The sequence below is a fragment of the Proteus alimentorum genome, from assembly GCF_002607735.1.
Lineage (GTDB): Bacteria > Pseudomonadota > Gammaproteobacteria > Enterobacterales > Enterobacteriaceae > Proteus > Proteus alimentorum.
Genome location: NZ_NBVR01000031.1, coordinates 1 through 115,343, shown reverse-complemented (window position 1 = coordinate 115,343; position 115,343 = coordinate 1). Strand labels below are relative to the sequence as shown.

The window sequence follows — 115,343 nt, the reverse complement described above, 5'->3', positions numbered from 1 at the left end:
CAGTGCCTGCACGGAATAAAAAATCACCCGCTTGATGAGCAAAAGAAATAGAAGGCGCAAGAGTTGCAGCCGCTAAAATAAGCGCAGAAAGTTTTTTCATTATTTAACCCATTCCTGTAATAAGTAAAATCTCCGCTAAAAATATAACCATTTATTGATAATTATGATCTAATACCGATCACAACTTTGGAATTATTTTTGCGGAAAGTGTTATTTCTCTTTTTATTATTTATCAATGCGATTATTTATAATTGATCCACATCAAATTACTCATTAATACAATTTTTTCTTATAATTTAATTTATTCTTAGCAATACTTTTTGAATAAAAAATATCCTAAAAAGATATATTTAAAAATAAGGTTGTTTTTTTGTTAAAACAATGTTTGCTTTATTTTAAATAATGAGGGTATTCTGATTATTAACATCAAGAAAAAAACGAATAAGAGAAGTAAGAGAAAATATCCCTTTTTGTTGTTGTAGCAGGTACAATAACGCGCATTGACACCGTCTATTTTTATAGGAGCAGTTTCATGCCTACCACGGCACGCACAATCTACCGAGACAGTCTGAATTTTTATAAGAATGAACAACGTAGTATTGTGATACTTTCAGCTATTCTAGCCATTCTATTAGCTACCATTTACTTGATGATTGGGCCTAACGCACAAGAATCACAGTTAATAAACGAATTTATTATTAACTTTCAAAAAACGAGATTCTCAGATATCACACCAGCTGAATTAGAAGCAATGAATAACAGTGTTGTGGGGATCTTTAAAAAAGTATTAATGATTTATATTTTTGAATTACTACAGCAAAGCATCCTTGTCTTGGTCATTCTAATGCTTGCCATGGCGCTCTCTACAGGTCATAACGTCACATTAAGTCAAACATTTAATGCAAGCTTACCTCGTTTACCTAAAATGTTTCTATTGATTTTACTGTGCTCTATTTTGATTAGTGCGGGCTTTATGCTCATTATTCCTGGGATCATTTTATTAGTTGGATTTGCACTTGCTCCAGTAGCTTTAATCCGCCAACAAAATCTGGGAAAAGCGATCCGCTTAGGTTGGAAAACGGGATTTGGTGAGTCAGGTGCACTTATTCCTGCATTAGGGATCTGGATTTTATTGCAGTTTGGTGTAGGTATTTTTAGTAATATGGCTGTTGGTTTACCCGATTTACTCCATAAATTTTTATTCTATTTCTTAAAAAATATGACTTCAGCTTGGTTGGTTATTTACTTGTTTCGCTTGTTTATGTTGGTTGAAAACAAATACACAACACAACACTCGCGCTAATTTATTCAAAGCATAGCTACCTACAAAATTTACCAATAAAAAATCCCGTGTATAAGTGAACTGGGGTCAGTTCAAAATTAACGACTTATCACGGGATTTTACTTTTTATTTATCAACACTCATAAAACTTCACTAGAATACTTAAGGTGTTGATGTCTGACTTTCTATCGGCACTTCTGATATCGATGATTTGTTGTTCTCTGCTTCTTGTTTTAATGCCTCTTTTCTGGCTTCTTTTTGTTTCTCTTTAATTTGCTGTCGGCTTTGATAAAGTCGGATCACAAAGTAGAGATCAGGAGCAATAATCAAGTCATCTTCATTTAGCAAAATTCTGTTACGTTCAATCCAGCGATTTAACTCCGTTCTGCGCCCAGCTAAAACCAATTTAACGCCTTTTATTCGTAACTCTCGTATGAGTTCATCAATAGCCGCAAATACGCTGACATCGTCATAGGTAAAACTTACCGCCGCATCTACAGCTAACCAGGCTGGGCGTTGAGGTGCGCTATCAACAAGTTGAAGTACCCGTTTTTTAAAGTAACCCACATTAAAATAAGTCAGAGGTGAATTAAAACGGTACATCATTAAGCCTTCAATTGGCTCAATTCCATTATCTTTATTCATTGAATGAACCATTCCTTGTTCATCAATACCCAATAGCTGATCGCTTGGCCGAAAAACAATACGTAAAAATTGCAATAAACCTAATAGAACAGCAAAACCAATACCATTAATCAATCCGGCTAATAACACGGCTAATAAGGTAAATGATGCCAAGGTAAAGGCTTGTTTATTACGTTTACGATAAGACCAAATATGACGAATACTAAGCAATGACCAAGAAGAAACTATCAACACAATCCCTAACGAAGACAGTGGAATATAAGCAAGAAAATCGGTCATAAATAACAACACGAGCAAAATCATCAATGCGGCGATAATAGAAACTAATTGCGTTTTACCCCCAACAGAATCATTGACTGCGGTACGGCTACTTGCCGCACTTACAGCAAATCCTTGTGAAAGCGCGGCCGCAATATTGGCAATACCTAATGCTTTTAATTCTTGGTCTGCATCGACGTCATAACCATTTTTGCTGGCAAAACTGCGCGCTGTCATCATAAAGCTTACAAAGCTAATGACCGCCAAGTTTATGGAGGGAACCAATAATTCTCGTAATACACCAGGATGAAATCCACTCATCGAAACGACTGGCAGAAATAGGTCAACATTTCCCGCCTCTTTATTCACAATAGCAATACCATAGCTTGCTAAATCAAATTGCCAGCTAAGATAAGTCATCACAACCATGGCGATTAATGGTGCTGGCCATCGGCTACGAAAATAGCGAATACCCAATAATAAGGCGAGAGTTATCGCTGACATCAATACCGTAGGTAAGTGTGCATCCATTAATCGAAATGGAACTTCAATGAGTTTTTCAATTAAGTGATCTGGCGAAGTGTCAAAACCAAATACTTTACTAATTTGCCCAACCATAATGGTGATCGCCACACCATTTAATAGCCCTTGAAGAATAGGACGAGATAGAAAGTCAGTAAAAGCGCCTAACCGAAAGTGGCTGGCTAAAATACACCAAAACCCCGTCATTGCAGTCATGATAATTGCAAGTTGCCATCGTGTATTTTCATCACCAGCAGATAATGGAATAACGACTGCAGCAATAACGGCACACGTTGCTGCATCAGGTCCCGTAATTAATTGGCGAGAAGTACCAAATAATGCATAAATAATCATGGGGAAAATACAGGCATACAATCCAACAATAGCATTAATGCCTAATAATTCGGTATAAGCAATGGCAACAGGTAGTGCGACGGCAGCAACCGAAAGCCCTGCTTTTAAGTCATAGCCAAAATATTCACGCTTATAGTTAAATAATAAGCCTAATCCTGGCATCCATTTTATTATTCTTTTTCCGTTCATTGATTTCCTCTTATCAGAAATACTTTTTTATTTATGCATTCATCAAAAAGTGGCGGGTGATAATGATGAGTTAATGAATCATATACTAGTGTAATATTTAAATCCTCTTTCATAACTCAAGCTTGAGTTTTAATTTTACATAAACGCAATTACGTTGACTTTTCATTGAGTTATTTCAGAAAAAAATAGCGTTTCTTGTATAAATTAACACTCTGTCGTTAAAGATATGCAATTGTTTACCCATTTTCTGTCGCTTTGCATTAGAATAGCCAAGTTTATGAATTTAATTACCATAGGTTCCTATCTGTTATGAAAAATGGCTGGCTTAAGCAATTACTTGATTTTGCTCCACTATTAGTGTTTTTTATCTTTTATAAATGGCAAGATATTTTCTATGCTTCAGGTGCATTAATTATCGCAACGTGGATCTCAGTCGGCTTGACATGGCTTATTTTCCATAAAGTTGAGAAAGCTCCGCTCATTACCGCCATTGTGGTCACTATTTTTGGTTCATTAACCATCTTCTTCCATTCTGCTGATTTTATTAAATGGAAAGTGACAGCTATATATGCCATTTTTGCCATCGTTTTAATTGGTATGCAGTTATTTACACCCAAAACGTTAATGGAAAGAATGTTAGGCAAAGAGCTTGCTATGCCGCCTGCAAATTGGAAAAAACTCAATATTGCATGGGTAATTTTCTTTTTTGCTTGTGCTCTTGGTAATATTTATGTGGCATTTTCTTTGGCGGAAGAGACTTGGGTTAATTTTAAAGTCTTTGGGTTAACCATTTTAACCTTTATCTTTACTATCGCTAGTGTGGTTTATATCTGGAATAACCGTTTACCAGAAGAACAACCTGAAGACGAAACGACAGAAAATAGTGAACAAGCATTATCAGATGATGTGACAAAACAAGCATCTAAACCGACATCACATGATGCTCATTCAAAATCTGAATAATCATTTTTATTTTATTGGGAGATGCGTGCTCTAAATAACTTAAGTTGTAGTCAACAACGCTACAGCTTGAAGTATGACGGGTAAATATCTCCTTGGTTTCAACATTATTTTTATTTACAGATACATTATTCCCCATGACTGAACAACAATCTTTGCCTAATGGTGAGCTCGTTTTACGCACCCTTGCCATGCCTGCTGATACTAACGCCAATGGTGATATTTTCGGTGGCTGGTTAATGTCTCAAATGGACATTGGTGGTGCAATTTTAGCAAAAGAAATTGCGTTAGGTCGTGTCGTTACTGTAAGCGTAACAGGCATTACCTTTCTTAAACCTGTTGCTGTTGGCGATGTCGTTTGTTGCTATGCGCGTTGCTTAAAAACAGGTAACTCTTCAATTACTGTTAATATTGAAGTCTGGGTTAAGAAAGTCGCCACAGAACCTGTCGGCCAGCGCTATCGTGCAACAGAAGCTGTCTTTACCTATGTTGCCGTTGATGAGAATAATTCAGCTCGTCGCTTACCGGAAGGTAAAGCCCATTTCACGCTAACAAGTACAATGGAATAAAACGTCATTACGACAATTCGATTACGAAGAATAGCGCGAAAATATTAAAAATCGGGATACTAAAAAAGGCACTTATCAAAGTGCCTTTTGTTTATTGGATAGCTAATAACTGATATTACTTTATTTAACCATTGAACTTTATCAAAATTAGCTTGTTGATATTCCCGTCATTTTGAACTCAATAACAACCACTTTTCCTTTATAAGGAATTTTTTCATAACGCCACTGGCGCATGGCTCTTTTCACTTCACGTTCAAACACGTTTTTTGGATCAGCAGAAATAACTTCTACATTGTCTACTCGCCCTTCAGCATCAACATCAAAACGAACTTTAATTGATCCTTCAATACCGACAGCTTGTGCCCGTGGTGGGTATATTGGTAAACCTTGGCGTACTGCATTTGGTACTTTTCCTTCACCATTGCTTGCCACTGCAACCGGTTTTTCATCGCCTTTATCACTTGGCTTTACCGTCGGATTAAGATTTTTGAGATCATTACCTTTATTAACAACTAAAGGTTGTGGTCGCTCAACAGGCGGTTTTGGTTTGTCCACAGGTTTTGGCTTAGGTTTCGGTTTTGGTTCTGGTTTTTTCTCTATTGGTTTTTCGATAATAGGTTTTACATCAGGAATGGGTTCTGGCTCGGGTTCAGGTTCAACAACCGGTTCAGGTTCTGGAGGCGTGACTTCTTCGACCACAGGTTCTGGTTCACCTGCTGGCTCATCTGCTGCAAATGCCAACATCTGTATAGAGATAGGCTCAGGTGTAACTGGCTTATCTTCTACGGCATATAACATCGCAGCCGCAACAAGTGAGGCATGTAGACAAAGTGATATGAGTACCCAAAGCTTCCAACGCATAACTGATCTTATTTCACCTAAAGAAAAAATATGCCCCTAGTTTAAATGCAAATAGCAATCATATTCAATAACGTTTAGCAAAATGATTGATATTAACTGTTAAAAAGTGAAATTATGAGTTCCATTCTATATGTTGTACAAATAAAAGTGCTCTATGTTTTCTAGAAGTATCAAGTTTGCGCAGCTTATAAATTCGGAAATTACGACGAGATTGCCCTTCTAACCATCGACGTCGTTTACGTATAGCTTGTCTCATCATCCGCCAACGAGCTACTTCAGTCCTACTGTGTCTCATGCTATCAGCACCTATTTTTTCGAATAAGTGGACTATTATAAGACGTTCATTTTGTGATCCAAGGGGTGATTTATGATTTGCTTGATTTTCATCCATTATTTGAGCATTTCTCACAAAGAAAAAATGAATAAAGAGTTGTATCTTATTGCTTATTTGATGCTTATCTCTTAAGAAAGAGATTTGACAGAGATAATAATCCTGATTTAATAACAACATTCGGCAAATAACAAAAATAATGAACTATTTTTAGTAATTTGTCTTTAGCTTATCCATGCGATTCATTTTCAACGGAAAATAGCTCTACTATGACAACATTTTATACTGTATTAAGTTGGCTAACCTTTTTCTTCTATTGGCTATTAATTGCAGGGGTCACATTTCGTGTCCTAATGCACCGACGACCTGTTACATCTACAATGACATGGTTATTGATCATCTATATTCTGCCATTAGTCGGGGTTATTGCGTATTTTGCTTTTGGTGAATTACACCTAGGAAAACGACGTGTTGAACATGCTAAACAGATGTGGCCTTCTGTTGTTGCGTGGCTTGAAGAACTGAGGAAATGTAAGCATATCTTTGCTACCAGTACGAGCGATGTTGCGACCCCTCTTTTCCAATTAACAGCTAAACGCCAAGGTATTAAAGGTGTTAAAGGTAACAAAATTGAGCTTTTAACCACCTGTGAAGACTCACTAAATTCAATTACACGCGATATTAATAATGCTCGTGATAACATTGAAATGGTCTTCTATATTTGGCAATCAGGTGGTTTAGTCGATGAAGTCACCGATGCCTTAATCAGAGCCGCCAAGCGTGGTGTAAAATGCCGAGTCATGGTTGACTCAGCAGGGAGTTGGAATTTCTTCCGTACTAATGGCCCAAATGCAATGAGAGCAGCGGGCATTGAATTTGTTGAATCACTGCATGTTAATTTATTCCGTTTCTTCTTACGCCGCATGGATTTGCGTCAACATCGAAAAATCGTATTGATCGATAATTATATTTCCTACACAGGAAGTATGAATATGGTTGATCCTCGCTATTTCAAGCAAGATTCCGGTGTGGGTCAATGGATTGATATTATGGTAAGAATGGAAGGCCCTGTTTCTACAACATTAGGTATGATTTATGCCTTTGACTGGGAAATGGAAACGGGTGAGCGCCATTTACCCCCTCCTCCTGATGATAATATTATGCCTTGTGAGCAAGAAAGCGGCCATACAACACAAGTCATCGCTTCAGGCCCTGGATTTCCTGATGAGCTAATTCAGCAATCACTTATTACAGCCATTTACTCTGCAAGAAAAGAATTGGTACTGACAACACCTTATTTTGTACCTAGCGATGATCTTGCTCATGCAATCTCAACCGCTGCAATGCGCGGTGTGAATGTGAGTATTATTGTTCCTCGCAGTAATGACTCTTTTCTTGTACGTTGGGCAAGCCGTTCATTCTTTACAGAAATGCTCGAATCAGGTGTAAAAATATTCCAATTTGAAGACGGTTTATTACATACCAAAAGCGTGATGGTTGATGGACAACTCAGTATGGTAGGTTCAGTTAACCTTGATATGCGTAGCTTATGGTTAAACTTTGAAATTACCGTTGTCATTGATGATGAAGGTTTTGGAAGTGATTTAAGTATTGTTCAATATGATTACATTGCCCGATCAACAGAGTTAACCATGGATGAATGGGAAAAACGACCATTCTTAAATCGGGTATTAGAGCGTATCTGCTATTTCTTTAGTCCTCTGTTATAACAGAAATGTTATAATCAATAGACTACTAAGAACAGGCAACAAATAACTGTGCTAAATTAGTAAAAATGCGATACAAATAGCGCGATAATTATTGGAACAATAAACAGGCATTACCATGAATGAACCAACTTTAATCAGTGAAGACGATGCTTTAGAACAAGCTTATGATCTATTTTTAGCCCAAGCAGCTGATAATTTAGATGTTGCAGACCAATTATTGTTTAACCTACAATTTGAAGAAAGAGGTGCTGCTGAAGTGGTTGCATTAGGTAATGATTGGCAATTCATTGTTGGCCAGCCTGTCACATCAGCCCGTTTTAGCGAAGTCATTATTGGCCTTGCTCCAGACGATGATTCCGATATTGATGATATTTTTGGTCGAGTCCTAATTAGTCGCGATCCATTACAGCCTATGTTCCATATTATTTGGAAATCATAATCACTTTTATCCTCACCTGCTTATATTTTAGCAGGTGATTTTTTATTTCAAAAAGAAATAAAATGAGTGAAAGCCACTTATTACGCGTAATATCAGCTACTCAAAGCATTTAGATGAATGAGCAATAGTTAAAAACATTGTCCCCTCTCTTGTGAGTGTACTGCCTTGTTTTATTGGTGGTGATTTGACCATTCTATCTATTTCAGTTGAAGAAAATTTATCACTTGCTTCATTATAAAAACACAAACATTGATCTTTGCTCACATGACTATAGACATTTAATGTATCCATACAATATTCAATAACTTTATTTTCTTGTGATTCAGAGCAAGCGGGTAGTAAAAATAAAGATAAAATAACAATTAAGGTTTTTTTCATAACTATTCCACTATTTGGTTAGATTTATTTAATTATGAAAAAATTATTTCATTAAAGCAGGGAAATTATCACGATATAAATCAAATTTGAGTGGATAATTATTATTTACATAAGATAAATAGAGAGGTTTTTTACTTCCCACCATTTTGTATCCTTAATATTTCTTTATTTAGTATTTATACTTATTTTTATTTAGTCTTAAATGTAACAATGGAAAAGGATTACCCTGTCCATCTAATTCTGAACGCCCTATTTGTTCAAATCCAATATAAAGATAAAAGCCAATCGCTTGAGGATTTTGCTCGTTTACATCTAACTCATCAATATGCAATGTATTTATCGCAAAGGTTGTAAGTAATTTACCACAGCCATGCCCCCTAGAATTCGCATCAACAAAAAGCATTTCTAACTTGTTTTCTGCTGTACCTAAAATCCCGTGAATAACATTATTATTGTCTATCGCAACATAGGTATTAAGCATAGGAAAATACTGTTCTACAATATCTTTTTTAAGCGATAAAATGATATCTTCAGATAGAAATGCATGCGTAGCTCTAACCGATGACTCCCAAACAGCTATCATCTCATCATAGTGCGAAGGTTTTGCTTTTATTACAGTTAACATAATTTTCTTTCCATAAAACATGGCATCTTAAAGATCCTTTATCGACAGTCAAGCAACACGAATAAAAAACACACATTTAGTGTATATTAAATAATCTCTGATAAGTTAATATCCCAAATATAACGATAATTATTAACATTTATATTAAAAAGGCCACTTCAAAAATTGATGTGACCTTTTAAAAATATGATTTATTAGTATAAAATTAGAAACGGTAACCCACACCTAATACCCAAGTACCAAATTTAATATCATCTAATTTTGAGTATTCATAAGAGGCATCAATTGCCACGTTTGGAATTGGATTGATTTGTAAACCGAGCCCATAACTTATAGATACTTTATTTTCATGATGTTCTTCAGAAGGATCTTTATACTGAACATTAAAAATACTTGTACCGATTAAACCATACGCATTAATATATTCATTAAAACGATAACTTGGCCCACCTGAAAATAGATAATAAGTTACATCACTATGCCCTATATTTTCATCATTCATATCATAGCAATCATATTTTTTATTATTATAAATAAACGAACCTATAATACCAAAACCATTATCTATCTTGCGATCATACTTAATATTAAACCCCTTAGGATCGTCATCTACCTTATCACCACCTACTTTTATCTGGCTTTGTGCATAGCCTATAGACAACGTGTTTTTCAATGTGGCAGATGCATTAAATGCCATTATTGATAATATAATGGCTGTAATGGGAATAAATAATTTATTTTTCATTAAATGTCTCGATATTGTTTTTTAATTAAAATTAAAGAATTAAGTAATAAAATATGGTTTTAATTGCAATTAATTCAATATTATTTAATATTAAATCTCACTTAAAATAATAAATCAAATTAAAACACAGATGAACATTTTATTTTAAATGTAAAAACAATAAAGACATTACTTTAAATAAATGTTGATAACAAAAGAATTTATTTAAATAAAGAAAATAAAAAGCATTAAATTTCAGATAGGATAATTAATTTTGATATTATTTATATTTCTATTTTATAAAGCCTAAAAAGGCTACCTAACGTAGCCTTTTAAAAATATTATTTATTAGCTTAAAATTAGAAACGGTAACCCACACCTAATACCCAAGTGCCAAATTTTGCATTATCTAATTTTGAGTATTCATAAGAAGCATCAATTGCTACGTTTGGGATTGGATTAATTTGTAAACCTAATCCATAAGCCGTAGACGTTTTACTGTATTCTTCATTAACATAATAATATTTATCATCTTGACTAACGTGACCAAACCCAATTAAACCATATGCACTGAAATAGTCATTAAAACGATAGCTAGGCCCAGCCGTTAATGAAGTATAACCAATTTCAGTTGAACCGATTTTTCCCCAACGACTATAATAATTATAAGTTAATTTTGTGTGCGTCAGTGATCCAATAACACCCCAATCATTATCAAACTCATGGTTATATTTAAAGTTAATTCCTTTAGGATTATCATCGATTTTATCATCATTCACTTTAATTGAACTCTGAGCATAACCTACTGATAAAGTATTATCTAATGCTGCTTGTGCATTAAAAGAAAGTGTAGAAATCGCTAACAGTGATGCAGAAAAAAACAAATTACGGCTCATCTTTATTCTCTATATAAAAAATGATAGACAAATGGAACTAACTTAGAATTTAGTTCTCTTATTAAATTAAGTGTAACACTCAATAAATTTTATTTATAAATAATACGTTATCAATCATATTTTATAAAGAGAATCTTATGATTAAACTTATAATTAAAACACCATTCGCCTCAACAATAAACTTACCTTATTTCTCGCTATTATTAAGGGAATATTAAGATTATAACATTATAAAAAAGAAGTGACTTTAATTTACCATTAGTTACAATCGCAGTGTAAATATGATTAAAACTACGATTAATGTTCTATTTTTATTAATCAAAAAAATAAAAGACAGCCACTAAGTCAAATTAACTTATCTTGGTCTATGGAAGATTAATTAATATTTAAGTGAGATTTAAAGCGCTAAGTCCAGCTCAATACCAAACTCAGCCTTTACTTAACTCATTTAAACTATCCAATAAACTGGGGTTAGTTCAATAAAGTCTCTTTTTCTTTTATGTATTATTAGCAAGTTGCATTTTTAACCAAAAACTTTGCTGACATAAATTAAAAAATTCTTTTCTACAAGGAGAAATTGGTTTGTTATTAGACTCTACAATTTCCCAAGTTATCCAATGTTCAGGACATTGAGCGTCATTATCATAGTGTTCTGTTTCTATCTCTTCTGTGCATTTCAAAATCACGCCATCAGGAAATAACCAAGTATGAGTTGCTCTAGTTATTTCTGTTAAGTTATCTAAAAATTTCTGCGTACTTAATACTTGATAACTATCTTCTTGGTTTACAATTTGAGATATATACTTCGCTAACATCACCTGCTCTCTTGTTTTATTTCTTATTATTTAGTCTATTCACTATAAATGAGGCTAGTTTAATTGCTTTTGTTTTTCATCAAAAGCATCTGCCATAAGTAAAAATTTAGGCTCGGCTTTTTTATATGCATTAATCATAGGGACTAATCGCTGAAAATGTTCACTAGCACAATGCACATCAAGCGCAGCATGATCAGGCCATTGTTCAACAAAGACAAAGTGACCAGGATCTTTTTCATCAACATATAAATTATAGCTAATACAAAGAGGCTCTTTCTTAGTTGCTTCAACAAGTTCACGATAAAGAGGTAAAACAATTTCTATCGCTTCTGTTTTAATAAAATCTTCAGCAATCACTTTTAACATCACATTTCCCTTACCGTAATCGAACAACATAAATAACTGTATAAAAACACAGATAAATATAGTTTAGTTAACTTAAGAGATCTACCCTCTTTACAATAAGAAAAGTGCTTCTTTTTTAAATACTAACCATGGGGTGTAATCCATTAAAGTGGTAATAGCATGCCGTTTTGAACAGAAAGCAGTAAACATCTAACATTTATCTTCGATATGAGTGAAAATAGGCGTTTAAATAATGCAGATTCTCTTTATATAATAGCAATTCATTAAGTAATACAGAGAAAGTAGGATTGGGGGTTAACGTGTGGCTTGAACAATTTGGTGTACTCAATATCTGGACATACCTTGCGGGTATGTTTTTTATTATTCTTGTCCCTGGCCCCAATACACTCTATGTACTAAAAACAAGCGCATCCGGCGGTGTTCGCGACGGATATCGTGCTGCATTTGGTGTGTTTTTAGGTGACGCTATTTTAATTTTCCTCGCCTTTATTGGTGTTGCATCTGTAATCAAAGCGTCTCCATTACTCTTTACTATTGTTCGTTTTTTAGGTGCTTTTTATCTTCTCTATTTAGGAATAAAAATTATCCATGCAACTTTTTTCTCCAAAAAGGTACATTCAGAACAAACAACAACTGTACAGAAACACGTTTTTAGAAAAGCGCTTACATTAAGTATGACCAATCCTAAAGCGATTTTATTTTATATCTCATTTTTTGTTCAGTTTATCGATTTTAATTATGCACATACCGGATTATCTTATTTAATACTCGCTTCCATGCTTGAAGCGTTTAGTTTTATCTATCTCTCTTTTCTAATATTTGGTGGTGTTGCCCTTGCTCGTTTTTTTGGCTCACGTAAAAACATTGCCAAACTAGGTAATGGTGTTATCGGGCTATTCTTTATGGGATTCGCGACTAAATTAGCAACATTATCATCATAATTTTTAATAACAGATATCCATTAAAGAAACGGCAATCGAAATAAGGTTATCGTTTTTTTATCTACGATTATTTACGTGTTTTTATAAGAATTCATTCCTATTATTTTATTAAATAGTATTCATTCTCATTTTTATTTGGTTTAAAAAACTGTTTTTTTATTTTAGTGTTGTTATTTAACCTTATTTATTTGATATAAACTTGATTAATATTACTAAAATAAGTTATTCATCGATATATGATAAAATACATAGCCCTGTAAATAGGTATTGAGATGAATAGCCAAATTGTTATTGACTCTAAAAAATGTATTGGCTGTAAGACATGTGAAGTTGTTTGTTCCGTCGGTCATACATTAGAAAAAGATGGAAATGATTTTCTCAATAAAAAGAATTTTCATCCTAGGATCCGCATTATTAAATTAATGCATCAATTCACAGCCTCTGTTTGCCATCAATGTGAAGATGCACCTTGTGCCCAAGCTTGCCAGACAAAAGCATTAGTGCGTGGTGAAAATTTTGTCGAAACACATCCTGAAAATTGCATTGGATGTAGAGCGTGTCTTTTAGCTTGTCCATTTGGTGCCATTGAACTTGAGAAAAAGGCGCATTTAGCACCGATTTCTTGTTTAGATCTTGGTCAGCAATTTCAAATCAATATCGTTAAATGTGATTTATGTCATCATAGAGAACAAGGCCCAGCTTGTGTTGAATTTTGTCCTCAAGATGCCTTAATTTTTGTCTCTGATAATGAATTGTCACAATTGACCGCTGAACGTAGAAAAAATGCTATTTTACGTGAACTACCGACGATGCCTTATTAAGGCCTATGCTTATTAATAATCACCGCGTGATACAAAAGTATAATAGCCTTATTCAGTTTATATAAGGCTATTACTTTTAACTTTTTACCGCTTTGAAATCGCTTAACTGTAGTTATCTATATCGAAACTACCCTACCATCTGGTATCATTGGCGACTTATCAATTTTCTTGCCATAAATAACTTTGTTTTTCACACAACTTATTATTTGAGACTATAGAATATTTTATTGATTTATCATGTTGTTAAGGTATCAAAACAACGAAGAACAAAGCCTTGGTTAGCAAGTTACAGAATAATCAGCAACGATATAGAACCGTAAAAAATGAGCATCCCAAAAGAGCAGTATAATTTCAACAAACTACAAAAACGCTTACGCCGTGATGTTGGGCAAGCTATCGCTGACTTTAATATGATTGAAGACGGCGACAAAATCATGGTCTGCCTTTCTGGTGGTAAAGATAGCTACACGCTACTCTCTATCTTAATGAATCTGCAAAAAAGTGCGCCAATTAATTTTTCACTTATTGCAGTCAATTTAGACCAAAAACAACCCGGTTTCCCTGAACATATTTTACCTGAGTATTTAAATGAACTTGGTGTGGAATATAAAATTGTTGAAGAGAATACCTATGGGATCGTTAAAGATATTATTCCTGAAGGTAAAACAACCTGCTCTTTATGCTCACGTTTGCGCCGTGGTATTTTATATCGCACAGCGACAGAACTGGGTGCAACTAAAATTGCTTTAGGCCACCATCGTGATGATATTTTAGAAACATTATTTTTAAATATGTTCTATGGCGGCAAACTTAAAGGTATGCCACCGAAATTAATGAGTGACGATGGCAAGCAAATCGTTATTCGCCCTCTTGCTTATGCTCGTGAGAAAGATATTGAGCGTTTCGCACAAGCTAAACAATTCCCAATTATTCCATGTAATCTTTGTGGCTCACAACCTAACCTTCAGCGTCAAGTTATTAAAGAGATGCTAAGAGATTGGGATAAACGTTATCCTGGTCGTATTGAAACCATGTTTAGAGCAACACAAAATATTGTCCCATCACACTTATGTGATACTCAATTATTTGATTTTGTGAATATCAAGCATGGTGATGAAGTCATTAATGGTGGAGACTTAGCTTTTGATAAAGACGATATTCCAGCCGTTCCAGTGATGTTCCAAGAAGAAGATGATGAACGTCCTGACTTTAGCCAAAATAAACTCGATATTGTTGAAGTGAAATAATGCACTATCTCCTAAGCCTTGTGTTCAGGGCTTAGGATTTTTATGACTAAATAACCGTCAATAATAAATTTAAGCAAAAAAAAACCGATGTTATTAAACATCGGTGTAATAATGGTCAATTATTCTGTATTAAGAACTCAATATGAGAAAAACTACAATTATGGAGCACAACGTTCATCGCTCAACGTTGTATTCACCTGCGAGAGTTATAATGCCAGATGTTCTATTTTAAAAAATTGATATATCTCAAACAGGGTTAGAGAATTCTTTTTTAAATCCATTTAGTTACGATTAATTTGCTGAAAATTTACAACCATCTACTACGCTTTAACCACCAAGTAACAATCACAATCAAAACAAAGAGAGATAAACAAAAAATGGTAAAGCCATAAGGAAATTCATTTCCGGGTATTCCGCCTAAATTAACACCAAATAACCCTGTTAGAAACGTTGTGGGTAAAAATAACATCGCCATTAGCGACATAGTATAAGTACGTCTATTCATCGCATCGGCCATCATTGATGTTATTTCATCTGCAATCACCGCAGTACGAGAAATACTACTGTCCAAATCCTCTAAACGTCGAGAAAGTCTTTCTGAGATTTCTAACATCGTCACTCTATCGCTATCACTCATCCACGGTAATTTTTCAATAGAGAGTCTTGAAAATACGTCTCGCTGAGGCGCCATATAACGACGTAAAACAATTAGCTGTTTTCTTAATAATGCGAGTTCACCTCTTGCCGGTATTTGTTGATCGAGGATCATATCTTCCAATTCAATTAATTGGTCATGCAGCGTTTCAACAAATTCACCGATTTCATCAGTCACTGCATCAGCCATTGTAATTAGCCAATCACCACTATTTTCAGGCCCATTACCTAGTTCTAACGTATGAATAACAGAATCTACAGAATTGACTCTGCGGTGACGACTTGAAACGATTGTTTGGCTGTTAATATAAATTCTAAAGGCAACAAGCTCATCAGGTCGATCATTAGGATTATTATTAATTGTTTGCAAATTGATGACGATACCTTCACCAATGCGTTGTGCTTTTGGTCTAACATTCTCTGCAAGTAATATATCTTTAGCAATAGGTGGAAGTAATTCTGTTTCTTGTATCCATTGAGCACTTTGTGGTTTGCGGTAATCTAAGTGCACCCAATATGGATTTTCATTTGTTGCAACAGTCTCTGCTGTGATTTCTGTTGCGCCTCCATGCCCATTAAGCTGTGCTGTATAAACAGCATCTGAGTCTTGTATAATAGAGTCATTAATTGTTTTCACTTAGCTTCCTCCATAACCTTTGCTTTAAAGGTAATACTTGAATTCAATACTCAACGATCAAATATGATGAATCTACCTTCATTTTATAACACTATGTTTTGAGCCGTTATTCTATACTTTTTTCTGGTTAACTGTATATCAGTGCTATTTTTATTTAATTCATCTAAAAACTTCTATTTATCTTTATTACTTTAGGATTATTACACTAAATTGAATACCGATAGTTACGTTAGAATATTAATGCTTAAAAAAACAACAGGTAACTTCTTTTATTTGTAGGAAAAAAATCACCTGCTGTAATTTATAATAACTATCTGTTTGGTATATACTAAATATTCTTTAATACATTTATTGCACCCTAAAAATACGGTCATCAATATGAAAAAATTTATCGCTATTCCTTTATTTTTGCTTTTAGCTGGATGCAATGACGCAACTTCAACTGAGAATGCAAATACAGCACCATCTACGGGGACAACAAAAACGCTTCTTGTGGATTCACAACTGTATGATTGTGTTGGCGTCGCGCCAATGAAGTGTATGAAGGTAAAAGAGTTACCTTCTGGTGAATGGTCTCTGTTTTATCAAAATATTGATGGTTTTGAATATAAAGCAGGTACTGAATATACATTAAAAGTTAATGTTACCGATATTCCTAACCCTCCAGCAGATGCATCAAGTGTGAAATATACACTGATTGAAATTGTAGATAAAAAATAGAACATCACACTCCAATTTAGCTCACAATAGGCATTCAAGCTTATTGTGAGTATTTCTACCCATTGCGCTCAATTTCCACTCTCTTCTATTTAAGTAATGTCTCATCATTACACTAGCATTAAAATAATTAACAAATTTCATGTTAATTATTAATTAGCTATTTATACTAATTTGATTTCTTGTTGAGTTTAAAAATAAGCATTAAAACTTTTTTTAAGAGTGATTTCAATAAATTAATATTGAAATCAACATTTATTTTACTAAAAATAGTGTTCTACACATCAACATAGAAACGCTACAATGAAAAAATCAGTTCTTGTTTTAATTAGCTTAGCTTTATCTTATTCTTCAGCATTACACGCTTATGATAAGACATATACTCTCTCTGGTGGCTATATTCATGGCAAAATAAAAGGTGATATAGCAAAAGGAGAAATCATCAGTTATCGTTTTGAAACAGAAAATGCTTGGGGAATATTAATTTCTCTACTACGTTTGAACGCCAATCATAAAGAACATTTTATTGATCCTCGATTTATCACACCTTCAACAATAAAATACCGGACTAAAACCACAAGTCTATTAATCGGCCCAACTTATAGAATAACACCTGAAATTTCTGTTTATGCTCAAATGGGTCCTAATAAATTAAAACATCAGGAAGATAAATATCACCCTGAAATAAATACAACAGATTCCCACATTGTTAATACAACAAGTGTAATTGGTCAAATTGGCATCGATTATAATCCTATTAAGAATATATCATTTAACTTGGGCTATCTTTACTCTGATACCACGGCAAATAAGCGTCATCTTGAATTAAGTGCTTTGCAATTATCTCTTGGATACCGCTTTTAAACGATTTTCTAATCATTTTTGATAATTAGTAATTTAATTTAATAATAAAGAAAAATAAATAGATAACTCTGCTTGTGAGTTTTCTAAACACTCTAATATTTACATTAGACTTTATTATAAATAAGTATTTATATCTATAAATAAAATATTTAACATCAAGTACATTGCACAATTGGTCAAAACAATAGTATAAAAATGTATTAACATATCACCTGCAATGTTTATTCCTTTTGAGTCTCCTTCTGTTTTTATAACAGAGGGATTTTTTTTGTTATAAATATTTTATTAATCAATGTAACAGTTAGATACAATAAAAAGCGTGCAAAAAAGGCATTAAAAATATAATTTATATTTAGACAATAAGTCACCCTGCTTTATTTTGCTACGCCCCTTTTTTTAAAGGGGTTCTTTTTTATTTATACTCTTTTTTATTTTCTTACACTTTCTTAGTAAGATATATATCAACTTATAAATCCCGAAATTTTCACTTTTATTCCTGCTAATAGAATAAAAAAACACCCCAAAGTAGACTTTAACTTTGAGGTGCGATTTATGCTTAATGATTTTATCGCTAAATTAAGATTTTTATATTGGCTTAAATTTAAGCCTCTCATCTAGCTTTTATATTAATGCTTCAGAATATAAAGTGTATGACTATAAGCAACATCTTCTGGATTCTCAATGGGATAACCTTTTAACCACGGCTTAATCAAGCGCCCATTTGTGTATTGATAAATAGGCGCGATTGGCGCATCTTCAGCAATTATTTGCTCGGCGCGGTTATACAGACCATTTCTTTCATTTGTATCAATAGCCATACTAGACAATGCTAACACTTCATCATATTGTTTATTTTGATATTTCGAAATATTACCGGCATGTTTAGAACCTAATAAGCTTAAAAAAGTAGAAGGCTCGTTATAATCACCAACCCATGATGCTCTTATAACATCAAAATCCCCCGAATTTCGGCTATCAATATATGTTTTCCATTCCTGATTGCGTAATTCGACTTTCACGCCTAACTTTTTCTTCCACATAGAAGCAACTGCAATAGCAATTTTCTGATGATTCTCTGAATTATTGTATAGCAATGAGAGTGTTAATGGATTATGAGGGCCATAACCCGCAGCCGCTAACAAGATCTTTGCTTGACTATCTAATTCATCTTGATTGTATTCATCATAAATTGTGGGTTCTGGTGTAAAGTTAGCCGTAACATCAGGTGTAAAATGATTTGCGACTTTTTCACCTGTGCCTAAAACTTTTTCAGTAATAATTTTTCTATCTATTGCCATCGCTAACGCTTTACGTACACGAATATCTTTTGTTGGCCCTGATTGAGTATTAAAAGCATAATAATAAGTCCCTAATTGATCAGGAATATAAACCTCATTAGGAATATCTTTCATTAGTTTATGATATAAGTTTTTGGGGAATGACTCAGTTATATCAATATCACCTGCTAAATAACGTTTTGTCGCGTGTGATTCATGATTAATAGGAACAAACGTTACTTTCGTTAATACTGTATTTTCATGATCCCAATAATAAGGATTTGGTGTTAATACAATTTTTTCATTAACCACTCTGTCTTTTAATACAAAAGCACCATTACCAACTAAATTTCCCACCTTAATCCATTCGGCGCCATATTTTTCAATACTATGGCGAGGGACAGGATATAACGAAAAGTTAGTCGTCAGGCTAGGGAAATAAGAAACTGGGCGTTCCAAGGTTACTTTTAGTGTTTTTTCGTCAAGTGCGGTAACACCTAATTCGGAGGGAGCTAATTTTCCATCAATAATTTTTTGTGCGTTTTCAATAGATGCAAGTGACGCATACCACGCAAAAGGCGAAAGGTTTTTAGGATCAACTAATCTTTGCCAGCTATAAACAAAATCGGTCGCTGTGACTTTTTCACCATTAGACCACTTGGCATTATCACGAAGTGTAAAGATCCATACGCGATTATCTTCTGTACGCCAACTCTGCGCGACACCCGGAATAGGCCGTCCGTGCTCATCTTCTATCGTCAATCCTTCAAATAAATCACGCTGCACTTGTGCTTCTGTTAATCCCACCGCATTAATAGGATCGAGAGAGGCTGGCTCATCTTTTAAATGTCGAACCACTTCTTGTTTGAGAGCTAAAATAGCGCCTGTAGGAACAGTTGCAGCGCAAGCATTCACGACAAACATTTCATTAACAAAAAACGCACATAAAATAACAAAAACTTTGCGCATGTCCACTTCGTCCTGTAATCTATATAAAAATTAAACAAGATAATTATAAGAGCCTCATAAAAAGGCACAATAATAGATGATGAAATTTTTATAAATTTTCGTTTTTCACTATAAATAAAATTACAGTGAAATTTTTAGTAATAATTACACACTAATAATTTTATTAATTATTTAGTCATAATGGTTAGTTTAAAAACTAATAAAGGAGAATAAAATGACACATCAAGTGACTTTACAAGGAAATTCTGTAGACCTAATGGGCAAATTTCCAGAAGTTGGTCAAAAAGCATCTGAATTTTCTTTAGTAAGTAAAGATCTTAATGATGTTTCTTTAGCTCAGTTTGCAGGCAAACGCAAAGTTCTTAATATCTTTCCAAGTGTAGATACTGGTGTTTGTGCGGCAAGTGTGCGCCAGTTTAACAAAGTGGCCAATGAATTAGACAACACAGTTGTTTTATGTATTTCGGCTGATTTACCTTTTGCTCAAGCGCGTTTTTGTGGTGCTGAAGGTTTAGATAACGTTGTTACATTATCAACAATGCGTGGTGCTGAATTTAAAGAAAACTATGGTGTTCTCATTGCATCAGGCCCATTGGCTGGTTTAACTAGCCGTGCGGTTATTGTATTAGATGAAACAGATACTGTTATCTATACACAATTAGTTAATGAAATCACGACAGAACCAGATTATGACAGCGCTTTAAATGCACTGAAATAATCAATAGCATTAATATGCTAAAAACAAACGGGCATCATGCCCGTTTGTTTTTTATACGTGAAATTCAATCAAGGACTACTCCTCTGCTTTATCACTCTTTTTATTCGTAAGATTATATTCTCTTAACTTATTCGCAATGGCGGTATGAGAGATGCCTAGACGTTTCGCTAACTTACGTGTACTTGGATAATCTCGATATAAACGCGCTAAAATAGAAGCTTCAAAGCGTTTTGTCATTTCATCTAATGAGCCTTCTAATAAGCCCTCATCAAATAACGTTTCATCAGTATGTTCAGGTAAAGTAATATCTTGAATTCGTAGTGTATTCCCTACTAATTGCGCCATTGCTTGATAAACTGTATTTCTTAATTGGCGAACGTTACCAGGCCAGCCATACTGAGTTAAATAAACAGATAATTCAGGTGATATGGCGGGTTTAGTGGCTTGCTGCTCAATACAATATTGGTTAATAAAATGCATCGCTAATGGCATAATATCAGATTTTCTTTCTCGCAACGGCGGTAGAGTTAATGTTAATACATTCAAACGATAATAAAGATCTTCTCTAAAGAGTCCTTTTTGCACCAATTCCCACAAGTTTTTTTGAGTCGCACAAATAATGCGAACATTAACATTAACTTCATGCTCTTCACCTACGCGACGAAATGTCCCGTCATTTAAAAAACGTAAAAGCTTAATTTGCATTTGAGGCGACATTTCACCGATTTCATCTAGTAAAACAGTTCCTCTATCGGCCTGCTCAAAAAATCCTTTTTTTCCTTCGACTGCATTAGGGTAAGCCCCTGCCGCATAGCCAAATAATTCACTTTCAACGACATCATCAGGCATTGATGCACAATTGAGCCCCAAAAAAGGGTTTCTAGCACGAGAACTAAGGAAATGACAGGCTTTAGCAAATAAATCTTTTCCAGTACCAGTATCACCCACCAGTAACAATGGCGCATCCATTTTTGCCATTTTTTTTGCACGTTCAACGAGTTGTTTCATTTGAGAACTAACAGCAATAATTTTCTCAAACTCATGATTATCACTGACAATTAATTTTGAGTGATCATGAACAACACCATAATATTTCAATAAAATAAGAGCACCAACACAATGATTAGATTGATTATCATCTGCGAGTTTTATTGGTACTATTTCCATATCAAATTTTTGTTTTTTTAAATTAATTGGAATAATTTCAGCAGAAGGATCTTTTTGTTCTAACCAACGATGAATATTAAAATTAGGGATCAGTTGATTGAATGATTTCTCACTATTATCGTTAGCATCCAATTCAAACAATTGACGAGTTGCTGGATTTTGTAATTGTATTTGGCCTTTAATATTAATGGAAAACACAGGAACTGGCACAGATTCTAACAGTGTCCACATGGCTCGATGTTCTTGTTCTGATGGCATAAATGTAACAGTACGGACATCAATAACACCGTTTATTCGCCGTATTTCCGCCATTAGCGGTTGAAAAATATCAAAATCAATCTGTGAAAAATTCAGGTAAATAAGGCCAATTGGAAATATTTCAATCCCACGTAAATCAATATTTTTTAATACTAATAGATCTAATAATTCACGGGTTAACCCGATGCGATCTTCACAAGTGATCTCTAAACGCATTATAAACCTTCTTAATACTGAATGACCCTGAGCCTATTCTAGATATTATACATAAATATCAAGGAAATAAAGAGTCTTGTCAGCAAAGGTTGACACCACTAGCATTTATTTTTACACAACTAAATTAATCTCCTAATTTTTAAGCAAGATTATTTATGCTTTAAAAAAACCGAATAACGAAAATGAAGAGGTTTTTATTATTTTTTTTAGTTCAAAATCGATAAGATATTCCACGTCCTTTACCAAAGGACTTAATTCTCGACGGATCACCTTTTTGATAGTTTTACATCCATTATCAAAACAAAAGAGGAGATACTCTAATGCGTTTATTGCCTTTTCTTTCTTATCCGACTCAGTCAGATATTCAAAAAATTGGGATATCTCTTTTATTTGAAATGACTTAGGTTGATTTTGGTATTGCCTCTTTTTAATCTCACTAATCGTCTCTCTAAGAATAGGGATTAAAATGCTGAGTTGGTTATCAATATTTGAGACATTAAATGCCGAACTCAGATAACGTTTACGTCTTGATGTAGAGAGTTTCTTTATTACTGAGATTTGTATTTCTTTCATTTTTCAACCTTGTTATAAATATTATTTATTCGTTTCTTCTATTTTTTTATAAATAAAATCCATCACTATTTTTTGAATAGCAAATTAATAAAAAGGTGATGCATCAAAATATATTAAAAAAAATAACCCAATAATAGTTACTTTAGAGTGATATTTAACGCCATCTATCACACTAAAATCAATACTATTTTCTATCAAAAAAAGGAACTTTATGATTAAAATCATGCGCATTTAGCTAGAGACGCACACATTAACCTTTATATACAAATAGTTACAATCATATTTTTTCTTGTGAAAACTGACTCTTTTAAAAAGTTTTTTATTACGATAGTTTCAAATTAAAACAATAACACCATTGGTAATAAAACAACAAAAATACTTTATAACATTAAGCTCATTATTTTAATAATAATATCTTAGTATCTTCGTTGTTAGGGCTATTTTATATAAACAACACCTTACCAATCGTTATATAAAAAAACCGCAGAATTGACTTCCACGGTTTTTATTTAAAATAATTAAAAGGTAAAAAAAATAATTTATTCTTTTTTCTTACTACTAATGGTATTTTTTAATTTTCCGATGAGCTCTTTTCTAAAATCACCTAACTTAGGTTTATTATCATCAATCCATGGTAAAGGACGGCATAATTCCATTGCCTTTATTCCTAATCGTGCTGTTAATAGTCCAGCACCAATACCTTGAGCGGCTCTTGTTGATAATCGTGCTGCAAGATCTTGTGAAAGCCAGTCCATTCCGACTTCTCTAACCAGTTCCGTCGCCCCCGCAAATGCAATATTGACCAAAACAAGACGAAATAGTTTTAAACGACTATAGTAGCCTAATTCGATACCGTAAATTTCAGCAATACGATTAATTAAACGAATATTGCGCCAACCAATAAAAGCCATATCAACCATTGCCAGCGGGCTGACAGCGATCATTAAGGTTGACTCTGCCGCAGAACGACTAATTTCAGCTCTTGCTTGTTTATCCAAAATAGGTTGAACAAGTTGGCTATAAAGTTCTAATACTTCTTTGTCATTATGTGTGTCGTGTAATGCGCTTTGCCAACGAATTAATGCAGGATGTTGTGAGTTAATACCCGCTTGTTTAGCGAGTTTTTCACAAAATGGGCGACCATTTCCCATCGCATGACTATAAAGTAATTCTTTTGCTTTATCTCTTTCATCAGCGCGCTGACGTAAACGATAAATACGACGCCACTCTGTTATAACAGACCCAATACCAGCAACAACAATTAACCCCCCCGCACTGGCTGCACCCAACGCAATCCAGTCAGAGTTTATCCATGAGTCATAAATCCATTGTCCAGTTTGGGCAATAACACTAATCCCTAAAAGGGTACTTGCAATCGTTAATAAACGCTTCCAGACACTTTTTTTCGGTTTTAATATGGATTGAACATCACCTTCTAATTGCCCTTCATTCTCTTCATCCAATTGTGGATCAATAGGCAAAAATTGCTCATTTTCATTAAAGCCAACACCTTTTTTCAAGGTAACTTCTTCTTGAAGTATGGGCTCTTTAAAATCAATTCGCGATTTTAATGGCTCATTCATTTTAATTTATCCCCTAACAAGAACTCCATTGCACTATCCATTCGAATATGAGGAACCGCACTATCTCTTGATATTTGTTGCGGTCTAAAAGATTCGAAACTAAACCCTTGTTTTTCCCAAAATGCTTTTTCAGGCAATCGTTTAGGAACCTCACCGGGAAAATACACCAATGGTGAGTTATCACTTAAACGAAAACCTTTTAAGGCGGGTATTTTTTCTCCATGATGATCAACAATTCCACTTTCAGTGGCTGCAATAGAAGCAAGTCCCATGCAATCAATACTGATCCCTTCAAAAATGGCATTTTGTTTAGCATCTTGAATAAGTTGTTGAAGCAATGACACTAAATTTTCATGTTGATCAACCGTGATATGGTCGGCTTTTGTGGCTGCAAATAGAAGCTTATCGATACACGGTGAAAATAAGCGTCTTAGTAAGGTTCTTTTTCCATAATGAAAACTGCGCATTAATTGTGTTAATGCTTGGCGCATATCATTAAAAACATCTGCACCTTGATTTAAAGGTTGTAGACAATCAACCAAAACAATTTGTCTGTCAAATCCTTGGAAATGATCACGATAAAAACCTTTTACAACATGCTGTCCATAATATTCATAGCGTTGTTTTAACATACCAATATTAGTGCGTTTATCTGCGTTCTTTAATTTAGCAATATCATATTTTTGTAAATCAGCCCACGGGAAAAACTGCAAAACAGGTGCTCCAGCTAATTCACCAGGTAATACAAAACGCCCCGGCTGAATAAAATGAAGCCCTTCTTCTTTACATGCTAATAAATAGTCAGTGTAAGCGGAGGCAATATCAGCTAATAATGTTTCATTCGCTGGTGCAAATGGATCACATTTTTTAAGGAGTAATTGCCAATGTTGTTCTGGTGATGTTCTTTGGTGATTGACCTTATTCATTTGCGCTGACCACTCAAAATAGTCTTGCTCAAGCATAGGTAAATCTAATAGCCACTCGCCGGGGTAATCAACAATTTCTAAATAAAGAGAAGACGTTTCTTTTATAAAACGTGTTAAGGACTCATTAGAGCGATAACGTAGTTGTAAACGAATTTCGCTGACCCCTTTTGTAGGAACGGGCCAACTTGGTGGTGTGTGATAAAGCGCTTCCATTCCTTCATCATACGTAAAACGAGGAATATTTAAATTGTGTTGAGGGATACGTTTTACACCCAGTAGTTGCTTATTTCGTGCAGCCGAAAACAGCGGTAAACGCGCACCAGTATGCACATTAATAAGTTGATTAACTAAAGAGGTAATAAATGCTGTTTTACCACTTCGACTTAATCCAGTTACGGCCAGACGAAGATGTCTATCAACACCACGATTAATAAAAGCAGTAAGTTCATTTTGTAGGCGTTTCATGTTTCTCCCAAGACACTTGACGCGATAGCTTATTAAAACCTGCTTTGATAATAGGTTCAGCTATCAATAGAACCAGCCAACGTAACGGTTTGCTACTTACTCGTTTTAATATACCGCCGGTGATTGCTGCTGGCCCAAATAAAGTGAATAACATTAACCCAAATGTTAACCCTTTTTTGACTAATTGGGCGAATTTATTTGTTTTTAAAGAAACGAATACTTGATTGGAATTCATAATACGCTCCTCAATCAGAAATTTTACTTTCTCACGATACAAGCGTTGAAAAAGATAAGCGGGTAGAAAGAAAGACGCTCCTAAAATGGAGCGTCTTATCAGATTAAATAGCAAAAATATTACAAATCTCGAAAACGTTTATTTAACTGATAAGTAGAAGAGGTAATATAACGTTCCATTTGTTGTAAACGTTTTTCACCTTGCATCAATTGATTATCTACCCCACTTAAAATTTCTTTTAAACTTTCTTGCTGATCTTCACCTTGCTGGTAATTAGCCGGAGCGGGTTCCATAAAGAAACTTAAGACAAGATAAGCAATAATAGTTAAACCAAAAAAGCCAGCAAACAGCGCAATCACCGCAATAACCCTGATAAGTAAAACAGGAATATTAAAATAATGGGCCAAGCCTGCACATACGCCACGGATCACGCCCTCTTGTGGCAAGCGATACAATTGTTTGCTCTGCATCGTCATTATGACTGCCTCCAGTTAGGATGTTCTGCATCAAGTATTTGTTCTAATGTCTTAATGCGCTCCTGCATTTGCTGAGCCTTATCCACCAGCGCGCTCAGTCGCTGCATTTCTTGTTGGGTTAGCTGAACATTACCTCCGCCTTTCTGACCGTTGTAATGCAACCACAGCCAGATAGGGAGAATAAACAAAATAAAAATGGTCAGTGGTATTCCCAGAAATATATAGCCCATTACATATCCTTTATAAGATGGTTATTACGCTTGCTGTTACTCTTTGTTGATATTGATTTTAGCTTTTAATGCCGCTAATTGCGCGCTAATTTCATCATCCGCTTTTAATTCAGCAAACTGTTGGTCTAATGATTTTTCTTTACCTAACCCGTAACTTTGAGCCTCACCTTCCATATGATCAATACGGCGTTCAAACTGTTCGAAACGCGCCATTGCAGCATCCATTTTGCCACTGTCTAATTGACGACGAACTTGACGAGATGAGTTTGCCGCTTGGTGACGCACCACTAAAGATTGTTGTTTTGCGCGTGTTTCAGTTAACTTATTTTCTAGCTCGCTAATTTCACCTTTTAACCGCGTTAGCGTTTCATCAATAATAATCAGTTCGTGTTTCAATGTGTCATTAACTGATGCTACACGTTGTTTTTCGATTAATGCTGCACGAGCTAAATCTTCTTTTTCTTTGATAAGAGCCAATTCGGCTTTATCCTGCCAATCTTTCATCTGTTTTTCAGCTTGTTCGATACGGCGCTCTAATCCTTTCTTTTCAGCTAAAGTACGTGCAGAAGTTGTACGGATCTCAACTAACATATCTTCCATTTCTTGGATCATTAGGCGGATCATTTTTTCAGGATCTTCCGCTTTATCTAATAAAGAAGCGATATTGGCATTAATAATGTCAGCAAAACGTGAAAATATACCCATGATGTTATCCTTAATAGCTTATGCTAATGAGTGACGTTAAATTATTTCAATAATGGCGCACTGTCGTAACGCCTGCATACTTTAGTTAATACAATTTACGTGCCAACTTTAAAAATTCACTTAAGCTATTAATAATAGGTTATTTATATTATTCGCCTATTTTTCAAACACCTGATAGACTGGTAAAAAATACCTCAAGATGGTGAATTTAACCAATGAATGAGAATTTAGAGACAATAATCGGCGTTGATAGTCAATTTATTGATGTATTAGAACAAACCTCAGCGCTTGCTCAATTAAAAAAACCTGTATTAATTATTGGTGAACGGGGTACAGGTAAAGAGTTGATCGCGCATCGATTACACTATCTTGCTCCTTGGTGGCAAGGACCTTTTATTTCAATCAACTGTTCTGCACTCAATGATAATTTGCTTGATTCTGAGCTTTTTGGTCATGAAGCCGGCGCTTTTACTGGTGCTAAAAATCGTCATCAAGGGCGTTTTGAACGTGCGGATGGCGGTTCTCTTTTTCTTGATGAACTGGCGACGGCTCCCATGCTTGTGCAAGAAAAGCTTCTGCGTGTCATTGAATACGGTCATTTAGAGCGCGTTGGGGGCAGTCAATCTCTGCATGTTGATGTTAGGCTTATTTGCGCGACAAATGCAGATTTACCCGCAATGGCGGAAGAAGGTAAATTTCGTGCTGATTTACTTGATAGATTAGCGTTTGATGTTATTCGACTCCCACCATTAAGAGAGCGACGTGCAGATATTATGTTGCTTGCTGAAAGTTTCGCTATCTCAATGTGCCAAGAGTTAGGTTTACCTTTTTTTCCCGGTTTTAGTGATAGTGCGCGTCAAGTGCTTTTAGATTATCCATGGCCGGGTAATATTCGTGAGCTCAAAAATGTCGTTGAACGCTCAGTTTATCGTCATGGAACCAGTGATAACGTACTCAACCGTATTATTATTGATCCCTTCGCTGGTCTTCAAACGCCCAAAATACCCACATTAAAGAAATCGTCTGAAGAAAATTTTTCACTACCTACATTACCGTTGGATTTACGCCAATGGCAAAATGAGGTAGAAAAAAAATTAGTTAATAATGCATTAAAAGAGAGTTTATATAACCAGAAAGAGGCAGCTGAAAAGTTATCATTAAGCTACGATCAATTTAGAGGGCTAATTAAAAAACACCAAATAACAACTTAATTTATTGATATATAACGTTTTTAATTACTGAGAAATTTAGTAAACCGTGGGCAAAAAAAAAGCCAGCACCCGAGCTGGCTAGTAAAAAATACTGGAAGCAATGTGAGCAATGTCGTGCCTTCTGCGGAAAACCTCTTACCGCCGAAGGACAATACGGATGATAATCTTTATCATTAGCATTTGTAAAGCATTTTATTGAGAATTTTTCTCACTTTGTTTTTTTGACTATTTGGGGATAGAAAGTTTTTTAAGTTACAATAGCAAAATCGTTTCTCTAAAAGACATTATTTATGCACCCTATTTTATTTATTGGTACTTTGCTACTCACCTTTACAAGCGCAACTTGTATCGCGGATGTAGCACCAAAAACACAAGCACCATCTATAACGCTTGAGCCAACTCCAATTAATCAAAATGGCTTTGTTTACTGTGTTGATGGCAGTGTAAATACCTTTAATCCACAGTTATCAAGTAGTGGATTAATTATTGATCCTCTGGCTGCACAGCTCTATGACCGTCTTTTAGATGTAGACCCTTACACTTATCGCCTGATCCCTGAAATTGCAGCTCGGTGGGAAACATTAGATAACGGAGCGACATACCGCTTTTATCTACGTAAAAATATCGCTTTTCAACAAACATCTTGGTTTACACCAACACGTAAACTTACTGCTGACGACGTTATTTTTAGTTTTGAAAGAATGATTAATCCACAAAATCCTTTCAATCAAATTAATGGCGGAAAATATCCCTATTTTGACAGCTTAAGTTTTGCCAATAATATCCAATCAATAAAAAGACTAGGTCAATACACAGTAGAATTTAGCTTAAAAGAGCCTGATGCCTCTTTTCTATGGCATTTAGCAACACATTACGCCCCTATTCTTTCTGCTGAATACGCCCAAAATTTAGAAAAATCAGGCGATCAGACACAGCTTGATTGGAAACCAGTAGGAACAGGTCCTTTCTTTCTAGATGAATATCAACCAGGGCAATTTGTTCGTTTATTTAGAAATAAAGATTACTGGAAAGGCCAACCAAAAATGCAACAGGTTGTTATTGATATGGGAGCGGGTGGTACAGGTCGTATATCTAAATTACTCACTGGTGAATGTGATGTTTTAGCCTATCCTGCTGCAAGCCAATTAAAAGTCTTACGTGACGATCCGCGACTAAGACTCACATTGCGTTCTGGTATGAATATCGCTTATTTAGCCTTTAACACCAGTAAACCACCATTAAATGATCTTAAAGTTCGTCAAGCTATTGCTTATGCCATTAACAATGAACGTTTAATGGAATCTATTTATTATGGTACAGCTGAAACGGCAGCATCCGTGCTTCCTCGTGCATCTTGGGCTTATGATAACCGAGCAAAAATTACAGAATACAATCCTGAGAAATCGAAACAAATTCTTAAAGAGTTGGGTCTTGATGGACTGAAATTAAACCTTTGGGTGCCTAGCGCCTCACAATCTTATAACCCTAGCCCATTAAAAATGGCGGAACTTATTCAAGCAGACTTAGCGCAAGTAGGTATTCAAATGAATATTCGTCCTATTGAAGGGCGATATCAAGAAACGAGTATGATGGATCGCTCCCATGATATGACCTTATCTGGTTGGTCAACTGACAGTAACGATCCAGATAGTTTTTTCCGCCCTCTTTTTAGCTGTGCAGCAATTGGTTCACAAACTAACTTAAGTCATTGGTGTTTACCTAACTTTGATGATATTTTGAAAAAAGCGCTTTATAGTCAGCAACTTGCTTCAAGAATGGATTATTATCATGAAGCTCAAGATATTCTTGCTCAAGAGTTACCCGTGTTACCATTAGCAAACTCTTTACGTATGCAAGCATATCGTTATGATATTAAAGGATTGGTATTAAGTACTTTTGGTAATGCGTCTTTTGCTGGTGTTTATCGAGAGGCAGAAGTAGACGAACAAAATCACAAGAAAGAGGCTGTAAAATAATCCATGATTATTTATTCAATACGTCGATTACTTTTATTACTTGTGACACTGTTCTTTTTGTCGCTAGTGAGCTTTAGCCTAAGCTATTACACACCCAATGCCCCATTAAGTGGAGCATCACTCATCGATGCCTACTTTTTTTATACCCATAATATGGTCCATTTTGATTTTGGTATTTCTTCTATCAATGGTGAACCTATCAAAGCACAATTGGTTGAAGCACTTCCAGCAACCATGGAGCTTTGTACATTAGCCTTTCTTTTTGCCCTTATTGTCGGCATTCCTGCTGGCATTATTGCGGGGGTTTGGCGCAATAAATCCGCCGATATTATTATCAGTAATTTCGCGCTCTTAGGTTTTTCTGTGCCTGTATTTGGGCTTGCATTGTTGTTAACGCTTTTCTTCTCACTAAAATTAGGTTGGCTACCTGTTTCAGGCCGTATTGATTTGCTTTATAACTTGAAACCTATTACAGGCATTGCATTAGTGGATGCATGGTTATCTGATTCACCTTATCGCCAACAAATGATCATTAACGTATCACAGCATCTCATTTTACCCGTAATAACGCTAGCTATTGCACCAACAACCGAAGTTATTCGATTAATGCGAAATAGTACTGAAGAAATTATGTCAGAGAACTACGTAAAAGCTGCCGCAACTCGAGGTCTCTCACGTTTTACAATTATTCGTCGCCATATTCTTCATAATGCTTTACCCCCTATCATCCCTAAATTAGGCTTACAGTTCTCCACCATGCTGACATTAACGATGGTGACAGAAATTGTATTTAACTGGCCAGGGCTTGGCCGTTGGTTAGTTACAGCAATCCGCCAACAAGATTACTCTGCTATTTCAGCCGGCGTCATGTTGGTGGGTTCTATGGTCATTATTGTCAACGTCTTATCAGATATTGTGGGCGCAATGAGCAACCCAATGAAACACAAGGTGGGATATGCCTTTAGATAGCCAATTTTATAAAGAGAAAAAAACACCTTCACCCGCTGCGGTGATTTGGCAATGTTTTTCTAAAGACGTTATCTCAATGGTAGGGTTTTATGGCGTCCTTTTTCTCTTAGTGCTCAGTATTATAGGCCCTTATATTGCGCCTTATGCACTCGACCAACAATTTTTTGGCCATCAACTGACGCCGCCATCTTGGTATCAAAACGGTAATGTTTCCTATTTCTTTGGTACAGATGATTTAGGGCGTGATGTCTTTAGCCGAATTTTAATTGGTACAAGCATGACCTTTGGTGGTGCATTTATTGTCACTTTTGCTGCGACACTAATGGGATTAATTATCGGTTGTTTTGCTGGTATGACCCATGGCTTAAAATCCGCCATTCTCAATCATATATTAGACACACTATTATCAATTCCATCCCTATTGCTTGCTATTATTGTTGTGGCTTTTGTAGGAACAAGCCTTGGCCACGCAATGATAGCTATTTGGCTGGCGCTGTTACCTCGTTTAGTCAGAATGATTTACTCTGCGGTTAATGATGAATTAAACAAAGAGTATGTTATTGCTTCTCGACTCGATGGTGCATCGAACATTTCCATTTTATGGTATACCGTACTGCCTAATATTACGCCTGTATTAGTTTCTGAATTAACACGCGCCTTCTCAATTGCTATTCTTGATATTACAGCATTAGGTTTTCTCAATTTAGGTGCCCAACTTCCTTCACCAGAATGGGGAGCGATGTTAGGTGATTCATTAGAGTTAATTTATGTTGCTCCTTGGACTGTCTTAATTCCGGGCGCCACAATTATGATAAGCGTTTTATTGGTGAACCTTTTAGGTGATGGTTTACAGCGTGCAATAAATGAGGGAGTTGAATAATGCCTTTATTAGATATACGCAATTTAACCATTGAATTTATGACACCCGATGGCCCAGTAAAAGCGGTAGATCGTGTTTCTATAACCTTAAATGAAGGTGAAGTGAGAGGCCTTGTTGGTGAATCGGGATCGGGTAAAAGCTTAATTGCAAAAGCAATTTGTGGCGTTACAAAAGATAATATCAGTGTGACAGCCGATCGCTTCCGTTTTGATGATATCGATTTACTTAAATTATCACCAAGAGCGCGACGCCGTGTCATTGGTCATAATGTCTCAATGATTTTCCAAGAGCCACAATCTTGTCTTGATCCTGCTACAAAAATTGAGCAACAGCTTATACAGGCAATTCCTGGGTGGACTTTTAAAGGCCATTGGTGGCAACGCTTTCATTGGCGGAAACGCCGCGCAATTGAACTATTACACCGTGTAGGTATTAAAGATCATAAAGACATTATGCGCAGTTACCCTTATGAGTTAACTGAGGGTGAGTGCCAAAAAGTGATGATTGCCATTGCTATCGCCAATCAACCTCGATTGCTTATTGCGGATGAACCGACTAACGCAATGGAGCCAGCAACACAAACCCAAATTTTTCGTTTACTGACTCGACTCAATCAAAATAACAATATGACCATTTTATTGATTAGCCATGATTTGCAATGGATGAGTAAATTGGCGAATAAAATTACGGTTATGTATTGTGGTCAAACCGTCGAAACAGCCTCCCCTGACGAGTTATTGGTGACACCTTATCACCCTTATACTCAAGCGTTGATCCGCTCTATTCCCGATTTTACCAACTCATTAGCACATAAGAGCCGTTTAAATACATTACCCGGCGCAATCCCTTCTCTTGAGCATTTACCTGTGGGTTGCCGTTTAGGGCCTCGCTGCCCTTATGCGCAGCGACAATGTATTGAAGCACCTCGGTTACGTTTATTTAAAAACCATGCCGTGGCTTGTCATTTTCCGTTAAATGTGGAGCCAACAGATGTTCGATAAACTGCTTGAGGTGAAAAATTTATCAAAAACATTTCGCTATCGTACTGGATTATTTCGGCGTCAGCAGTTAGAAGCCGTAAAACCCGTGAGTTTTTCGCTAGAACCCAAGCAAACTTTAGCTATTATTGGTGCTAATGGTTCGGGAAAATCGACACTCGCGAGAATGTTATCAGGTGTGACTGAGCCTACGGGTGGTGATATTTTTATTAATGGGCATCAACTGACTTTTGGTGATTACCCTTATCGTAGCCAGCGAATTAGAATGATATTTCAAGATCCCACTAACTCATTAAATCCGCGCCAACGTATCGGTCAAACATTAGAGATCCCTTTACGACTGAATACGGACTTAAGTGCGATTGAGCGTGAGAAACGAATTTACCAAACATTACGTCAAGTGGGTCTTTTGCCTGAGCATGCAAACTATTATCCGCATATGTTTGCATCAGGTCAGCGCCAACGAATTGCGCTTGCACGAGCATTGATATTACAACCTCAAGTCATTATTGCCGATGAGGCAATAGCTTCGCTGGATATGTCTTTACGCTCGCAAATTATAAACTTGATGTTAGAACTGCAAGAGACTCATGATATTGCCTATATTTATGTGACACAAAACTTAGGCATGACAAAACATATTAGCGATAAAATCATTGTGATGGATAATGGCGAAGTCGTTGAACGTGGCAATACCGCGGAAGTTCTTGCATCACCATTACATGAAGTCACTCGAAGATTGGTAGCAAGTCACTTTGGTGAAGCCTTAACAGCAGAAGCTTGGCGTCAAGATTTGACTTAAGTGTAAACAATATAAGCATAATGTTGATTGCACATTATTTCACCCTTTTTCCTTAACTCCTCGGAGGTGCTAGGGAAATTAAACAAATTTACAAATGTCGTGGTAGAATCAGCCACGTTTATTAACAATAAGCGTGATAACCTAACAGATAAATAAAACTGTGAATGATGTTATTATCGCGATTTACGAAAAAACAAGGATACAGCTATGGGCTTTATGACCGGCAAACGCATTCTTATTACTGGTGTTGCTAGTAAATTATCAATTGCTTATGGTATTGCCAAAGCTATGCGTGACCAAGGTGCAGAACTTGCATTTACTTACCAAAATGAAAAACTGAAACCACGCGTTGAAGAATTTGCAGCATCATTAGACTCAAATATCGTATTAGAGTGTGATGTGTCAAAAGACGAAAGCATCGATACTATGTACGCAGAACTTGCAAAAGTTTGGCCTAAATATGATGGTTTTGTTCACTCTATCGGTTTTGCTCCTGCTGACCAATTAGATGGCGATTACGTTAATGCAGTAACGCGTGAAGGCTTTAAAATTGCTCACGACATCAGTGCATACAGCTTCGTTGCAATGGCGAAAGCAAGCCGTGAAATGCTAAATCCAAATTCAGCGCTGTTAACTCTGACTTATTTAGGCGCTGAACGTGCAATCCCTAACTATAACGTTATGGGTCTAGCGAAAGCCTCTTTAGAAGCTAACGTTCGTTATATGGCAAATGCTATGGGTCCTGAAGGTATTCGTGTTAACGGTATCTCTGCTGGCCCAATCCGTACATTAGCGGCATCTGGTATCAAAGATTTCCGTAAAATGTTAAGCCATTGCGAGTCAGTAACGCCTCTGCGCCGTACTGTAACAACCGAAGATGTTGGTAATACAGCAGCATTCCTATGCTCTGACTTATCTGGTGGTATCACCGGTGAAATCATTCACGTAGATGGCGGTTTCAGCATCGCTGCAATGAATGAATTAGAACTAAAATAATTTTGTTCTATAAATAATAGAAGCCAGCCTTACTGTTCAGGCTGGCTTTTTTATGGTTTTTTATGTTGCTTCTACGCTTTTTACTCTTACCTCTATTAAATACCCGTTTTTTATCTAATATCTCCCTTTTTCCTTTCATTTTTAATATCATAACTCTGTTAGATAAATTTCACTTTTGTTTTTTAGCTTATTCCTATAATCTTTTCTTTATATTAGCGATAAAATAATTACATATTAATAAAAGGATTTAATGTATGAAGAAATTTAGATTTCTGTTTTATATTTTTGCTCTTATTGGTGCAATTATTTTTGTTGTGGCTTTATTCGTTATTAAATCTGAATTAAATGTAGTAAGAAATGGAATAGAAACAACAGGCGTTGTTATTGACCAAAGTGTCAGTAAGTCTTCTGGTGGCAGCTATTTTTATCACCCTATTATTCAATTCAACACAGCAGATAATAGAGAAATAACGTTCCGTTCACCGGAAGGTGGTAGTCAATCTCGCTTTTATCTTGGTGAAAAAATTAATATTATTTATCTTCCAAATGATCCACAAAGAGCCACGATAAACAACTTTTTAGGCTTATATGGCGCGGGGACTATATTAAGTATTTTTGGACTGGTATTTGCATCAACAGGGCTTATCCCTTTGTATTTTATCAGAAGAAGAGCCACAAGGGATCAACGATTAAAACGCGATGGAATGCCTATCAATGTAAAAATATCTGAAATTATTATTAATAACCATATCCGTTTTAATCACCGTTCTCCCTATCAAATTATTGCTGATTATCATGATACATTAAACAATCGATTAATTCGTTATAAAAGTGGTTATATCTTCTTTGATCCCACACCTTATATTAATAGGGAACTGGTTACCGTTTATGTTGATAAAAAGAACCCCAAAATTTATTACCTTGATATTTCATTTTTACCTTCATTTGAAGAGTCATAAATAAATGTTCTTTATATTTAAAAATATAGGGAGCATTTATTTTCGTGTAATTTCATCAATTAACCGTCTTGTTCACAAATTTACAAAAGCCTTTTTTATTCGCACCTTTTGAGTTTGCTAATTTCTTAGAACCTCTTATCATCTTATATTAGTAAAGATATTCTGATATCTGTAAGTTAATTCACCACCTCATTGATAGGGAGCTATTCAATATGAAATTGTACTACACGCCAGGTAGTTGCTCACTTTCCCCTCATATCGTTTTACGTGAAACAGGTTTAGATTTCTCAATAGAGCGCATCGATTTACGTGCTAAGAAAACAGAATCGGGGAAAGATTTTCTAACCATCAACCCAAAAGGCCAAGTCCCTGTCCTTCAATTAGATAATGGTGATATTTTGACTGAAGGTGTTGCAATTGTGCAATACCTAGCAGACTTAAAACCTGATAGAAATTTAATTGCATCCCCAAAATCGCTAGAACGTTATCATCAAATTGAGTGGTTAAACTTTCTTGCAAGTGAAGTGCATAAAGGCTATGGCCCGCTATTTTCACCAGATACACCTGAAAGCTATGTACCTGTTGTTAAAACGAAATTAAAAAGTAAATTCGCTTATATTAATGATGTATTGAGCAAACAGAAATATGCCTGTGGTGAGCATTTTACGGTTATTGATGCCTATTTATTTACCTTAAGCCAATGGGCGCCGCATGTTGGTTTAGATTTAACTGATTTAACACACCTACAAAATTACCTAAAACACATTGCACAACGCCCTAATGTACACAGCGCACTGGTCACTGAAGGGTTAATTAAAGAGTAAGTTAAAACGTAATAAAAATAATCTTAATACAATAAAAAAGCGGACGTAATATTTATATCCGCTTTTTCTTTTCTTAGAATTTGTGTGGTTTAATCTAACTGTGTTGCGCAGAATCTGTGTGTTGGATGCACCATTTGATCTTGAGCAGCAACGAGTTGCAGTTCGTACTCATTCATCTCTTTCGTTTTTAGCATCACTTCATAAACTGCCGCGGCAACGTGTTCTAATGCCATTTGTAATTCAACGCCTTTGAGTAAATCCACCAGCATTAAACCACTTGTTAAATCACCAACACCCACAGGTTGACGCTCACCAAAATCAACTAATGGACGGCTAACATGCCAACTATGCTCTGCGGTTACTAGCAGCATTTCAAAACGATCATGACGATATCCAGCACGTGATAAGTGTTTTACTAATACAATCTTAGGGCCTTGTTTACACAATTCACGGGCAGCATTTACGCATTCATCAACATTATGAAGAGCTTTGCCACCACTTAATGTTTCAAGCTCTAATAAATTAGGTGCAATAATATCACTAATAGGTAATGCTTCTTCACACAGCACGCCGGAAACAGCAGGAGGAACAATACACCCTTTTTCAGGATGTCCCATTACAGGATCACAAAAATACCATGCGTTAGGATTCGCTTGTTTTACTTTTTTAACAATATCAACAATGCGCAAACCTTGTTCAGCCGATCCCAAATAGCCACTTAATACTGCATCACATTGTGAAAGTTTACCGATTGCGGCAATACCATCAACAATCTCAGTAATATGTTCTGCTGACATAACACAGCCAGTCCATTTTTCTGGATATTGTGTGTGATTTGAAAATTGCACGGTATTTAGAGGCCAAACATTCACCCCCATACGACGCATTGGAAACTCAGAGGCGCTGTTACCTGCATGACCGAAAACAACATGTGACTGAATAGAGAGTATATTTTTCATGACATAAACCGATTATTGTGAATACACACAACACCCAAGCTTTATCATCATAGGCGAGGTATATACGTTTATTTATTGTTATTAAGAAAAAGGGCAACTCACTGGCTGCCCTTTACTGTCAATTATTTCCAGATAACAAGGCAGTAATGTTTTTTACCACGACGTAAAATGGAGTAGTGACCAAATAAGAAATCTTTTTCTTCAAAGACGTATTCAGGGTTGTCTTGTTTTTCGCCATTAATTGAAACTGCGTTAGAGCCAATCATTGTACGAGCCTGACCGCGAGAAGGAACTAATTCTGCGTTAACCAGCGCTTGTTGTAAATCACTGCCTTTTTCTAACTCAATTGTTGGCATACCATCTTGTGCTAATTGTTCAAGGTCAGCTTGTGTTAAGTCTGTAATTGCACCAGAGAATAAGCTTTCTGTAATACGTTTAGCGGCGATTAAACCTTCGTCACCATGAACCAAACCAGTAACCAGTTCTGCTAATACACGTTGAGCACGAGGCGCTTGACCGCTATTTTTATCTTCTTCTTCGAGTGCATTAATTTCTTCAATGCTCATAAATGTGAAGAATTTTAAGAAGCGATAAACGTCAGCATCGGCTGTATTGATCCAGAACTGGTAGAATTTGTATGGGCTTGTTTTCTTAGGATCTAACCAAACCGCACCACCTTCTGTCTTACCGAATTTAGTTCCATCAGATTTAGTAATTAATGGTACAGTCATACCAAATACTTGTTTCTGATTGAAACGACGGGTTAAATCGATACCTGAAGTGATATTACCCCATTGATCAGAGCCACCGATTTGTAATTCAACACCTAAATGCGTATTTAATGACGCAAAGTCATAAGCTTGTAATAGGTTATAGGCGAATTCAGTAAAAGAGATACCCACATCGTCACGGTTTAAACGTTGTTTAACCGCTTCTTTGTTGATCATTTGGTTCACAGAGAAGTGTTTACCGATATCACGCAGGAATGTCAGCACATCCATTTGACCAAACCAGTCATAGTTGTTTGCTAATTCCGCACTGTTTTCACCACTGTTGAAATCTAAAAAAGGTGACACTTGTTTACGAATTTTCTCTACCCATTCGTGAACAGTATCTTGGGTATTCAGTTTGCGCTCGGTGGCTTTAAAACTAGGATCACCAATTAGACCCGTTGCACCACCCACCAACGCCACAGGCTTATGCCCGGCTAGTTGGAATCGTTTTAAACACAGCAAAGGAACCAAATGCCCCAAGTGCAGGCTATCAGCGGTAGGATCGAAGCCACAATAGAGAGCGATAGGACCTTGCTCCAAACGCTCAACTAAAGCTGCCTCATCCGTGACCTGAGCGATTAGCCCACGCTCCTGCAATTGTGTGATTAGGTTCTTGCTAGACATCAATGACTCCATCGGTTTATTGTTTTTTGTCTATTTAAAATATAAGTGAAACACAAGTGGTATAGCATAAAGCGCCACTACATTAAGTACCAGTAGAAAAAGACTTTTTGAGACAAATTTATTAATACCCCATTCATTAAGGTGCTAATCGCTCAATATCCCATCCTTCTGGTGATTTTTGGTAGATAAAGCGATCATGTAAACGATTTTCTCGTCCTTGCCAAAATTCAACAGAATCAAATGTCACACGATATCCACCCCAGAAACTCGGTAATGGCACTTCCCCATTTTGGAATTTCTGTTTTAATTCCAGAAACTTACTTTCTAACACGCCTCTTGCGGAAATGCGAGAAGACTGTTGAGAAGCCCACGCTGCAATTTGACTATCTTTAGGGCGACTATGGAAATATTTAATAACTTCAATAGGAGAAAGTTTTTCCGCTTTTCCTAAAAAACAAACTTGTCTTTCTAATGGATACCAAGGGAATAATAAACTGACTCGTTGATTGTGCTCTAAATGACTCGCCTTGCGACTGCCCAAGTTGGTGTAAAAGACTAAGCCATGTTCATCGAAATGTTTTAATAACACGATACGTTGGTAAGGTTGTCCATTTTCATCAACCGTGGCAACACACATTGCAGTAGGATCACTCAAACGTGCTTCACAGGCCTGTTTTAGCCACTTTTCAAACAACACTAATGGCTGTTCAGTTAACTCATGACGTCGTAGTCCACCCTTCATATATTCGCGGCGTAAATCTGCAACATCAATAAAATCAAGTTCTGTCATTTTTCACTCTCTCTTTTGAGAAACTGCGTTCAGCATATCACGCTTAACGAGGATTTGTAGGGTAAATCGCCCCTAAAACGGTTTCTCTCGATGCCCCTGTTACAGAAGGCAAATTCCCTGATTCATTTGCAATAGTGCGAGCAGCTAACCAAGCAAATGCCAACGCTTCCATATCATCACCACTTAAACCATATTTATCCGTTGTTGCGACTTCTGTACCCGGTAATAATGAAGCTAAGCGATGCATAATTTGCCCATTTCGCGCCCCTCCGCCACAAACAAGTAAACGTTCACATCCACCGTTTAATTGGATCTGTTGCACAATACTTATCGCGGTTAATTCAACTAGCGTTGCTTGTACATCTTCAGGAAAAACATTAGGTACTCTTGCTAAATGGTAATTTAACCATTGTGTATTGAAATATTCTCGCCCTGTACTTTTAGGTGCTGAACGTGAAAAGTAAGGATCTGAGAGCATATCTTTCAATAAAGTTGCGTTTACAGTACCAGTAGCCGCCCATTTGCCATTATCATCATAGGGTGTTTGGTTATGGATCCAATTCCAACTATCTAATAGCATATTTCCTGGCCCCGTATCGTAGCCTTTGACTGCTATTCCGGGTAATAACAATGAGATATTGGCGATACCACCAATATTCAAAATCACTCGTTTTTCAACAGAATGTCCCAATACGGCAAGATGAAAAGCAGGTACTAAAGGGGCACCTTGTCCACCGTAAGCAATATCTCTGCGACGAAAATCACCGACTGTTGTAATGCCTGTTAGGGCAGCAACACGGTTGTTGTCACCAATTTGCATAGTAAATGGCATATCACTTTCTGGCTCATGCCAAATGGTTTGTCCATGACACCCTATCGCCGTAATATCACTCGCACTCAGTTTTACTTTTGCGAGTAATTCTATAATTGCTTGCGCATAAAGTTCGCCCAATTGGGCATCTAATAGACCGATTTCATGCAAGGTAGCTGGTTGCCCTTGGCAAACAGCTAAAATTCGTTGGCGTAGGTTTTGTGGATAAGGCAGAAAGTGATTTTCTTGTTGTGCAACGAACTTATTATTGATTGCAGCTAATACAACATCAACACCATCTAAGCTTGTGCCAGACATCACGCCAATGTACCGCCCTGCTATCATGTTCTTTTCCTTATAATCAAGATGATGCAAATTTTTAACATATAATGTTATATTCTCTGTTTTCAGAAATCTCTTCTGTTTTTACTATCGGCCTTTACTATATAGTAAGCTATATATTATTAAAATCAGTGTCGACATACGCAAAAAACGAGCTATAACTGATACTAGATAACATTGGTATAATCTGAGCCATTTACCTCAGGTTTTCTTTAGGAGTGACTATGTTTAAGCATTTACTTATTGGTCTTTTCACAATGACTGTACTTACTGGTTGTGTGAATACAAATTCACTATCCGGCGACACTTACACCGCAAGCCAAGCAAAACAAGCTCAAAATATTACTTATGGTACAGTGGTTTCTGTACGTGCAGTGAATATTCAAGCGGGTAGCGATGAGAATATTTTAGGCGCTATCGGTGGTGCCGTTCTTGGCGGTATGTTAGGTAACACGGTGGGCGGTGGTACGGGTCGTAATCTTGCAACAGCCGCGGGTGCAATTGCAGGTGGTATGGCAGGGCAACAAGCACAAGGTGCTTTAAATACCACTAAGGGTGTTCAAATTGAAGTTCGCTTAGATACTGGTAAAACTGTCGCCATCGTTCAAAAAGCAGATAATACTGTTTATAGCCAAGGTCAACGTGTTGCAGTTATTGGTAACGGAAATAACTTAACTGTTTCTCCTCGCTAATTAGCAACAAAAACAGGCAACATTAAAGTTGCCTGTTTTATTTTATGACTCAATAATAAGTAACCTAAAGAGAGCTCGAATATATAATCTAATTATTACAATTAGAACTATGTAATGATATTCGTTATATACTCGTCATATTTCAAGTTTCAATGTTGTTGACATCGTTTACTCGCACCAGTTACATATTTTATATGTTCCTAGTGATTCATCCACTTGTTATCTAGCTGAAAAATGAATTATTTAGAGTATAGTTATCATCATGTAATTAATATTATTTAAATAGAATATATATTAAATTTGAAATTATTAGTCATTTAATCTATTTATATTTTTTTCTATTTTTTGAATTGTACCTATTAGTCTTTCGATTTCGTCTAGTTGAATACCACCTAATATTTCTCGTCTCGTTTTTTCTATAACAGTATAAACCTCATTAATAAAAGGCTCAGATTCTTTTGTTAATTTTATACGTTTTGCTCTACGATCATTTGCACATGTATGCCGACATATCAGTTTTTTTTCTTCCAGTTGATCTAAGGTTCTCACTAAAGACGGTTGCTCGATTCCTATTGCTTTTGCCAATTGGATTTGTGACTGCTCTGGAGGTAATTTGCTGATATTGTATAAAGTAACCCAATGGGTTTGGGTTAATTTTAATGGTTTGAGACGATGATCAATTAAAGCACGCCATAATCGAACTAAACGCGCTAAATCAGCTCCTAATGTTGATTCCACTTATCTCTCCTTAATTAGCATTTTCAGTCAACTTATTACAAAGTTTAGATATTCATTTTTAATACAATATTTACCTATTCTTTTTAATTAAAATATTACCTTTAATAACTAATATAGTTATAATCCTATTTATCAGATAAGTAATTATTTTCCAGATATAATTAAACCATTTCTTTCTAGAAAAGAAAGTTCATAAAGAATAACCTTGTTATAAAAACTAATCTATATTTTTTTACATAATAATTATTATTATTTTAAAACCCAAATACAAAGAGGGAAAAAACAACAATATAATCAAATCCTTACAAATACAACCGAACAATAACACTTTAAATCTGTATTTTTATATTAATAAAGAAAAAATAATAAACCACACAACTACAATAAATAACAATAATGAATTAAAACGATAGTTAATTATTGTTTTAATATTAAAAAATAAGTGGAAGATTTAAAATAAATTGAGTTGTTCGTTCTCTTTTTCAATTGAAGAACCCCATTTTTTTAATGTTCTTAAATAACGTTGCTGACAAAGTCGTAATATATTTCTTTTCTCTTGTTGGTTCATTGTTGACCAATTAAACCGCTCTTGACGGCTACGATAGCACCCAACGCAATATCCTTGTGCATTCATTTCACAACGCCCAATACAAGGGCTAGGAATATCAAAAAATTCTAATTGTTCTTGCATTTGATTTTCCCTCCCTATTGTTTGTTACAATAGAGTATAGTTAATAGAGATATTATCTGCACAACAGGATTTATTGAACTGTTGAAGGCGTAGTAAAATTGAACTTTAGGGCTTTAACGCGCTATAGTACTCCGCCATCAGTTTATCTGTAGGGTTTAATCATTAAAAAAACACAAGAGGTTTATATGCGAGTACTTCATACCATGATCCGTGTGGGCGATTTACAACGTTCTATCGACTTTTATACCAAGGTTTTAGGTATGCAACTTCTACGCACTAGCGAGAATGAGGAATATAAATACTCGTTAGCTTTTGTTGGTTATGGTGATGAAAGCACCGGTGCGGTTATCGAGTTGACCTATAACTGGGGTGTAAACAGCTACGAAATGGGAACCGCTTTTGGGCATGTGGCATTAGGTGTTGATGATGTTGCTGCAACCTGTGAAGCCATTCGCCAAGCTGGCGGTAATGTTACCCGTGATGCAGGCCCAGTAAAAGGTGGCTCAACAATTATTGCTTTTGTTGAAGATCCTGATGGATATAAAATCGAACTCATCGAAAACAAAAGTGCAAGTCACGCTCTAGGTAACTAATTTTTATTAAAACCAGAAAGATAACATGTGTATCTTTCTGGCCTTACTGATTATCAATTTCCGATATTCTATTTTTATCGGATAAGTACAATTTAATGCCTGATATAAATAATCCCAATAAGCTTTGTAACCGTTTTCGGGGTTACTACCCTGTTGTTATTGATGTTGAAACAGGTGGATTTAATGCGAAAACAGACGGTTTACTTGAAATCGCCGCCATTACATTAAAAATGGATGAACAAGGTTGGCTAAAACCTGATAACACATTACATTTTCATGTTGAACCCTTTGAAGGGGCTAATCTAGAGCCAGCAGCCTTAGAATTTACAGGTATTGATCCAACCAATCCTTTACGTGGTGCAGTCAGTGAATATGAAGCCTTTCATGCCATTTTTAAAATGGTACGTAAGGGAATGAAGGATGCAGATTGTAATCGCGCCATTATTGTGGCTCATAATGCAAATTTTGATCACAGCTTTGTAATGGCTGCTGCTGAGCGTGCAGGATTAAAACGTAATCCTTTTCACCCTTTTGCCACCTTTGATACGGCGGCTTTAAGTGGATTGGTATTAGGGCAGACAATTTTGGCTAAAGCCTGCATCACTGCGGGTATTCCCTTTGATAGCAAATTAGCGCATGGCGCGTTATATGATACTAATCGCACATCATTACTTTTTTGTGAATTAGTTAACCGTTGGAAAAAGCTTGGTGGATGGCCATTGCCTACACCCTGAAGCCATGATTCCACTGATACATTATGAATAACAGAAAAAAGCCAGTTCAAATATTGAACTGGCTTTTTTACTGAAGATCTCATTATTTTTATGCGTTTCAATACCGAAACGATAAAAATTAATTACTGTGCTTCTTCTTCACCACGATATTTATCAGCAGTCTCTTTTAATAACTTCTGTAATTCACCGCGCTGATACATTTCTAAAATAATGTCACATCCACCGACTAATTCACCATCTACCCATAATTGTGGGAAGGTTGGCCAGTGTGCATATTTTGGTAATTCTGCACGAATATCTGGGTTTTGCAAGATATCAACATACGCAAAACGCTCACCACAAGCAGAGATAGCTTGAACTGCCTGAGCAGAAAAACCACAACTTGGTAATTTTGGTGAACCTTTCATGTATAAAATAATTGGGTTTTCATTGATCTGGCGTTCAATTTTTTCAATAGTCGTCATTTGTAAGTCCTTACAGCCTTTTATATTCGATATGCTTTATAGGGGAAAACATGAAAGAAGAATACCACTTTATATTAGAAACCTCTATATAAGTTTATTTCTCGATATAAAACAATAGGTTGTTATTAAACCACGTGGTTACTGATGAAAAAACACACCATAAAGCATAAAAAAACAAATCAATAGGTTACAGATGGTGATGAGTGTGTTCTATCTTATTATTTCACCTTTTATTTTTAAAGAGGAGTAACGTTTACATCAAAATCAATACATTAAATTTCATAATCTATACATTAAGATAAAACGCTACCTTCTTAAAAGGATATAATGTATATAAATAGGTTTATTATAAAACCTGATGAGTATTAACTATGGACATGATTTTGCTGTTTCTTTTAGTGGGATGTATCACTGGCTTTTTTGCTGGATTACTTGGCATTGGAGGCGGTGCAATCATTGTTCCTGTAGTTATGTATGTAGTGAGTCAACAAGCCATTCCAACAGATATGGTGATGAAAATTGCCTTATCTACCTCATTTTCTGTCATTATATTTTCCACAGCCTCTTCAGCGTATTCCCATAACAAACATAAAGCCATTTTATGGCAACAATTTCCTCTATTATCTATCGGCACTATCATTGGTATGCTTGTTGGGACATTTCTGGTACAAAAAATGTCAAACACGATATTGCAAATCGTGTTCTGTATTTTCATGGTATATACCATCTATGGATTATTAACTAAAAAGAAAGAAGCAGAACGCATTGAAAACGTAAAAGATCCTATTGTTTCAAAACTGGCGTTAACCAGTGGTGGCTCTTTAATTGGCTTTATATCCAGTTTTATCGGTATTGCTGGTGGTACTATCACTATTCCTCTTTTAAGTCATTGGGGATTTAATACACGTAAATGTATTGCAACCTCTTCAATGATTGGTGTCATCATCGCTTCCATTGGCACAATTATGGGTGTTATCTATGGTTGGAATCAAACAAATATTGATGACTATTACTTCGGTTTTATCTATTTACCTGCCTTTATCGGAATAAGTATCACCAGTATTCTCTTCGCCCCTGTTGGTGTAAAAGTTGCTTATCGCCTACCTATTCCGAGAGTTCGCCAAATATTTGCACTATTCTTATTCTTAGTTGTCGTGAAAATGATGTATACACTAATAATGGAGTAAGCAGAAAATATACAATTAGAAGATACTGCTTCTGATCACAGTCGATATTTTACTGCTTTACGAGTCACTCTGAGGGATATACTCTTATGAGTATAATTAATCTATATGGCTTATAACTATAGATAAAAGATATTTAGCTGTTATTTCAGCAGATTTTTGTTAAAATAATTAGCAAAATAGTAACAACTTAGTGATTCATTTGCCTCGTTCTATCAATTCAAATGATTTTGATGGAATGATTTCAGGCACAAAACCCGAAATAGATAGTTTAAAGGAGTACGCAATGTCTTTCGAATTACCAAAATTACCTTATGCGTTAGATGCTCTTGAGCCACACATCTCTAAAGAAACTTTAGAATATCACTACGGCAAACACCACCAAACCTATGTAACCAATTTAAACAATCTGGTTAAAGGTACTGATTTAGAAAGCAAATCTTTAGAAGAAATCATCAAATCTACTGATGGTGGTATTTTTAATAATGCCGCTCAAGTCTGGAACCACACTTTCTACTGGAACTGTTTAGCACCAAATGCAGGCGGCGCACCAACCGGAAAAATTGCTGATGCTATCAACAAAGCATTTGGCTCTTTTGAAGAGTTCAAAAAGCAATTTAATGATGCAGCAGCTAAAAACTTCGGTTCAGGTTGGACTTGGTTAGTTAAAAAAGCTGACGGTTCAGTTGCAATTGTTAACACATCTAATGCTGCAACTCCAGTTTCAGGCGCAGACAAACCACTGTTAACCGTAGACGTATGGGAACATGCTTACTACATCGACTACCGTAATGCGCGCGTTAAATATTTAGAAGAGTTCTGGGCATTGGTTAACTGGTCATTTGTTGAAGCTAACCTTGCTTAATTGAGCTAGATAATCAAAGGTGAGTGATTGAGATTCATTTTTGGTGACAAAATAACAAAGGGCCTTGAGCCCTTTGTTATATTCAGATATTCGATAATCTATTATTTTAGTTGATCGGATATTTTATAAAGCAGTGATTAGAACAACATAGTCGAAAATAAAACAATCATAACAAGCGCTGCTACTGCTGTACTCAAACCAAATTTCAGATCCGTATCCATCTATTTCTCCCTCAAAATGATTATAATACACACTTTTAACCATAACCTTGTCATGGTTAATTATTATCACATATCAAAATTTGCTAAAATAGCGACCAGTGCACAATTTATAACATTGATTAATACTTTCACTTTTGAGCTAGATCATACAAAATTCACAGCTAATCGCTAAATTATTGCCAGTGTTTGCCCTATGTATGACTATACTGGCAGTTAAACCATAAAATTAGATAAAAGAGACCAATGAAGGTCAGGAGTTTTCCACACCATGGCAACAATAAAAGACGTGGCAAAACGCGCAGGCGTATCAACCACGACGGTTTCTCATGTGATCAACAAAACACGTTTTGTTGCTGAGAACACACGGGCAGCAGTTTGGGCCGCTATAAAAGAATTAAATTATTCGCCTAGTGCCGTTGCGCGTAGTTTAAAAGTCAATCACACGAAATCTATTGGCCTGTTAGCCACGTCCAGTGAAGCTCCTTACTTTGCTGAAGTGATTGAAGCTGTTGAAAATAGTTGTTATAGCAAAGGCTACACACTGATTTTATGTAATTCACATAATAACCTCGACAAACAAAAAGCCTATTTAGCGATGCTGGCACAAAAACGCGTTGATGGATTATTAGTCATGTGTTCTGAATATCCCGATCACCTTCTTACTCTTTTAGAGGGCTATCGTAATATTCCAATGGTTGTCATGGATTGGGGTAAAGCGCGTGGCGATTTTACAGATACCATTATCGATAACGCGTTCCATGGCGGTTATATTGCGGGTCGTTACCTTATTGAGCGTGGTCATCGTGAGATTGGTATTATCCCAGGCCCATTAGAACGTAATACAGGCGGTGGTCGCTTACAAGGTTTCTTAAAAGCCATGGAAGAAGCAAAAATCACAGTAAAAGATGAGTGGATTGTACAAGGTGACTTTGAGCCAGAATCTGGTTATAAAGCCATGTACCAAATGCTAAATCAAAAACATCGCCCTACTGCTGTTTTTTGTGGTGGTGATGTGATGGCGATGGGTGCAATTTGTGCTGCAGATGAACTTGGTCTGCGTGTTCCTTTCGATATTTCTATTGTAGGTTACGACAATATTCGTAATGCACGTTATTTTACACCAGCACTAACGACTGTCCACCAGCCCAAAGAACGTTTAGGTCAAATGGCATTATCAATGTTGCTTGATCGCATCGTTAATAAACGCGAAGACGCCCAAACAATCGAAGTTCATCCACGATTAGTTGAGCGCCGTTCAGTTGCTGACGGTCCTTTTATCGACTACCGTCGTTAATTCATATTATTCAGCTATCTGATTTCTAGCGAAGCCATTCCTCATTTAAGGTTTGGCTATCTCCAAGATAATCTAACAACCATGTCAAAGCGGGCGATTCACTTTTATCGACCCACGTCAGGCAGCATGGGCTGTCTGGCAATGGTTGTGCTAGTTCTAACGTCACTAGCTTACCTTGTTCGATTAAAGGTTCAGCACGGTGCCAAGGCACCATTCCTACACATAATCCTGCTAACAAACATTCAAGCCCCATATCCCATGTTGGAACAATCATTCTCCGCTGATTATTTAGCGCCCAAGTGTCACGCTTGGGTAAACTGCGTGAGGTATCTTCTAAGCATAGACTTGGATAAGGCCGCATTTCATCATCCGTTAATGGATGTTGTGCTTTCGCTAAAGGGTGCTCAACATGACAAACACAGCGCCAAGGCATAAATCCCATATCTCTAAAGCTATAACGCTCACCAATTGGTGAAGCTCTTGTTGCACCAATGGCTAAGTCAACACGACCATTAACTAAGGAGTCCCATACACCATTAAATACTTCTGGGTAGACATACAGTTCAATATCCGGAAAATGGCGATAGAAATCGAGAATAAGTTGTTGTGTTCTTTCAGGTTTAACAATGCCATCAACTGCTATACTAAATTGACCGCGCCACCCATTAGAAACTTGTTGACAAAGATGCCGAGTGTCATTCATTTTTTTGATAACAGATCGCGCTTCTTTGATGAAAATTTTACCTGCATCGGTTAATTCTACATCACGGTGACGGCGTTCAAACAAAGGAACGGCGAGCCATTCCTCTAATTGCCGAACAGTGTAACTAACGGCGGATGGCACTCTGTGCAATTCTTGAGCAGCGGAGCTAAAACTTCCTGTCCTTGCGACTGCATCAACAACTTCTAAAGAGTATTCTGACCACATAGAGTTTATTCCTTTGAAAATTTTTCACAGCATTAACCAAATATTCCCGTTTCACAAGTAAAATAGGTCTTAGTTACAATACATAAAATGTTCTACATCACATAACATAGAAAATAAAATGAATTCTAAAACTTCCACACAATCAAAAACACCTATGAGCTTTATGGTGTACCTAGCAGGTTTGAGTATGCTAGGTTACTTAGCTATTGATATGTACTTACCTGCATTTGGTATAATGCAACGTGAACTCTCTATCAGCGAAGGTGCAATTAGTAATAGCTTAAGTATTTTTTTATTTGGCTTTGCGGTTGCTCAATTACTTTGGGGACCACTTTCTGACAAAGTCGGTCGTAAACCTATTCTGCTTATTGGTTTAGGCCTTTTCTCTTTAGGCTGCCTTGGTATGCTGTGGGTTGAAAGTGCAACTGGCTTACTTGCTATGCGCTTCCTACAAGCTTTCGGCGTCTGCTCTGCTGCTGTTATTTGGCAAGCTCTTGTCATCGACCGTTTTGATGAATCTCGCGCTCAGCACGTTTTTGCTTTAATTATGCCACTGGTTGCATTATCACCAGCACTTGCACCTTTAATCGGTGCATCGTTATTAGATCACGGTGGCTGGCGTATGATTTTCATGCTGTTAATGGCAGTAACGTTAGTTCTAATGTTACCGACATTAATGCTAAAAAACATTAAACAAAAATCAGTCACAGATGCAAACCAATCTTCTGCTTCATTTATGACTTTACTAAAATCCCCTATCTACACAGGTAACGTATTAGTTTACGCTTCTTGTAGTGCAGGTTTCTTTGCTTGGTTAGCTGGCTCACCCATTATTCTTGAAAAAATGGGCTACTCTCCACAGGATATCGGTTTAAGTTATATTCCACAAACTATTGCATTTATGGTAGGTGGTTATGGCTGTCGTATTTTACTATCAAAAATGACAGGTAAAACGCTACTACCTCTGTTATTAATTGGTTATGCTGTCAGCATGACTGCGTTATACCTTGTTGCTAAATTTACTGAACCAACATTAACGACTATTTTAATTCCGTTCTGTATTATGGCTGCAATGAATGGTGCATCTTATCCAATCGCAGTATCTAATGCTTTATCCGCTTACCCTGAAATCAGTGGTAAAGCTGCTGCGTTACAAAATGCACTTCAATTAGGTCTTTGTAGCTTGGCAAGTTTTATTGTGTCTGCATTTATCAGCCAACAACCTCTGATTAACACTACTGCAATTATGGCGTTAACAGCAATCCCAATGGCGGCTGGCTACTTTATTCAGCGTAATAAATCTGTTAACAAGCACACAATTCAAACAGCAGAATAACCCTCTCCTTTTTTTAAGATTCATCTTAAAAACGGCTATTTTATAAAAAATAGCCGTTTTATTTTATAGAGAAAAATAATCTACATATCTATACTTATCTAAACGCTGAATAGCGTTTTATTTATTTTTCTTTCGGATTTTGAGACATTAAACAGATTATTTGCTGATTATGTCAGATTAGTTGTCTTATTAATTCTATTCGTTCAATCCATATTGAACACAATACCATTTTAATACTATCAATCTGTACACGCCCTTTTTTAGCTTCATGTCTCAAAACCCGCTTAGTTTACGCCGGAGAGTATATGAGTACATCTTGTGTAGAAGAAGGCCGAAAGACCTCCAATGATCCTTATGAAAGGATTGCTACAGAACTGCTATCTCAAGCAGACATTCGTATTAATGGCAATGAACCTTATGATATTCAGGTTCATAATCAAAATTTTTATAAAAGAGTATTACAGCAAGGCTCATTAGGTCTCGGTGAAAGCTATATGGACGGTTGGTGGGATTGTGAACGCCTTGATATATTCTTTCATAAAGTTTTACGTGCTGGTCTTGAGAATAAACTGCCTCAAAACCTTCATGATCTTTTCAAAATTGCGACAGCCCGCCTTTTTAATCTGCAAACACAAAAACGTGCATGGATGGTCGGTAAAGAGCATTACGATCTGGGTAATGATCTATTTACGGCCATGCTTGATCCTAATATGCAATATTCCTGTGGTTACTGGAAAAATGCAGATAATTTAATGCAAGCTCAAGAGCATAAATTAGATTTAATTTGCCGAAAATTAGATTTAAAACCAGGTATGACCTTACTAGATATTGGCTGTGGTTGGGGTGGGCTTGCAGGCTACGCAGCCAAAAACTTTGGCGTTTCTGTTACAGGTGTCACCATTTCTGTTGAACAACAGAAACTGGCACAAGCTCGATGCCAAGGGCTTGATGTCAATATCATCTTAGAAGACTATCGTGATTTACATGAAAAATTTGATCGCATAGTGTCAGTGGGCATGTTCGAACATGTGGGGCCTAAAAATTATGCCACTTATTTTGATGTTGTGCGCCGTAACTTAAAAGATGATGGGCTGTTCTTATTACATACTATTGGGTCAAATCGAGATAAAGTAAATGTAGATAGCTGGATAAGCAAATATATCTTTCCTAATGGGTGTTTACCGTCTATTCAAAAAATCGCTCATGCAATGGACAGTAAATTTGTGATGGAAGATTGGCATAACTTTGGCGCTGACTACGATAAAACATTAATGGCATGGTATCAGCGTTTTTTAACTTGTTGGCCAGATATTGAATCTAATTACACACCGCGCTTTAAACGTATGTTTAGCTATTATCTTAATGCCTGTGCTGGTGCATTTCGTGCCAGAGATATTCAACTATGGCAATTAGTACTAAGTCCTAAAGGTCATATTGGCGGTTTACAGATCCCTCGTTAATTATTCTTTTTATAACAAGAAAAAAGCCAGTTTGATTGATTAAACTGGCTTTTTCTTTGGTTGTCTTTTAAGAGCAACAACATTAATTATTCATTATGTGAAGCTTGTTCTTTATTTTCAATTTGTTGTGCTGCTAATAAAGCTTGTTGCTGTGCTTGTTGTGCCATAACACGTTCTACTGTATCGACAATCGCTTGAGTTTGAGGATCAAGCTCAATATTGACTTTATCACCAAGGCGTTTACGACCTAATGTTGTTCTATCACGAGTTTCTGGAATTAAATGAACACAAAAACGGTTATTAACCACATCACCCACAGTTAAGCTTATTCCATCAATACCAATAAAACCTTTGTGTAAAATGTACTTCATTAATGCTTTATCAAAGATACGAAACCAAATTTGTAAATTATTTTCTGATGTAATAATTTTGGCAATTTCAGCCGTTGTGACAATATGACCAGACATCACATGGCCACCAATTTCATCACCATACTTAGCCGCACGTTCGATATTGACTTCAGAGCCGACTTTTAATTCGCCAAGGTTAGTTAACCGTAATGTCTCTTTCACTAAATCAAAACTAATATGTGTACCTTCAATTTTAGTGACCGTTAAACAGCAACCATTATTTGCAACAGAAGCGCCTGTTTCTAAATTGCTGACTAACTCGTTGGGTAATTCAATGATATGGGTGCGAAAATCGCCTTTATCTTCGATAGCAATAACCCGCCCTTTTCCCTGAACAATACCTGTAAACATCTTACATCTCCTTGGGTCGATAAACTGGTAAATTCAATTTAGGTTTATGCTATTAAGAATAACATAGCTCGTATTAATACAAAGGAACAATTATCGCATTTATTCCTTATTGATTATTGCCGTTAAATATAACGTAAAAGCACGTAATAAATTATCAAAATCCTGTGTTTAAAAAGCTAAACTTCTTTCGTTGCTAATTAAACTTTTATCATTAGAATAAGCTGTCTTGAGGATCTCTTTACGTCATTTTAACAATACGACGTTTGTTCCCTTCCTTTCCTTTCGTTTTCTTATAATAAATAAAGGTGTATGCGTGCAGAAGTACATAAGAGAAGCGCGTAGCTTACTTGCTCTCGGTATCCCCGTTATCATCGCGCAATTTTCCCAGACCGCAATGGGTGTGGTTGATACTGTCATGGCGGGTGCTGTGAATGCCACAGAAATGTCGGCAGTGGCAGTAGGTACGTCTATTTGGTTACCAACGATTTTATTAGGCCAAGGCATATTAATGGCATTAACCCCTATCGTTGCTCAATTAAATGGTTCAGGACAACGAAAACACATTGCTAATCGTACACAGCAAGGTTTTTGGCTCGCCACTTTCTTATCTATCATGGTAATTGCTATTCTTTATAACAGTCGTTTTATTATTGAAGCGCAACATGATATCGAACCCGAGTTAGCTGAAAAGGCCATTGGATTTATTCATGCCATTATGTGGGGGGCACCAGGTTGCCTTTACTATCAAGTACTGAGAAGCCAGTGTGAGGGATTATCTAAAACAAAACCCGGTATGATAATTGGTTTTATTGGCTTATTAATCAATATCCCTGTTAACTATGCCTTTATTTACGGTAAATTTGGCGCGCCACAATTAGGGGGGATTGGTTGCGGGGTTGCAACGGCCTCTGTTTTCTGGGCAATGTTCTTAATGATGCGTTATTACGTGCGTCGAGCACCGACACAACGTGACGTTATGCCAAAGAAACGTTTAGTAAGCCCTGATTTCCATACGATAAAACGTATTACATTTTTAGGGTTACCGGTTGGTTTAGCCTTATTCTTTGAGGTAACACTATTTGCCGTTGTGGCATTATTAGTTTCACCTTTAGGCGTTACTGCAGTTGCGAGTCATCAGATAGCACTTAACTTTAGCTCCTTGATGTTTATGTTCCCGCTTTCATTGGGAATAGCGGCCACAATCCGTGTTGGTCATAACTTAGGACAACGCTCTACAGAACAAGCCCGTACCTCAGCTATTACAGCTCTTGCTGTTGGGCTAATGTTGGCAAGTTGTACTGCAATTTTCTCTATCATCTTTAGAGAAAAAATCGCGTTAATGTATAACGATAATATTGAAGTGGTGACATTAGCTTCTCATCTTATGTTATTTGCTGCGCTTTATCAGCTATCAGATTCTGTGCAAGTTATTGGCTCAGGCGTATTACGAGGTTATAAAGATACCCGCTCTATCTTCTTTATTACCCTTATTGCCTACTGGGTAATTGGATTACCTTCTGGTTATCTCTTAGGACGTACCAATTACTTTGTTGAAGCGATGGGACCTGCTGGTTTCTGGATTGGCTTTATTTTAGGTTTAACTGCTTCAGCAATTATGATGGGTTCCCGTATTTGGTGGATCCAACGCCAATCTGATGAAGTGGTGTTATTACGCTCAGAGCGTTAAAGAGAAACGGTTATTTAGGCAAGGGATTGGCACAAATATCAACAAATAGCTTTAAATACGAGCAGTTGAATATAAATTTGTGTTTTTCCTCTTGCCAGAATCGAATCATCTCGTTAATATTCGTCCCCGTTGTCACCCAATAGATAATGCGTCCATAGCTCAGTTGGTTAGAGCACCACCTTGACATGGTGGGGGTCGGTGGTTCGAGTCCACTTGGACGCACCATTTATTTTTCGACAACATCTCAATACAGTGCGTCCATAGCTCAGTTGGTTAGAGCACCACCTTGACATGGTGGGGGTCGGTGGTTCGAGTCCACTTGGACGCACCATTTATTTTTCGACAACATCTCAATACAGTGCGTCCATAGCTCAGTTGGTTAGAGCACCACCTTGACATGGTGGGGGTCGGTGGTTCGAGTCCACTTGGACGCACCATTTATTTTTCGACAACATCTCAATACAGTGCGTCCATAGCTCAGTTGGTTAGAGCACCACCTTGACATGGTGGGGGTCGGTGGTTCGAGTCCACTTGGACGCACCATTTATTTTTCGACAACATCTCAATACAGTGCGTCCATAGCTCAGTTGGTTAGAGCACCACCTTGACATGGTGGGGGTCGGTGGTTCGAGTCCACTTGGACGCACCATTTCTCTTTCTCTGTTTTCTTATTTTTACTCATCTTACCTACCCTACAAAATAATTAATCTCGCTTGCAATATTTTATTGCGCAACAAAGTGTATAAAAAACAAGCAGTCAGCGTGGTATTTTGATCACATCACTTAAATTTACCTTTTTTCGATTTTCTTCACAGAAATTAACCTCTATAATACGAAACATAATTTTGTTGAAAGGTTTCAGCGTATTGATTTTCGGGCATCTTTAGAAAACAGAACAAATGAACCGTGATAGACTATAATGTAAGATGTCTATTAACCTTTGATACAAAATAATGACAAGATTTTTATGATGTTGCTGAACCATTAACATGTTGCGCAACTTATCCATTAGAGATGGGGTTGTACATCCGGTTTTGCACCGTTGATACTGTTAATAGAAAACGGCGACATTAATCCTTATTCATCCATTACAATACAACCATTAAATAGACTGCCATGAAAAAGACAAAAATTGTTTGCACCATCGGGCCAAAAACCGAATCTGAAGAAAAACTGAATCAATTACTGGACGCGGGCATGAACGTTATGCGTCTAAACTTCTCTCACGGTGACTATGAAGAGCATGGCAACCGTATCAAGAACCTGCGTAACGTTTGCGCTAAAACAGGCAAAAAAGCCGCTATCTTATTAGATACTAAAGGCCCAGAAATCCGTACCATCAAATTAGAAGGTGGTAATGATGTTGCTTTAGTTGCTGGTCAAACTTTCACTTTCACTACAGACAAAACTGTTGTGGGTAACAAAGACCGCGTTGCTGTAACTTACGAAGGTTTCGCTAAAGACTTAACTGTTGGTAACACTGTTTTAGTTGACGATGGTCTTATCGGCATGAAAGTCACTGCTGTAACTGATACAGAAGTTGTTTGTGAAGTTTTAAACAACGGTGACCTAGGTGAAAACAAAGGTGTTAACTTACCAGGCGTTTCTATCGGTTTACCTGCATTAGCTGAAAAAGATAAACAAGATCTTATCTTTGGTTGCGAGCAAGGCGTTGATTTCGTTGCTGCATCATTTATTCGTAAACGTTCTGACGTTGAAGAAATGCGTGCTCACTTAAATGCACACGGCGGCGAAAACATTATGATCATCTCAAAAATTGAAAACCAAGAAGGTTTAAACAATTTTGATGAGATCTTAGAAGCTTCTGACGGTATCATGGTTGCTCGTGGTGACTTAGGTGTTGAAATCCCAGTTGAAGAAGTTATCTTCGCACAAAAAATGATGATCGAAAAATGTAACGCTGCGCGTAAAGTGGTTATCACTGCAACGCAAATGTTAGATTCAATGATCAAAAACCCACGCCCTACTCGTGCTGAAGCGGGTGACGTTGCGAATGCTATCTTAGATGGTACTGATGCTGTTATGCTGTCAGGTGAAAGTGCGAAAGGTAAATACCCAGTAGAAGCTGTGACTATCATGGCAACTATCTGTGATCGTACAGACCGTATCATGCAATCTCGCCTTGATTACAAACAAACCGCTGCGAAATTACGCGTAACTGAAGCGGTTTGTCGCGGTGCGGTAGAAATGGCTGAAAACTTAGACGCACCTCTGATTGTTGTTGCAACTTTCGGTGGTAAATCAGCGCGTTCTATCCGTAAATATTTCCCAACTGCACCAATCTTAGCATTAACAAACAACGAAGAAACAGCTCGTCAGTTACTGTTAGTTAAAGGTGTGACAACGCAATTAGTTAACGAAATCTCTTCTACTGATGACTTCTACCGTATTGGTAAAGAAGCAGCATTAGCAAGTGGTTTAGCTCATGCGGGTGAGCGTGTAGTTATGGTTACTGGTGCGCTGGTTGATAGCGGTACAACAAATACTTCATCGGTTCACGTTCTGTAATTTTACACAACGAGAAGATGCCAAACGCCACTCATTGAGTGGCGTTTTCTTTATTTCCAAAAAATTTTTTCTTTCTTATTTTTCACCATTCCTTTTTAAATTGTTTTTCATTCCTATTTCTATTTTTTTTCACTTAGTTATAGCTATTTATCAATCAGTTTGCGTGTAAATCGCCAATGTCGAGTTGTGTAATTTTTAGTCAGCAAATAGCGCTTTAGTGATTAGGATTTTTACTAATAAAAAGATTTTGTGAGAAAGCACGCATTTATTGTGCTGAAAATTTACAATATAAGTGTTATTTTTCCTATTGTTATAGGGAACGTAAGATACACTTATTACGAATAAATCCAGCATTTTCCTATATATGTGCCATACTTATTAATGGTTTCATATAAATGCTACTTGTTCCTTTACACAAACTAATAATAGAGGTTGTAACTATGAAAGCGAAACTTGTACTAGGTGCGGTAATTCTTGCTTCAGGCTTATTAGCAGGTTGTTCTTCTAGTAATAATGCACAATTAGATCAAATCTCTTCTGATGTAAGCCGCCTGAACACTCAAGTTCAACAACTAAGTAGTGATGTACAATCTGCTCGTGCTGAAGCTAAATCAGCTTACGACGAAGCAGCTCGTGCAAATCAGCGTTTAGATAACCAAGTCACTACTTATAAAAAGTAATTTGACTCACCGATAGGCTGAAAACAGCTTTAGGTAAGCATTAATCACAAAGCCCTAACATTGTTAGGGCTTTGGTTTTTCTCTGTTTAATAAAATATTGTATTAATATAATGTCACATCAACGGGTATACCCGAGCGACGAATAAGCTCTGCATCGACTTTATTTTTATCGACTTTGCCACTTTCATACCAAGCATTAAATTGCTTCGTGAATGTAAGAGGCATGGTTTGCGGATCGTCATCTTCATTGCGTGAGAGTGGCTGATGAACTTCAACAAACTGTCTACCGTCTGCGGTTTCAGTAAATTTAATCGGCTTATTGATAATCTGAACACGGCTACCTTTGGGTACCACGTTAAATAACGTCTCAATATCATTTGGTCTTAAACGAATGCAGCCCGAACTCACTCTTAAACCAATACCAAAATCCGCATTAGTGCCATGAATAAGGTATTCACCTCGGCTATGTGCCAATCTTAGGGCATATGCTCCCATTGGGTTTTCAGGGCCAGCAGGAACGACAGCGGGTAGTGTGATCCCTTTAGCCGCATAGTTTTTACGAATATTCGCCGTCGGTGTCCAAGTTGGATCTTTAATTAATTGAGAAATCGATGTCACCATTTCAGGTGTTTCTCGCCCTAATTGACCAATTCCAATAGGGTAAACATCAACAGTTCCACCCTCTTTTGGATAATAATAAAGGCGCAATTCAGCAAGGTTGATAACAATACCTTTATGTAGAGTATCAGGCAAAATCATCTGTAATGGGATCATTAAGGTTTTACCTGCATCAGGTAAAAGAGGATCAATACCAGGATTCGCTTCCATCATATTAAGCAGTCCTACTTGGTATTCGGACGCAATAGCCTCTAGCGAACGTTTATCATCGGGAACTATATATGAAAAATTTTCACCAATAATACGCTGGCCATCAGCAGGTAATAGATATTCTGTCGCATAAGATAAGTGACTACTCATCCCTAACAGCGATACTCCCAAGAGAGTTAACCATTTTTTCATCGTTTATCCCGTGTGTTAGAAATAAAATAAACTGACTATTATGATGATAACATTATCATTGTTATGCTTTCATATAATAAGTCAGTTTAGAACATTAATGCGGGATCAGGTAACATTTATACTACAGCGTATTCTGAAAAACGCTTAATAAGTGTTGTAACCATCGCATGTAAACCTTGCGTACGAGAAGGCGTTAAGTGGCTTTCGAGTGCTAACGATGAAAAGTAATGTTTGATATCTGTTTCTAGTGCTTGCTCGATAGTTTTACCTTGAAATAAGATAATCACTAAAGCAACAAGCCCTTTCACAATGCCTGCATCACTGTCGCCTGCCAGCGCCAGTTGTTTATTTTCATTGAGAGAAACCGCTATCCAAACTTGGCTTTGACAACCTTCAATAAAATTAGCAGAAACACGTTGTTCATCTGTTAAAGGAGGGAGGCGCTCACCTAACTCCATCATATAAAGATAACGTTGTTCCCAATCCTGACAACGAGAAAAATTGCGTAATAGTTTTGCTTCATCTGGCAAATTGGCAACTGCCATGAATAACCTCTTTTTAATCTTTAACCTAATAACATTTCAACACGTAATAGCGCATTAACCAACGCATCGATATCATTTTTATTGGTATATAAACCAAGAGATGCACGACACATCGCAGGAACTTGGTAATAATCCATAATTGGCATCGCACAATGATGCCCTGTACGAATAGCAATACCATAATTATCAAGAAATGCCCCAACATCATAAGCGTGATGTTTACCTAAATTAAACGCTATCACACCTTGTCGAAGATCATTGCCATAAAGCGTTAAAGATTTTACTTTTTGCAACTGCTCTTGGGCATATTTCATTATACGATTTTCATATTCAGCAATATTATTCATGCCTAATCGTGAAAGATAATCTAATGCAGCACCTAAGCCAATCATTCCCATTATATTGGGGGTTCCTGCTTCAAAGCGCCAAGGTGCATCTGCGTAGGTAATATCACCATTAATATGAACATGCTTTATCATTGCGCCACCGCCTTCCCAAGGCGGTAATTCATCCAATATCGCTTTTTTACCATACAGCAAGCCAATACCAGTAGGCCCATAAAGTTTATGGCCACTACAAACAAAAAAGTCACAATCAAGTTGTGAAACATTAATTGTTTGATGCATTGCACTTTGAGCCCCATCAACCAATATATGTAACTCACCACCTTGCTCAATAGCATATTGGCGAGCATCACGAATAATTTGAGCAATAGGATTTACTGTGCCCAATACATTTGATTGATGCGTAAGGCTGAGTAATTTAGTTCGTTCGTCGATTAAGTGAGGTAATTGAGCCAAATCGAGTGTGCCATCTTGTAATAGTGGTAACACACGAACATTAAAGCCACACTGTTTTGCCAACATATACCAAGGAACGATATTTGCATGATGTTCCATTTCTGTGATGATGATATTGTCACCATCATTTAAAAATCGTTGACTATAAACATTTGCAATTAAGTTGATCGCTTCCGTTGTTCCTTTAACAAAAACAATCTCTTCTTCGCTATTGGCACCTAAAAAATCACTGGCTTTTTTACGGACATTCTCAACTAATGTTGTCGCATTTGCACTTAATGTATGAATGCCGCGGTGAACCGCGGCATATTGTGTTAAGGCAAATTGCGTTTCATGTTCAATGACGCAAGCCGGTTTCTGAGCACTTGCGGCACTGTCGAGATAAACCAGTGGTTTTCCTTTTACTTGTTGTAAAAGGATTGGAAAATCATCTCGCGCTTTTTCAATGGAATGCGTCATAATGCCTTATTTTATACCTCTAATAAGCGCTGATTAATTCTGTGTAATACCTGCGTCTTTATCACACTATTTTCTAGCGATTCAGTTAATTCAGCCGCAAATGCATGGATGATCATTTTACGGGCGTCACTTAAAGAAATACCGCGTGAGCGCAAATAAAATAGTTGTTCATCATCAATTCGCCCTACAGTGGCACCATGGCTACATTTCACATCATCAGCATAGATTTCAAGCTGTGGTTTAGTATCGATTTGCGCTTTCTCACCCAGCAACAGATTGTTATTCGTCATTTGACCATCTGTTTTTAATGCTTGAGGTGTCACCGTGATCATGCCGTTAAATACAGCTTTCCCTGCATCCATCGCAATACTTTTATGTAGTTGACGACTCTGGCAATTTTTCTCACCATGAACCAGCCATGTACGGGTATCCGCTATTTCGCCGGCTTTAGGTAATACAACGCTGTTCATCGAAAGTTCTGTATTTTCACCTTTTAGTGCAGAACTCGTGTGATGACGGCTAAGTTTAGCGCCTAATAAGAACGCGTAGCTATGGACACGAGCATCACGGCCTATCGTCAGATCGTTATGAGCAAAATGCTGACTTGCCCCATTTTCAAAACTTAATTTGATATGGTTAAAAGAGGCATTATCACCAATCGTTGCCGTTAATCTTGCGCCTGTAAAATGGCGGTTTTCGTTGTCACTGCTGATATAGTGCTCAATAACTTGCATCTGAGTATTTGCACCAACATCAAGGTGAAAACGATAATTTGCACTATTTACCTCTGCACATTGATCACCTTGAGTAATATTGAGGATATAAAGTGGTTTATCCGCAATAACACCGTTTTTCAGGGTAATAAGCAAAGGATGTGGCGCTAAACTTTCGACTAAATGCAGGAAAATTTCACCATGGACCGCTTTAGGTAATTCACTTTGATTATCAAGTAAAGTGATTTGATAAGGGCCAAAATCTTTACTGCTTTCTATCGGTGAAAATGTGCCATTCACCATAACAATACGGTAGCAATCAAAAGATAATGCATGTTTAGCCATTAAACGTTGCACATCAAAAGGTGGCTGCTGTTGATAGCGCTGGCTTAGCGTTTCTTCTAATGGTGTATAATGCCAATCTTCATGACGGTAAGCAGGGAAACCCAGTTTCTCGACTTGCAGCCAATGATTACGCGCATTGAGATTATCGTCACCTTTACGCTGATGGTATAACGCTGAAAACATCTTTAGTGCTTGTTGATTACGCAGTTCAACTTGGTGTTGTTTTTCACGCTTTTCATTGAGGGTCAATAAGCCAGCCATAACCTTGTTCCTCCAATTTTTGCGCCAATGAAAAATCACCTGATTTAATGATTTTTCCCTGATAAAGCACATGCACAAAATCAGGTTTAATATAGTCAAGAATGCGTTGGTAATGTGTTACAACAATAAAAGCACGTTTACCATCACGTAAACTATTAACCCCATTAGAAACGATTTTTAATGCGTCAATATCAAGGCCAGAATCTGTTTCATCTAAAATACATAATTCAGGCTCTAACGCCGCCATTTGCAAAATATCGTTACGCTTTTTCTCACCACCAGAAAATCCCACGTTAACTGAACGTGTTAACAAATCTTGTGGCATATCCAGTAATTTGATTTTATCTTCAATAAAATCTTCAAAATCAAAGCGATCTAACGGCTCTTGGCCACGGTATTCTCTCACCGCATTCACAGAAGATTGTAAGAAAAATTGATTGCTAACACCGGGTATTTCAACAGGATATTGAAATGCCATAAAGATGCCTTCACCTGCGCGATCTTCGGGCTCTAACTCCAATAAATCTTTATTTTTAAAGGTGATTGAACCTTCATCAACTTCATATTCGTCACGACCAGCAAGTGTTGCCGATAAGGTACTCTTACCCGAACCATTTGGCCCCATTATTGCGTGAACTTCACCTGCACGAACCTGCAAATCTAATCCCTTAAGGATCTCATTGCCTTCAACACTGACATGTAAGTTTTTAATTTCTAACATAATATATGCCTTCGGTATCTTTATACTCAGAATTTGGTTGATAATTAACCGACACTATGTTCTAAGCTGATTGCTAATAATTTTTGTGCTTCTACAGCAAATTCCAGCGGTAATTCTGAGAACACATCTTTACAAAATCCGTTTACAATCATTGAGATTGCATCATCTTCGCTTAACCCACGTTGACGACAATAGAACAGCTGATCCTCACCAATACGTGACGTTGTCGCTTCGTGTTCAAGCTGTGCTGAGTTGTTCATTACCTCAACATAAGGAAAAGTATGCGCACCGCACTGCGTACCAATTAACATGGAATCACATTGGGTAAAGTTACGGGCATTTTGCGCACCAGGAAGTACTTTTACGAGTCCACGGTAACTATTTTGGCTTTTACCCGCAGAAATACCTTTAGAGATAATGGTTGATTTGGTATTTTTGCCGATATGGATCATCTTAGTACCAGTATCTGCTTGTTGGTTGCCATTCGTTAAAGCAACCGAGAAGAATTCAGCGGTCGAATTATCCCCTTTTAAAATCACACTTGGATATTTCCATGTGATTGCCGAACCTGTTTCTGATTGCGTCCATGACATTTTGGCGTTTTCGCCTTCACAAATAGCACGCTTAGTCACAAAGTTAAGAATGCCACCTTCACTATCGCCACCAGAGAACCAGTTTTGCACAGTAGAGTATTTTACTTCGGCATCTTTGTGGATAATGACTTCAACCACAGCAGCATGAAGCTGATAGCTATCACGAACAGGCGCAGAACAACCCTCGATATAACTGACATAACTGCCTTCATCAGCAACCAGAATAGTTCGTTCAAATTGACCTGTTTGAGCCGCATTAATACGGAAATAAGTCGATAATTCCATTGGGCAACGAACCCCTTTAGGAATATAGACAAAAGTACCATCAGATGCGACCGCTGCATTTAGTGCAGCAAAGTAGTTATCATGGCTTGATACAACAGTGCCTAAATATTGACGCACTAAATCAGGATATTCTTGAATAGCTTCGCTAAATGAACAAAAAATAATGCCATGTTCGGCAAGCTCTTCACGATATGTTGTTGAAACAGAAACAGAGTCAAAAATAGCATCAACAGCAACAGCTTGCCCTTCTCTTACAGGGACACCGAGTTGGTTAAAAGCCTCTTCAACTTCTTTGGTTAAATAATCTTGCGTGGCTTGTTTATCACTCGCAATCGCTTCATTTGTACCACCAGCACAACTGCCATTAGCACAGCATGAACTACAAGATGGTGCTGAATAATAGCTATAATCCTGATAATTAAGCGATGGATAATCTGCTTTTAGCCAATGAGGCTCTTCCATTTCTAACCAATGGCGATAAGCATCTAAACGAAATTCCAGCATCCACTCTGGTTCGTTTCTTTTTGCCGATATTGCACGCACAACCGCTTCGTTTAATCCTTTTTCTAAGGCATCGGTTGAGATATCGGTATAAAAACCTTCTTTATAGTGGTGATCGCTTAGCCATCCTTGAACTTCATCACCAATTTCAACATTGCTCTGAGACATAATCTGACTTCACTATGTTATACCCCGAAGCTCTCACCACATCCGCAGACGTTTTGAGCTTTAGGATTATTAAATTTAAACATTTGATTAAGTCCTTCACGAACATAATCAACAACCAACCCATCGATAAATGGCATTGCTTTTAATGAAACAAAGAGTTTTGCTCCATTATGTTCATAAACAAGATCATCATCATTTGGGGCAGTAGCAAGTTCAATAACATAACCATACCCTGTACAACCAGAGGGTTTTATATTTAAGGAAAGCCCTTGTTTTTCAGGGTTTTTCTCAACTAAATGACAGATATGCTTTGCCGCATTATCCGTTAATACAATGCCTTGCCAAGCTGTGTCATTAAGAGAAAAAGTTTCAACGTTGTTTGTCATTTCTGACCTCATTTCGAAAGGAGATTGATATCTTTCCTGACACTAATGGTAATGATAACCCTTATCACTTCAACCATGTCTTTTGAAAGGATATTCTATAAATGTGTATTTTTTGTTCTATTTTTGCGATTGATTTGTTAATAATAAATGTTAACACAATGTAATATAACACTTTTCTGATTTTTCATTACAAAAAATAAAACTTTTAATTTTTCTTATATTTCGCACAATACGCATATAAGTTGCAATGTGAATGCACCTTATATGTTATCACTGAAATTTAGAGAAAAAAGCATAAAAATGTGTTTTTACATTCCCGTTTATTGGCTCTGTTCACATTCATTTTTATGCTTATCATGAAGGATAAGATAGCACCACTCATGTGATGACCTCTTATTGGATTGTGTGCTCTTTTAACTTATTTACTAATAGTAATGGTTTGAATATATTTGTTTGTACATTCAAGAAGTTGATTATTTTTTTGTTTAGTCGATTGGCTATTGAAGTTGCTAATCAATTGCAGTTGCCATACTCGATTCGTTTTAAGATCAGCCACTAAAACACCTTCATAGCTCACATTCTCTTTTGCGTATTTCCCTTCAAAAAAGATATGTCGGCTTTCCATATTTGGGATAGTTAATGGTTTTATCGATGTAGATATTTCATTCATGCCATCTATTATCGCAATATTATCAACTATACCTTGCGCTCCTGCATCCACATCGTAACTCATTGCATCGATCATTTTAAAATAAACCAGACGAACCTCTGTCAAATCACAAATAGGTTCTGATTTATAAACCATCATTTCTGTTGTGACGTCCTGAACATTATCAGGTAATGATTTAAAATAATTTTCAGTATCTTCTCTGCTCATTGTAAATGAAGTGGGATAATTCATATTAAAGCCAGAAACAGTTTGTACTGGAATATGACTTATATCATTACCCGTTTCAGAGGTAGAATTATTATCACATCCGCTGATTAATAAACCTACAATTAATAATACTGTGGTGTTGAATTTAGAAATAGTTAACATTATTGATCGTCTTATCTTTTATTATGAAGATAATGATTATCATTAAAAATAAAATCTAAATAAAGAAATAATTCTATTTTCTCTCTCTATTTTTATTCTTTTTGGCATTACCTATAAACATAAAAACGCACAAAGCGAGTATTTCACTTTGTGCGTATATTTTTTTATTTTTTTAAGAAATAACAGATGTCGTTAATCTAGAAATACACACTTGACGATCTTGATCATCAAATATTTCTATTGACCAGACTTGGTGTGAACGTCCTAAATGAATAGGTTTGCATACCCCTCTTACCTTGCCTTCTCTCGCTGAACGAATATGATTCGCATTGATTTCTAGCCCGACAATCTTTTGTTCACCTTCGGTACAAAGATAACCCGCAACAGATCCCAATGTTTCAGCTAAAACAACAGAAGCACCACCATGCAAAAGTCCTAAAGGCTGCTTAGTACGATGATCAACAGGCATTGTTCCTTCAAGATAATCATCACCAAGACATGTTAATTCAATCCCCAAATGGCTCATCATATTATTTTGTCCAATATGATTAAGATGCTCAATTGTCGTTTCACGTTTCCATATCATGGCATAATCTCCAAAAGTGCCTGTAGTGGGTGTTTTAACTCAATATTATCAATACGTTTCACTTGACTACGACAAGAGTAACCTGTGCTTAAACAACGCATTGTTGGTAATGTTTTTAATGCATTACCCCATGAGAGTTGATAAATACCCAACGAGTTTTCATAATTATTAAGTTCATGTCCATAAGTACCCGCCATTCCACAACATCCTGTGCTCACAAATTCGAGTTGCTGCCCATAACGTTGGAAAATAGCCTGCCACTGTTTCATACTTTGTGGTAGTGCTGTCACTTCTGTACAGTGACCGAAAAGATACCATTTTTCAGCATCATCGCGAACTGCTATTGGCTCAGATACCAATTTACTTAGCCATTCATGAACAAGTTGAACATTAAAATCCCCGCGCTTATCACCCAGTATTTCACGATATTCGTCGCGATAACAAAGCACTAATGCAGGATCAACCCCCACCATAGGGATGCCTAATTGTGCAACACGATTAAGCATGATTGAGGTTTTTTGCGCCGTTTTGCTAAATTGCTGTAAAAAACCTTTAATATGTTGTGCTTTACCATTAGGTGAAAACGGCAACAAGACAGGTTTAAATCCAATTTTTTCAATTAGTTTGATAAAATCAGCAACCACTTTTGCATCGTAATAACTAGTGAAAGGATCTTGTACCACCAGCACATGATGACTTCGTTGCTTCTCAGATAAGCGCTCTAAGTCTTCTAGCGTCATATCTAATGCTTTATGACCAGCCAATTGCTGCCTTAATGTCGGTGATGACAGCAAAGGTAAATCGACCATTCCTATCGTGTGTTTACTTAATGTTTGCACCAGCGGTTGTTTCATAAAAAAGTTAAAAAATCCGGGTACTTTCGCCATGATCGGCGTTGTTAATTCAACATTAGCGACAAGATGATCTTTTAACGGACGTAAATAACGCTGGTGATAAAGTTCAGTAAACTTAGAACGAAACGAGGGTACATCAATTTTAATCGGACATTGCGTTGAACACGCTTTACAAGCCAAGCAACCGTTCATAGCCGCTTTGACTTCATGAGAAAAATCATACTCACCACGTTTGGCTTTCCATGTATTACGTGTTTTTTCAATCAACCCTCTTAAGCTAGGTTTATTATTTTCAAGGCTTGATTCAAGTTGTTTTGGGCTAACGCCTTGCTCTGTTAATAAGCGTAGCCACTCCCTTACAAGTGCGGCTCGTCCTTTAGGTGAATGAATGCGTTGTCCGCTGATTTTCATTGAAGGGCACATTGGGCTTTTAGCATCAAAATTAAAGCAAAGTCCATTACCATTACAATCTAATGCACCTTTGAAGTCTTGACGCACAGATAAAGGAATTGTGCGATCAAAGGTGCCTCGTTTGAGAGTATCAACTTGCTTCATGGGTTCATCGACCTCTAATGGAGGGCATATTTTCCCAGGATTCAGTCTATTTCGAGGATCGAACACCGTTTTGATTTGTCGTAGCTCATGATAAAGCGTTTCACCAAAAAATTCGGGGCTATATTGCGCTCTAAAGCCTTTTCCATGTTCACCCCAGAGTAACCCACCATATTTGGCTGTTAACGTGACAATGTCGTCTGAGATAGATTTCATCAATAATTCTTGTTGTGGATCGCACATATCAAGAGCGGGTCTTACGTGCAATACACCTGCATCAACATGTCCAAACATGCCATAGTTAAGTTGATGGCTATCAAGTAACGCTCTAAATTCTGTAATATAATCCGCAAGATGCTCTGGTGGTACACAGGTATCTTCGACAAAAGGGATCGGCTTTGCTTGCCCTTTTGCGTTGCCTAATAAACCAACCGCTTTTTTACGCATGGCATAAATGCGGTTAATATCTGCCAAATCTTCGCAGACTTGATAACCGATAACACCGCCCTGACCCTCTTTCATTAATGAATCTAAGCGTTGGCATAATGAGGCAACTTGTGAAGCAATAAGATTTTCATCATCACCCGCAAATTCAACAATATTAAGGCCTTGCATATCTATATCAGGTATATCAGTGATCAACTCTTTCACGGAGTGCCATACAATATCTTCACGAGCAAGATTTAATACTTTGGAATCAACCGTTTCAACAGAAAGTGCATTCGCTTTAACTAAAAAAGGCGCATTACGTAATGCAGAGTCAAAAGAATCATATTTTACATTGACTAAACTGCGCTGTTTAGGAATTGGCGTGATATCGAGTGTCGCTTCAGTAATAAAAGCGAGCGTTCCTTCAGAGCCTGTTAAAATTCTCGTTAAATCAAATCGTTTCATGTCATCACTAAAGACATGGCGCAAATCATACCCAGTCAAAAAACGGTTTAATTTAGGGAATTTTTCAAGAATAAGTTTTCGTTGCTCTTTGCAACGAGATAAAACAGTACGATAAACTTTACCGATTGCAGAGGTCTCTTGAGCAATATTTTCTGCTAACGCGGTATCCATTGCTCGCGTTTCAAGCAGTTCACCGCCTAACAAAACTGCCCTAACACTAAGAACGTGATCAGAGGTTTTGCCATAAACCATTGAACCTTGCCCTGATGCATCGGTATTAATCATTCCGCCTAATGTGGCGCGATTACTGGTAGATAGCTCTGGTGCAAAAAAGAAGCCATACGGTTTTAAAAAGAAGTTTAGCTCATCTTTTATTACTCCAGCTTCCACTTTTACCCAACGTTCTTCTGGATTTATCTCGATAATACGTTTCATATAGCGAGATAAATCGACGACGATGCCATCTGTTAATGCTTGCCCATTGGTGCCTGTACCGCCCCCTCTTGGTGTCAGAGAGAGTGAATGAAATCGAGGTTCATCAACTAAGCGAGCAATAATAGTGACATCGGCTGTTGAGCGAGGAAATACGACAGCCTGTGGCAATAACTGGTAAATACTATTATCTGTTGCCATAGTGAGTCTGTCAGCGTAACTGCTGGAGATATCACCGGTGAAGCCGTTTTTTCGAAGAGTATCAAGAAATTCTGTTGTGAGTTCACTGACTTGCGGTGCTTGCGATATACGTGGGATCATTTGTTATAGCTCTTTAATCTAATAGTCCACATTGCTTAATTTTAGATGTTGAAATGTATGCTAAGAGGTACTTTGCCTCATTTTGTACTTTCAGACCGATACCTGTTCACCTTATCATACAATTCTGGCAAATTGCGTAGTGATATAAACAACGTGATATTTGCAATGTTTATTCATCTGCTTCTAGCATTTTTATTCGTGTAGGGATTTAAAACCATGGAAAAACCGCAGATCCATACAGATATACCCAAAGTTTTATTCACTGTTCTTTTTATTTCTTTTTTTATTATCGCCAGTTTTTGGATCCTAAATCCCTTTATTGTGGGTTTCATTTGGGCTGGAATGATTGTTGTAGCAACGTGGCCTTTACTTCTTATTATTGAAAAACGGGTGAAATATCGCTGGCTATCAACCATGATAATGATGATTTTGATATTACTGATCTTCGTTATCCCTATTATCTTATTAATTAGCAGTGTCATTGATAATAGTGCCCCCCTAATTGAATTAGCGAAATCACCTTCGAATATTCAGCCACCTCAATTATTATGGCTTAACGACGTCCCTATGATAGGAAGCAAGCTTTATGATACATGGCACTCTATTCTTGTCTCGGGGGGTAATGCATTAATTTCAAAAATCCAACCCTATGTTGGACAAGCTGCAAACTGGTTTTTTGCTCAAGCCTTAAATATTGGTCGCTTTGCCCTACATTTGGGTGTGATGTTGTTATTTTCAGGCTTACTGTTTTTACAAGGTGAAAATGTCGTCTCTTGGTTGCGCCATTTTGCTATTCGCTTAGCAGGCCAGCGTGGCGATGCAGCTATCTTACTTGCATCTATGTCTATTCGCGCCGTTGCATTAGGTGTGGTTTTAACCGCCTTAATTCAAGCTATTGTTGGTGGCATCGGTCTTGCGGTATCTGGCGTACCTTATGCTACGGTATTAACCGTTATTATGTTTATTTGCTGCCTTGCTCAAATAGGCCCCTTATTAGTATTGATCCCTTCAATTTTATGGTTATTTTGGACAGGTGATACTACTTGGGGCATCGTTATGGTGATTTGGGGCGGTGTTGTTGCAACAATGGATGGTGTATTACGACCTTATTTAATCAAAATGAGCGCTGATTTACCTATGGTATTAATTCTCACGGGTGTTATTGGTGGCATTTTAACATTAGGTATGATTGGATTATTTATTGGTCCTGTTGTTCTCGCCGTTGCACATAGCTTATTAAATGCATGGATTAATGAAGTACCAAGACCTAATCCTGATTTAACTGAAACAGTAGAATTTATGAATAAAAACTTTATTGAGAAAGAATAAATAATAATGAGCATGTAAGTGTAGCTACTTACATGCTCTAAAAATAACAGAGCAAAGTTTAATAAAGATTATCAATTTAGGAATAAACCCTTATATTTTTATATTGAAATTCACATTTTGAAACAAATTACATTTTTTTAAACCTGTTTGTTACCAGCAAGTTATATTCACTTTTAAATAAACCAATATTCTTTTTATTGAGATAATTCTTAGAGCATAATTAACGCATTTCTCTTAATATAAATATCAACGAAACAAATGTTTCATCAAATTAATAATTTCGCCCTTCATATTAATAGATTAATTGGCGGGATTTAAGAATATAAAATATTGCTGTGTGTAGTCTTTGCCTGTCAGCCCATGATAGGCTTTTTTTTGCCTATTATTTAATAATTGTATAAAAAAAGCTCACATTATATTGTGAGCTTTTTATTTATAGCAATGATATTAATTCTATTGTGCTAATTTTACCCAAGTTTTAATTACAGTATCTGGGTTTAAAGATAAACTATCAATTCCCTCTTCCATTAGCCATTGTGCAAAATCTTCATGATCAGAAGGCCCTTGACCACAAATACCCACATATTTTCCATTACGTTTTGCAGCTTGGATTGCCATGGATAATAATGCTTTTACTGCATCATTACGTTCATCAAACAGAGCAGAGACCACACCAGAATCTCGGTCAAGACCTAATGTTAATTGGGTCATGTCGTTAGAGCCAATAGAGAAACCATCAAAGTGTTCTAAGAATTTATCTGCTAATAAAGCATTTGATGGGATTTCACACATCATAATGACTTTTAAGCCGTTCTCACCTCGTTTCAAACCGTTTGCGGCTAATTCGTCAATCACCTCTTCAGCTTGGCGTACAGTACGAACAAATGGGATCATGACTTCAACATTCTCTAAACCCATATCATTACGAACACGTTTAACCGCTTCACACTCAAGCGAGAAGCAACGACGGAAATCGTCAGAAACATAACGACCGGCACCACGGAATCCTAACATTGGGTTCTCTTCATCTGGCTCATAGCGATCGCCACCCACTAAGTTGGCATATTCGTTAGATTTAAAGTCAGATAAACGAACAATAACGCGTTTAGGCCAGAATGCCGCGGCTAATGTTGCAATCCCTTCCGTTAATTTACTGATGTAATACTCAACTGGAGATTCATAGCCTGCCATCATTTCATTGATTTCGGCTTTCAGTGCTTCAGTTTGGTCGTCATACTCTAATAATGCACGAGGATGCACGCCAATCATGCGGTTAATAATAAATTCTAAACGCGCAAGACCAACACCATCATTTGGTAAGCCTGCAAAATCGAATGCACGATCAGGATTGCCGACATTCATCATGATTTTGAGCCCTAATTCAGGCATATTATCGATTGCGGAGCTCTGAATAGAAAAATCCAGTTTGCCATCGTAAACAAATCCGGTGTCACCTTCAGCACAAGAAACGGTTACAATTTGGCCTTCAGTAATACATTCTGTTGCATCACCACAACCCACTACAGCGGGAATACCTAATTCACGAGCAATAATTGCAGCGTGACATGTTCTACCACCACGGTTAGTCACAATCGCAGAGGCTTTTTTCATGATAGGTTCCCAATCTGGGTCTGTCATATCAGTAACCAGCACATCGCCCGCTTCAATTCTGTCCATCTCACTTAAGTTATGAATAACTTTAACGGCCCCCGTACCAATACGATGACCAATAGCTCGTCCTTCAATAATCACAGAGCCACTTTCATTTAATTGGTAGCGTTCCATAACTTGTTGGTTAGAACGAACTGTTTCTGGACGTGCCTGAACAATGTATAAACGACCATTATGACCGTCTTTCGCCCATTCAATATCCATAGGACGACCATAATGTTGTTCAATCAGTACTGCCTGCTTAGCCAGTTCTTGGACTTCATTATCCGTTAAAGAGAAACGATTGCGCAGTGATTCTGGCGTATCTTCAATACGGACCTGTTTACCATGCTCAACACTGTCGGCGTAAACCATTTGGATTTTTTTAGATCCCAAATTACGACGAACAATAGAAGGTAATCCCTTGGCTAAAGTTGGCTTGTGTACATAGAACTCATCTGGGTTAACTGCACCCTGTACAACCATTTCACCTAAACCATAAGCTGATGTAATAAAGACAACTTGATCAAAGCCAGATTCAGTATCGATGGTAAACATCACACCTGAAGAAGCGAGATCAGAACGCACCATACGTTGAATACCTGCCGATAATGCAACACCTCGGTGATCATAACCTTGGTGAACACGATAAGAAATTGCACGATCGTTAAACAATGAGGCAAATACATGTTTGATTGCAACGAGTATGGCATCAATACCTTGAACGTTTAAAAACGTCTCTTGTTGACCTGCAAAAGAAGCATCAGGCATATCTTCTGCAGTTGCAGATGAACGAACGGCAAATGAAGCTTCAGATTCACCTTCACTTAATGTGAGATAAGCATCGCGAATATCTTTTTCAAACTGAGGCGTAAAAGGTGTATCAATTACCCACTGGCGAATTTGATTACCTGCTTGAGCCAGTTGATGAACATCATCAACATCAACGCTATCAAGTAATTCATAAATACGCTGATTGATACCGCTCTGTTCCAGAAAATCATTAAACGCTTGCGCTGTGGTAGCAAACCCATTAGGAACAGAAACACCCAGTTCCGCTAGGTTTGTGATCATTTCACCGAGGGAAGCATTTTTCCCACCAACACGATCAACGTCATTCATACCTAATTGGTTATACCAAAGCACATTGCACGGGGTGAGGCTATTGCTGGACATTGAGAACAATCCTTTTTTAAACAATTATGAGAGAGAGAGAAAAAAAGAAAAACCCGCTGTCAAAACGACAACGTAAATAAGCGTATCACAATGTGATGCTGAATATAGAAAGGTGAATCGATCAACCAAAAAACTTTATTTTTTTATCCTTTATAATCACTAAAAATGCTTTAGATAATATTGTTTGATTGGCTAATTCAGCTAAAAAAAGGTGAGCGTTATGATATTAAGCTTGAATTCTATTAATTGTGATAATAATGAACCCATTGATAGAACAGTCTTTTTTATCTCTGATGGTACAGCGATTACGGCAGAAGTATTAGGTCATGCGGTACTTTCTCAATTTCCATTAAAAATGAAAAGTTATACATTACCTTTTGTTTCTACTGTGGAAAGGGCTGAAGAAATAAAACAGAAAATCGCTGAAATTTATAAAAAGAGTGGCGCTAAGCCCCTTGTTTTTTATTCTATTATCAGCCCTGAAGTGAAACAGATAATAAATAGCAGTGAAGGTTTTTGTCAGGATATTGTGCAATCTCTCGTAATACCGCTTGAAAAAGAAGTAGGGATCCAAGCATCGCCAAAATTAAATAAAACCCATGGATTAACTGAAAAAAATCTTAGTAAATACGATGCCCGTATTGCCGCCATCGAATACACACTTTCCCATGATGATGGCATATCATTACGTAATCTAGACCAAGCACAAGTGATCTTAATTGGCGTTTCCCGTTGCGGGAAAACCCCCACCAGCCTCTATTTAGCAATGCAATTTGGTATTCAAGCTGCCAACTATCCATTTACTGCGGATGATATGGATTTTTTAAAACTCCCTGCAGAACTAAAAGAGTATCAGCATAAATTATTTGGCTTAACCATTGCGCCAGAACGACTTGCTGCTATTCGTGGTGAACGCCGTGAAAATAGCCGTTATGCATCAATTCGCCAATGCAGAATTGAATTAGCCGAAGTAGAAGCGCTTTTTAGAAAAAACAATATTCCTTATCTTAATACTACCAATTACTCAGTTGAGGAAATTTCAACCAAGGTAATTGATTCAATGGGATTAGCGAGAAGAATGTTTTAATTCTTTAGGGCAATTTTTTTATTGTTTTTTCTCTGTGAACGCTGTTGAAATTAGCTGAATTTCGTTTATTGTGATCTTAATCACTGGGTAGACTTACCCTGTATATTTATTGAGATAAATTATGTTAAAGACAGACGAACTACGGACTAAGGTGCTAGACAGTCTGGTAACACCAGAAACCTTAGCAAAAGAGTTCCCCATTTCTGATGAGATAATCCAAAATATCACATCAGCACGTAAACGAATTGAAGCGATCCTTACCGGCGAAGACAAGCGACTATTAGTGATTGTAGGGCCTTGCTCTATTCATGATCCTAACGCAGCCAAAGAGTACGCCACTAAGCTTAATCAGCTAAAAGAACGCTATCATGACCGCTTAGAAATCGTCATGAGAACCTACTTTGAAAAACCACGTACAATCATTGGCTGGAAAGGTTTAATCTCTGATCCTTACCTTGATAACTCTTGCAATGTCAATGAAGGTATTCGCCTTGCAAGAAAGCTATTAATTGAAATAAATGCGTTAGGTTTACCCACTGCAACTGAATTTCTCGATATGGTCACAGGCCAATATATTGCAGATTTAATTAGTTGGGGCGCCATTGGTGCAAGAACAACAGAAAGCCAAGTTCATCGTGAAATGGCATCTGCACTCTCTTGCCCAGTGGGCTTTAAAAATGGCACTGATGGTAATACCCGTATTGCAATTGATGCTATTCGCGCCTCTCGAGTGGGTCATACTTTCTTATCGCCTGATAAAAATGGTCGTATGACGATTTACCAAACCAGTGGTAATCCTTATGGTCATATTATTCTGCGTGGAGGTAAAAAACCAAATTATCACGCAAGCGATATCGCTGACGCGGTTGATGCACTAAAACAAGTGGATTTACCAGAGCATCTTATTATCGATTTTAGCCATGGTAACTGTGAAAAAATTCATCGTCGCCAATTGGAAGTCGCTAGAAATGTTGGTCAACAAATTAAAGATGGTTCACAAGCGATTGTCGGCGTGATGGCTGAAAGCTTTTTACAAGAAGGTTCACAAAAAGTCGTGCAAAATAAGCCGCTTAATTATGGACAATCGATCACTGATCCTTGTTTAAGCTGGAATGACACAGAACAACTTCTTGAATTATTAGCACAAGCCGTTGAGAGTCGATTTTAGTAAGCTAAATACTAAGAAATAGTAAAAAGGAGAGTCTTAGCTCTCCTTTTTTTATTGCGTCATTCACACATGATAAATTATGTTAACGCAATAATTCACCTTGAGATTGAATAATACTTTGATACCAATAAAAGCTTTTCTTACGTTTTCTTTCTAACGTGCCTTTTCCTTGATCATCTCTATCCACATAAATAAAACCATAACGTTTAGACATCTCAGCTTTTGACGCACTCACCAAGTCAATCGGCCCCCAACTGGTGTATCCCATTACATCGACACCATCTTCAATCGCTTCACCAATTTGTACCAGATGATCATTGATATATTGAATACGGTAATCATCATTGATTTCACCTTCCGGCGTAACGTTATCAATCGCACCCAGCCCATTTTCCACAACAAATAAAGGCTTTTGATAGCGATCCCACAGTAAATTAAGCACAATGCGAATACCTTTAGGATCGATTTGCCATCCCCATTCAGAGCTTTCTAAGTAAGGATTTGGCACCATACTGAGAATATTTCCTCGCTTTACCTCATATTCTTCTTTATCTGCTGTAATACAACCCGTCATGTAATAACTAAATGACACAAAGTCTACCGTTTGCTTGAGAGCCTGTCGGTCTTCATCCGTTATCACAACATCAATATGATTATCTTTAAAATAACGCAGCATATAAGAAGGATATTGGCCACGACATTGCACATCACCAAAAAATAGCCATTTACGGTTTTCGTTCATAGCTTCCCAGACATCGTCTGGCTTACACGTTAATGGATAAACTAAACCGCCTAATAACATATTGCCGATTTTTGCATCTGGAATAATCTGATGACATGCTTTAACGACTCTGGCACTGGCAACTAACTGATGATGTATGGCTTGATAAATTTCTGATTGCGTTCTTTCACCCGCTAATCCAACTCCGGTCATTGGCGCATGTAATGACATGTTAATTTCATTAAAGGTGAGCCAAAGTTTAACTTTATTTTTATAACGCTGAAAAACACTGCGAGCATAATGCTCAAAGAATTCGATAGTTTTACGATTTCCCCAACCACCATATTCTGTTACCAGATGATAAGGCATTTCATAATGAGATAAGGTTATAATCGGCTGAATATTATATTTAGCCATTTCATCAAATACACGATCATAAAATGCCAGTCCTTCTTCATTAGGCTCTACTTCATCTCCCAATGGAAATATACGACTCCATGCAATAGAGGTTCTTAAACAGGTAAATCCCATTTCGGCAAAGAGTGCAATATCTTTTTCATATTGATGATAAAAATCGATAGCAATATCTTTGATACAAAAATCATTTTCGGTTCTTTCAACCACATGACCAAAAATACCTTGTGGTTGAACATCTGAGGTACTTAATCCTTTACCCGCAGTTAAATAAGCGCCTTCAACTTGATTAGCGGCGACAGCGCCACCCCATAAAAATGTATTAGGAAATTTTTTCATTGTTAACTCCTTATTTATAATTAACGCTGATAAGCGCCGAACCTGAATTTATCGATTTATTTAATTCCAAAGCAGTCATTGCACTGTAATCATCGGCATTACTCACAATAACGGGCGTTGTTAAGTCATAACCAGACTCAAGAATTTTTTTACGATCAAAGGTGAGTAATAAGTCGCCGGTTTTAAATTTATCCCCGACTTTAACTTTCGGTGAAAAATACATTCCATCTAACTTAACGGTATCTATTCCAACATGAATAAATAATTCGATACCCTTTCCACTTAATAAGCCCAAGGCATGACCAGTTTTAAAAAATGAAGCAACTTCACCATCAAAAGGAGCATAAACCTCACCAGTGCTTGGAATAATGGCAACACCATCGCCTAATAAGCCACTGGCAAAGGTTTCATCTGGTGTGTTTTTTAATGAGATCACCACACCTGATAACGGTGAAAAAAGGGTTTCCTGCTTTGAATTTTGCCCTGCGCTATTGAGGCGAGTTGTTGGTAATTGAATAGAAGATCCAGATTCTGCGTTATTTTCTTTTTTCAGTCCAAATAAACACGTTGTAATACACGCAAAAATAAATGAAATTAACGAACCAATAATGGCACCCCAGACAGTATTATCAATTCCTGTTGCCGGAATAATTTGTGTGAAAGTGAAAATATTTACCAGACCAAACGAAAACGTAAGTGTATTACTATAACCGACAATCGCGCCTCCAATTCCGCCCCCAATACAGGCAAAAATAAAAGGTCGACGCAGAGGCAAAGTCACTCCATACACCGCAGGTTCAGTAATGCCAAAGATCCCTGCTGTTACCGATGAACCCGCCATAATACGTAATTTAGTGTCACGAGTTGCCCATAAAACCCCAAGTGTTGCGCCTACTTGCCCTGCAATTGCGGGTAATAATAGAGGCACAAGCGCATCTTGACCTAATACACTCAGATTATTAATACTAATCGGTACGATGCCCCAATGCAGGCCAAAAATAACGCACACTTGCCAAATTGTCCCCATTATCGCGCCGGCAACAACCGGTGTTACGTTATAGACAGTTTGGAAACCGTCCGCGATCAGCAAACTTATCCACGTTGCTAAAGGCCCTATAACTAAAAAAGTCAGTGGAACAATAATGAATAAACACAATAACGGAGAAATAAAATTTTTCATGGATGAAGGCAGAATGGTGTTTAATTTTTTTTCTAATAAACAACTCACCCATGCAGCAAAAATAATAGGAATAACCGACGCACTGTAATTAATAAATGTGACAGGAATACCTAAAAAGTATTCCGTAGTTTGTTGTTGAAATGCAGCAAGCATTAACGGATGCACTAATGCACCACCAATCGCCATAGTTAAAAATGGATTTCCTCCAAATTTATTGCCTGCGGTGTAACCTAAAACGAGTGGAAAAAAATAGAATAATGAATCACTTGCGGAAAATAAGATCTGATAAGTTCCACTTGAAGCTGACAACCAATTTAAACTGACCACTAATGATAATAGCCCCTTTAAAATACCTGACGCAGCCATGATCCCCAATACAGGGGTAAAAATACTGGAAACAATATCTATAAAATGGCTAAAAATATTATCCTTACGTTTTTTCTTTTTGTTATTACTGATATTTTCACTTTGAATATTTCTATTTTGTACCTCACCGATAAGAGCAGCAATCGCTTTATAAACTTCACTGACATGATTACCAATAACAACCTGAAATTGTCCCCCACTTTCAACAACTGTAATGATGCCCGTATTCTGCTTTAATACTTCAGCATTGGCTTTAGTGTCATCTACCAGTTTAAAACGCAAACGTGTTGCACAATGTATAACACTGGCGATATTGTCTTTTCCACCTACATTATCAATGATTTGTTCTGCTAATGTTCGGTATGCCATATACAATTCCTTTATGACTAAAATAATGAAATGCTCAACCATCAATGAATATGTAAAAAAAAACCTGATTGACTCCCATTAATAAATGAGAGTCAATCAGGTTTTGCCTACCCAATATCGGTAGTAACAATCCATCATATTTTAATTTAATATTTTTATATCAACACAATATACTTTAACGATTAATCGTGTCGTTTCTTTCTTATTCGTTCAATATGGATCACTAAGAACATACGTTCTTCATCCGTTAACTCGCGCTGATACTTATTCAGTAAAAACTGACTTATTTTTTCTGCACAGCACCAAGAAAGTGGATAATTTTCTTTGATGACAATATGCATAGAAATATCATCATTAGGAACCGTATTTCGATTCATCATTCTGTGAGTGAAAAACTTCAAATGTGTAACAAATCGCTGATAATCTAAAGTATCTTCTTGATACTCAATATTAAAATGATACTTAACAATATTCATGACCTCATGCATGATAGTCATGATTTCCATCACAATTGGCATATCACCGGTTAATTGTGCATTAACAAAGTGAAGAGCGATAAATCCCGCCTCATCAACAGGTAATGTGACTTGTAATTCTTGTTCAATCAGCTTTAATCCTTCTAATCCAAGTCGATACTCTTTAGGATATAAATGCTGAATTTCCCACATCATAGTATTGGAAATTGCTAAGCCTTTTTTCTGTCTTTCAATAGCATAATTACAGTGATCTGTTAACGCGATATAAATATTTTCATTAAGCTCTCCTAATTGGCAGCGAGCAACAGAAATAATACTATCGCAAACTTTCATAACAGAAGTTGGAATGTGGCTCAATAACTCACTTAATCGAGAAATAAGTTCATTGCTACGTAACTCAAATATTTTTTCAATTTTATCTTGTTCAATGTCTTCATTTACTTTCTTTTGAAACGCCAATCCCCTTCCCATAACAACGAGCTCTTGGTTATTTTCACTTAAGGCAATGACCACATTGTTATTTAATATTTTTGCGATCTTCATTTTATTTCCCCAAAAATGAAAAAAACCTGATAGTCCCATGGCAATTCATGGTCTTATCAGGTTTTGCCTGCTAATATTATTAGCAGTAACAATCCAGTAAACTCGCTTTTACTGTAAACAAACCCTATCCGTTATTCAAATCACAAATTTTAAAAGTGTGAGTTTCACATCATTTTATGCCACTCTAAGTTTTTTCATTAGATCTACTTTTCAAGTAAACCATTTTATAACTGAGGGTAATTATTATCACGCCAATACATTCTCGTCAGAAGTTATCGTCGAATATAATTTTAATTATTATATCTCATCATTTAGGTTATTAATCCTCTGTTTGATTTTTCTTCAGATTTTCTCTCCCCCTGCTCAAATGACTCACAATATGACTTAAATTTACCTGTTTACGTTAAAAAAAGCTTGTCTAAACACTTTTGTTAACGATAATGATTATCATAATGATAACGCTTATTACTCTTAGTGTATTATGAATAAAAAAGCTAATAATTTGGATAGTTCTTTAACTAAACTGAATTTTCATTCATCAATGATTCAATCGATTAGTAGTATTGAGTTATTGGGTAAAAATGGCGTGGTTTACATCCAACATAACGGAGAGTTGTATCAATTACGTCAAACAAAGTCGGGAAAATTAATCCTAACTAAATAATCATTTTTGACAATAAATTGCAAGCCACCTACCCCTCAGCTAGGCAGCCAGCTAAATAACTCCATATACAAGGATTTTTTATGGACATTTATGGTATGTGTATGCTGAAAAAACATTTCAAATATTCAGGTGTAGCAACAGCGCTTTGCTTGTTGTACACCCCTATTGCCTCTGCACACTTAGAAAAAACGAAGACGGATCCTTTAACTGTTATCGGTCACAAATATAATGAAATAGAACATAACTTCCAATCAACCATTGAAAGTTCAACACCTCGTGCACAGACTGCCTCAACAGCAGGTGAAATGTTAAAAGAAGTTGCGGGGATCACGCTTTCAGGAACCGGCGTGACTAATGGTGCCAACATTCTAATGCGAGGATATGACCAAAAAGGTGTCAAAATTCTCGTTGATGGTATTCATCAACCACTCGAAAACACCATGAATAATTTAGGGGGCGTATTTCTTGATCCTTCTGTAATTAAAAATATTAATGTCAAACACGGTTCTGCTTCGACTGTTCATGGTGAAGGCGCGATGGGAGGAGTTGTCGCGTTTAATACTCTGGATCCTCAATCAATACTAGAAAAAAATAGAAATTTAGGGGCTAAATTATTCAGTTCTTACTCTTCTGCTGATCGTCATTTTTCTTATGGTGGGATAATTGCGGGTCAACATGCACTATTCTCAGGTTTGATTTCTTATACTCAACGTCAGCGTGGCCCTATATTATTGGCTGATGGTCAAAAAATGGATAACAATGAATCCATTAATAATTACTTTGCAAAAATCTATCTCTACCCGACCAATAACCAAACCTTTATTTTATCAACTCGTCATTATGATAATTCAGGTGAACAACGAGAAGTATTACATCGTATGGGGGGATTTGGTAAAAACGAAAGTAACCAAATGCACCGTGATACTCAACAAAAAAATTACTCTTTGACTCATCACTATGCTCCAGAAAGCAATTCGTGGATTGATTTAACAACCCATCTTTATTACTCACAATTTAATATTGAGCAAACTTTTTTAACCGATGTAAAACTCACAGAAAGAGAACGTCAAAATAATATAAAAGGTAATATCGGTACACTCGAAACACGAACACAGTCAACTTATGGTGGAAAATTAGAAAATTACACCAGTGTTACCCCTCACGATCATCTTAATTTATCTGTCATTCTTGGCACCGAAGCTTACCGACAGAAAATGCGATCTAACGAAAAAGCCAAAAACTTCCCACTAGCAGAAATGGATTATGCTGCAACCTGGTTGCAGAGCACTCTATCGACACCACTATTGCCTTTATCCTTAACGGCGGGTGTTCGCTATCACTATTATAAAAGCACGCCAAATAAAGATGTTGATAGCGTCATTTATAACCATGCAGAGAGAAACTCCGATGCCAGTAAACTTATGCATAAAGCAAGTTATCGTGGTACTACTGAAAATGTAAAATTAACATTTACTGCAACTCCATGGTTACAGCTTTACACATCATATTCGACCGCATTTAGGGCACCGACATTAAGTGAGATGTTTAATGATTCACTTCATTTTAAACGGGGATATTTAAAATCTTACTGGATACCAAATCCTTATTTAAATCCAGAAAGAAATAGAACTTGGGAATATGGCGGAAAACTCACATTCCAACAATTGTTATCTGCAAATGACGCATTAGAAATTAAAGCGGCTTATTTCGATACACTTTCCAAAGATTATATTTCTTATGCTGAATGGATCGGCACATTTTTAGGGAAAACGAGCCTAAAGGCCTATAACATTGCGAATGTTTATATTGAAGGTGTCGATATTGCCTTACGTTATACTCACTCTTGGCTCTCTGCGGGATTAAGCTATAACCGTACAAACACATTCCAACTTACAGACAGCGAAACCATCTCTCCTGTGAGACCTGAAATACTCACTGCCTTTATACAGGTTCCTATTGCTAAAACCCCTTTCTCATTAGGCTGGTCAGGACAATTTGCCAGTGCTACTGACACGAAAAGTCGCTACAACGGCATTGTTGCTCCACATAATAAGGGAAAAGATGTCACTCGCTTACAAGAAGTTATTCAACAATTTCCTGGCTATTCTGTCCACGATTTTTCACTAAGCTATCAATCTAAAAAGAATAAAGATCTCCAAGCAACACTGATGTTGGCAAATGCCTTTAACTATGAGTATTTTTCAACAAGGGGTGTTCCGCAAGAAGGTCGAAATATCAAAATGTCTGTCAGTTATCGCTGGTAGATGAGGAGCAATGATTTATATAACAAAGGGCTGTTATTTAACAGCCCATTAAAATTACGGAGATCACTCTGCATGTCTCAGTCATCCTTATTTATCAAGTTAAGTTTGCTAGCTGTTGCTGTCTCTTCTGCCTGTGCGTCGGCACAAGAGAAAATACAAACTAATGAGGAAAGAAAATCAGAGGTACTTACTGTTTATGCGACAGGTAATGAACGCGATAGCTTTACATTACCCATGATGTCAACGGTTATAAAAAATAACAATGCGTTGTCAGAAACAGCAGGAAGTGCTTCTGAATTACTTCGTCATGTCCCCGGAGTTTCTATTTCGGGGGCTGGCCGTACTAATGGTGAAACCATCAGTATGCGTGGATACAGTAAAAATGGAATACTGACACTTGTAGATGGCGTGCGCCAAGGAACAGACACCGGGCATATCGACAGTATTTTTGTTGATCCTCTACTTATAAAACAAGTTGAAATTATTCGTGGCCCTTCTGCACTTCTATATGGTAGTGGTGCTCTTGGTGGTGTTATCGCTTACGATACGGTAAATGCCAGCGATCTGCTTTCAACAAACGAACAAGGAGGCGTGCGTGTTACGGGGCTTGGTAATACTGCTCAGCATAGCCAAGGTTTAGGTGTCACGGCGTTTGGTAGACACGATAACCTTGATGGACTCGTTGCATTATCAGCCCGCGATAAAGGTGATATCCGTTATGGTGGTGGTTATCGTGCTCAAAATGATGAAACTATTATTAATCTCCTTTCTAAAGGGCGCTGGCTAATTGATGATAGCAACACATTAAGTGGACAATTCCGTTATTACCATAACAATACAAATCAACCTAAAAATCCTCAAGTTCCCTCAAACCCTACACTTTCTAATGTAGAAACAGATCGCACCACGACACAAAAAGATGTTCAGTTAACCTATCAATTTGATCCTTCAAATTCACAATGGATTAATTTGAAAACACAGGCTTATTACAGTGAAGTGGATATCAATGCCAAAACGGTACAAAAAGGATTTGAAGGTCGAGAACAAAAAACCTATGGGGTAAAACTCGAAAACCGTTCACAAGTGGGTACATACAGCTTTGCATCACATGGATTGACTTATGGTGGCGAGATTTATAAACAAAAACAATCACCAAGCCAAAATGCAGAAAGCTTCCCACAAGCCGATATCCGCTTTATGTCCGGTTGGGTGCAAGATGAAGTCACTTTACGTGATCTCCCTGTCTCCCTAATTTTAGGAACGCGTTTTGACAAATATAAAAGCCAAAACGATCGTTATGATGATATTACTGCGGATAAATGGTCATCAAAAGGCGCAATCAGTATCACACCGACGGATTGGTCAATGCTTTATACCTCTTACTCACAGGCATTTAGAGCACCAACTTTAGGTGAGATGTATAACGATGCGAAACATTTTGATGCTCCTTTCCCCGGTGCACCAACAAACTATTGGCGTCCAAATCCTAATTTAAAACCTGAAACCAATTCAACTACTGAATATGGATTCGGTTTTCAATTCGACGACTTATTATCTAATAATGATAATCTGAAAATTAAAGCTGCCCATTTCAATACTCGCGCAAAAGATTATATTGATGCAGATGTTGCTATTTTTCAGGGATATACACAATCAACAAATATTTCAAGAGCAACCATTTGGGGATGGGATGTTTCTATGAGCTACCAATCGAAATTCTTTAATTGGGATTTAGCCTACAACCATACCAAAGGGAAAGATAATGCGACTAATGCCTCAATTACCTCAATTGAGCCAGATACATTAACCAGTCGCTTTGATGTTCCTGTACCAAGTACTGATTTTTCTGTGGGTTGGGTCGGCCAATTTACCAAAAAAACGGACTTTACTAAACATGACCGTTTTAATCGCCCAACCAATCGCCAACAAGCAGGTTATGGCGTTAACGATTTTTACCTTCGTTATGAAGGTAATGCCTCATTAAAGGGGCTAACAACCTCATTTGTACTGAGTAACGCATTTGATAAAACTTATTACTCTTCTGCGGGTATTCCTCAAGAAGGCCGAAATGCAAAAGTACTTGTGAGTTATCAATGGTAATTAACAATAAAATCAACGATATAATAGGAGTTTCTGTGAATAAATCTCTTTATGAGAGCTACCTGCAAGCTAAAGCGGACAAAAAAGCATCGTATGCGCGTGATCTCGCAGCTTACCTGAATGTCAGTGAAGCTGAACTCACTCACGCCCGTGTAGGACATGATGCAAAGCGTCTACGCAATGATGTACAAGAGTTATTAAAAGCATTAAGTAAAGTAGGTGAAGTCAAAGCAATTACTCGTAATGATATTGCAGTTCATGAACACCTTGGTGAATACACAAATGCCCGTTTTAGCGATCACGCAGGTTTAATCTTAAATCCGCGTGCAATGGATTTACGCTTTTTCTTCGCTTATTGGTCAAGCATTTTTGCACTTACCGAAGAGACATCAAAAGGGACGCGTTATAGCATTCAATTCTTTGATATGCATGGTGATGCATTACATAAAGTCTATGCGACAGATAACACGAATATGGATGAATGGAATACACTTATTCAATCATTCTTATTGGAAGATAATCCGGCTCTTGATATCACGCCTGTTGAACCATACTCAAACACGCCTGTTAGTAATGAATTAGCGGAACAACTTGAACAACAATGGCGTTCAATGACTGACGTTCACCAATTCTTTAAATTACTAAAAGAAAATAACTTAAGTCGTCAACAAGCCTTCAAAGCTGTTCCTGACGACCTTGCTTATCAAGTCAATAACAACGCGCTGAAAACCTTATTAGAACTCGCTAAAGAAGCACAAAACGAGATTATGATATTTGTCGGTAGCCGTGGTTGTGTACAGATTTTCACAGGCCAAATTGATCGTCTAGTACCTCATCAATTTGAAAATAGTGAGCAAGTTTGGATCAACGTTTTCAACCCTGCTTTTACACTTCATTTAATTGAAAGTGAAATTGCAGAAAGTTGGGTAACACGTAAACCAACTCAAGATGGATTTGTTACCAGCCTTGAAATATTTGATAACAAGGGACAACAAATTGCTCAACTCTACGGACAACGCACTGAAGGTACTGCAGAGCAGCTACAGTGGCGTGAACAAGTGAATACCCTCACTAAAATCGCCTAATCGGAGAATGATTTAATGAAAAAATGGCTTCTTTTGATCCTGTGTAGCGCAATGACGTTTGCAAGTTCAGCCAATGAACGCATCGTTACTATTGGTGGTGATATTACAGAAATTGTTTTCGCATTAGGTGCAGGCGAGCAGATTATTGCAAGAGACAGCACGAGCTTAGTTCCTGAACAAGTAAAAACACTTCCTGATGTGGGTTATATGCGAATGCTAAACCCAGAAGGGATTTTATCTGTCAAACCAACGTTGATCATTACCAGTGAATTAGCGCGCCCTTCTTTGGCGTTACGTCGTATCAAAGAAGCCGGAGTGCCAGTTAAAACCATTACAGGTACACGCTCATTAGAAGCCATTAATGAAAAAATAGACACTATTGCGACTGTTTTAAATAAAGAACAAGAAGGCAATCAGCTAAAAGAGAAACTCGCCCTCTCTATCAAGCAAGTTTCAACCTCTCCTATCGATAAAAAAATTATTTATATCATGAGTCATGGTGGCGTTGTTCCAATGGCTGCGGGTCAAGATACCGCTGCAGATACCATTATTTCTTTGGTTGGTGGTAAAAATGCCATGCAAGGATTTACAAGCTATCGCCCACTTTCTCAAGAAGGTGTTATTGCAAGCCAACCTGATATTTTACTAGTGACCAAAGAAGGTATTAAAGGCATTGGCGGAATTGAAAAACTATGGACATTACCCGGTATAAAATACACACCAGCAGGTAAAAACAAGCATTATGTTGTTGTTGATGACATGGGATTATTAGGCTTTACCCTTTCAACGCCAGAAGTTATGCATCAAATTCGTCAAGCATTGGAGCAATAATGTCTCGTTTTCGTTCACCGTGGATGAGTATTTTAGTTTTACTCTTTTTACTCACCACTGTTACATTAATTTCTGTGAATAGCGGTGCATTGGCCCTTTCGTTTCATACATTATGGAATAGCTCTTTTGATGATATGGAATGGCAAATTTGGCTAGATATCCGTCTACCTCGCGTATTATTAGCCATTCTTGTTGGCGGCGCTTTAGCAATATCGGGCGCAATAATGCAGGGATTATTTAGAAACTCATTAGCTGATCCGGGTTTACTTGGTATTAGTAGCGGTGCAGCACTAATGGTTGCCATCGTGATTATTCTACCGTTCTCTTTTTCATCAGCCTTTGCATTCTACAGTCATATTGTCGCCGCCTTTGTTGGCGGTTTAATTGTGGCAATGATTATCTTCTCATTACATCAATTAAGTGATGGTAATTTAGCGCGGCTATTGCTTGCTGGTATTGCTATCAATGCACTATGTATGTCTTTTATTGGTGTATTAAGTTACATCAGTACCGACCAACAGCTACGCCAATTCTCACTTTGGATGATGGGTTCATTAAGCCAGATTGATTGGAAAACCTTATCCATTGCAACCCTTGTGATCATTCCTGTCAGTATTTTGGCATGTTGGCAAAGCCATAAATTAAACCTATTACAACTTGGTGATGAAGAAGCGCATTACTTAGGGCTAAATGTAAGAAGAACCAAGTTTATTCTGTTACTTCTTAGCGCCATTTTAATTGGCTGTGCTGTCGCACTGAGTGGTGTTATTGGATTTATTGGGCTTGTCGTGCCACACCTTATTCGTATGCGTATTGGCAGTAATCATGTATGGCTATTACCTGCCACTATTCTAGGTGGTGCAACACTATTACTCGCTGCTGACACATTATCACGAACACTAGTATCTCCAGCAGAAATCCCTGTGGGGCTCATTACAGGATTAATTGGTGGCCCTTATTTCCTTTGGCTGATCTTACGACAACCCGCAGGAAGAATGTCATGATTGAAAAACAAAACACACCATTACTTTATGGAAATAATTTAACTTACCAAATTGGTAATAAGACCATTATTGATGATGTGTCACTTTCACTGAATGCAGGGGAATTAGTTACCATTATTGGCCCTAATGGCGCAGGAAAATCATCACTATTACGCTTGTTAACAGGCTATACAACACCAACACAAGGTCAATGTTATTTTAAACAAAAAACCTATTCACAATGGAACAGCCAACAATTAGCGCAAAACCGTGCCGTGATGCGACAAAATAGCCAGCTCTCATTTTCATTTTCAGTTGAAGAAGTGGTTGCCATGGGAAGAACACCTCATGGGCAGCAACATAAAAAAATTGCAATTGAAACCGCACTACTCCAAACAGATTGTTTAAAATTTAAAGATAGAGACTATCGTCAATTATCGGGAGGAGAACAACAACGAGTACAACTTGCTAGAGTGTTAGCACAATTATGGCACCCGACACCACAAGAAGCCGTATTGTTCCTTGATGAACCAACCTCCGCACTCGATCTTTACCACCAGCAACACAGCTTGCGTTTATTAAAACAACTGGCAAAAACACAAAATCTTATGGTCTGTTGTGTGTTGCATGATCTCAATTTAGCGTCTCTTTATGCTGATAGAATTTTATTACTTCATCAAGGAAAATTAGTTTGTGAAGGTACGCCACACAGCGTACTCACAACAGAGAATATTCAAAAATGGTATGGTGCAGATGTGAGTGTTAATACTCATCCAGAACATTTATATCCTCAAGTTTTTCTACGCCCCTAAAAGAACACTGCCTAAATTTTTGTTACCAAGCCACCTTTTAGCATTATTTTCTAAAAGGTGGCTTAGTTAATTTACTCTCAATAAAAATAAAATAGTGAAAGTAATACCACATCAATTGATTAATAAATCTTATTTTAGTTTTTCGATACTTAGTCAAATAAACTGACTTTAAAATACACCTTAATCAATGATTAGGTTGTATTTTGCACAAAAAAACATAACAGAAATAAAAATAAAAGGTATAACAGAACTATTAAATTAAAAAATAAATCAATAAATTCAACAAAATAAAAGTCATACAAAATAACATTTTTAACCAGAAAGATTCAGCAAACTGAACATTACTTGAATCATATAAGCTAGACCTATCATTATGATAATGATTATCAATCACGAAAAGCACTTTTTGCCTACCTGTTATTCTCCCCATGCTTAAAATAGATTACAAATAACATACGTTACTATTCTATTTACTTGGGCATTGTGTCCCCACCATTTTTTGTGGGAGGTTTTATGGCTGAAAATGTCGTTAATGATATTCTGAAATGGTTAGAAACCCAGTTACAACGTAACGAAGGTATAAAAATCGATACGATTGCAAATAAAAGTGGCTACTCGAAGTGGCACTTGCAACGCATTTTTAAAGATTTTAAAGGCTGTACATTAGGCGAATATGTTCGCAAACGTCGCTTATTAGAAGCAGCTAAATCATTACAAGAAAAAGATATGTCTATTTTAGATATCGCTTTAATGTATGGCTTTAGCTCTCAAGCAACATTTACACGTATCTTTAAAAAGCATTTCAATACTACACCCGCCAAATTTAGAGAAAATGGTAAAATGCCAGATACGCATTGCTTTATGTCATGTGAAAATCACTAATTCATTTCACATCACATTATTCTTCATAAAAAACCAGCTCTTTTAGCTGGTTTTTGTTTTTTTATTATTTTCTAACGTTAATAAAAATTACGCTATCGCTGTCACAAGCCATTCTTCAAGCTCATTAAGCTCTATTTTATTGTTAGGATAACGCTGAATAAGTTGCTCAATAAGCCCTTTTAGAGACTCTGGTGTATAACGCTGCCCTACCAACATCTCTGATAATGCTTCTAATGGTGCAGGATCTAAACTGTCTGTATATATTTGGCTTCTAATAACATTGCCACGCTCAATATCAAAATGCAGCTCAACACCACCCCATTTAAATCGATTATCTAAAAGATGTGAAAATGCAGGTGCTTGCCCAAAATTCCATTCCCAGCTACTTTGCTTCGCGAATGTTTCTTCAAAACCAGGTAAATCAGGTAATTTTTGCGGTGAAATAATCTCGGCTTCTACTCGTTCACCATAGTATTCAAAAAAGCTTTCTGTGATAGTTTCACAAAGTTTTTCATGAGTAATATTAGGTTTAAGCTCGACCAAATTAGCCACTCGAGAGCGTACAGAAGTGATACCTTTAGCTTGAAGTTTTTTCGGATCTGGATTGAGGTAATTAGCTAATCGGGATAAGTTAGCATTTATTAATAATGTGCCATGATGAAAACCACGATCTTTAGTCTCTTTATAGGCTGATCCAGAAACCTTTCTTTCACCATCATCTTGGGGAACGACTAAATCGTTACGTCCTGATGCCGTAGCATTAATGCCCGCTTTTAATAATCCATCAAGAATAATTTGAGTTGAAATCGTTTTATTATATTCTGGCTTTCCTGCCATAAAGGTAAAACAGGTATTGCCCAGATCATGGAAAACAGCACCACCACCACTTGAGCGACGAGCTAATTTCACACCATCTTCATCCATTTTACGGGTATTACACTCTTTCCATGGATTTTGTGCTCGACCAATGACTACCGTATTATCGTTACGCCAAAGAAAAAGTACGCGTTGATCTGCGGGCATTTGTCTAAAAATACACTCTTCAACAGCAAGGTTAAACCAAGGATCATAAGACTCGGAAATTAACAGACGCAATTTGCCTGACATAAGGAATACCTATATGAAGAAAATAAGGTATAAGATACCATAACTCTCAATATATTAGGCTGTTAAATGGCACGAAACTACAATCGGCGAGCTTGCCAGAATGTCTTTTTCCAATAGACATTATCAAGGGATGAACGAGTTACCCCTTTACTCGTTGATGCATGGATAAATGTATTATCAGTATCATAAATACCGACATGAAGCCCATTTTCACCACCGCCAGTTTTGAAAAAAACCAAATCACCGGGCATTAAATCACTTTTACTGATTTGTGTACCATATTTGGTTTGATCAATGGTCATTCGAGGAAGTTTTATATCAAAGCGATCACTATAGGTTTTATACACAAAGCCTGAACAATCAATACCCGAAGGCGTCATTCCACCATAACTATATGGCGTACCATACCATTGCTCAAGTTGTGATTTTAATTGCACTATCACCATGATGGGATCGGAAAGTTGTGTTTTTAAAGGAGGTGCTGGTGGAATACGTTTAGACGGGCTAGATGAACATCCAGCCAGCAGAATAATACAGAGTAAGAAAGGATAAAAAACGGACTTTCTCATTGCATCCACCATGATTGTTAGCATAGATTTTAAAATCTATCTGCTTTTTTAAGCAAAAACAAGTTATTGAAGATGAATGAGTGATGATTGCTAGAATAAATCGCACAATTAACAACAAGATCCAGAAAATGAATCCTACAATCATTAAGTTAGTGCGATGATGCTTCTTTTGTTTTTTGGCTTATTAGCCACACTCCCACCATAATAAATGCTACACCCGCTGTTTTTGTCCATGATGGTGTTTCTTGAAACCAAGGCAATATCACTGCAAGAATATAAACAAACACATAACTTAAGCTGATCAGTGGATAGGCTTTATTTAACGGAATAGTACGCAAAGTAAATAGCCAACAGACCATAGAAAGGACATAACCGACAAGACCGGCAAACACGATAGCAAGTGGCGTTACATTAGCCCATAACCATAAGAAATCAAACCACTGTTTTTCTAACTGTAAATCCGGCAGTTCAGACATGCCAAATTTTAGCAACAATTGAGCGGCTGTCACTAATAGCGCACTTCCAATTGCCCATAGATAGCCTTTCATGCTTGCATACTCATCAATACAATACCAACCATAATTGACGCGATGCCAATCCAATGCTTTACATTAACGGGCTCGTTATAAACAAACTGGCCAATTAATGTCACCACTATAAAGTTAATACTTAACATAGGATAAGCAATACTTAGAGGAAGCATTTGTAATAATCGTAACCAAAATAGCATCCCAAAACCAAGCATTGCAATGGCAACAAAAAGCCAGAAAATCGTTTTTCTGGTTTTTGTTAATGAGTCACTTTGCCAGCTAACCACTGCTTGCTTTTGACAAACCTGCCCTATACAGGTCAGCAAACTTACGATCAGCAATAAAACAAATGCCATTAATTACGCTTCTCATAAGTTAAAATAGCAACTCGATGGTTTGTCACCAGCTCTTCAGGTCTTGGCAATTGTGCTAATTTCTTAGGATCTTTAAAGGTAATAACAACTGAAACATTACCTTCTTTTCTTGCTTCTTCCAACCACTGAGCAAAGTTATCAGGTTTAATTAATTTATGCTGAGAATCAGGGTATTCTTCAACACCATAAGTTAATTCGCCTGTTCTTTCATAAAGGTAAATATCGCTACGCTGTAATTCCCACGCTAATCCCGCACCGATACCAACACTATTGCTCACAATGTATTTGCTGGCGTTTAATGTCTCTATATTTTGGCGAATAAATTCTTGAGGTAACTTTCCATCCACGCTGCTATTTGGTATAGCCTGACCGATACATAAGCTTACGCCTAGCGAACAAGACGCTGCCCATAACCAGTGTTTTCCATTAAGAGTCGAGCACAGATAACCAATAATGCCCCATAATGAGAATGCCACTATAGCTAATACCCATTTAGACCATTCATATGGCATATAAATAGGTTTTGTAGAGGCTAGTTGGATAACTAAAATAGCGATAACCACAGCAACACCAATAAAAATATTGATATAACCGTTAATACGCAGCGCTTTCATCCTAAATTTGCGTGCACAATCTACGCCATATTTCGCCATCAGCATTGCTAGTGGTGCCATAAATGGCAACATATAAGTCGGTAGCTTACCCTTCGCAATGCTAAAAAATAAGAATGGAACAACAAACCAGCATAATAAGAAGAATAATTCAGGGCGTTTACGTCTTTTCTTCCAAGCGCCCATTAATGCGCCCGGAAGTAATCCAAGCCAAGGGATCACGCCTAATAAGACAACGGGGATATAGTACCAAAATGGTGAACTATGTTGAGCATCTTCACCCGAAAAACGCTGAATATGTTCAATCCAGAAGAAATAGTGCCAATAATCAGGTTCTGCTTTTGCAACAGCCAATACCCACGGCAAACTAATTAATGCTGCACTCAATACAGCAAGTAAGCCATAGAGCAACATTTGTGTAAATTGTTTTTGATACAGCGTAATAGGTATCATGACAATGACTGGAATAGCTAACGCTAAAAATCCTTTGGTCATAAATGCCATACCACATGCAAGCCCTAATGTTATCCACGCTAATATTCGTGTTTTTACTGTGGTCGCTTTAAGCGCCCAAAAACAGCAAACCATACTCGCGGTAACCCAAAGTGCCAACATAGGATCTAATACACTGTAAGTACCTACGCTAAACACTAAGAACATGGATAAATAGATTAAACTAGAAACAAAAGCAACTTGACGGTTACGCCACATCATTCTTGCCAACAAATAGACAAGTAATGTGCTTAAGAGAATAGAAATAACAGAGCCAAAACGTACAGCAAAATTGGTGTGACCAAAAATCAACTGGCTAACATTATTGATCCAATAACCTGCTACGGGCTTCTCAAAATAGCGAATATCGAGCATATGAGGAACAATCCAGTTCCCGCTCACCACCATTTCACGGCTAATTTCCGCATAACGGGTTTCATCTGGCTGCCATAATAACCGGCTGTTCAATGGAAATAAGTAGGTAAGAACAAAAAAAAGAGCCAAGAGGATGGCCCCGATTTTACTCGCCCGGTTATTCAACATAGTTTCGTTAGACCTCTTGTTGGCACCCTAACCAGCCTTCTCGACCCGGAAAGTCAGATCGAACAACTTTACCCATCGGAAGCGTTTCTTTATCTTGTGGTAATAAATCGCTTAACGGACAGAATTCGATGCCTTCATTTGCAATCATTGCCAGTAACTGCTCAAATTGAGCGGCTTTTGACATTCCTTCAACTTCGGTGTGGATAGTATAAACAGGTATTCCACTGTCTTTTTTGATTTCATCAATAATAAATTGATTAAAATCTTCATCCTTTACCTTTGTACCAACAACTTCATCATAAGTTGGTAATGTTACTGGAATTTGCACCGTACCGATAGAACCATTTTCTAAAATAGGCCTAAAGGGATGCGTTCCTCGACAATCGCTATTGTAATCGAATTGAAAAGTTTCTTTAACTGTTAATACGCGTTCATCTGCTCGCCATCCAGCAACTGCCGAACATTTTACAGGGTTTTCAAGTGCTTTTTCCAGTGCTTCAACACCTAAACGAACTTGTTGCATTAATTCTTCTGTTGACCAGCGCCCAACTTTTGCTTGCCAACTTTGATGATCCCATGAGTGCAAGCCAACTTCATGCCCCGCATCTTGGGTTTCTTTCATCAAATAACCTAAATTTTTAGCTATTTTTTTGCCCGGCCATGCCGTTCCTGCTAATAAAATATCTAAGCCATACAGTGATGCAGCATTAGATCTCAGCATTTTCCATAAAAATTTGGGCTTTAAAAGGCGCCATAAATGGCGCCCCATATTATCTGGACCCACACTAAAGAAGAAGCTGGCATGAATGTTATGTCTGGCAAATACATCCAGCAGTTGTGGAATACCTTGTTTCGTTCCTTGATAAGTATCCACATCAACTCTCAAACCAACTTTCTTCATTATTTATTCCTATTTAGTGCCTAATTCTTCAACTGCGCCACGTAAGAAGAAATCTAATGTTTCTTCTACTGTTTGACGAGTTTCAATACTTGGTTTCCAATCCAATAAACGCTCTGCATTTTTAATGCTTGGCTTACGGTGTTCAACATCTTGGTAGCCTTTACCATAGTAACTGCTACTTTCAATTTTCTTAAAGCCTGCAAATGGAGGGAAATGACCACGTAACTCATGTTTTTCAAAGCAATCTAACAGCATTTCTGCTAATTCGCGAATACTTGCTTCGTTAGTTGGATTACCAATATTGATAATTTGACCATCACATTTGTTATCACGGTTTTCAATAATACGGAATAAAGCTTCAATACCGTCATTAATATCAGTGAAACAACGTTTTTGCTCACCACCGTCAACCAATTTAATTGGTGAACCTTCGACTAAGTTCAGAATTAACTGTGTGATTGCACGAGAGCTACCGATACGTGCTGAGTTTAAGTTATCTAAACGAGGTCCCATCCAGTTAAATGGACGGAATAATGTAAATTTCAGACCTTCTTTAGCACCATAAGCCCAAATAACTCGGTCTAATAATTGTTTAGAAACAGAGTAAATCCAACGTTGTTTATTGATTGGACCAACAATCAGACGTGAATTATCTTCGTCAAATTCTTTATCATCACACATACCATAAACTTCTGATGTGGATGGGAAAATAATACGTTTATTATACTTAACGCAATAACGTACAATTTTTAAGTTTTCTTCAAAGTCTAATTCAAATACACGTAATGGATTACGGGTATATTCAATTGGTGTAGCAATAGCTACTAATGGCAGAATAACGTCACATTTTTTAATGTGGTATTCAATCCATTCTGTATGAATGCTCACGTCACCTTCAATAAAGTGGAAACGTGGATTACCAATAAAGCGTTCAATTGCAGAAGAACCGATATCCATACCATAGATATCATAGTTGTCATCTTTCAATAGACGCTCTGTTAAGTGGTTACCAATAAAGCCATTCACACCTAAAATCAGAACACGTTTACGACGCTTAACTTGTGCCGTTGCTTTTGGTCCAACGCGAACATCCGTCACAATGCCCATTTCTGCCGCTAAACGACTTCCTTGAACATAAAGCCCATTTTCGCTTTGACCCGTAACAACTTCGATTGCACCTGTCGCACACGCAATCACTAATGGCTCTGTTGAAATAACAGTACCAGGACGTTTACCTTGATTATCAGCAACAGCACGTGAACGCCAGATAATCATTTTACGTTCACCTAAGAAAGTGAATGCGCCTGGGTATGGTTCAGTAACAGCACGCACTAAGTTGTGGACTGTTTTTGCATCTGCATTCCAGTCAATTAAACCATCATCAGCACAACGACGGCCAAAATAAGTTGCTTGGCTTTCATCTTGTGCAGTTGTTGAATAATCACCTGATGCAATGTGTGGTAATGCGCTAGAAAGTAACTTATCAGCAGCTTCTCTTACTTTTTCATGTAAAATCAGAGAAGTATCATTATCTGCAATGGTGACTCTTTCTTGAGCAACGATATCACCTGCATCAGCTTTCGCTGTCATTTTATGCAGAGTAACACCTGTTTCTGTTTCACCGTTCACGATCGCCCAGTTAATTGGTGCACGACCACGATATTTTGGTAATAAAGAACCGTGTAAATTAAACGCGCCTTTAGGTGCCAAATTCAGGATCTCATCACTTAACATGTGACGATAATAGAAAGAAAAAATGACATCAGGTTTCATTTCACGGATACGTTCAATCCACAATGGGTGATTGACATTTTCGGGTGCAAATACTGTCAATCCCATTTCTGCACTCACACGAGCAACAGATGAGAAGAAATGATTTTCATTAGGATCGTCAGTGTGGGTAAATACAGCCTGAATATCATAACCTGCTTTTTCAAGTGCTTTTAAACCAACACAGCCAATATCGTGATAGGCAAATACTATTGCTTTCATTAGTCTTTTTCCTGATCTTCGTTGGGTTTATTAACGCCAACCACTTTTTGGATAAAATACCGAGGACGCGCTCTTACATCATTATAAATTCGGCCTATATACTCACCTAATAAGCCCATTGCAACGAACTGCGCTCCGATAAACATAAATAAAATTGCAAAAAGTGTGAATACACCTTCAGCAGCCCACATTGCACCGAAAATAATACGTAAAATAATCAACAATAAGGCTAAGACAAAGCCAGATACAGCGATCACACTGCCGACGATGCTTAATAAACGTAATGGTGCCGTGGTAAGACAAGTTAATAGGTCGTACATTAAATTAATCAGCTTTAAAAAACTGTATTTTGAGTCGCCATATTCACGCTCTGCGTGTGCGACATCAATTTCAATAGTACGACGAGCGAATGTATTCGCAAGAATAGGGATAAATGTGCTTCTTTCGTGACACTGTAACATCGCGTCAACAATATGGCGACGATAAGCGCGCAACATACAACCGTAGTCTCCCATAGAGCGACCTGTTGCTTTAGTGATCATTGAATTGATCATTTTTGAAGCGGTTTTTCGAAACCATGAATCTTGACGGTTACGACGACGAGTTCCGACAACGTCATACCCTTCTTCCGCAGTCGCGACAAGTCTTGGGATCTCTTCTGGTGGATTTTGTAAATCAGCATCCAATGTGATCACTAAATCACCATCCGCCTGATTAAAACCCGCCATAATTGCAGAATGTTGGCCGTAATTGCGATTTAAAATAATTGCAATAACGTGATTTTCTTCAATTGCAGCGGCTTCTTCTAACATCTTAGCTGAATTGTCACTGCTACCATCATCAACAAGGATCAGTTCATATTCTTGTTCTAATTGTTTACAGCTTTTGATTGTGCGTTCTAAAAGCTGAGGAAGGCTCTCTTCCTCGTTATAAACGGGGATTACAACCGATACTTTCTTGATTTCATCAAATGTTGACACTTAAATATGCTCCGAAAGAATTTCATTGATCACATCTACAACGCGAATAACATCTTTATTATTCATATCAGGAAACAGTGGCAGCGAGCATAACGTTGCAGAGTTCCATTCTGATTGAGGAAGGGATAAAGAAGGATAGCGCTCACGATAATATTTTTGTGTGTGCGCTGCACGAAAATGAAGCCCTGTACCAATCTCTTTTTGCTTCAATTTCTCCATAAAGGTATCACGATCAATACCACAGGCATTTTTATCAACTCTCACCATAAATAGGTGATTTGCATGTAAATGTGAATATTCAGGGACACTCAACATTTCTAATGGAGAATTTTTGAGTTTTTCACGATACAGTGCAACTAACTCAGCACGTTTAGCATTCATTTCATCTAAACGTCCCAATTGCACCACAGCAATTGCTGCATGAATATCAGATAAGTTGTATTTGTAGCCTGGTTCAACAACTTCTGCTTGAGGTTTACGACCTTGAATTTGTCTATCAAAGGCGTCCACCCCTAAACCGTGGAATTTTAAGCAACGTACTCTATTGGCCAATTCGTCATTATCAGTAACAACCAACCCGCCTTCTGCACAAGTTACGTTCTTAATTGCATGGAAAGAGAAAATGGAGGTTCCTTTTTCACCAATCCATTCATTTTTATAGCGAGTACCAATAGCATGCGCGGCATCTTCAATAAGCGGAATTCCTGCATCTTGTGCAACTTTTCTTAATGCATCAAGATCGCAAGGTGCGCCGGCATAATGAACGGGAATAATCGCTTTTGTTCTCGGTGTAATCGCTTTTTTGACATCTTCTGCACTCACCATCAAGGTATCACGGTCAACATCAACCATCACCGGCTCTGCGCCAAGTAACGTAATGATGTTTATCGTTGAAACCCAAGTTTGTGATGGTGTGATAACTTCATCACCAGCGCCAATTCCCATCGCCATTAAAACAACATGCATACCCGCAGTGGCAGAGCAAATTGCGATAGCATGTTTGCTACCAAATTTTTCACAAAAATCTTGCTCTAATTGATGATTTTGAGGGCCTGTTGTAATCCAACCTGAACGCAATACATCCTCAACGGCTTTGATTTCTTCATCGCCAATCGCAGGGCGAGAGAAAGGAAGGAAATGACTCATAAAAATGTAGCCTAATTAATGAATAAATAAAAAACAATTATATACAAACTATTGTTCACCGACATCCGTCTTATTAAGAAAACATTAAAAAAACCTTAATAATTACTTGGGGATAAGCTTAACAATAGTCATATTATGGCAAAACCTGCCAATCAATATGATCAACATCATTGATACACTTGATATTTGTATTAAATGTAGTTGATAATAATTTTTCGTCCAATAAGAGTGCAGATGCGCCAGAATTAACCAAATATCCATTTTTCATGAGCCAAACTCTGTCTGCTTTTTGATAGGAATGATTCAAATTATGTGTACTCATAATAACGGCACCACCTTGTTGGCAAAACTTATCAACCCACTTGTCAAAAATCGCCAACTGTACGACATCTAAATTATTCATTGGTTCATCAAGTAAGATTAATTTCCCTTTTAAATCATAACTTGACCATAATTGGATGAATGCACCAACAATTCTAACCCTCTGCCATTCACCTCCCGATAAATGATGAATGTTCTTTGACAATAATTTGTCAATTTTAAAATCATTTAACAACATATTTAATTGCTGAACATCCATTTTCGACAATTTATGATATAGCGAGAGATAATGAAAAACAGGCATAAATGACAAAGCTTCCAATTGTTGTATAACAATGCTCTGCATTCTAGAAAGATCATCATATTTATAATGTCTTATTGAAGTTTCGTTTAGAATGATTTTACCACTAAATGGCAACTCTCCCGCAATGGCCATTAAAAGTGTGCTTTTTCCTGCACCATTAGCACCAATTAAGTGGACACGCTCCCCATAATTGACTTGTTCTGTAAATACGTTAAGTCGATTATCAACACTTAAATTATCAAGTTTAAGTAACGCCATATTACAAACGTCCCATCTCTTTTGTTGCCAATAGCCAGATAAATAAAGGCGCACCAAGCGTTGCGGTAATCACACCAATCGGAACTTCTGCACCATTTAACATCAAGCGAGAGAATAGATCAGCAAGCAATAACAATCCGCCACCGGCAAACGCACATGCTGGTAATAACGTTTTATAATGGGTTAATCCACATAGTCTTAATAAATGCGGTACAACAAGTCCAACAAAGCTTATCGCGCCCGCTAAAGCAACACTCAGTCCTATCAATAACCCAACGGCTAAAATAAACCAATTTCGCCATTGATTAACGGATATCCCTAATTGCTTTGCCCTGAATGAACCCAGAGATAAATAATTAAGAACATCGGCTTGTAGAATAAGAATTAAGACAATGGGTATAAGAGCCCAAAATAAGATTTGATGACGCCAATCAATGCCACTAAAACTTCCCATCAGCCAATACATTAATTGTCTTAAATCCAAAGCTGAACTGAAATAAACTAGCCAAGTCATTATCGCGCTTGCCATAACACCTAATGCCACACCAATTAATAGTAATTGAGCATTAGATAGCTTTTTTATTCGAGTAAAAAACATTAATAAGAGAGTAATCCCCAGTGCACCGAATATTGCTGCACTACTTATCAACCAAGGACTTAACCCAATTTGTAAAACAATAAGTAATACAACACACACTCCCGCACCACTGCTTACGCCTAATAATCCAGGCTCTGCAAGTGGATTTTGGAATAGCGCCTGCATAATTGCACCCGCAATTGCTAGGCTGGCACCCACAGTCACTACTGCAAGTATTCTTGGTAAACGGATCTGCCAAACAAATAAATGAGCTTCATCTGTTAGCCATTGATGTGGAAATAACGAAATCTCACCGACAGAGAGGGAAAAAATAAACAAAAAACATAATACTAATACCATTAAAAACAGCTTTTTTCTGTCGTCAATGCGTTGTCTTTTAGTCAATTTAATAAGAGGATTAACTTCTTTATTCATTTCATTCCCTATCCATGCAACAACAGCGCTTACTATTTTTATTTATAAAATAATTTTTTAGCAACATAACATGTTCGCATTCAATGATGAAAAACTAAATTTAAAACATGTAAGCCAGCCTCTAATAATGAAGAAGAAATTGAGATTAACTATCACAATGTTGATGCAAATAAGAGAAAAATGAAAGAATCAGAATAAGGGATGAGCATAAAAAGAAAGATAATGAAAAAATAAAAATACTTCTTCCAAATAGAAATATCCATTCAGATTATATTGATAAATATAAACATCCCAATACGCTTATCATCAAAATAAGATACAAGTAATAATGATAAAAAAACGGCTTTCAAAGAAAGCCGTTTTGGATGTTTTTTAAATCTTATTCTTTTGGTGTTGCGCTCTCAACCCGGCTTTTTAACTTTTGTCCTGGGCGGAAAGTAACAACACGGCGAGCTGTAATAGGAATGTCTTCCCCAGTTTTCGGATTACGACCTGGGCGCTGATTTTTATCACGCAGGTCAAAGTTTCCGAATCCAGACAGCTTCACCTGTTCTCCATTTTCAAGAGAACGACGCACTTCCTCAAAAAAGGATTCTACAAGGTCTTTTGCATCGCGTTTGCTAACACCAAGTTTTTCAAACAAATTTTCTGCCATTTCAGCTTTTGTAAGCGCCATAGGTCTAGTCCCTCAAGGATGCTTGGAATCGCTGTTTCAATGCTGCTACACAGTTACTCACTGTTGCAGCAATCTCATCTTCTTCCAGTGTATGCTCGATATCCTGCAAGATTATGCTAATAGCGAGGCTTTTATAGCCCTCTGCTACTCCCTTACCACAATACACGTCAAATAAGTTTATGCCAACTATTTGATTTCCGCCAACTTTCTTACATTCGGCTAAAATATCCTCTGCAGCGACATCATTCGGAACAACTACAGCGATATCTCTACGATTCGAAGGGTAACGAGAAATTGCTTTTGCTTGTGGTAAACTGCGATTTGCAATTGCATTCCAACGTATTTCGAATACTACCGTACGACCGTTTAAGTCAAGTTTACGTTCAAGCTCTGGATGAACAACGCCAATACAGCCAATATATTCATTTCTCAGATAAATCTCAGCACTTTGTCCCGGATGAAGTGCTGAATGATTAGCTGGTTTAAATGTAATTTCATCTAGCTGGCCTGTCAATTCCAGAATTGATTCAATATTACCTTTCAAATCAAAGAAATCAACAGTTTGCTTCTCTAAATTCCAATGTTCTTCATAACGGTTGCCCGCGATCACACCAGCTAACATAAGTTCCTGACGTATTCCATATTCTGCTTGATTATCAGGAACAAAACGCAGACCTGCTTCAAATAACCTAACTCTCGATTGTTGACGATTCTGATTATATACAGTCGTAGTCAATAATCCGGTTAATAGAGACAGTCTCATTGCTGACATATCCGCTGAAATCGGATTAGGCAGAATTAAGGCTTCTTCATTTGGATGTAATAAAGATTGAACCTTCGGATCAACAAAGCTATAAGTAATGGCTTCTTGGAAGCCATTGTCTACTAGCATTGTTTTAACACGTTTTAATGACAAGTTCGCTTCGCGATGGTTGGTCATCACCAAATCAGCGCGTAATGGCACATCAGGAATATTGTTGTAACCATAAATGCGAGCAACCTCTTCAATCAGATCTTCTTCGATTTGAACATCGAAACGCCATGAAGGAACGGTTGCTAACCAGCCATCATTTTCAACAGAAACGTTGAAACCTAAGCGAGTTAATGAATCCAGAACTTGTGCATCATCAATCACGTGGCCTAATAAACGGTCTAATTTTTTACGTGTTAATTTGACTGGTGCAATATTCGGTAAATGGGCTTGATTGGTTACATCAATGACTTCACCAACTTCACCACCGCAAATTTCTAGCAGTAGCTTGGTTGCACGCTCAATTGCATTGTATTGCAGCTCAGAATCAACGCCACGCTCAAAACGATGGGAAGCATCAGTATGCAAGCCATAACGACGTGCACGGCCTGTAATGGATAATGGAGAGAAGAATGCACACTCTAAGAAGACATTTTTCGTTTCTTCATTAACACCTGATGATTCACCGCCGAAAATACCCGCCATACCTAATGCTTGTTTTTCGTCAGCAATAACTAATACATCTTCTTTTAATGTAATTTCATTGCCATCAAGTAAGGTCAGTTTTTCACCTTCTTTACCCATACGAACAACAACAGCCCCTTCAACGCTATCAAGATCGAACGCATGTAGCGGTTGACCCATTTCAAGTAGAATGAAGTTGGTAATATCAACAATTGGGTCAATAGAACGAATGCCACCACGACGTAACTTTTCTTGCATCCATAAAGGTGTTTTGGCTTTCACATTTAGATTAGTGAAAATACGACCTAAATAACGTGGACACGCTTCTGGCGCTTCAACACGTACAGGGAATGTTGCTGAAGAAGTTGCCGCAACAGGCGACATATCTGGTACTTGGCATTCCATTTTGTTGATAACAGCGATATCACGAGCAACACCTAAAATGCCTAAGCAATCAGCACGATTTGGTGTAATGCTAATTTCAATCGCATTATCATTTAATTTTAAGTATTCACGAATATCCATGCCAATCGGTGCATCAGCAGGTAATTCAATAATACCTTCATGATTTTCTGAAATTGCTAATTCAGAAAATGAGCACAGCATACCTTCAGAAGGTTCGCCACGTAGTTTTGCTGCTTTAATTTTGAAGTCGCCTGGTAATACAGCCCCTACTGTTGCAACCGCAACTTTTAGGCCTTGGCGGCAGTTAGGTGCGCCACAAACGATATCGAGTAATCTGTCACCGCCTACGTTAACTTTCGTTACACGTAATTTATCGGCATTAGGGTGTTGCCCACATTCAACAACTTCACCTACAAATACACCGTTAAAATCACCAGCAACAGCTTCAACGCCATCGACTTCAAGGCCAGCCATTGTCAGTTGTTCAGAAAGCGCTTCGCTACTAATCGCTGGGTTTACCCACTCACGTAACCAAAGTTCACTGAATTTCATGAGATAATCCCACCTTATTTAAACTGTTTGAGGAAACGAAGATCGTTTTCGAAGAATGAACGCAAGTCGGTGACACCGTAACGTAACATAGTCAGACGTTCCATACCCATACCGAACGCAAAACCTGAATAAACTTCAGGATCGATACCTACATTACGTAATACATTTGGGTGAACCATTCCGCAACCCAACACTTCTAACCATTTACCATTCTTACCCATTACATCGACTTCTGCAGAAGGCTCTGTGAATGGGAAATAAGAAGGACGGAAACGAATTTCCATATCTTCTTCAAAAAAGTTTTTCAGGAAATCGTGTAGTGTTCCTTTTAAATTGGTAAAGCTAATGTCTTTATCAACAATTAAGCCTTCAATTTGGTGGAACATTGGTGTGTGAGTCTGATCGTAGTCATTACGATATACGCGGCCCGGTGCGATGATGCGAATAGGTGGCTGTTTATCTTGCATGGTACGAATTTGTACACCTGACGTTTGTGTACGCAGTAAACGTTTTGCATCAAACCAGAAGGTATCGTGATCAGCTCTTGCTGGGTGATGTGCAGGAATATTCAACGCATCAAAGTTATGATAATCATCTTCGATTTCAGGGCCAGATTCTACAGAAAACCCTAATTCGCCAAAGAAAGTTTCAATACGTTCAATTGTACGAGTTACTGGGTGTAGACCACCGTTTTCAATACGGCGACCAGGCAAAGACACATCGATTTTCTCAGCAGATAAACGTTCGTTTAATAATGCTGATTCAAGATAATCTTTACGAGTATTCAGCGCTTGCTGAACCTCTTGTTTAGCCTGATTAATGACAGCCCCTGCAGCTGGACGATCTTCCGCGGGTAAGTCGCGCAGCGTGGACATCTGAAGCGTTAAATGACCTTTTTTCCCCAAGTATTCAACACGAACCGAATCCAGCGCAGCAACATCCTGTGCCTCTTCGATAGCTGCTTTAGCTTGAGCAACGAGTTCAGCGAGATGTGGCATCGTTTCCTCTTCCTTTGACCTGATGAGGTCTATTAGTTGTTATCAATGATGACGAATAAAATTGCCCTTTTTGGTTTCTAACCCAAGATGGGATCTGAAAACAAAAAAGCCTCCATATTGGAGGCTCAGGCGCTACTTTTCGTTTCTTTTCTTACGCGCAAAAGCCCCCTTGAATTAGGCGCTAAAGTAAAAAAAGAAACGGAAAAAAGCGATATTTAACATTGATAATGTCTCTTAAAATATTAACTTATTGAATATATATCATTAAGCCACAAATTTAGACAAAATAAAAGAGGGAGAAAACTCCCTCTTCCATTGCTTAATTAATAATTAAGCCAGAGCACCTTTCGCTTTTTCAACTAAAGCAGCGAATGCTACTTTGTCGAATACAGCGATGTCAGCCAGAATCTTACGGTCGATTTCAATGGATGCTTTTTTCAGACCATTGATGAAACGGCTATAAGACATACCGTTCTGACGAGCTGCTGCGTTAATACGCGCGATCCACAGCTGACGGAACTGACGTTTTTTCTGACGACGGTCACGGTACGCATATTGACCAGCTTTAATTACAGCCTGGAAAGCTACACGATATACGCGTGAACGTGCACCGTAATAACCTTTAGCTTGCTTTAAAATTTTCTTGTGACGAGCACGGGCGATAACACCACGTTTAGCACGAGCCATATTAAACTCCTAAATGTCTATATTCTGTTAAAAAAGTGATACTTATGCGTATGGTAAGCAAGCTACGACCAGACCTAAATCTCCTTTAGAGACCATGCCTTTTGGACGTAAATGACGTTTACGCTTAGTTGATTTTTTAGTCAGAATGTGACGGAGGTTAGCATGCTTGCGCTTGAAGCCACCACCAGCAGTTTTTTTAAAGCGCTTCGCTGCGCCGCGTACTGTTTTAATCTTTGGCATTTCTATAATCCACTTCGCATTGTTAATAACATAAAATAATAAGGCGAATAGCAATCAGCCTTGAAAGGCTGACGCTATTACTTGAATTGCCCGACTATTTCTTCTTCGGCGCTAGCACCATGATCATCTGACGCCCTTCAATCTTATTAGGGAAAGATTCAACAGCAGCCAGTTCATCCAAATCTTCACGGATACGGTTAAGCATTTCCATACCGATTTGTTGGTGTGCCATTTCACGACCACGGAAACGCAGTGTGACTTTGGCTTTATCGCCATCTTCAAGAAAACGAATCAGGTTGCGTAGTTTGACCTGATAGTCGCCTTCATCTGTACCAGGACGGAATTTGATTTCCTTAACCTGAATAACTTTTTGTTTCTTTTTCTGTTCTTTGAGAGTCTTACTTTTCTCATAGAGGAATTTGCCGTAGTCCATAATACGACAAACCGGCGGCTCGGCATTAGGACTAATTTCAACTAAATCAGCACCTGCTTCCTCGGCTTTCTCAAGAGCCTCTTTCAGACTAACAACTCCAATCTGTTCGCCATCTAAACCTGTTAAACGAACTTCATGAGCGCGAATCTCACCATTGATGCGATTCTGACGCGTTGATTGAATTCTTTTTCCGCCTTTAATACCTTATTCCTCCAACTGATGAAGACTTCTGCTTCTAATTTCTTGCAGAAGCTTTTCTTTAAATTCGTTAACGTCGATACTGCCAAGGTCTTTTCCTCGACGAGTACGAACCGCAACTTTGCCTGATTCAACTTCTTTATCGCCACAGACAAGCATGTACGGAACACGACGTAAAGTATGTTCACGAATTTTAAAGCCAATCTTCTCATTTCTCAAGTCTGCTTTTGCACGAATTCCGGCATCTTGCAATTCTTTGACGAGTTTTTGTACATAATCAGCCTGTCCATCCGTGATATTCATCACGACAACTTGCTGTGGTGCTAACCAAGTTGGGAAGAATCCTGCGTATTCTTCTGTCAGAATACCAATAAAACGTTCTAAGGATCCTAGCACTGCTCGGTGTAACATAACAGGTACTTTACGCTCGTTATTTTCGGCAACATAAGATGCGCCTAAACGACCTGGTAGTGAGAAGTCTAATTGTACTGTACCACACTGCCATGCACGATCTAAACAATCGTAAAGTGTAAATTCAATTTTAGGGCCATAAAACGCCCCTTCGCCTGGCTGATATTCAAATTCGATATTGTTATCAGTTAAGGCTTTTGCTAAGTCTGCTTCAGCAACATCCCATAATGCATCTTCACCGATACGTTTTTCTGGGCGAGTAGACAGCTTAACAACGATTTTTTCAAATCCGAAAGTAGAATATACATCATAAATCAATTTGATGCAGTCATTTACTTCACTTAAAATCTGTTCTTCAGTACAGAAAATATGCGCATCGTCTTGTGTAAAGCCACGAACACGCATTAAACCATGCAATGCACCTGATGGTTCATTACGATGGCAACTACCGAATTCAGCCATACGTAATGGCAAATCACGGTAAGAACGTAAACCTTGTTTGAAGATTTGTACGTGACCAGGGCAGTTCATTGGTTTAATACAATATTCACGGTTCTCTGAAGATGTTGTGAACATGTTTTCTTTGTAGTTTTCCCAGTGACCTGTTTTTTCCCAAAGAACACGATCCATCATAAATGGACCTTTTACTTCTTGGTAATCATATTCTTTTAATTTACAACGTACAAATGTTTCTAACTCACGGAAAATAGTCCAGCCATCATTATGCCAGAAAGCCATACCCGGCGCTTCTTCTTGCATATGATATAAATCAAGCTGTTTACCAATTTTGCGGTGGTCACGTTTAGCGGCTTCTTCTAAGCGATCTAAGTAAGCTTTTAACTGTTTCTTATCAGCCCAAGCTGTACCATAAATGCGTTGTAGCATTTTATTATCGCTGTTACCGCGCCAATATGCACCTGCGATTTTCTGCAATTTGAAGTTATGACAGAAACGCATGTTTGGAACGTGTGGCCCACGGCACATATCAACATATTCTTGGTGATGATAAAGACCTGGTTGAGAATCTTGGCTAATATTTTCGTCAAGAATAGCAACTTTATAGTCTTCACCACGAGAAACAAATGTTTCACGAGCTTCAGCCCAGCTTACGCGTTTTTTAATAACGTCATAATCTGTTTTTGCCAACTCTAGCATGCGTTTTTCTAGAGTGTCTAAATCTTCCTGCGTTAGAGAATGGTCTAAATCCACATCGTAGTAGAATCCATTTTCAATAACAGGACCAATCGCCATTTTGGTGTGTGGCCATAATTGTTTAATGGCATGTCCCAATAAGTGGGCACAAGAGTGACGAATAATTTCAAGACCTTCATCATCCTTTGCGGTGATAATCGCCAGATTTGCATCATGTTCGATTAATTCACAAGCATCTACCAGCTCACCATTAACACGACCTGCAATACATGCTTTCGCAAGTCCAGGACCGATATCTGCAGCGACATCCATGACAGAAACTGCATTTTCAAATTGACGTTGGCTTCCGTCAGGAAGAGTAATAATTGGCATTTAAAATCCTTATTTACAGTGGTGACCCATACGCAAGATCACATGTAAGCTTTTTATTTCGTATATATTCAGTACGTTACGACAATTTCTCACTTTACCTCGCGAGGTTTGCACACAGTTATGTACTCATATTTATTTTATAAATATCCATAACATCACTGAGCCTTATCGTAACTCAGGGGGGATATTATCACAGACTGTAAAGATTTATACATTTATCTCATGGGTAATTTTAACGTTTCTTTTTTAATACACAGAGAGATAGAAATTTTTATTTAATTTATCTACTATAACAAATAAGCGGAAACCGTGGCTTTAAAAATAACATTTTCTGGGGCGGGCCAGAACCTTCGTTGTTAACATAAAGGTGTATAACGTGTTTTATCTAAAGCCCCGCTCTCGTAAATTAGTCTATGCTATTACCTTTGAAGCTCTCGCGATTTTATTAAGTACTGTTTTACTTGCAGTATTAAGCCAAAGCCAATCACATAATTCACTGCCTGTTGCAATCGCTGTTTCTGTTATTGCCTTGATTTGGAATTATATTTTTAATTCTTTCTTTGAATTGATTGAATCAACGCTAAAAATAAAAAAACGTACCGTCATGGTGCGGCTTATCCATGCAATAAGTTTTGAATTAGGTCTGTTCTTCTTTACCATTCCACTTTATATATGGTGGTATGATGTCGGTTTTATAAAAGCAATAAGTATGGAAATCACGATATTAGTGTTCTTCTTTATTTATACCTATTTATTCACACTCGCCTTCGATAAATTATGTCCCCGCGTTTATTCGACAGAGAATAAAGTGGTGTAATTGATTAATTTTGTCGATACTCAGTAGGGCTTTTATTAAAGTATTGGCGAAATGCCTGGCTAAATGCAGAGTGCGAATCATACCCTACTGTTAAAGCAATATTTTCAATATTTACTGATGTATATTTTAATAATTCAGCAGCTTTGCTAAGTCGCTGTTGAGTAACATATTGCATCACAGACACTCCTACCTCTGCTTTCATTTTTCGTTGCAACGTACTCGCAGATGTATTAAAAGCGAAAGCAATATCATGTGTTGTTAATGGTGTATGTAAGTTATTCGCTAACCAAACATCCAAATTATCGCGCCAACTTTTTTGTATTTTCATTTGAGCGAGTAATAAGCGAGTGATCGTTGAATATTGATCAGGAGATTGAGGATATTGATGTAGCCAGTCTAATAAACCAATGGCTGCTGGTGATAACGCAAATTGCCCACCTTTCTCACCTAATTGCCATTGCGAGGTTGCAGGGAGTTCTAGAATAAGATTTTTATTATCTATATTACCTGAAAAGGCATGATGAATAGTTGGAGGGATAATCAAACAGTTTTGACTGGAAATCAGAAAATCTTCTCGATTGAAATTAACTTCCATCGAACCTGAAAGCCCGAAAATAATCTGCCATAAATTATCATGCTGATGAGATACCGTCTCTTGTGTATAACATCGCAAATGCAATTGAGGTAATAACAAAAGACACTCCTTTATATCCATCCTGCTATTGAACAATTACTATATCAAAACTCAGCAGAACATCACTATTTAAGAGTGTCTTATCAAGATACTGATTTATGCTAAACGTGAACCATTTGCTAAAGGCAAATTAAACTCAGCCAATACAATTGCTCCCGTTTCATCAGGTGCCCCTGTAATTAAGACTTCAGATTTTATACCTGCAATGCGTTTAACTGGAAAATTACATACGCATAAAATGCGACGTCCCACAAGATCTTCAGGTGTATAGTTTACCGTAATTTGAGCACTTGAACGCTTTATGCCTAACTCGCCCAAATCAACTTCCATCACATAAGCGGGTTTATTAGCTTTCTTATTTATTTCTGCGCTAATAATCGTTCCCACTCTCATTTCTACACGTAGAAAATCATCCCATTCAATTAAATCTGTCATCTTTTTACCAATCGATTGTGTTTACGGTTATATCACTATTGTTGAATTATAGATTAACACGCATGATGCTGGCTCACCTGTGGTAAAACAGTCATTTTCTGTTGAGAAAGAATCACTCGCATTCTTTTTTCTCTATTTCCATCATTCTGAATTTGGCCTATTTTTTTAATAGCCTTTTAAATAACAATATTAATTCATAAATTTGTTATGTATAAAAAGTATTCTTAAAAAACGTATTTTTATTCCCCCCCAGAGAATATTTATGATGAAAAAGATAACAGAGTGGACAACACTAGAAGGAAATCTTGTGCGTTTAGTGCCTCTAAGTATGGAACACTACTCAGAACTTTATCAATTAATCGAGAAAGATAGGCCCGATGAGCTTTGGTATACCACCGTTCCTTCAGTAACAGCGTTACAACGCGATATTGAGCATAAACTTCAGTTGCAACAAAAAGGGTTAATGTTGCCTTTTACCATTATTTCTAAAGCTAATAACCGAGTGGTTGGCATAACAACCTTTATGAATATTGATAGCCAAACCCCAAGATTAGAAATTGGTTCAACGTGGTATACCAAAGAAGTACAAAGAACAGGAATAAACACAGAGGCTAAATATCTCTTACTTAAATATGCCTTAGAAGATTTGCAGTGCATTGCTGTTGAATTTCGAACTCATATATTAAATCAAACTAGCCGCAGAGCGATTGAGCGACTTGGTGCAAAACTGGATGGTATTTTGCGTAATCATAGATTAACAACGACGGGGCAAAAAAGAGATACTTGTGTTTATAGCATTACTGATTATGACTGGAGTTCGGTAAAGGCGCATTTAGAATGGCTTATGAAAAAATACTAATACACATTAAGAATATTACGAGGAAAATAACTATTATCTCGTTTAATTTGTTATCATAATTACTCCTTAATTATCTGTTATTGGGAGCTTTTATATTCCATGCACTCTGTTTACCAGTTTTTTCAGGCTATCGGTCTTGGTCTTATTTTGCTTTTGCCTTTAACTAATCCATTAACGACTGTTGCTCTTTGGCTTGGCCTTTCAGGCAATATGACAAAGGAACAGCGTAATCAACAATCCTTAATGGCGTGTGTGTATATTTTCCTCATTATGACCATCGCGTTCTATGCGGGACGGATCATAATGACAACGTTTGGTATTTCGATCCCCGGTCTTCGTATTGCAGGCGGAATGATCGTTGCCTTTATTGGCTTTAGTATGCTGTTTCCAAACACACCTAATGTCGATGATCCTATTTCAGACGATAACAATCCACATCGTAATCCCAAAGAGCCTAATATTGCCTTTGTTCCTTTAGCAATGCCAAGTACAGCAGGTCCCGGAACGATTGCAATGATAATCAGTACTGCGGCTTCAATCCCCTCACGTACTGATATTGCGCAATGGGTATTGTATATCGCCCCTGTGACAAGCTTCTTTTTAATTAGCGTCATTGTTTGGGTATCACTTCGTGGCTCCACCAGCATTATGAAGTATTTAGGTCACAGTGGTATAGACGCTATTTCTCGCGTAATGGGATTTTTATTAATCTGTATGGGTGTTCAGTTTATGATCAATGGCGTTCTTGAAATTATTGCTGATTTACCTGCTTTATTAAAACAGGCTCAAGCAGCCGCTAATTTGCCAGATTAATTATCACCTGCATGGTAAGCCGCTCTCACCTTTGCTAAATAACGTGGTGCTTGAGACGCCGGATGATTTTTTTCGACATAACGATAAAAATCATCCGCACTCATTGAATTAATTTTAGCGATAGCATTATCTCTATCTTTATCAAATGTTCTTAACAGAGCGCCAGCACCATTCACATAAGCAAGGATAGTGGCGTAATAAAGTGTTTCAGGATCGGCAATACCAACAAGGTGGCGCTCTCTTAATAATTGAATATAAGCTGTACCTAAATCGATATTAATGGCGGGATCTTTTAGTTGAGCCGTTGTTGGCTGCCCTATCTTACCTCTATTTTGGTAAACATCTCTTCCTGCAGTTGATGCTTTAATTTGCATTAATCCAACCGCATTTGATTTGCTAATTACTTCAGGTCTAAAGTTTGATTCAACTTGGATAATCGCCTTAATTAATGTTTCATCAACATCATAACGGCTTGATGCTTGCTGTATATGGTTATCAAAAGGTGTTGATTTCCATTGTGCCGTTGAGATTGAAGCATTATTAACGCGATTCTCTACTGGTTTTTGGCTTAAGAATCGTGATGTTTCTTTTTGAACAGGTTGACGAGCATGATCAGCACAACCAGCAAGAAGCAAAATTGCCAAAGAAAAGATGATTTTTACTTTCACGTTTTATCCTTTTGCATAAAGGGTTGTACAAAGACATATTTATATATCAATAAGCTATAGATATATTATTCTATTTTCACGCAAAAATGCATGCTAAAATATGGCAAAGCATGAGAAATAAATCAATCTATTACTACTTCTAGTCTGTGCGTTTTATCTCAAATTAGCCCTTTTCTTATACTATCCAAAAACTGGCTAGATCCGATATGAATCTCGCAAACTTAGCCCAAGAAGAAAAAGATAAAATTAATATCGAGTTAGCTGTGTCGGAAGTCGCATACAAAGAATGCCTCAATATGCCAGTTGTTGCGCCTGAAGTTGAACAACAACCCACACATTTGAGAGCGTACTTTAATGAACGATTGGCATTTTATAAAGAGAGAAGTAAGAAATTACCTGATAACAAGTCAGTGCAATATTTGAAAACATAATAGTGCCGATACTCAATGGAACTGACCGATTTATATAATCACTCAGTTATAAATTTTTGGAGTCTTATTGGTTTCCTGATTTTTTCTCTTACACTTATTGATAAAACATCATACTGACAATTAGTTGTATTACCCATCATACACCCTCACCCCAGGTGGCGTAGCATTATATATCACCATGACTTTTAACTATTTATTACGGCATATTCTCCATTCTCAGACCTAAAAACTGATTATACCTTTTTATAATCAGTTGATTACCATAATACTTTTATTGGTTTTGATAACCACATATTAGAGCGGTAAATATAATTCAGTAAGTATTCAAAATATTAGCTGGAGGAATAGGAATAAGTCATAAGTTAAAGGATATAGTGCAAAATCACAAAAAAACAGCATTTCATAGAAACATTATGATCGATATGATTATTTGAGAGAAAAACGAGAGACGCTTGATGCATCGAGCAAAAACTCTCATTACTTAAAAAGTATAATTATTTTTATCCATATAAGCCTAGACTATGATTTTTTAAAAAGCCTCAGCTAAGAGGCTTTTGATAAATAAAAACTAACTAAATAGCTGTACATCACTCTAATATTAATTTTGTTTTTCTGCGGCTAATACACCTACCCATGACTCCGCTTTTGCAGTTCCTAAAATATATTTATGATCATCTATATTTTCTGCAGAATTAACAAATTGAATATCCATTGCTGCTCTATCATTAGGAATGATACCATTTGATACATGCTGAGTAGGTGTTATTACTAAACTTTTAGTATTACCATCTATTTTAAATAATTCATTATTACCTATACGTGGGTCATTTTCAGTAATAACGCCTTTAACTATACCATTAGTATAATTCATTGTAATGTCTGCTGTTCTAACTACTGCGTTTATTTGATCAGATCTGTGATCTAAAGGGCCATATACAAAACCATCTTTTTTACTATACACAGCATTTAAATCATTAGGTACATTTTCAGCAATAAGGTCTTTTTCAATAGAATAAATATAAGAAGCATAACTTGCTGTTCTATCAGCATCTAATTCAATTCGATATCCATAATATCCAACATCACCCAACAAACTAAATTGATGAGAATCGCCTTTATCTGTTACGAAAGTAATTATTTTTTCTTCACTAGATAAATAATTTTCATATGGATCTTTTGAACCTTCAATATTATAAACAGGAATATTTTCTTTCCCATACTCCCAGTTAGATTGGTATATCTTATCTATCTTACTACCTGTATATACTTTTTCTTTATCTTTTGACAATAATTTCTGATCCACGAATATTTCTTTATTTACCACCTCATTCACTGCTTTATTCGCTTCTTTATTTACTTCTTTATTTTCCACTTCATTTACTTCTTTATTTACTTCTTTATTTACTTCTTCATTTACTTTTTCACTTACTTCTTTATTTAATTCTTCATTGACTCTTTTAGCCCCCTCTTTATTTAAACTAGATGTAGGGTTGTTAGATATAATATCGACTTTCTTTTCCTGAATAACATTATTATCTTTGTTCTCACTACCACCACTAGAACATCCAGCAATAATAAGAGGTAAAACAACAAAAGGTATGCTTTTTTTCATAATATAA

The 115,343-nt window shown here is 37.1% G+C and carries 112 protein-coding genes, 5 tRNA genes, 1 pseudogene and 1 other annotated feature (1 of these 119 running past the window's edge); of the genes and pseudogenes, 51 read left to right on the top strand and 67 right to left on the bottom strand.

All coding sequences use genetic code 11. The features are described 5' to 3' along the window. A protein-coding gene (gene ompW, locus B6258_RS11070) for an outer membrane protein OmpW (protein ID WP_099075300.1) crosses the window boundary here: on the bottom strand, positions 1-100 show its 5' end (the start). Its footprint begins 536 nt before the window's first position; only the first 100 of its 636 coding nucleotides appear in the window; the start codon lies at positions 98-100; its stop codon lies off the left edge, out of view. Positions 101-532: 432 nt separating this feature from the next. Between ompW and B6258_RS11065 the strand changes: the two genes are divergently transcribed. After that, positions 533-1,303 (top strand): YciC family protein, encoded by a 771-nt coding sequence (locus tag B6258_RS11065; protein WP_099075299.1) that lies wholly within the window; start codon positions 533-535, stop codon positions 1,301-1,303. A gap of 141 nt (positions 1,304-1,444) precedes the next feature. Here B6258_RS11065 and B6258_RS11060 read toward each other — a convergent pair whose 3' ends face one another. Beyond that, positions 1,445-3,250 (bottom strand): SulP family inorganic anion transporter, encoded by a 1,806-nt coding sequence (locus tag B6258_RS11060; protein ID WP_099075298.1) that lies wholly within the window; start codon positions 3,248-3,250, stop codon positions 1,445-1,447. A 309-nt stretch (positions 3,251-3,559) separates the two neighbouring features. On the opposite strand from B6258_RS11060, the pseudogene B6258_RS11055 reads away from it, so the two are divergent. Further along, positions 3,560-4,108 (top strand): annotated as a pseudogene (locus tag B6258_RS11055) (septation protein A); the annotation flags it as partial. Positions 4,109-4,347: 239 nt separating this feature from the next. Next, on the top strand, positions 4,348-4,779 hold the full coding sequence (yciA, locus tag B6258_RS11050; RefSeq protein ID WP_006536988.1) for an acyl-CoA thioester hydrolase YciA: 432 nt from the start codon (positions 4,348-4,350) through the stop codon (positions 4,777-4,779). Between the two features lie 147 nt (positions 4,780-4,926). Here yciA and tonB read toward each other — a convergent pair whose 3' ends face one another. Further along, on the bottom strand, positions 4,927-5,640 hold the full coding sequence (tonB, locus tag B6258_RS11045; RefSeq protein ID WP_099075296.1) for a TonB system transport protein TonB: 714 nt from the start codon (positions 5,638-5,640) through the stop codon (positions 4,927-4,929). Positions 5,641-5,752: 112 nt separating this feature from the next. After that, a complete protein-coding gene (locus B6258_RS11040) occupies positions 5,753-5,935 on the bottom strand; it encodes a YciY family protein (protein WP_036913581.1) in 183 nt (60 codons plus the stop codon). 305 nt (positions 5,936-6,240) lie between these two features. Here B6258_RS11040 and cls point away from each other — a divergent pair, with 305 nt between their 5' ends. Then, the gene (cls, locus tag B6258_RS11035; RefSeq protein ID WP_099075295.1) at positions 6,241-7,701 is read left to right on the top strand and encodes a cardiolipin synthase; all 1,461 of its coding nucleotides are present in this window, start codon (positions 6,241-6,243) and stop codon (positions 7,699-7,701) included. Between the two features lie 109 nt (positions 7,702-7,810). Beyond that, positions 7,811-8,140 (top strand): HI1450 family dsDNA-mimic protein, encoded by a 330-nt coding sequence (locus B6258_RS11030; RefSeq protein ID WP_414153736.1) that lies wholly within the window; start codon positions 7,811-7,813, stop codon positions 8,138-8,140. Positions 8,141-8,236: 96 nt separating this feature from the next. Here B6258_RS11030 and B6258_RS11025 read toward each other — a convergent pair whose 3' ends face one another. The 6 genes from B6258_RS11025 to B6258_RS11000 form a co-directional block, all read right to left on the bottom strand. Further along, on the bottom strand, positions 8,237-8,518 hold the full coding sequence (locus B6258_RS11025; protein WP_099075293.1) for a hypothetical protein: 282 nt from the start codon (positions 8,516-8,518) through the stop codon (positions 8,237-8,239). Between the two features lie 169 nt (positions 8,519-8,687). Next, the gene (locus B6258_RS11020; protein WP_099075292.1) at positions 8,688-9,143 is read right to left on the bottom strand and encodes a GNAT family N-acetyltransferase; all 456 of its coding nucleotides are present in this window, start codon (positions 9,141-9,143) and stop codon (positions 8,688-8,690) included. A gap of 205 nt (positions 9,144-9,348) precedes the next feature. Further along, complete coding sequence (locus B6258_RS11015) at positions 9,349-9,888, bottom strand: Ail/Lom family outer membrane beta-barrel protein (RefSeq protein WP_099075291.1); 540 nt, start codon at positions 9,886-9,888, stop codon at positions 9,349-9,351. Between the two features lie 338 nt (positions 9,889-10,226). Then, positions 10,227-10,763, bottom strand: a complete 537-nt coding sequence (locus tag B6258_RS11010; RefSeq protein ID WP_099075290.1) for an Ail/Lom family outer membrane beta-barrel protein — start codon at positions 10,761-10,763, stop codon at positions 10,227-10,229. A 497-nt stretch (positions 10,764-11,260) separates the two neighbouring features. Then, positions 11,261-11,578 (bottom strand): hypothetical protein, encoded by a 318-nt coding sequence (locus B6258_RS11005; protein WP_099075289.1) that lies wholly within the window; start codon positions 11,576-11,578, stop codon positions 11,261-11,263. A 54-nt stretch (positions 11,579-11,632) separates the two neighbouring features. Then, entirely contained in the window at positions 11,633-11,944 is a 312-nt protein-coding gene (locus tag B6258_RS11000) for a putative quinol monooxygenase (RefSeq protein WP_099075288.1), read from the bottom strand. Between the two features lie 299 nt (positions 11,945-12,243). On the opposite strand from B6258_RS11000, the gene leuE reads away from it, so the two are divergent. The 3 genes from leuE to ttcA all read left to right on the top strand — a co-directional run bounded on the left by leuE (position 12,244) and on the right by ttcA (position 14,953). After that, the gene (gene leuE / locus B6258_RS10995; RefSeq protein WP_099075287.1) at positions 12,244-12,885 is read left to right on the top strand and encodes a leucine efflux protein LeuE; all 642 of its coding nucleotides are present in this window, start codon (positions 12,244-12,246) and stop codon (positions 12,883-12,885) included. Positions 12,886-13,157: 272 nt separating this feature from the next. Beyond that, entirely contained in the window at positions 13,158-13,706 is a 549-nt protein-coding gene (locus tag B6258_RS10990) for a 4Fe-4S dicluster domain-containing protein (protein ID WP_099075286.1), read from the top strand. 323 nt (positions 13,707-14,029) lie between these two features. After that, entirely contained in the window at positions 14,030-14,953 is a 924-nt protein-coding gene (gene ttcA, locus B6258_RS10985; protein WP_099075285.1) for a tRNA 2-thiocytidine(32) synthetase TtcA, read from the top strand. 307 nt (positions 14,954-15,260) lie between these two features. On the opposite strand, the gene zntB is transcribed toward ttcA, so the two are convergent. After that, positions 15,261-16,244, bottom strand: a complete 984-nt coding sequence (gene zntB, locus B6258_RS10980; RefSeq protein ID WP_099075284.1) for a zinc transporter ZntB — start codon at positions 16,242-16,244, stop codon at positions 15,261-15,263. 378 nt (positions 16,245-16,622) lie between these two features. On the opposite strand from zntB, the gene B6258_RS10975 reads away from it, so the two are divergent. Together B6258_RS10975 and B6258_RS10970 are read left to right on the top strand one after the other, a co-directional pair. Then, entirely contained in the window at positions 16,623-16,964 is a 342-nt protein-coding gene (locus B6258_RS10975) for a DUF4377 domain-containing protein (protein ID WP_099075283.1), read from the top strand. A 300-nt stretch (positions 16,965-17,264) separates the two neighbouring features. Then, positions 17,265-17,825, top strand: a complete 561-nt coding sequence (locus tag B6258_RS10970) for an Ail/Lom family outer membrane beta-barrel protein (protein ID WP_099075282.1) — start codon at positions 17,265-17,267, stop codon at positions 17,823-17,825. A gap of 626 nt (positions 17,826-18,451) precedes the next feature. Here B6258_RS10970 and B6258_RS10965 read toward each other — a convergent pair. Then, positions 18,452-20,071 carry a peptide ABC transporter substrate-binding protein gene (locus tag B6258_RS10965; RefSeq protein ID WP_099075281.1) on the bottom strand — a complete coding sequence of 540 codons (1,620 nt, stop codon included), beginning with the start codon at positions 20,069-20,071 and terminating at the stop codon, positions 18,452-18,454. A 214-nt stretch (positions 20,072-20,285) separates the two neighbouring features. Between B6258_RS10965 and tpx the strand changes: the two genes are divergently transcribed. Continuing rightward, positions 20,286-20,789 (top strand): thiol peroxidase, encoded by a 504-nt coding sequence (gene tpx / locus B6258_RS10960; RefSeq protein WP_099075280.1) that lies wholly within the window; start codon positions 20,286-20,288, stop codon positions 20,787-20,789. Positions 20,790-20,864: 75 nt separating this feature from the next. Here the strand turns inward: tpx and tyrR are convergent, their stop codons facing one another. The 8 genes from tyrR to pspA all read right to left on the bottom strand — a co-directional run bounded on the left by tyrR (position 20,865) and on the right by pspA (position 27,623). Beyond that, complete coding sequence (gene tyrR, locus B6258_RS10955; protein ID WP_099075279.1) at positions 20,865-22,430, bottom strand: transcriptional regulator TyrR; 1,566 nt, start codon at positions 22,428-22,430, stop codon at positions 20,865-20,867. A 153-nt stretch (positions 22,431-22,583) separates the two neighbouring features. Continuing rightward, on the bottom strand, positions 22,584-23,003 hold the full coding sequence (locus B6258_RS10950; protein ID WP_240531566.1) for a hypothetical protein: 420 nt from the start codon (positions 23,001-23,003) through the stop codon (positions 22,584-22,586). A 539-nt stretch (positions 23,004-23,542) separates the two neighbouring features. Beyond that, positions 23,543-24,586, bottom strand: coding sequence for a YcjF family protein (locus B6258_RS10945; RefSeq protein WP_099075278.1), 1,044 nt, complete (start codon positions 24,584-24,586; stop codon positions 23,543-23,545). Continuing rightward, positions 24,583-25,977 (bottom strand): YcjX family GTP-binding protein, encoded by a 1,395-nt coding sequence (locus tag B6258_RS10940; RefSeq protein ID WP_099075277.1) that lies wholly within the window; start codon positions 25,975-25,977, stop codon positions 24,583-24,585. The genes B6258_RS10945 and B6258_RS10940 overlap by 4 nt, the downstream gene beginning before the upstream one ends. Further along, positions 25,958-26,212: a peptide permease gene (locus tag B6258_RS10935; protein ID WP_196566002.1), complete on the bottom strand. Its 255-nt coding sequence runs from the start codon at positions 26,210-26,212 to the stop codon at positions 25,958-25,960. Before B6258_RS10935 ends, B6258_RS10940 begins: the two co-directional genes overlap by 20 nt. A gap of 119 nt (positions 26,213-26,331) precedes the next feature. Next, on the bottom strand, positions 26,332-26,688 hold the full coding sequence (gene pspC, locus B6258_RS10930) for an envelope stress response membrane protein PspC (RefSeq protein ID WP_099075276.1): 357 nt from the start codon (positions 26,686-26,688) through the stop codon (positions 26,332-26,334). Next, the gene (gene pspB / locus B6258_RS10925) at positions 26,688-26,918 is read right to left on the bottom strand and encodes an envelope stress response membrane protein PspB (RefSeq protein ID WP_099075275.1); all 231 of its coding nucleotides are present in this window, start codon (positions 26,916-26,918) and stop codon (positions 26,688-26,690) included. Before pspB ends, pspC begins: the two co-directional genes overlap by 1 nt. A 36-nt stretch (positions 26,919-26,954) precedes the next feature. Continuing rightward, a complete protein-coding gene (pspA, locus tag B6258_RS10920) occupies positions 26,955-27,623 on the bottom strand; it encodes a phage shock protein PspA (RefSeq protein WP_072062534.1) in 669 nt (222 codons plus the stop codon). Positions 27,624-27,838: 215 nt separating this feature from the next. Between pspA and pspF the strand changes: the two genes are divergently transcribed. From pspF to gstA, 9 genes are all read left to right on the top strand, one after another. Continuing rightward, positions 27,839-28,834 carry a phage shock protein operon transcriptional activator gene (gene pspF, locus B6258_RS10915; protein ID WP_099075274.1) on the top strand — a complete coding sequence of 332 codons (996 nt, stop codon included), beginning with the start codon at positions 27,839-27,841 and terminating at the stop codon, positions 28,832-28,834. A gap of 290 nt (positions 28,835-29,124) precedes the next feature. Further along, a complete protein-coding gene (gene sapA / locus B6258_RS10910; protein WP_099075273.1) occupies positions 29,125-30,810 on the top strand; it encodes an ABC transporter substrate-binding protein SapA in 1,686 nt (561 codons plus the stop codon). Between the two features lie 3 nt (positions 30,811-30,813). After that, positions 30,814-31,779: a putrescine export ABC transporter permease SapB gene (sapB, locus tag B6258_RS10905; protein WP_099075272.1), complete on the top strand. Its 966-nt coding sequence runs from the start codon at positions 30,814-30,816 to the stop codon at positions 31,777-31,779. Beyond that, positions 31,766-32,659, top strand: coding sequence for a putrescine export ABC transporter permease SapC (sapC, locus tag B6258_RS10900; RefSeq protein ID WP_099075271.1), 894 nt, complete (start codon positions 31,766-31,768; stop codon positions 32,657-32,659). Before sapB ends, sapC begins: the two co-directional genes overlap by 14 nt. Beyond that, on the top strand, positions 32,659-33,660 hold the full coding sequence (gene sapD, locus B6258_RS10895; RefSeq protein ID WP_088495738.1) for a putrescine export ABC transporter ATP-binding protein SapD: 1,002 nt from the start codon (positions 32,659-32,661) through the stop codon (positions 33,658-33,660). Before sapC ends, sapD begins: the two co-directional genes overlap by 1 nt. Beyond that, positions 33,650-34,459 (top strand): putrescine export ABC transporter ATP-binding protein SapF, encoded by an 810-nt coding sequence (gene sapF, locus B6258_RS10890; RefSeq protein ID WP_099075270.1) that lies wholly within the window; start codon positions 33,650-33,652, stop codon positions 34,457-34,459. The genes sapD and sapF overlap by 11 nt, the downstream gene beginning before the upstream one ends. A gap of 207 nt (positions 34,460-34,666) precedes the next feature. Continuing rightward, positions 34,667-35,455 (top strand): enoyl-ACP reductase FabI, encoded by a 789-nt coding sequence (gene fabI / locus B6258_RS10885; RefSeq protein WP_072067955.1) that lies wholly within the window; start codon positions 34,667-34,669, stop codon positions 35,453-35,455. Positions 35,456-35,709: 254 nt separating this feature from the next. Next, a complete protein-coding gene (locus B6258_RS10880; RefSeq protein WP_099075269.1) occupies positions 35,710-36,414 on the top strand; it encodes a DUF3592 domain-containing protein in 705 nt (234 codons plus the stop codon). Between the two features lie 212 nt (positions 36,415-36,626). Continuing rightward, entirely contained in the window at positions 36,627-37,238 is a 612-nt protein-coding gene (gene gstA / locus B6258_RS10875) for a glutathione transferase GstA (RefSeq protein ID WP_099075268.1), read from the top strand. An 89-nt stretch (positions 37,239-37,327) separates the two neighbouring features. Here the strand turns inward: gstA and pdxY are convergent, their stop codons facing one another. The 4 genes from pdxY to anmK form a co-directional block, all read right to left on the bottom strand. Beyond that, positions 37,328-38,197, bottom strand: coding sequence for a pyridoxal kinase PdxY (gene pdxY / locus B6258_RS10870; RefSeq protein ID WP_099075267.1), 870 nt, complete (start codon positions 38,195-38,197; stop codon positions 37,328-37,330). A gap of 122 nt (positions 38,198-38,319) precedes the next feature. Next, positions 38,320-39,594, bottom strand: coding sequence for a tyrosine--tRNA ligase (tyrS, locus tag B6258_RS10865; RefSeq protein WP_099075266.1), 1,275 nt, complete (start codon positions 39,592-39,594; stop codon positions 38,320-38,322). A gap of 136 nt (positions 39,595-39,730) precedes the next feature. Next, positions 39,731-40,384 carry a pyridoxamine 5'-phosphate oxidase gene (gene pdxH / locus B6258_RS10860; protein WP_099075265.1) on the bottom strand — a complete coding sequence of 218 codons (654 nt, stop codon included), beginning with the start codon at positions 40,382-40,384 and terminating at the stop codon, positions 39,731-39,733. A 43-nt stretch (positions 40,385-40,427) separates the two neighbouring features. Beyond that, positions 40,428-41,540 carry an anhydro-N-acetylmuramic acid kinase gene (gene anmK / locus B6258_RS10855; protein WP_099075264.1) on the bottom strand — a complete coding sequence of 371 codons (1,113 nt, stop codon included), beginning with the start codon at positions 41,538-41,540 and terminating at the stop codon, positions 40,428-40,430. Between the two features lie 221 nt (positions 41,541-41,761). Here anmK and B6258_RS10850 point away from each other — a divergent pair, with 221 nt between their 5' ends. After that, a complete protein-coding gene (locus B6258_RS10850) occupies positions 41,762-42,229 on the top strand; it encodes an outer membrane lipoprotein (protein WP_069369296.1) in 468 nt (155 codons plus the stop codon). A 309-nt stretch (positions 42,230-42,538) separates the two neighbouring features. Here the strand turns inward: B6258_RS10850 and slyA are convergent, their stop codons facing one another. Next, positions 42,539-42,967 (bottom strand): transcriptional regulator SlyA, encoded by a 429-nt coding sequence (gene slyA, locus B6258_RS10845; RefSeq protein ID WP_099075263.1) that lies wholly within the window; start codon positions 42,965-42,967, stop codon positions 42,539-42,541. 451 nt (positions 42,968-43,418) lie between these two features. Continuing rightward, the gene (locus tag B6258_RS10840; protein ID WP_099075262.1) at positions 43,419-43,658 is read right to left on the bottom strand and encodes a DUF1289 domain-containing protein; all 240 of its coding nucleotides are present in this window, start codon (positions 43,656-43,658) and stop codon (positions 43,419-43,421) included. Positions 43,659-43,843: 185 nt separating this feature from the next. Here B6258_RS10840 and gloA point away from each other — a divergent pair, with 185 nt between their 5' ends. Together gloA and rnt are read left to right on the top strand one after the other, a co-directional pair. After that, on the top strand, positions 43,844-44,251 hold the full coding sequence (gene gloA, locus B6258_RS10835; RefSeq protein ID WP_036937247.1) for a lactoylglutathione lyase: 408 nt from the start codon (positions 43,844-43,846) through the stop codon (positions 44,249-44,251). Positions 44,252-44,346: 95 nt separating this feature from the next. Further along, positions 44,347-44,985, top strand: a complete 639-nt coding sequence (rnt, locus tag B6258_RS10830; protein WP_075673239.1) for a ribonuclease T — start codon at positions 44,347-44,349, stop codon at positions 44,983-44,985. A 122-nt stretch (positions 44,986-45,107) separates the two neighbouring features. Here the strand turns inward: rnt and B6258_RS10825 are convergent, their stop codons facing one another. Beyond that, a complete protein-coding gene (locus B6258_RS10825) occupies positions 45,108-45,449 on the bottom strand; it encodes a Grx4 family monothiol glutaredoxin (RefSeq protein ID WP_006537039.1) in 342 nt (113 codons plus the stop codon). 371 nt (positions 45,450-45,820) lie between these two features. Between B6258_RS10825 and B6258_RS10820 the strand changes: the two genes are divergently transcribed. Continuing rightward, positions 45,821-46,636, top strand: a complete 816-nt coding sequence (locus B6258_RS10820) for a sulfite exporter TauE/SafE family protein (protein ID WP_099075261.1) — start codon at positions 45,821-45,823, stop codon at positions 46,634-46,636. Positions 46,637-46,919: 283 nt separating this feature from the next. Then, positions 46,920-47,498 carry a superoxide dismutase [Fe] gene (gene sodB / locus B6258_RS10815; protein WP_072062546.1) on the top strand — a complete coding sequence of 193 codons (579 nt, stop codon included), beginning with the start codon at positions 46,920-46,922 and terminating at the stop codon, positions 47,496-47,498. A 137-nt stretch (positions 47,499-47,635) separates the two neighbouring features. Here the strand turns inward: sodB and cydH are convergent, their stop codons facing one another. Next, positions 47,636-47,719 (bottom strand): cytochrome bd-I oxidase subunit CydH, encoded by an 84-nt coding sequence (gene cydH, locus B6258_RS18565; RefSeq protein WP_103004765.1) that lies wholly within the window; start codon positions 47,717-47,719, stop codon positions 47,636-47,638. A gap of 268 nt (positions 47,720-47,987) precedes the next feature. On the opposite strand from cydH, the gene purR reads away from it, so the two are divergent. Beyond that, complete coding sequence (purR, locus tag B6258_RS10810; protein ID WP_099075260.1) at positions 47,988-49,013, top strand: HTH-type transcriptional repressor PurR; 1,026 nt, start codon at positions 47,988-47,990, stop codon at positions 49,011-49,013. A gap of 25 nt (positions 49,014-49,038) precedes the next feature. Here purR and punR read toward each other — a convergent pair whose 3' ends face one another. Further along, positions 49,039-49,941 carry a DNA-binding transcriptional activator PunR gene (gene punR, locus B6258_RS10805; protein WP_099075259.1) on the bottom strand — a complete coding sequence of 301 codons (903 nt, stop codon included), beginning with the start codon at positions 49,939-49,941 and terminating at the stop codon, positions 49,039-49,041. Between the two features lie 118 nt (positions 49,942-50,059). On the opposite strand from punR, the gene punC reads away from it, so the two are divergent. After that, on the top strand, positions 50,060-51,277 hold the full coding sequence (gene punC, locus B6258_RS10800) for a purine nucleoside transporter PunC (RefSeq protein ID WP_099075258.1): 1,218 nt from the start codon (positions 50,060-50,062) through the stop codon (positions 51,275-51,277). Positions 51,278-51,582: 305 nt separating this feature from the next. After that, positions 51,583-52,737 (top strand): cyclopropane fatty acyl phospholipid synthase, encoded by a 1,155-nt coding sequence (gene cfa, locus B6258_RS10795; RefSeq protein ID WP_099075257.1) that lies wholly within the window; start codon positions 51,583-51,585, stop codon positions 52,735-52,737. A gap of 86 nt (positions 52,738-52,823) precedes the next feature. On the opposite strand, the gene B6258_RS10790 is transcribed toward cfa, so the two are convergent. After that, positions 52,824-53,498 carry a riboflavin synthase subunit alpha gene (locus B6258_RS10790; protein WP_099075256.1) on the bottom strand — a complete coding sequence of 225 codons (675 nt, stop codon included), beginning with the start codon at positions 53,496-53,498 and terminating at the stop codon, positions 52,824-52,826. A 313-nt stretch (positions 53,499-53,811) separates the two neighbouring features. Between B6258_RS10790 and B6258_RS10785 the strand changes: the two genes are divergently transcribed. From B6258_RS10785 to B6258_RS10750, 8 genes are all read left to right on the top strand, one after another. After that, positions 53,812-55,185, top strand: coding sequence for an MATE family efflux transporter (locus B6258_RS10785; RefSeq protein ID WP_099075255.1), 1,374 nt, complete (start codon positions 53,812-53,814; stop codon positions 55,183-55,185). Between the two features lie 148 nt (positions 55,186-55,333). Continuing rightward, a tRNA-Val gene (locus B6258_RS10780) sits at positions 55,334-55,410 on the top strand. Positions 55,411-55,439: 29 nt separating this feature from the next. Next, positions 55,440-55,516 (top strand) — tRNA-Val (locus tag B6258_RS10775). Positions 55,517-55,545: 29 nt separating this feature from the next. Beyond that, positions 55,546-55,622: transfer RNA gene (locus B6258_RS10770), tRNA-Val, on the top strand. Positions 55,623-55,651: 29 nt separating this feature from the next. Continuing rightward, positions 55,652-55,728 (top strand) — tRNA-Val (locus B6258_RS10765). A gap of 29 nt (positions 55,729-55,757) precedes the next feature. Continuing rightward, a tRNA-Val gene (locus tag B6258_RS10760) sits at positions 55,758-55,834 on the top strand. A gap of 467 nt (positions 55,835-56,301) precedes the next feature. Further along, positions 56,302-57,714: a pyruvate kinase PykF gene (pykF, locus tag B6258_RS10755; protein ID WP_099075254.1), complete on the top strand. Its 1,413-nt coding sequence runs from the start codon at positions 56,302-56,304 to the stop codon at positions 57,712-57,714. Between the two features lie 440 nt (positions 57,715-58,154). Further along, positions 58,155-58,394, top strand: a complete 240-nt coding sequence (locus B6258_RS10750; RefSeq protein ID WP_069369313.1) for an Lpp/OprI family alanine-zipper lipoprotein — start codon at positions 58,155-58,157, stop codon at positions 58,392-58,394. A 102-nt stretch (positions 58,395-58,496) separates the two neighbouring features. On the opposite strand, the gene B6258_RS10745 is transcribed toward B6258_RS10750, so the two are convergent. The 10 genes from B6258_RS10745 to ydiJ all read right to left on the bottom strand — a co-directional run bounded on the left by B6258_RS10745 (position 58,497) and on the right by ydiJ (position 69,869). Further along, the gene (locus tag B6258_RS10745; RefSeq protein ID WP_099075253.1) at positions 58,497-59,414 is read right to left on the bottom strand and encodes a L,D-transpeptidase family protein; all 918 of its coding nucleotides are present in this window, start codon (positions 59,412-59,414) and stop codon (positions 58,497-58,499) included. A 116-nt stretch (positions 59,415-59,530) separates the two neighbouring features. Beyond that, positions 59,531-59,959, bottom strand: a complete 429-nt coding sequence (gene sufE / locus B6258_RS10740; protein WP_099075252.1) for a cysteine desulfuration protein SufE — start codon at positions 59,957-59,959, stop codon at positions 59,531-59,533. Between the two features lie 20 nt (positions 59,960-59,979). Then, positions 59,980-61,218 carry a cysteine desulfurase SufS gene (gene sufS, locus B6258_RS10735; RefSeq protein WP_164996161.1) on the bottom strand — a complete coding sequence of 413 codons (1,239 nt, stop codon included), beginning with the start codon at positions 61,216-61,218 and terminating at the stop codon, positions 59,980-59,982. 11 nt (positions 61,219-61,229) lie between these two features. Continuing rightward, positions 61,230-62,537 (bottom strand): Fe-S cluster assembly protein SufD, encoded by a 1,308-nt coding sequence (gene sufD / locus B6258_RS10730; protein WP_099075250.1) that lies wholly within the window; start codon positions 62,535-62,537, stop codon positions 61,230-61,232. Next, complete coding sequence (gene sufC / locus B6258_RS10725; RefSeq protein WP_023582353.1) at positions 62,512-63,258, bottom strand: Fe-S cluster assembly ATPase SufC; 747 nt, start codon at positions 63,256-63,258, stop codon at positions 62,512-62,514. Before sufC ends, sufD begins: the two co-directional genes overlap by 26 nt. 44 nt (positions 63,259-63,302) lie before the next feature. Next, a complete protein-coding gene (sufB, locus tag B6258_RS10720) occupies positions 63,303-64,805 on the bottom strand; it encodes a Fe-S cluster assembly protein SufB (protein WP_099075249.1) in 1,503 nt (500 codons plus the stop codon). 17 nt (positions 64,806-64,822) lie between these two features. Continuing rightward, on the bottom strand, positions 64,823-65,191 hold the full coding sequence (gene sufA / locus B6258_RS10715; RefSeq protein WP_099075248.1) for a Fe-S cluster assembly scaffold SufA: 369 nt from the start codon (positions 65,189-65,191) through the stop codon (positions 64,823-64,825). A 418-nt stretch (positions 65,192-65,609) separates the two neighbouring features. Continuing rightward, entirely contained in the window at positions 65,610-66,230 is a 621-nt protein-coding gene (locus B6258_RS10710) for a hypothetical protein (protein ID WP_099075247.1), read from the bottom strand. Between the two features lie 172 nt (positions 66,231-66,402). Continuing rightward, positions 66,403-66,816, bottom strand: coding sequence for a 1,4-dihydroxy-2-naphthoyl-CoA hydrolase (gene menI / locus B6258_RS10705; protein WP_099075246.1), 414 nt, complete (start codon positions 66,814-66,816; stop codon positions 66,403-66,405). Then, positions 66,813-69,869 carry a D-2-hydroxyglutarate dehydrogenase YdiJ gene (gene ydiJ / locus B6258_RS10700; protein ID WP_099075245.1) on the bottom strand — a complete coding sequence of 1,019 codons (3,057 nt, stop codon included), beginning with the start codon at positions 69,867-69,869 and terminating at the stop codon, positions 66,813-66,815. The genes menI and ydiJ overlap by 4 nt, the downstream gene beginning before the upstream one ends. A 216-nt stretch (positions 69,870-70,085) precedes the next feature. Here ydiJ and ydiK point away from each other — a divergent pair, with 216 nt between their 5' ends. Continuing rightward, positions 70,086-71,198, top strand: a complete 1,113-nt coding sequence (gene ydiK / locus B6258_RS10695; RefSeq protein ID WP_099075244.1) for an AI-2E family transporter YdiK — start codon at positions 70,086-70,088, stop codon at positions 71,196-71,198. 453 nt (positions 71,199-71,651) lie between these two features. On the opposite strand, the gene ppsA is transcribed toward ydiK, so the two are convergent. Beyond that, entirely contained in the window at positions 71,652-74,024 is a 2,373-nt protein-coding gene (ppsA, locus tag B6258_RS10690) for a phosphoenolpyruvate synthase (protein ID WP_099075243.1), read from the bottom strand. Positions 74,025-74,244: 220 nt separating this feature from the next. Between ppsA and ppsR the strand changes: the two genes are divergently transcribed. Together ppsR and B6258_RS10680 are read left to right on the top strand one after the other, a co-directional pair. After that, entirely contained in the window at positions 74,245-75,111 is an 867-nt protein-coding gene (ppsR, locus tag B6258_RS10685; protein WP_099075242.1) for a posphoenolpyruvate synthetase regulatory kinase/phosphorylase PpsR, read from the top strand. Between the two features lie 121 nt (positions 75,112-75,232). Further along, entirely contained in the window at positions 75,233-76,279 is a 1,047-nt protein-coding gene (locus B6258_RS10680; RefSeq protein ID WP_099075241.1) for a 3-deoxy-7-phosphoheptulonate synthase, read from the top strand. An 82-nt stretch (positions 76,280-76,361) separates the two neighbouring features. Here the strand turns inward: B6258_RS10680 and B6258_RS10675 are convergent, their stop codons facing one another. From B6258_RS10675 to licT, 3 genes are all read right to left on the bottom strand, one after another. Beyond that, entirely contained in the window at positions 76,362-77,753 is a 1,392-nt protein-coding gene (locus tag B6258_RS10675) for a glycoside hydrolase family 1 protein (RefSeq protein ID WP_099075240.1), read from the bottom strand. Positions 77,754-77,763: 10 nt separating this feature from the next. After that, a complete protein-coding gene (bglF, locus tag B6258_RS10670) occupies positions 77,764-79,668 on the bottom strand; it encodes a PTS beta-glucoside transporter subunit IIABC (RefSeq protein WP_099075239.1) in 1,905 nt (634 codons plus the stop codon). A 182-nt stretch (positions 79,669-79,850) separates the two neighbouring features. Next, positions 79,851-80,687, bottom strand: coding sequence for a BglG family transcription antiterminator LicT (gene licT, locus B6258_RS10665; protein WP_099075238.1), 837 nt, complete (start codon positions 80,685-80,687; stop codon positions 79,851-79,853). Between the two features lie 541 nt (positions 80,688-81,228). On the opposite strand from licT, the gene hemP reads away from it, so the two are divergent. The 8 genes from hemP to B6258_RS10625 all read left to right on the top strand — a co-directional run bounded on the left by hemP (position 81,229) and on the right by B6258_RS10625 (position 90,308). Further along, a complete protein-coding gene (gene hemP / locus B6258_RS10660; protein ID WP_240531583.1) occupies positions 81,229-81,351 on the top strand; it encodes a hemin uptake protein HemP in 123 nt (40 codons plus the stop codon). An 80-nt stretch (positions 81,352-81,431) separates the two neighbouring features. Further along, on the top strand, positions 81,432-83,615 hold the full coding sequence (locus tag B6258_RS10655; protein ID WP_099075236.1) for a TonB-dependent receptor domain-containing protein: 2,184 nt from the start codon (positions 81,432-81,434) through the stop codon (positions 83,613-83,615). Positions 83,616-83,687: 72 nt separating this feature from the next. Next, complete coding sequence (locus B6258_RS10650; protein ID WP_099075235.1) at positions 83,688-85,715, top strand: TonB-dependent hemoglobin/transferrin/lactoferrin family receptor; 2,028 nt, start codon at positions 83,688-83,690, stop codon at positions 85,713-85,715. A 35-nt stretch (positions 85,716-85,750) separates the two neighbouring features. Beyond that, entirely contained in the window at positions 85,751-86,800 is a 1,050-nt protein-coding gene (locus B6258_RS10645; RefSeq protein ID WP_164996160.1) for a hemin-degrading factor, read from the top strand. Between the two features lie 15 nt (positions 86,801-86,815). Next, positions 86,816-87,631, top strand: a complete 816-nt coding sequence (locus B6258_RS10640; RefSeq protein WP_099075233.1) for a heme/hemin ABC transporter substrate-binding protein — start codon at positions 86,816-86,818, stop codon at positions 87,629-87,631. After that, on the top strand, positions 87,631-88,635 hold the full coding sequence (locus tag B6258_RS10635) for a FecCD family ABC transporter permease (RefSeq protein WP_099075232.1): 1,005 nt from the start codon (positions 87,631-87,633) through the stop codon (positions 88,633-88,635). The genes B6258_RS10640 and B6258_RS10635 overlap by 1 nt, the downstream gene beginning before the upstream one ends. Beyond that, positions 88,632-89,426, top strand: a complete 795-nt coding sequence (locus B6258_RS10630) for a heme ABC transporter ATP-binding protein (protein WP_099075231.1) — start codon at positions 88,632-88,634, stop codon at positions 89,424-89,426. The genes B6258_RS10635 and B6258_RS10630 overlap by 4 nt, the downstream gene beginning before the upstream one ends. A gap of 513 nt (positions 89,427-89,939) precedes the next feature. Next, positions 89,940-90,308 (top strand): helix-turn-helix domain-containing protein, encoded by a 369-nt coding sequence (locus B6258_RS10625; RefSeq protein ID WP_069369334.1) that lies wholly within the window; start codon positions 89,940-89,942, stop codon positions 90,306-90,308. 87 nt (positions 90,309-90,395) lie between these two features. On the opposite strand, the gene B6258_RS10620 is transcribed toward B6258_RS10625, so the two are convergent. The 19 genes from B6258_RS10620 to thrS all read right to left on the bottom strand — a co-directional run bounded on the left by B6258_RS10620 (position 90,396) and on the right by thrS (position 109,007). Then, the gene (locus B6258_RS10620; RefSeq protein ID WP_099075230.1) at positions 90,396-91,415 is read right to left on the bottom strand and encodes a lipoate--protein ligase; all 1,020 of its coding nucleotides are present in this window, start codon (positions 91,413-91,415) and stop codon (positions 90,396-90,398) included. A gap of 77 nt (positions 91,416-91,492) precedes the next feature. Continuing rightward, positions 91,493-91,984 (bottom strand): C40 family peptidase, encoded by a 492-nt coding sequence (locus B6258_RS10615; protein WP_036937364.1) that lies wholly within the window; start codon positions 91,982-91,984, stop codon positions 91,493-91,495. Positions 91,985-92,133: 149 nt separating this feature from the next. Continuing rightward, complete coding sequence (gene arnF, locus B6258_RS10610; RefSeq protein ID WP_099075229.1) at positions 92,134-92,532, bottom strand: 4-amino-4-deoxy-L-arabinose-phosphoundecaprenol flippase subunit ArnF; 399 nt, start codon at positions 92,530-92,532, stop codon at positions 92,134-92,136. After that, positions 92,529-92,870 (bottom strand): 4-amino-4-deoxy-L-arabinose-phosphoundecaprenol flippase subunit ArnE, encoded by a 342-nt coding sequence (arnE, locus tag B6258_RS10605; protein ID WP_099075228.1) that lies wholly within the window; start codon positions 92,868-92,870, stop codon positions 92,529-92,531. Before arnE ends, arnF begins: the two co-directional genes overlap by 4 nt. Next, a complete protein-coding gene (arnT, locus tag B6258_RS10600; RefSeq protein ID WP_099075227.1) occupies positions 92,870-94,534 on the bottom strand; it encodes a lipid IV(A) 4-amino-4-deoxy-L-arabinosyltransferase in 1,665 nt (554 codons plus the stop codon). Before arnT ends, arnE begins: the two co-directional genes overlap by 1 nt. Before the next feature lie 7 nt (positions 94,535-94,541). Further along, a complete protein-coding gene (arnD, locus tag B6258_RS10595; protein ID WP_099075226.1) occupies positions 94,542-95,435 on the bottom strand; it encodes a 4-deoxy-4-formamido-L-arabinose-phosphoundecaprenol deformylase in 894 nt (297 codons plus the stop codon). 9 nt (positions 95,436-95,444) lie between these two features. Continuing rightward, positions 95,445-97,427 (bottom strand): bifunctional UDP-4-amino-4-deoxy-L-arabinose formyltransferase/UDP-glucuronic acid oxidase ArnA, encoded by a 1,983-nt coding sequence (gene arnA, locus B6258_RS10590; protein WP_099075225.1) that lies wholly within the window; start codon positions 97,425-97,427, stop codon positions 95,445-95,447. Then, on the bottom strand, positions 97,427-98,407 hold the full coding sequence (gene arnC, locus B6258_RS10585; protein ID WP_072062577.1) for an undecaprenyl-phosphate 4-deoxy-4-formamido-L-arabinose transferase: 981 nt from the start codon (positions 98,405-98,407) through the stop codon (positions 97,427-97,429). The genes arnA and arnC overlap by 1 nt, the downstream gene beginning before the upstream one ends. After that, entirely contained in the window at positions 98,408-99,553 is a 1,146-nt protein-coding gene (gene arnB / locus B6258_RS10580; RefSeq protein ID WP_099075224.1) for a UDP-4-amino-4-deoxy-L-arabinose aminotransferase, read from the bottom strand. It abuts the gene before it with no gap. Positions 99,554-99,686: 133 nt separating this feature from the next. Beyond that, positions 99,687-100,436, bottom strand: a complete 750-nt coding sequence (locus B6258_RS10575; RefSeq protein WP_099075223.1) for a vitamin B12 ABC transporter ATP-binding protein BtuD — start codon at positions 100,434-100,436, stop codon at positions 99,687-99,689. A 1-nt stretch (position 100,437) separates the two neighbouring features. Continuing rightward, the gene (btuC, locus tag B6258_RS10570) at positions 100,438-101,448 is read right to left on the bottom strand and encodes a vitamin B12 ABC transporter permease BtuC (RefSeq protein ID WP_099075222.1); all 1,011 of its coding nucleotides are present in this window, start codon (positions 101,446-101,448) and stop codon (positions 100,438-100,440) included. 379 nt (positions 101,449-101,827) lie between these two features. After that, entirely contained in the window at positions 101,828-102,124 is a 297-nt protein-coding gene (gene ihfA / locus B6258_RS10565; RefSeq protein WP_023582381.1) for an integration host factor subunit alpha, read from the bottom strand. 4 nt (positions 102,125-102,128) lie between these two features. Beyond that, positions 102,129-104,516, bottom strand: a complete 2,388-nt coding sequence (gene pheT, locus B6258_RS10560; protein WP_099075221.1) for a phenylalanine--tRNA ligase subunit beta — start codon at positions 104,514-104,516, stop codon at positions 102,129-102,131. A 14-nt stretch (positions 104,517-104,530) separates the two neighbouring features. Next, positions 104,531-105,514, bottom strand: a complete 984-nt coding sequence (pheS, locus tag B6258_RS10555) for a phenylalanine--tRNA ligase subunit alpha (RefSeq protein WP_023582383.1) — start codon at positions 105,512-105,514, stop codon at positions 104,531-104,533. A gap of 99 nt (positions 105,515-105,613) precedes the next feature. After that, positions 105,614-105,737 (bottom strand) — a sequence feature (Phe leader region). After that, positions 105,689-105,736, bottom strand: coding sequence for a pheST operon leader peptide PheM (pheM, locus tag B6258_RS18560; RefSeq protein WP_120655563.1), 48 nt, complete (start codon positions 105,734-105,736; stop codon positions 105,689-105,691). (Overlaps the previous feature by 48 nt.) Positions 105,738-105,844: 107 nt before the next feature. After that, a complete protein-coding gene (rplT, locus tag B6258_RS10550; RefSeq protein WP_006537111.1) occupies positions 105,845-106,201 on the bottom strand; it encodes a 50S ribosomal protein L20 in 357 nt (118 codons plus the stop codon). Positions 106,202-106,243: 42 nt separating this feature from the next. Then, positions 106,244-106,441, bottom strand: a complete 198-nt coding sequence (gene rpmI / locus B6258_RS10545) for a 50S ribosomal protein L35 (RefSeq protein ID WP_004263702.1) — start codon at positions 106,439-106,441, stop codon at positions 106,244-106,246. A gap of 94 nt (positions 106,442-106,535) precedes the next feature. Next, the gene (infC, locus tag B6258_RS10540; RefSeq protein WP_099075220.1) at positions 106,536-107,075 is read right to left on the bottom strand and encodes a translation initiation factor IF-3; all 540 of its coding nucleotides are present in this window, start codon (positions 107,073-107,075) and stop codon (positions 106,536-106,538) included. Between the two features lie 3 nt (positions 107,076-107,078). Next, positions 107,079-109,007 (bottom strand): threonine--tRNA ligase, encoded by a 1,929-nt coding sequence (gene thrS, locus B6258_RS10535; RefSeq protein ID WP_023582384.1) that lies wholly within the window; start codon positions 109,005-109,007, stop codon positions 107,079-107,081. Positions 109,008-109,383: 376 nt separating this feature from the next. On the opposite strand from thrS, the gene B6258_RS10530 reads away from it, so the two are divergent. Next, positions 109,384-109,824 (top strand): PACE efflux transporter, encoded by a 441-nt coding sequence (locus B6258_RS10530; protein WP_099075219.1) that lies wholly within the window; start codon positions 109,384-109,386, stop codon positions 109,822-109,824. A gap of 4 nt (positions 109,825-109,828) precedes the next feature. On the opposite strand, the gene B6258_RS10525 is transcribed toward B6258_RS10530, so the two are convergent. Further along, a complete protein-coding gene (locus B6258_RS10525) occupies positions 109,829-110,518 on the bottom strand; it encodes an AraC family transcriptional regulator (protein ID WP_099075218.1) in 690 nt (229 codons plus the stop codon). A gap of 96 nt (positions 110,519-110,614) precedes the next feature. Beyond that, entirely contained in the window at positions 110,615-110,953 is a 339-nt protein-coding gene (locus B6258_RS10520) for a tRNA-binding protein (RefSeq protein WP_099075217.1), read from the bottom strand. Between the two features lie 265 nt (positions 110,954-111,218). Between B6258_RS10520 and B6258_RS10515 the strand changes: the two genes are divergently transcribed. Continuing rightward, complete coding sequence (locus tag B6258_RS10515; protein WP_099075692.1) at positions 111,219-111,812, top strand: GNAT family N-acetyltransferase; 594 nt, start codon at positions 111,219-111,221, stop codon at positions 111,810-111,812. A gap of 99 nt (positions 111,813-111,911) precedes the next feature. Then, positions 111,912-112,625 carry a MarC family NAAT transporter gene (locus tag B6258_RS10510; RefSeq protein ID WP_099075216.1) on the top strand — a complete coding sequence of 238 codons (714 nt, stop codon included), beginning with the start codon at positions 111,912-111,914 and terminating at the stop codon, positions 112,623-112,625. Here B6258_RS10510 and B6258_RS10505 read toward each other — a convergent pair. After that, entirely contained in the window at positions 112,622-113,293 is a 672-nt protein-coding gene (locus B6258_RS10505; protein ID WP_099075215.1) for a transglycosylase SLT domain-containing protein, read from the bottom strand. The two genes, B6258_RS10510 and B6258_RS10505, sit on opposite strands and share 4 nt — an antisense overlap. A 206-nt stretch (positions 113,294-113,499) precedes the next feature. On the opposite strand from B6258_RS10505, the gene B6258_RS10500 reads away from it, so the two are divergent. Then, entirely contained in the window at positions 113,500-113,724 is a 225-nt protein-coding gene (locus B6258_RS10500; protein WP_099075214.1) for a DNA polymerase III subunit theta, read from the top strand. A gap of 598 nt (positions 113,725-114,322) precedes the next feature. Here the strand turns inward: B6258_RS10500 and B6258_RS18185 are convergent. Beyond that, positions 114,323-115,343 (bottom strand): hypothetical protein (locus B6258_RS18185; RefSeq protein ID WP_206073621.1); only part of this gene is annotated, 1,021 nt, incomplete at its 5' end.

What these genes read in the sequence shown, in the direction of transcription:
- cfa (WP_099075257.1), top strand. Translation starts at nt 51,583, where the DNA reads ATGAGTACATCTTGTGTAGAAGAAGGCCGAAAGACCTCCAATGATCCT.
- B6258_RS10630 (WP_099075231.1), top strand. Translation starts at nt 88,632, where the DNA reads ATGATTGAAAAACAAAACACACCATTACTTTATGGAAATAATTTAACT.
- B6258_RS11025 (WP_099075293.1), bottom strand. Translation starts at nt 8,518, where the DNA reads ATGAAAAAAACCTTAATTGTTATTTTATCTTTATTTTTACTACCCGCT.
- arnF (WP_099075229.1), bottom strand. Translation starts at nt 92,532, where the DNA reads ATGAAAGGCTATCTATGGGCAATTGGAAGTGCGCTATTAGTGACAGCC.
- B6258_RS11005 (WP_099075289.1), bottom strand. Translation starts at nt 11,578, where the DNA reads ATGTTAGCGAAGTATATATCTCAAATTGTAAACCAAGAAGATAGTTAT.
- pheS (WP_023582383.1), bottom strand. Translation starts at nt 105,514, where the DNA reads ATGCCACATCTCGCTGAACTCGTTGCTCAAGCTAAAGCAGCTATCGAA.
- licT (WP_099075238.1), bottom strand. Translation starts at nt 80,687, where the DNA reads ATGAAGATCGCAAAAATATTAAATAACAATGTGGTCATTGCCTTAAGT.
- btuC (WP_099075222.1), bottom strand. Translation starts at nt 101,448, where the DNA reads ATGAATAAAGAAGTTAATCCTCTTATTAAATTGACTAAAAGACAACGC.
- bglF (WP_099075239.1), bottom strand. Translation starts at nt 79,668, where the DNA reads ATGGCATACCGAACATTAGCAGAACAAATCATTGATAATGTAGGTGGA.
- B6258_RS10675 (WP_099075240.1), bottom strand. Translation starts at nt 77,753, where the DNA reads ATGAAAAAATTTCCTAATACATTTTTATGGGGTGGCGCTGTCGCCGCT.
- hemP (WP_240531583.1), top strand. Translation starts at nt 81,229, where the DNA reads ATGATTCAATCGATTAGTAGTATTGAGTTATTGGGTAAAAATGGCGTG.
- rnt (WP_075673239.1), top strand. Translation starts at nt 44,347, where the DNA reads ATGCCTGATATAAATAATCCCAATAAGCTTTGTAACCGTTTTCGGGGT.
- cydH (WP_103004765.1), bottom strand. Translation starts at nt 47,719, where the DNA reads ATGGATACGGATCTGAAATTTGGTTTGAGTACAGCAGTAGCAGCGCTT.
- arnA (WP_099075225.1), bottom strand. Translation starts at nt 97,427, where the DNA reads ATGAAAGCAATAGTATTTGCCTATCACGATATTGGCTGTGTTGGTTTA.
- sufC (WP_023582353.1), bottom strand. Translation starts at nt 63,258, where the DNA reads ATGTTAGAAATTAAAAACTTACATGTCAGTGTTGAAGGCAATGAGATC.
- sufA (WP_099075248.1), bottom strand. Translation starts at nt 65,191, where the DNA reads ATGACAAACAACGTTGAAACTTTTTCTCTTAATGACACAGCTTGGCAA.
- B6258_RS10840 (WP_099075262.1), bottom strand. Translation starts at nt 43,658, where the DNA reads ATGCAAGAACAATTAGAATTTTTTGATATTCCTAGCCCTTGTATTGGG.
- B6258_RS10820 (WP_099075261.1), top strand. Translation starts at nt 45,821, where the DNA reads ATGGACATGATTTTGCTGTTTCTTTTAGTGGGATGTATCACTGGCTTT.
- B6258_RS10515 (WP_099075692.1), top strand. Translation starts at nt 111,219, where the DNA reads ATGAAAAAGATAACAGAGTGGACAACACTAGAAGGAAATCTTGTGCGT.
- B6258_RS11060 (WP_099075298.1), bottom strand. Translation starts at nt 3,250, where the DNA reads ATGAACGGAAAAAGAATAATAAAATGGATGCCAGGATTAGGCTTATTA.
- rpmI (WP_004263702.1), bottom strand. Translation starts at nt 106,441, where the DNA reads ATGCCAAAGATTAAAACAGTACGCGGCGCAGCGAAGCGCTTTAAAAAA.
- B6258_RS10710 (WP_099075247.1), bottom strand. Translation starts at nt 66,230, where the DNA reads ATGTTAACTATTTCTAAATTCAACACCACAGTATTATTAATTGTAGGT.
- B6258_RS11020 (WP_099075292.1), bottom strand. Translation starts at nt 9,143, where the DNA reads ATGTTAACTGTAATAAAAGCAAAACCTTCGCACTATGATGAGATGATA.
- B6258_RS10635 (WP_099075232.1), top strand. Translation starts at nt 87,631, where the DNA reads ATGTCTCGTTTTCGTTCACCGTGGATGAGTATTTTAGTTTTACTCTTT.
- B6258_RS11000 (WP_099075288.1), bottom strand. Translation starts at nt 11,944, where the DNA reads ATGTTAAAAGTGATTGCTGAAGATTTTATTAAAACAGAAGCGATAGAA.
- ydiJ (WP_099075245.1), bottom strand. Translation starts at nt 69,869, where the DNA reads ATGATCCCACGTATATCGCAAGCACCGCAAGTCAGTGAACTCACAACA.
- B6258_RS10500 (WP_099075214.1), top strand. Translation starts at nt 113,500, where the DNA reads ATGAATCTCGCAAACTTAGCCCAAGAAGAAAAAGATAAAATTAATATC.
- sapC (WP_099075271.1), top strand. Translation starts at nt 31,766, where the DNA reads ATGCCTTTAGATAGCCAATTTTATAAAGAGAAAAAAACACCTTCACCC.
- pykF (WP_099075254.1), top strand. Translation starts at nt 56,302, where the DNA reads ATGAAAAAGACAAAAATTGTTTGCACCATCGGGCCAAAAACCGAATCT.
- sufE (WP_099075252.1), bottom strand. Translation starts at nt 59,959, where the DNA reads ATGGCAGTTGCCAATTTGCCAGATGAAGCAAAACTATTACGCAATTTT.
- sufB (WP_099075249.1), bottom strand. Translation starts at nt 64,805, where the DNA reads ATGTCTCAGAGCAATGTTGAAATTGGTGATGAAGTTCAAGGATGGCTA.
- tonB (WP_099075296.1), bottom strand. Translation starts at nt 5,640, where the DNA reads ATGCGTTGGAAGCTTTGGGTACTCATATCACTTTGTCTACATGCCTCA.
- B6258_RS10620 (WP_099075230.1), bottom strand. Translation starts at nt 91,415, where the DNA reads ATGTCAGGCAAATTGCGTCTGTTAATTTCCGAGTCTTATGATCCTTGG.
- B6258_RS10640 (WP_099075233.1), top strand. Translation starts at nt 86,816, where the DNA reads ATGAAAAAATGGCTTCTTTTGATCCTGTGTAGCGCAATGACGTTTGCA.
- cls (WP_099075295.1), top strand. Translation starts at nt 6,241, where the DNA reads ATGACAACATTTTATACTGTATTAAGTTGGCTAACCTTTTTCTTCTAT.
- gstA (WP_099075268.1), top strand. Translation starts at nt 36,627, where the DNA reads ATGAAATTGTACTACACGCCAGGTAGTTGCTCACTTTCCCCTCATATC.
- sodB (WP_072062546.1), top strand. Translation starts at nt 46,920, where the DNA reads ATGTCTTTCGAATTACCAAAATTACCTTATGCGTTAGATGCTCTTGAG.
- B6258_RS10615 (WP_036937364.1), bottom strand. Translation starts at nt 91,984, where the DNA reads ATGAGAAAGTCCGTTTTTTATCCTTTCTTACTCTGTATTATTCTGCTG.
- B6258_RS10575 (WP_099075223.1), bottom strand. Translation starts at nt 100,436, where the DNA reads ATGGCGTTACTTAAACTTGATAATTTAAGTGTTGATAATCGACTTAAC.
- ihfA (WP_023582381.1), bottom strand. Translation starts at nt 102,124, where the DNA reads ATGGCGCTTACAAAAGCTGAAATGGCAGAAAATTTGTTTGAAAAACTT.
- pspB (WP_099075275.1), bottom strand. Translation starts at nt 26,918, where the DNA reads ATGGGCTATATATTTCTGGGAATACCACTGACCATTTTTATTTTGTTT.
- B6258_RS10945 (WP_099075278.1), bottom strand. Translation starts at nt 24,586, where the DNA reads ATGAATGAGCCATTAAAATCGCGAATTGATTTTAAAGAGCCCATACTT.
- B6258_RS10650 (WP_099075235.1), top strand. Translation starts at nt 83,688, where the DNA reads ATGTCTCAGTCATCCTTATTTATCAAGTTAAGTTTGCTAGCTGTTGCT.
- ydiK (WP_099075244.1), top strand. Translation starts at nt 70,086, where the DNA reads ATGGAAAAACCGCAGATCCATACAGATATACCCAAAGTTTTATTCACT.
- B6258_RS11010 (WP_099075290.1), bottom strand. Translation starts at nt 10,763, where the DNA reads ATGAGCCGTAATTTGTTTTTTTCTGCATCACTGTTAGCGATTTCTACA.
- B6258_RS10990 (WP_099075286.1), top strand. Translation starts at nt 13,158, where the DNA reads ATGAATAGCCAAATTGTTATTGACTCTAAAAAATGTATTGGCTGTAAG.
- arnB (WP_099075224.1), bottom strand. Translation starts at nt 99,553, where the DNA reads ATGAGTCATTTCCTTCCTTTCTCTCGCCCTGCGATTGGCGATGAAGAA.
- ttcA (WP_099075285.1), top strand. Translation starts at nt 14,030, where the DNA reads ATGAGCATCCCAAAAGAGCAGTATAATTTCAACAAACTACAAAAACGC.
- tpx (WP_099075280.1), top strand. Translation starts at nt 20,286, where the DNA reads ATGACACATCAAGTGACTTTACAAGGAAATTCTGTAGACCTAATGGGC.
- B6258_RS10970 (WP_099075282.1), top strand. Translation starts at nt 17,265, where the DNA reads ATGAAAAAATCAGTTCTTGTTTTAATTAGCTTAGCTTTATCTTATTCT.
- B6258_RS10880 (WP_099075269.1), top strand. Translation starts at nt 35,710, where the DNA reads ATGAAGAAATTTAGATTTCTGTTTTATATTTTTGCTCTTATTGGTGCA.
- punR (WP_099075259.1), bottom strand. Translation starts at nt 49,941, where the DNA reads ATGTGGTCAGAATACTCTTTAGAAGTTGTTGATGCAGTCGCAAGGACA.
- punC (WP_099075258.1), top strand. Translation starts at nt 50,060, where the DNA reads ATGAATTCTAAAACTTCCACACAATCAAAAACACCTATGAGCTTTATG.
- arnT (WP_099075227.1), bottom strand. Translation starts at nt 94,534, where the DNA reads ATGTTGAATAACCGGGCGAGTAAAATCGGGGCCATCCTCTTGGCTCTT.
- ppsR (WP_099075242.1), top strand. Translation starts at nt 74,245, where the DNA reads ATGATATTAAGCTTGAATTCTATTAATTGTGATAATAATGAACCCATT.
- sapA (WP_099075273.1), top strand. Translation starts at nt 29,125, where the DNA reads ATGCACCCTATTTTATTTATTGGTACTTTGCTACTCACCTTTACAAGC.
- pspF (WP_099075274.1), top strand. Translation starts at nt 27,839, where the DNA reads ATGAATGAGAATTTAGAGACAATAATCGGCGTTGATAGTCAATTTATT.
- fabI (WP_072067955.1), top strand. Translation starts at nt 34,667, where the DNA reads ATGGGCTTTATGACCGGCAAACGCATTCTTATTACTGGTGTTGCTAGT.
- arnE (WP_099075228.1), bottom strand. Translation starts at nt 92,870, where the DNA reads ATGGCATTTGTTTTATTGCTGATCGTAAGTTTGCTGACCTGTATAGGG.
- pspA (WP_072062534.1), bottom strand. Translation starts at nt 27,623, where the DNA reads ATGGGTATATTTTCACGTTTTGCTGACATTATTAATGCCAATATCGCT.
- ppsA (WP_099075243.1), bottom strand. Translation starts at nt 74,024, where the DNA reads ATGTCCAGCAATAGCCTCACCCCGTGCAATGTGCTTTGGTATAACCAA.
- B6258_RS10850 (WP_069369296.1), top strand. Translation starts at nt 41,762, where the DNA reads ATGTTTAAGCATTTACTTATTGGTCTTTTCACAATGACTGTACTTACT.
- sapB (WP_099075272.1), top strand. Translation starts at nt 30,814, where the DNA reads ATGATTATTTATTCAATACGTCGATTACTTTTATTACTTGTGACACTG.
- B6258_RS10625 (WP_069369334.1), top strand. Translation starts at nt 89,940, where the DNA reads ATGGCTGAAAATGTCGTTAATGATATTCTGAAATGGTTAGAAACCCAG.
- B6258_RS10520 (WP_099075217.1), bottom strand. Translation starts at nt 110,953, where the DNA reads ATGACAGATTTAATTGAATGGGATGATTTTCTACGTGTAGAAATGAGA.
- pdxY (WP_099075267.1), bottom strand. Translation starts at nt 38,197, where the DNA reads ATGAAAAATATACTCTCTATTCAGTCACATGTTGTTTTCGGTCATGCA.
- B6258_RS10790 (WP_099075256.1), bottom strand. Translation starts at nt 53,498, where the DNA reads ATGTTTACAGGTATTGTTCAGGGAAAAGGGCGGGTTATTGCTATCGAA.
- yciA (WP_006536988.1), top strand. Translation starts at nt 4,348, where the DNA reads ATGACTGAACAACAATCTTTGCCTAATGGTGAGCTCGTTTTACGCACC.
- B6258_RS10950 (WP_240531566.1), bottom strand. Translation starts at nt 23,003, where the DNA reads ATGAAAGAAATACAAATCTCAGTAATAAAGAAACTCTCTACATCAAGA.
- arnD (WP_099075226.1), bottom strand. Translation starts at nt 95,435, where the DNA reads ATGAAGAAAGTTGGTTTGAGAGTTGATGTGGATACTTATCAAGGAACG.
- sapD (WP_088495738.1), top strand. Translation starts at nt 32,659, where the DNA reads ATGCCTTTATTAGATATACGCAATTTAACCATTGAATTTATGACACCC.
- sapF (WP_099075270.1), top strand. Translation starts at nt 33,650, where the DNA reads ATGTTCGATAAACTGCTTGAGGTGAAAAATTTATCAAAAACATTTCGC.
- B6258_RS10655 (WP_099075236.1), top strand. Translation starts at nt 81,432, where the DNA reads ATGGACATTTATGGTATGTGTATGCTGAAAAAACATTTCAAATATTCA.
- B6258_RS10510 (WP_099075216.1), top strand. Translation starts at nt 111,912, where the DNA reads ATGCACTCTGTTTACCAGTTTTTTCAGGCTATCGGTCTTGGTCTTATT.
- B6258_RS11015 (WP_099075291.1), bottom strand. Translation starts at nt 9,888, where the DNA reads ATGAAAAATAAATTATTTATTCCCATTACAGCCATTATATTATCAATA.
- pspC (WP_099075276.1), bottom strand. Translation starts at nt 26,688, where the DNA reads ATGACGATGCAGAGCAAACAATTGTATCGCTTGCCACAAGAGGGCGTG.
- anmK (WP_099075264.1), bottom strand. Translation starts at nt 41,540, where the DNA reads ATGATAGCAGGGCGGTACATTGGCGTGATGTCTGGCACAAGCTTAGAT.
- B6258_RS10965 (WP_099075281.1), bottom strand. Translation starts at nt 20,071, where the DNA reads ATGCGCAAAGTTTTTGTTATTTTATGTGCGTTTTTTGTTAATGAAATG.
- sufD (WP_099075250.1), bottom strand. Translation starts at nt 62,537, where the DNA reads ATGGCTGGCTTATTGACCCTCAATGAAAAGCGTGAAAAACAACACCAA.
- B6258_RS11040 (WP_036913581.1), bottom strand. Translation starts at nt 5,935, where the DNA reads ATGAGACACAGTAGGACTGAAGTAGCTCGTTGGCGGATGATGAGACAA.
- B6258_RS10750 (WP_069369313.1), top strand. Translation starts at nt 58,155, where the DNA reads ATGAAAGCGAAACTTGTACTAGGTGCGGTAATTCTTGCTTCAGGCTTA.
- B6258_RS10825 (WP_006537039.1), bottom strand. Translation starts at nt 45,449, where the DNA reads ATGACGACTATTGAAAAAATTGAACGCCAGATCAATGAAAACCCAATT.
- tyrS (WP_099075266.1), bottom strand. Translation starts at nt 39,594, where the DNA reads ATGTCTAGCAAGAACCTAATCACACAATTGCAGGAGCGTGGGCTAATC.
- gloA (WP_036937247.1), top strand. Translation starts at nt 43,844, where the DNA reads ATGCGAGTACTTCATACCATGATCCGTGTGGGCGATTTACAACGTTCT.
- thrS (WP_023582384.1), bottom strand. Translation starts at nt 109,007, where the DNA reads ATGCCAATTATTACTCTTCCTGACGGAAGCCAACGTCAATTTGAAAAT.
- B6258_RS10935 (WP_196566002.1), bottom strand. Translation starts at nt 26,212, where the DNA reads ATGAATTCCAATCAAGTATTCGTTTCTTTAAAAACAAATAAATTCGCC.
- tyrR (WP_099075279.1), bottom strand. Translation starts at nt 22,430, where the DNA reads ATGCGTTTAGAGATCACTTGTGAAGATCGCATCGGGTTAACCCGTGAA.
- B6258_RS10940 (WP_099075277.1), bottom strand. Translation starts at nt 25,977, where the DNA reads ATGAAACGCCTACAAAATGAACTTACTGCTTTTATTAATCGTGGTGTT.
- B6258_RS10745 (WP_099075253.1), bottom strand. Translation starts at nt 59,414, where the DNA reads ATGAAAAAATGGTTAACTCTCTTGGGAGTATCGCTGTTAGGGATGAGT.
- pdxH (WP_099075265.1), bottom strand. Translation starts at nt 40,384, where the DNA reads ATGACAGAACTTGATTTTATTGATGTTGCAGATTTACGCCGCGAATAT.
- B6258_RS10975 (WP_099075283.1), top strand. Translation starts at nt 16,623, where the DNA reads ATGAAAAAATTTATCGCTATTCCTTTATTTTTGCTTTTAGCTGGATGC.
- B6258_RS10680 (WP_099075241.1), top strand. Translation starts at nt 75,233, where the DNA reads ATGTTAAAGACAGACGAACTACGGACTAAGGTGCTAGACAGTCTGGTA.
- B6258_RS11065 (WP_099075299.1), top strand. Translation starts at nt 533, where the DNA reads ATGCCTACCACGGCACGCACAATCTACCGAGACAGTCTGAATTTTTAT.
- purR (WP_099075260.1), top strand. Translation starts at nt 47,988, where the DNA reads ATGGCAACAATAAAAGACGTGGCAAAACGCGCAGGCGTATCAACCACG.
- menI (WP_099075246.1), bottom strand. Translation starts at nt 66,816, where the DNA reads ATGATATGGAAACGTGAAACGACAATTGAGCATCTTAATCATATTGGA.
- rplT (WP_006537111.1), bottom strand. Translation starts at nt 106,201, where the DNA reads ATGGCTCGTGCTAAACGTGGTGTTATCGCCCGTGCTCGTCACAAGAAA.
- sufS (WP_164996161.1), bottom strand. Translation starts at nt 61,218, where the DNA reads ATGACGCATTCCATTGAAAAAGCGCGAGATGATTTTCCAATCCTTTTA.
- pheT (WP_099075221.1), bottom strand. Translation starts at nt 104,516, where the DNA reads ATGAAATTCAGTGAACTTTGGTTACGTGAGTGGGTAAACCCAGCGATT.